At 40.9% G+C, this 109,658-nt stretch carries 91 protein-coding genes, 3 pseudogenes and 1 riboswitch (1 of these 95 only partly in view); of the genes and pseudogenes, 52 read left to right on the top strand and 42 right to left on the bottom strand.

Going from position 1 to position 109,658, the window contains the following annotated elements; all coding sequences use genetic code 11:
- Together AN390_RS13375 and AN390_RS13380 are read right to left on the bottom strand one after the other, a co-directional pair.
- Positions 1 to 94, bottom strand: partial view of a PrkA family serine protein kinase gene (locus AN390_RS13375; RefSeq protein WP_055255015.1) — the beginning only. The gene continues 1,829 nt to the left of window position 1, outside the view; only the first 94 of its 1,923 coding nucleotides appear in the window; the start codon lies at positions 92 to 94; the stop codon falls past the left edge of the window.
- A 209-nt stretch (positions 95 to 303) separates the two neighbouring features.
- Entirely contained in the window at positions 304 to 885 is a 582-nt protein-coding gene (locus AN390_RS13380; RefSeq protein ID WP_004588111.1) for a Fe-Mn family superoxide dismutase, read from the bottom strand.
- 267 nt (positions 886 to 1,152) lie between these two features.
- On the opposite strand from AN390_RS13380, the gene AN390_RS13385 reads away from it, so the two are divergent.
- On the top strand, positions 1,153 to 1,491 hold the full coding sequence (locus tag AN390_RS13385) for a Grx4 family monothiol glutaredoxin (protein WP_004588110.1): 339 nt from the start codon (positions 1,153 to 1,155) through the stop codon (positions 1,489 to 1,491).
- Between the two features lie 260 nt (positions 1,492 to 1,751).
- Here AN390_RS13385 and AN390_RS19745 read toward each other — a convergent pair whose 3' ends face one another.
- Positions 1,752 to 1,904, bottom strand: a complete 153-nt coding sequence (locus tag AN390_RS19745; protein WP_157686048.1) for a hypothetical protein — start codon at positions 1,902 to 1,904, stop codon at positions 1,752 to 1,754.
- Positions 1,905 to 2,340: 436 nt separating this feature from the next.
- Here AN390_RS19745 and gltB point away from each other — a divergent pair, with 436 nt between their 5' ends.
- Together gltB and AN390_RS13395 are read left to right on the top strand one after the other, a co-directional pair.
- On the top strand, positions 2,341 to 6,798 hold the full coding sequence (gene gltB, locus AN390_RS13390; RefSeq protein ID WP_055255017.1) for a glutamate synthase large subunit: 4,458 nt from the start codon (positions 2,341 to 2,343) through the stop codon (positions 6,796 to 6,798).
- Between the two features lie 9 nt (positions 6,799 to 6,807).
- The gene (locus AN390_RS13395) at positions 6,808 to 8,223 is read left to right on the top strand and encodes an FAD-dependent oxidoreductase (RefSeq protein WP_004588108.1); all 1,416 of its coding nucleotides are present in this window, start codon (positions 6,808 to 6,810) and stop codon (positions 8,221 to 8,223) included.
- Positions 8,224 to 8,282: 59 nt separating this feature from the next.
- Here AN390_RS13395 and AN390_RS13400 read toward each other — a convergent pair whose 3' ends face one another.
- Positions 8,283 to 8,819 carry a hypothetical protein gene (locus AN390_RS13400; RefSeq protein WP_055255019.1) on the bottom strand — a complete coding sequence of 179 codons (537 nt, stop codon included), beginning with the start codon at positions 8,817 to 8,819 and terminating at the stop codon, positions 8,283 to 8,285.
- A 571-nt stretch (positions 8,820 to 9,390) separates the two neighbouring features.
- On the opposite strand from AN390_RS13400, the gene AN390_RS13405 reads away from it, so the two are divergent.
- A complete protein-coding gene (locus AN390_RS13405; RefSeq protein WP_236695101.1) occupies positions 9,391 to 10,410 on the top strand; it encodes a GGDEF domain-containing protein in 1,020 nt (339 codons plus the stop codon).
- Between the two features lie 361 nt (positions 10,411 to 10,771).
- Here the strand turns inward: AN390_RS13405 and recN are convergent, their stop codons facing one another.
- The 3 genes from recN to nadK form a co-directional block, all read right to left on the bottom strand.
- On the bottom strand, positions 10,772 to 12,445 hold the full coding sequence (gene recN / locus AN390_RS13415; RefSeq protein ID WP_024033375.1) for a DNA repair protein RecN: 1,674 nt from the start codon (positions 12,443 to 12,445) through the stop codon (positions 10,772 to 10,774).
- A 75-nt stretch (positions 12,446 to 12,520) separates the two neighbouring features.
- On the bottom strand, positions 12,521 to 13,087 hold the full coding sequence (locus AN390_RS13420) for a hypothetical protein (protein ID WP_055255023.1): 567 nt from the start codon (positions 13,085 to 13,087) through the stop codon (positions 12,521 to 12,523).
- A gap of 75 nt (positions 13,088 to 13,162) precedes the next feature.
- On the bottom strand, positions 13,163 to 14,047 hold the full coding sequence (gene nadK, locus AN390_RS13425) for an NAD(+) kinase (protein ID WP_004588103.1): 885 nt from the start codon (positions 14,045 to 14,047) through the stop codon (positions 13,163 to 13,165).
- Positions 14,048 to 14,331: 284 nt separating this feature from the next.
- Here nadK and AN390_RS13430 point away from each other — a divergent pair, with 284 nt between their 5' ends.
- A complete protein-coding gene (locus AN390_RS13430) occupies positions 14,332 to 15,297 on the top strand; it encodes an HrcA family transcriptional regulator (RefSeq protein WP_031289855.1) in 966 nt (321 codons plus the stop codon).
- A gap of 58 nt (positions 15,298 to 15,355) precedes the next feature.
- Positions 15,356 to 15,970 carry a nucleotide exchange factor GrpE gene (grpE, locus tag AN390_RS13435; protein WP_054983111.1) on the top strand — a complete coding sequence of 205 codons (615 nt, stop codon included), beginning with the start codon at positions 15,356 to 15,358 and terminating at the stop codon, positions 15,968 to 15,970.
- 28 nt (positions 15,971 to 15,998) lie between these two features.
- Here the strand turns inward: grpE and AN390_RS13440 are convergent.
- Positions 15,999 to 17,197 (bottom strand): annotated as a pseudogene (locus AN390_RS13440) (Bcr/CflA family efflux MFS transporter).
- A 194-nt stretch (positions 17,198 to 17,391) separates the two neighbouring features.
- Between AN390_RS13440 and AN390_RS13445 the strand changes: the two are divergent.
- Positions 17,392 to 18,189 (top strand): M48 family metallopeptidase, encoded by a 798-nt coding sequence (locus AN390_RS13445; protein ID WP_055255025.1) that lies wholly within the window; start codon positions 17,392 to 17,394, stop codon positions 18,187 to 18,189.
- A gap of 72 nt (positions 18,190 to 18,261) precedes the next feature.
- Here the strand turns inward: AN390_RS13445 and AN390_RS13450 are convergent, their stop codons facing one another.
- The 3 genes from AN390_RS13450 to AN390_RS13460 all read right to left on the bottom strand — a co-directional run bounded on the left by AN390_RS13450 (position 18,262) and on the right by AN390_RS13460 (position 21,674).
- Entirely contained in the window at positions 18,262 to 19,275 is a 1,014-nt protein-coding gene (locus AN390_RS13450; RefSeq protein ID WP_055255027.1) for an alpha/beta fold hydrolase, read from the bottom strand.
- Between the two features lie 162 nt (positions 19,276 to 19,437).
- Entirely contained in the window at positions 19,438 to 20,226 is a 789-nt protein-coding gene (locus tag AN390_RS13455; protein WP_055255029.1) for a hypothetical protein, read from the bottom strand.
- A 134-nt stretch (positions 20,227 to 20,360) separates the two neighbouring features.
- Positions 20,361 to 21,674, bottom strand: coding sequence for a Na+/H+ antiporter NhaC family protein (locus AN390_RS13460; protein ID WP_004588096.1), 1,314 nt, complete (start codon positions 21,672 to 21,674; stop codon positions 20,361 to 20,363).
- 339 nt (positions 21,675 to 22,013) lie between these two features.
- Here AN390_RS13460 and dapB point away from each other — a divergent pair, with 339 nt between their 5' ends.
- From dapB to AN390_RS13510, 10 genes are all read left to right on the top strand, one after another.
- On the top strand, positions 22,014 to 22,811 hold the full coding sequence (dapB, locus tag AN390_RS13465; protein ID WP_055255032.1) for a 4-hydroxy-tetrahydrodipicolinate reductase: 798 nt from the start codon (positions 22,014 to 22,016) through the stop codon (positions 22,809 to 22,811).
- A gap of 364 nt (positions 22,812 to 23,175) precedes the next feature.
- Entirely contained in the window at positions 23,176 to 24,312 is a 1,137-nt protein-coding gene (gene carA / locus AN390_RS13470) for a glutamine-hydrolyzing carbamoyl-phosphate synthase small subunit (RefSeq protein WP_004588094.1), read from the top strand.
- A gap of 16 nt (positions 24,313 to 24,328) precedes the next feature.
- Positions 24,329 to 27,547, top strand: a complete 3,219-nt coding sequence (gene carB, locus AN390_RS13475) for a carbamoyl-phosphate synthase large subunit (protein ID WP_024033384.1) — start codon at positions 24,329 to 24,331, stop codon at positions 27,545 to 27,547.
- 46 nt (positions 27,548 to 27,593) lie between these two features.
- Positions 27,594 to 28,070 carry a transcription elongation factor GreA gene (gene greA, locus AN390_RS13480; RefSeq protein ID WP_004588092.1) on the top strand — a complete coding sequence of 159 codons (477 nt, stop codon included), beginning with the start codon at positions 27,594 to 27,596 and terminating at the stop codon, positions 28,068 to 28,070.
- A gap of 355 nt (positions 28,071 to 28,425) precedes the next feature.
- On the top strand, positions 28,426 to 29,484 hold the full coding sequence (locus tag AN390_RS13485) for a S66 peptidase family protein (RefSeq protein ID WP_055255034.1): 1,059 nt from the start codon (positions 28,426 to 28,428) through the stop codon (positions 29,482 to 29,484).
- 67 nt (positions 29,485 to 29,551) lie between these two features.
- A riboswitch (FMN riboswitch) is annotated at positions 29,552 to 29,734 on the top strand.
- A 224-nt stretch (positions 29,735 to 29,958) separates the two neighbouring features.
- Complete coding sequence (gene ribB / locus AN390_RS13490; RefSeq protein WP_004588090.1) at positions 29,959 to 30,612, top strand: 3,4-dihydroxy-2-butanone-4-phosphate synthase; 654 nt, start codon at positions 29,959 to 29,961, stop codon at positions 30,610 to 30,612.
- A 188-nt stretch (positions 30,613 to 30,800) separates the two neighbouring features.
- Positions 30,801 to 31,292, top strand: a complete 492-nt coding sequence (locus AN390_RS13495; protein WP_029774290.1) for a cupin domain-containing protein — start codon at positions 30,801 to 30,803, stop codon at positions 31,290 to 31,292.
- An 8-nt stretch (positions 31,293 to 31,300) separates the two neighbouring features.
- On the top strand, positions 31,301 to 32,434 hold the full coding sequence (locus AN390_RS13500) for an L-dopachrome tautomerase-related protein (protein ID WP_029774289.1): 1,134 nt from the start codon (positions 31,301 to 31,303) through the stop codon (positions 32,432 to 32,434).
- 177 nt (positions 32,435 to 32,611) lie between these two features.
- Positions 32,612 to 33,055 carry a glutaredoxin 2 gene (gene grxB, locus AN390_RS13505; RefSeq protein ID WP_236695102.1) on the top strand — a complete coding sequence of 148 codons (444 nt, stop codon included), beginning with the start codon at positions 32,612 to 32,614 and terminating at the stop codon, positions 33,053 to 33,055.
- 452 nt (positions 33,056 to 33,507) lie between these two features.
- Positions 33,508 to 34,092: a class I SAM-dependent methyltransferase gene (locus AN390_RS13510; RefSeq protein WP_055255036.1), complete on the top strand. Its 585-nt coding sequence runs from the start codon at positions 33,508 to 33,510 to the stop codon at positions 34,090 to 34,092.
- A 52-nt stretch (positions 34,093 to 34,144) separates the two neighbouring features.
- Here the strand turns inward: AN390_RS13510 and AN390_RS13515 are convergent, their stop codons facing one another.
- The 4 genes from AN390_RS13515 to AN390_RS13530 all read right to left on the bottom strand — a co-directional run bounded on the left by AN390_RS13515 (position 34,145) and on the right by AN390_RS13530 (position 37,375).
- A complete protein-coding gene (locus AN390_RS13515) occupies positions 34,145 to 34,798 on the bottom strand; it encodes a nitroreductase family protein (RefSeq protein WP_054983121.1) in 654 nt (217 codons plus the stop codon).
- 78 nt (positions 34,799 to 34,876) lie between these two features.
- Positions 34,877 to 35,665, bottom strand: coding sequence for a glycine betaine ABC transporter substrate-binding protein (locus tag AN390_RS13520; RefSeq protein ID WP_055255038.1), 789 nt, complete (start codon positions 35,663 to 35,665; stop codon positions 34,877 to 34,879).
- On the bottom strand, positions 35,662 to 36,216 hold the full coding sequence (locus AN390_RS13525; protein WP_055255040.1) for a thioredoxin family protein: 555 nt from the start codon (positions 36,214 to 36,216) through the stop codon (positions 35,662 to 35,664). Before AN390_RS13525 ends, AN390_RS13520 begins: the two co-directional genes overlap by 4 nt.
- Before the next feature lie 52 nt (positions 36,217 to 36,268).
- Complete coding sequence (locus AN390_RS13530; RefSeq protein WP_055255042.1) at positions 36,269 to 37,375, bottom strand: L-dopachrome tautomerase-related protein; 1,107 nt, start codon at positions 37,373 to 37,375, stop codon at positions 36,269 to 36,271.
- Between the two features lie 456 nt (positions 37,376 to 37,831).
- On the opposite strand from AN390_RS13530, the gene AN390_RS13535 reads away from it, so the two are divergent.
- From AN390_RS13535 to AN390_RS19675, 3 genes are all read left to right on the top strand, one after another.
- Positions 37,832 to 38,767: a LysR family transcriptional regulator gene (locus AN390_RS13535; RefSeq protein WP_055255044.1), complete on the top strand. Its 936-nt coding sequence runs from the start codon at positions 37,832 to 37,834 to the stop codon at positions 38,765 to 38,767.
- A gap of 13 nt (positions 38,768 to 38,780) precedes the next feature.
- Entirely contained in the window at positions 38,781 to 38,939 is a 159-nt protein-coding gene (locus tag AN390_RS19670; protein ID WP_004589679.1) for a hypothetical protein, read from the top strand.
- Between the two features lie 183 nt (positions 38,940 to 39,122).
- Positions 39,123 to 39,287 (top strand): hypothetical protein, encoded by a 165-nt coding sequence (locus AN390_RS19675; RefSeq protein ID WP_223230616.1) that lies wholly within the window; start codon positions 39,123 to 39,125, stop codon positions 39,285 to 39,287.
- Positions 39,288 to 39,332: 45 nt separating this feature from the next.
- On the opposite strand, the gene AN390_RS13545 is transcribed toward AN390_RS19675, so the two are convergent.
- The 3 genes and pseudogenes from AN390_RS13545 to AN390_RS13555 form a co-directional block, all read right to left on the bottom strand.
- Entirely contained in the window at positions 39,333 to 40,223 is an 891-nt protein-coding gene (locus tag AN390_RS13545; protein WP_054983126.1) for a dienelactone hydrolase family protein, read from the bottom strand.
- A gap of 103 nt (positions 40,224 to 40,326) precedes the next feature.
- Positions 40,327 to 41,283, bottom strand: a complete 957-nt coding sequence (locus tag AN390_RS13550; RefSeq protein ID WP_121637627.1) for an alpha/beta hydrolase — start codon at positions 41,281 to 41,283, stop codon at positions 40,327 to 40,329.
- A 417-nt stretch (positions 41,284 to 41,700) separates the two neighbouring features.
- Positions 41,701 to 41,982 (bottom strand): annotated as a pseudogene (locus AN390_RS13555) (SulP family inorganic anion transporter); the annotation flags it as partial.
- Positions 41,983 to 42,661: 679 nt separating this feature from the next.
- Between AN390_RS13555 and AN390_RS13560 the strand changes: the two are divergent.
- The 4 genes from AN390_RS13560 (at position 42,662) to AN390_RS13575 (ending at position 46,124) form a co-directional block, all read left to right on the top strand.
- Entirely contained in the window at positions 42,662 to 44,128 is a 1,467-nt protein-coding gene (locus AN390_RS13560) for a carbon starvation protein A (protein ID WP_004589533.1), read from the top strand.
- Between the two features lie 90 nt (positions 44,129 to 44,218).
- Entirely contained in the window at positions 44,219 to 44,911 is a 693-nt protein-coding gene (locus AN390_RS13565) for a cupin domain-containing protein (RefSeq protein ID WP_055255049.1), read from the top strand.
- Positions 44,912 to 45,136: 225 nt separating this feature from the next.
- Positions 45,137 to 45,517: an STAS/SEC14 domain-containing protein gene (locus tag AN390_RS13570; protein WP_029772301.1), complete on the top strand. Its 381-nt coding sequence runs from the start codon at positions 45,137 to 45,139 to the stop codon at positions 45,515 to 45,517.
- 154 nt (positions 45,518 to 45,671) lie between these two features.
- Positions 45,672 to 46,124 carry a nuclear transport factor 2 family protein gene (locus AN390_RS13575; protein ID WP_024032783.1) on the top strand — a complete coding sequence of 151 codons (453 nt, stop codon included), beginning with the start codon at positions 45,672 to 45,674 and terminating at the stop codon, positions 46,122 to 46,124.
- A gap of 42 nt (positions 46,125 to 46,166) precedes the next feature.
- Here the strand turns inward: AN390_RS13575 and AN390_RS13580 are convergent, their stop codons facing one another.
- The 3 genes from AN390_RS13580 to AN390_RS13590 all read right to left on the bottom strand — a co-directional run bounded on the left by AN390_RS13580 (position 46,167) and on the right by AN390_RS13590 (position 50,997).
- Positions 46,167 to 47,114 carry a carbohydrate kinase gene (locus tag AN390_RS13580; RefSeq protein ID WP_055255050.1) on the bottom strand — a complete coding sequence of 316 codons (948 nt, stop codon included), beginning with the start codon at positions 47,112 to 47,114 and terminating at the stop codon, positions 46,167 to 46,169.
- A 111-nt stretch (positions 47,115 to 47,225) separates the two neighbouring features.
- The gene (locus AN390_RS13585; RefSeq protein ID WP_055255052.1) at positions 47,226 to 49,616 is read right to left on the bottom strand and encodes a TonB-dependent receptor domain-containing protein; all 2,391 of its coding nucleotides are present in this window, start codon (positions 49,614 to 49,616) and stop codon (positions 47,226 to 47,228) included.
- A gap of 163 nt (positions 49,617 to 49,779) precedes the next feature.
- Positions 49,780 to 50,997 (bottom strand): sugar MFS transporter, encoded by a 1,218-nt coding sequence (locus AN390_RS13590; RefSeq protein ID WP_055255054.1) that lies wholly within the window; start codon positions 50,995 to 50,997, stop codon positions 49,780 to 49,782.
- Between the two features lie 173 nt (positions 50,998 to 51,170).
- On the opposite strand from AN390_RS13590, the gene gtfA reads away from it, so the two are divergent.
- The gene (gtfA, locus tag AN390_RS13595; RefSeq protein WP_095206589.1) at positions 51,171 to 52,643 is read left to right on the top strand and encodes a sucrose phosphorylase; all 1,473 of its coding nucleotides are present in this window, start codon (positions 51,171 to 51,173) and stop codon (positions 52,641 to 52,643) included.
- A 73-nt stretch (positions 52,644 to 52,716) separates the two neighbouring features.
- On the opposite strand, the gene AN390_RS13600 is transcribed toward gtfA, so the two are convergent.
- Complete coding sequence (locus AN390_RS13600; protein WP_055255056.1) at positions 52,717 to 53,748, bottom strand: LacI family DNA-binding transcriptional regulator; 1,032 nt, start codon at positions 53,746 to 53,748, stop codon at positions 52,717 to 52,719.
- A gap of 79 nt (positions 53,749 to 53,827) precedes the next feature.
- Positions 53,828 to 54,724 carry an AraC family transcriptional regulator gene (locus AN390_RS13605; RefSeq protein WP_029772295.1) on the bottom strand — a complete coding sequence of 299 codons (897 nt, stop codon included), beginning with the start codon at positions 54,722 to 54,724 and terminating at the stop codon, positions 53,828 to 53,830.
- Positions 54,725 to 54,896: 172 nt separating this feature from the next.
- Between AN390_RS13605 and AN390_RS13610 the strand changes: the two genes are divergently transcribed.
- From AN390_RS13610 to AN390_RS13640, 7 genes and pseudogenes are all read left to right on the top strand, one after another.
- Positions 54,897 to 56,417 (top strand): aldehyde dehydrogenase family protein, encoded by a 1,521-nt coding sequence (locus AN390_RS13610; protein WP_024032776.1) that lies wholly within the window; start codon positions 54,897 to 54,899, stop codon positions 56,415 to 56,417.
- Positions 56,418 to 56,852: 435 nt separating this feature from the next.
- Entirely contained in the window at positions 56,853 to 57,419 is a 567-nt protein-coding gene (locus AN390_RS13615; RefSeq protein WP_055255058.1) for a hypothetical protein, read from the top strand.
- 106 nt (positions 57,420 to 57,525) lie between these two features.
- Positions 57,526 to 58,074, top strand: coding sequence for a GNAT family N-acetyltransferase (locus tag AN390_RS13620; protein WP_055255060.1), 549 nt, complete (start codon positions 57,526 to 57,528; stop codon positions 58,072 to 58,074).
- Between the two features lie 101 nt (positions 58,075 to 58,175).
- Positions 58,176 to 58,760: a DUF998 domain-containing protein gene (locus tag AN390_RS13625; RefSeq protein ID WP_055255061.1), complete on the top strand. Its 585-nt coding sequence runs from the start codon at positions 58,176 to 58,178 to the stop codon at positions 58,758 to 58,760.
- 49 nt (positions 58,761 to 58,809) lie between these two features.
- Positions 58,810 to 59,176, top strand: a pseudogene (locus AN390_RS13630) (hypothetical protein).
- A gap of 481 nt (positions 59,177 to 59,657) precedes the next feature.
- Entirely contained in the window at positions 59,658 to 59,957 is a 300-nt protein-coding gene (locus AN390_RS13635) for a hypothetical protein (protein ID WP_055255063.1), read from the top strand.
- Between the two features lie 168 nt (positions 59,958 to 60,125).
- Positions 60,126 to 61,535, top strand: coding sequence for a S41 family peptidase (locus AN390_RS13640; protein WP_236695105.1), 1,410 nt, complete (start codon positions 60,126 to 60,128; stop codon positions 61,533 to 61,535).
- A gap of 51 nt (positions 61,536 to 61,586) precedes the next feature.
- On the opposite strand, the gene AN390_RS13645 is transcribed toward AN390_RS13640, so the two are convergent.
- The 10 genes from AN390_RS13645 to AN390_RS13690 form a co-directional block, all read right to left on the bottom strand.
- A complete protein-coding gene (locus tag AN390_RS13645; RefSeq protein ID WP_055255065.1) occupies positions 61,587 to 64,520 on the bottom strand; it encodes a TonB-dependent receptor in 2,934 nt (977 codons plus the stop codon).
- 66 nt (positions 64,521 to 64,586) lie between these two features.
- Positions 64,587 to 67,247 carry a glycoside hydrolase family 16 protein gene (locus tag AN390_RS13650; RefSeq protein ID WP_055255067.1) on the bottom strand — a complete coding sequence of 887 codons (2,661 nt, stop codon included), beginning with the start codon at positions 67,245 to 67,247 and terminating at the stop codon, positions 64,587 to 64,589.
- Positions 67,248 to 67,844: 597 nt separating this feature from the next.
- The gene (locus tag AN390_RS13655) at positions 67,845 to 68,636 is read right to left on the bottom strand and encodes a sterol desaturase family protein (RefSeq protein ID WP_055255069.1); all 792 of its coding nucleotides are present in this window, start codon (positions 68,634 to 68,636) and stop codon (positions 67,845 to 67,847) included.
- The gene (locus AN390_RS13660) at positions 68,629 to 69,273 is read right to left on the bottom strand and encodes a CDP-alcohol phosphatidyltransferase family protein (RefSeq protein ID WP_054981733.1); all 645 of its coding nucleotides are present in this window, start codon (positions 69,271 to 69,273) and stop codon (positions 68,629 to 68,631) included. The genes AN390_RS13655 and AN390_RS13660 overlap by 8 nt, the downstream gene beginning before the upstream one ends.
- Before the next feature lie 27 nt (positions 69,274 to 69,300).
- Complete coding sequence (locus AN390_RS13665) at positions 69,301 to 69,939, bottom strand: ATP-binding cassette domain-containing protein (RefSeq protein ID WP_055255071.1); 639 nt, start codon at positions 69,937 to 69,939, stop codon at positions 69,301 to 69,303.
- 22 nt (positions 69,940 to 69,961) lie between these two features.
- A complete protein-coding gene (locus AN390_RS13670) occupies positions 69,962 to 71,716 on the bottom strand; it encodes an ABC transporter permease (protein ID WP_055255072.1) in 1,755 nt (584 codons plus the stop codon).
- Complete coding sequence (locus AN390_RS13675) at positions 71,713 to 72,990, bottom strand: ABC transporter substrate-binding protein (RefSeq protein WP_055255074.1); 1,278 nt, start codon at positions 72,988 to 72,990, stop codon at positions 71,713 to 71,715. Before AN390_RS13675 ends, AN390_RS13670 begins: the two co-directional genes overlap by 4 nt.
- Positions 72,977 to 73,795: a DUF547 domain-containing protein gene (locus tag AN390_RS13680; RefSeq protein WP_055255077.1), complete on the bottom strand. Its 819-nt coding sequence runs from the start codon at positions 73,793 to 73,795 to the stop codon at positions 72,977 to 72,979. Before AN390_RS13680 ends, AN390_RS13675 begins: the two co-directional genes overlap by 14 nt.
- Before the next feature lies 1 nt (position 73,796).
- The gene (locus AN390_RS13685) at positions 73,797 to 75,950 is read right to left on the bottom strand and encodes an FAD-dependent oxidoreductase (RefSeq protein ID WP_055255078.1); all 2,154 of its coding nucleotides are present in this window, start codon (positions 75,948 to 75,950) and stop codon (positions 73,797 to 73,799) included.
- A gap of 16 nt (positions 75,951 to 75,966) precedes the next feature.
- A complete protein-coding gene (locus AN390_RS13690) occupies positions 75,967 to 78,321 on the bottom strand; it encodes a TonB-dependent siderophore receptor (RefSeq protein WP_055255132.1) in 2,355 nt (784 codons plus the stop codon).
- A 347-nt stretch (positions 78,322 to 78,668) separates the two neighbouring features.
- On the opposite strand from AN390_RS13690, the gene AN390_RS13695 reads away from it, so the two are divergent.
- Positions 78,669 to 79,082, top strand: a complete 414-nt coding sequence (locus AN390_RS13695; protein WP_054981739.1) for a hypothetical protein — start codon at positions 78,669 to 78,671, stop codon at positions 79,080 to 79,082.
- Positions 79,083 to 79,167: 85 nt separating this feature from the next.
- On the opposite strand, the gene AN390_RS13700 is transcribed toward AN390_RS13695, so the two are convergent.
- Positions 79,168 to 79,593 (bottom strand): hemerythrin domain-containing protein, encoded by a 426-nt coding sequence (locus tag AN390_RS13700; protein WP_055255080.1) that lies wholly within the window; start codon positions 79,591 to 79,593, stop codon positions 79,168 to 79,170.
- A 316-nt stretch (positions 79,594 to 79,909) separates the two neighbouring features.
- On the opposite strand from AN390_RS13700, the gene AN390_RS13705 reads away from it, so the two are divergent.
- Genes AN390_RS13705 through AN390_RS13715 form a run of 3 tightly spaced genes read left to right on the top strand, consistent with a single transcriptional unit; the run spans position 79,910 to position 80,721 of the window.
- Positions 79,910 to 80,161, top strand: a complete 252-nt coding sequence (locus AN390_RS13705) for a hypothetical protein (RefSeq protein ID WP_055255082.1) — start codon at positions 79,910 to 79,912, stop codon at positions 80,159 to 80,161.
- A 57-nt stretch (positions 80,162 to 80,218) separates the two neighbouring features.
- Positions 80,219 to 80,476 carry a hypothetical protein gene (locus AN390_RS13710; RefSeq protein WP_055255084.1) on the top strand — a complete coding sequence of 86 codons (258 nt, stop codon included), beginning with the start codon at positions 80,219 to 80,221 and terminating at the stop codon, positions 80,474 to 80,476.
- 26 nt (positions 80,477 to 80,502) lie between these two features.
- The gene (locus tag AN390_RS13715; RefSeq protein ID WP_024032752.1) at positions 80,503 to 80,721 is read left to right on the top strand and encodes a DUF6500 family protein; all 219 of its coding nucleotides are present in this window, start codon (positions 80,503 to 80,505) and stop codon (positions 80,719 to 80,721) included.
- Between the two features lie 10 nt (positions 80,722 to 80,731).
- Here AN390_RS13715 and AN390_RS13720 read toward each other — a convergent pair whose 3' ends face one another.
- The gene (locus tag AN390_RS13720; protein ID WP_055255086.1) at positions 80,732 to 82,639 is read right to left on the bottom strand and encodes a tetratricopeptide repeat-containing diguanylate cyclase; all 1,908 of its coding nucleotides are present in this window, start codon (positions 82,637 to 82,639) and stop codon (positions 80,732 to 80,734) included.
- Positions 82,640 to 82,895: 256 nt separating this feature from the next.
- On the opposite strand from AN390_RS13720, the gene AN390_RS13725 reads away from it, so the two are divergent.
- From AN390_RS13725 to AN390_RS13735, 3 genes are all read left to right on the top strand, one after another.
- Positions 82,896 to 83,891 carry a transposase gene (locus tag AN390_RS13725; RefSeq protein WP_055255088.1) on the top strand — a complete coding sequence of 332 codons (996 nt, stop codon included), beginning with the start codon at positions 82,896 to 82,898 and terminating at the stop codon, positions 83,889 to 83,891.
- A 490-nt stretch (positions 83,892 to 84,381) separates the two neighbouring features.
- Complete coding sequence (locus AN390_RS13730) at positions 84,382 to 84,888, top strand: TetR/AcrR family transcriptional regulator (RefSeq protein ID WP_055255093.1); 507 nt, start codon at positions 84,382 to 84,384, stop codon at positions 84,886 to 84,888.
- An 11-nt stretch (positions 84,889 to 84,899) separates the two neighbouring features.
- Complete coding sequence (locus AN390_RS13735; RefSeq protein ID WP_055255134.1) at positions 84,900 to 85,958, top strand: alcohol dehydrogenase family protein; 1,059 nt, start codon at positions 84,900 to 84,902, stop codon at positions 85,956 to 85,958.
- A gap of 56 nt (positions 85,959 to 86,014) precedes the next feature.
- On the opposite strand, the gene AN390_RS13740 is transcribed toward AN390_RS13735, so the two are convergent.
- The 3 genes from AN390_RS13740 to AN390_RS13750 all read right to left on the bottom strand — a co-directional run bounded on the left by AN390_RS13740 (position 86,015) and on the right by AN390_RS13750 (position 89,555).
- Positions 86,015 to 87,241: a threonine/serine exporter ThrE family protein gene (locus AN390_RS13740; protein ID WP_029773039.1), complete on the bottom strand. Its 1,227-nt coding sequence runs from the start codon at positions 87,239 to 87,241 to the stop codon at positions 86,015 to 86,017.
- A gap of 107 nt (positions 87,242 to 87,348) precedes the next feature.
- A complete protein-coding gene (locus AN390_RS13745; protein ID WP_055255094.1) occupies positions 87,349 to 88,578 on the bottom strand; it encodes a glycosyltransferase in 1,230 nt (409 codons plus the stop codon).
- On the bottom strand, positions 88,578 to 89,555 hold the full coding sequence (locus AN390_RS13750; RefSeq protein ID WP_055255096.1) for a LacI family DNA-binding transcriptional regulator: 978 nt from the start codon (positions 89,553 to 89,555) through the stop codon (positions 88,578 to 88,580). The genes AN390_RS13745 and AN390_RS13750 overlap by 1 nt, the downstream gene beginning before the upstream one ends.
- A gap of 165 nt (positions 89,556 to 89,720) precedes the next feature.
- Between AN390_RS13750 and AN390_RS13755 the strand changes: the two genes are divergently transcribed.
- From AN390_RS13755 to AN390_RS13810, 12 genes are all read left to right on the top strand, one after another.
- Positions 89,721 to 92,198: a prolyl oligopeptidase family serine peptidase gene (locus tag AN390_RS13755; protein ID WP_055255098.1), complete on the top strand. Its 2,478-nt coding sequence runs from the start codon at positions 89,721 to 89,723 to the stop codon at positions 92,196 to 92,198.
- 68 nt (positions 92,199 to 92,266) lie between these two features.
- Positions 92,267 to 92,887, top strand: coding sequence for a LysE family translocator (locus AN390_RS13760; RefSeq protein ID WP_029773721.1), 621 nt, complete (start codon positions 92,267 to 92,269; stop codon positions 92,885 to 92,887).
- Between the two features lie 278 nt (positions 92,888 to 93,165).
- Positions 93,166 to 93,888 carry a hypothetical protein gene (locus tag AN390_RS13765; RefSeq protein WP_055255099.1) on the top strand — a complete coding sequence of 241 codons (723 nt, stop codon included), beginning with the start codon at positions 93,166 to 93,168 and terminating at the stop codon, positions 93,886 to 93,888.
- Positions 93,888 to 94,790: an LPP20 family lipoprotein gene (locus AN390_RS13770; RefSeq protein WP_055255102.1), complete on the top strand. Its 903-nt coding sequence runs from the start codon at positions 93,888 to 93,890 to the stop codon at positions 94,788 to 94,790. The genes AN390_RS13765 and AN390_RS13770 overlap by 1 nt, the downstream gene beginning before the upstream one ends.
- 8 nt (positions 94,791 to 94,798) lie before the next feature.
- Complete coding sequence (locus AN390_RS13775; RefSeq protein ID WP_055255104.1) at positions 94,799 to 95,929, top strand: hypothetical protein; 1,131 nt, start codon at positions 94,799 to 94,801, stop codon at positions 95,927 to 95,929.
- The gene (locus AN390_RS13780) at positions 95,926 to 97,293 is read left to right on the top strand and encodes a hypothetical protein (protein ID WP_055255106.1); all 1,368 of its coding nucleotides are present in this window, start codon (positions 95,926 to 95,928) and stop codon (positions 97,291 to 97,293) included. The genes AN390_RS13775 and AN390_RS13780 overlap by 4 nt, the downstream gene beginning before the upstream one ends.
- 48 nt (positions 97,294 to 97,341) lie before the next feature.
- Complete coding sequence (locus AN390_RS13785; RefSeq protein ID WP_236695103.1) at positions 97,342 to 98,598, top strand: hypothetical protein; 1,257 nt, start codon at positions 97,342 to 97,344, stop codon at positions 98,596 to 98,598.
- Positions 98,598 to 99,311 (top strand): hypothetical protein, encoded by a 714-nt coding sequence (locus tag AN390_RS13790; RefSeq protein ID WP_054981752.1) that lies wholly within the window; start codon positions 98,598 to 98,600, stop codon positions 99,309 to 99,311. Before AN390_RS13785 ends, AN390_RS13790 begins: the two co-directional genes overlap by 1 nt.
- A 19-nt stretch (positions 99,312 to 99,330) precedes the next feature.
- Positions 99,331 to 100,548 (top strand): murein transglycosylase domain-containing protein, encoded by a 1,218-nt coding sequence (locus tag AN390_RS13795; RefSeq protein WP_055255109.1) that lies wholly within the window; start codon positions 99,331 to 99,333, stop codon positions 100,546 to 100,548.
- 1 nt (position 100,549) lies between these two features.
- Positions 100,550 to 101,119 (top strand): hypothetical protein, encoded by a 570-nt coding sequence (locus AN390_RS13800; protein ID WP_055255111.1) that lies wholly within the window; start codon positions 100,550 to 100,552, stop codon positions 101,117 to 101,119.
- Between the two features lie 77 nt (positions 101,120 to 101,196).
- Positions 101,197 to 101,445: a DUF4282 domain-containing protein gene (locus AN390_RS13805; protein WP_002960155.1), complete on the top strand. Its 249-nt coding sequence runs from the start codon at positions 101,197 to 101,199 to the stop codon at positions 101,443 to 101,445.
- Between the two features lie 149 nt (positions 101,446 to 101,594).
- On the top strand, positions 101,595 to 102,086 hold the full coding sequence (locus AN390_RS13810; RefSeq protein WP_055255118.1) for a DUF2798 domain-containing protein: 492 nt from the start codon (positions 101,595 to 101,597) through the stop codon (positions 102,084 to 102,086).
- Here AN390_RS13810 and uvrA read toward each other — a convergent pair.
- Entirely contained in the window at positions 102,083 to 104,644 is a 2,562-nt protein-coding gene (uvrA, locus tag AN390_RS13815; protein WP_055255120.1) for an excinuclease ABC subunit UvrA, read from the bottom strand. The two genes, AN390_RS13810 and uvrA, sit on opposite strands and share 4 nt — an antisense overlap.
- 192 nt (positions 104,645 to 104,836) lie before the next feature.
- Between uvrA and AN390_RS13820 the strand changes: the two genes are divergently transcribed.
- Positions 104,837 to 105,247 carry a hypothetical protein gene (locus tag AN390_RS13820; protein WP_024032740.1) on the top strand — a complete coding sequence of 137 codons (411 nt, stop codon included), beginning with the start codon at positions 104,837 to 104,839 and terminating at the stop codon, positions 105,245 to 105,247.
- A 16-nt stretch (positions 105,248 to 105,263) separates the two neighbouring features.
- Here the strand turns inward: AN390_RS13820 and AN390_RS13825 are convergent, their stop codons facing one another.
- The 3 genes from AN390_RS13825 to AN390_RS13835 are packed head-to-tail and all read right to left on the bottom strand — an operon-like array spanning position 105,264 to position 108,970.
- Positions 105,264 to 106,052, bottom strand: a complete 789-nt coding sequence (locus AN390_RS13825) for a LytTR family DNA-binding domain-containing protein (protein WP_055255122.1) — start codon at positions 106,050 to 106,052, stop codon at positions 105,264 to 105,266.
- Positions 106,049 to 107,089 carry a histidine kinase gene (locus tag AN390_RS13830; RefSeq protein ID WP_055255124.1) on the bottom strand — a complete coding sequence of 347 codons (1,041 nt, stop codon included), beginning with the start codon at positions 107,087 to 107,089 and terminating at the stop codon, positions 106,049 to 106,051. The genes AN390_RS13825 and AN390_RS13830 overlap by 4 nt, the downstream gene beginning before the upstream one ends.
- 27 nt (positions 107,090 to 107,116) lie before the next feature.
- A complete protein-coding gene (locus AN390_RS13835; RefSeq protein WP_055255126.1) occupies positions 107,117 to 108,970 on the bottom strand; it encodes a CIA30 family protein in 1,854 nt (617 codons plus the stop codon).
- Positions 108,971 to 109,658 lie beyond the last annotated feature (688 nt).

A 109,658-nucleotide genomic window follows, 5' to 3' on the forward strand; every position in this document is an offset into this window, starting at 1 on the left:
TGTCATTTTTACAAATTTCTAGAAATTCGCTAATGCTGTATTCTTCTTCTTGTGCTGCTTCGTATCGTGCTTGGTAGTGCTCAAAAATAGTCATAATAACCTCCGAAACCCGCTTTAAAAAGGTGCTTACTTTTTAAAGTTTAGTCAGAGATTGATATTTTTGTGCAATAAAATTAAAAATTTAAGTGAAAAAAGATCATGTGGCTAAATTAGCAATTTCGCGCGTATAAAGGCGGTTTGAATTTTATAAAGGCATAAAAAAAGACGCCGAGGCGTCTTTTTAAATCAGCGTATAATAGCTAATTAAGCGAAGTTAGCGTTCGCGAATTCCCAGTTAACAAGCGCCCAAAAACCTTTAAGGTAATCAGGACGAACGTTACGGTAATCAATGTAGTAAGCGTGTTCCCATAAATCCACAGTTAGGATTGGTGTAACACCTTCGTCTGTAAGCGGCGTTGCTGCGTTAGACGTGTTTACGATATCTAATGAACCGTCAGCTAGTTTAACTAACCATGTCCAGCTAGAACCAAAGTTATTAACCGCTTTGTCGTTTAATGCATCTTTAAACGCGTCAAAAGAGCCCCATTTAGCGTTAATAGCGTCAGCGATAGCACCTGTTGGCTCGCCGCCGCCATTTGGAGATAGACAGTTCCAGTAGAAAGTGTGGTTCCAAATTTGTGCAGCGTTGTTAAATACGCCACCTTCAGATGAACAAACAATCTCTTCTAAAGATTTGTTTTCAAATTCAGTACCTGGAATTAGACCGTTTAATTTAACAACGTAAGTGTTGTGGTGCTTACCGTGGTGATACTCAAGAGTTTCTTGTGAAATATGAGGCTCAAGTGCATCAATTGCATATGGTAGTGACGGTAGTTCAAATGCCATTTTTTTATCTCCATCTTCTTTTGGTTGATAACTCGCTTGATAGTACGTAATGCCTGATAGAACAGACCACTTACCTATACCAAACGAAAATATAGTGTTACTATAATTGTTGAGTATTTTACTCAAGTTTAAGCAAACAGCAATGCTATTGCTAAAGACTATTTCAATTGCGGCTTTATTTGCCCATTTTAAGTTATATATCTGTGGCCACAATGATTTATTTTCAAGCCCTAGGTATATCAAGCTATCGTCATTTTGAGGTTGTAGATGGAAACCATTGATAAAATTAAACAGCAGATTTCAGAAAACCCAATTATCCTTTACATGAAAGGGTCGCCTAAATTACCAAATTGTGGTTTTTCTTCACAAGCGTCACAAGCTCTAATGTCATGTGGCGAACCATTTGCCTATGTTGATATTTTACTTAATCCAGATATTCGCGCTGAGTTACCAGCATACGCAAATTGGCCTACTTTCCCACAGCTTTGGGTTGAGGGCGAATTAGTAGGTGGTTGTGACATTATCATTGAAATGTTTCAACGTGGTGAATTACAGCCACTGATCACTGAAACTGCAGCTAAGTATAAAGAAGCTGACGCAGAGTAATTGCTACTTTGCTAGATTATTAAAGCCACGTTTTACGTGGCTTTTTTGTGCCTATATATAACTTTATTACGTCTTAATCTCTTGAACAGCCCATCAGTGGGTGATTATAACCATTAATTTGTGCTCAATAGTTAGCAAACTCAGCCCTTGCTCCTTGTTTAGGTGCACCTAGTCAGGATAAGTAAGCAACAAAGCTACTTAATATAAGCGCGAATTTTAATTAAAATATGAGTTTTATATCAATGCGCAATAAGACGTAATCATTTTGCGGGGCTAAACGTGTCGCTATCTGCGTTAAGTAATTCTTTTTTAGAACAACTAAATAGCGAGTTTTTTGCCCAGCTATCAACACGTTTTTCCAGCTTTACAATAGTTCGCTCAATCAAGCGAATTGGCATTAAATAAAAATTCACTACATCTGCACTAAAAACGATACCACAATTAATAACTATACTAATGAACGCTAAAAAAGCGTGATCCTAAACCTCTAATTTATTTAAAACGCATTAAACTATCTAAATGTTAACTGAACCTGTGGGAAATTAGTGAATATTTATTCATTGCTTTGGTGCTTTACGTTTACGTAAAGGGTATTGCTTTAACGCCTTTGTTTTTACAAAATGTTAAAATTGACACCAGTGTCATGAAAAAATAACGCGCAAATAAGCGCTAAATGTTAAAACTTATGGGTGAAAAAGAAATCTTGCCTTGAAGTGAGAAATATTCAAGAATGTGAATATGTATTCAAAATAATATTGACTCTATTTACTATAGAGGCTAGTTTTGTGCGTCTGTTAGCAAATCGTCGAGCAGTTCATTCACGTTAACAGTGCAGCAAGGGAGGGGTCTATGTTATACGACTCAACATTAGAAAAAGATAATTGTGGCTTTGGCTTAATAGCCCAAGTAAATGGTCAAGCTAGTCATCGGCTTATTCGTACAGCTATTACTGGACTTGATCGCATGCAGCACCGCGGTGGTATTTCTGCCGATGGTAAAACAGGTGACGGCTGTGGTTTATTACTACAAAAACCTGACAGTTTTTTCCGTGCTATTGCAAGTGAGCATAATTGGCACTTAGGTAAAAATTACGCCGTAGGCATGGTTTTCTTAAATTCAGATCCCGTTTTAGCACAAGCTGCAAAACAGGTTTTATGTGAAGAATTAGAACAAGAAACACTTAAAATACTCGGTTGGCGTGAAGTGCCTACTGACCCTTCAATGCTAGGGCCAATTGCGACACAGCAATTACCTGGTTTTGAGCAAATTTTTGTTAGTGCGCCTGAAGGTTGGCGTTCTAAAGATTTAGAGCGACGTTTATATGTAGCACGTCGCCGTGCAGAAAAGCGTTTAGCAGAGGATGAGTCGTTTTATATTGCGAGTTTATCGGGGTTAGTGACTATCTATAAAGGCCTTATGATGCCTGCAGATTTGCCTAACTTTTATTTAGACTTAGCTGATATTCGTATGACCAGCGCTATTTGTGTATTCCATCAGCGTTTTTCTACTAATACTCAGCCGCGTTGGCCTTTAGCACAACCATTTAGGTATTTAGCGCATAATGGTGAAATTAATACCATTGAAGGTAACCGCCAATGGGCTCGTGCACGTTCGTATAAGTTTTCATCGCCACTTATTCCTGATTTACAAAGTGCAGCGCCGTTTGTAAACGAAACTGGCTCTGACTCTTCAAGCTTAGATAACATGCTGGAGCTGTTTTTAGCGGGTGGCATGGATTTATTCCGTGCTATGCGTATGCTTGTGCCACCTGCATGGCAGAAAAACCGTGCTATGGATGATGACTTACGCGCATTTTACGACTTTAACTCTATGCACATGGAGCCGTGGGATGGCCCTGCGGGCATTGTTATGTCTGATGGGCGTTTTGCAGCCTGTAACCTTGACAGAAATGGCCTGCGTCCAGCGCGCTATGTTATTACTCAAGATGGCTTTATTACACTTGCCTCTGAGGTAGGGATTTGGGATTACACTGCAGATGAAGTGGTTGAAAAAGGCCGTGTAGGACCAGGTGAGCTGTTAGTAATTGATACTAAATTAGGCAAAATTTGGCACTCAGACGAAATCGACCAAGATTTAAAATCGCGTCATCCTTATAAGTCATGGCTTGAAGAAAACGTTAAACGTTTAACCCCGTTTGAAGAGCTTACCGAGCAAGATGCGGGTAATCGCTCATTTGATGACGAAACACTTGTTAAATACCAAAAAATGTTTGGTTACACTAACGAAGAGCTCGATAGTGTTATTCGCGTAATGGGTGAAAACGGCCAAGAAGCAACAGGCTCTATGGGTGATGACACGCCATTTGCAGTACTAAGCGAAGGGCATCGTTCATTGTACGATTACTTCCGCCAAAAGTTTGCGCAAGTGACTAACCCGCCAATCGATCCGCTGCGTGAAAACCACGTAATGTCACTGGCAACGTGTATTGGTAGTGAGCAAAACGTATTTAATGAAACCACAGGCCACGCTAAGCGCCTACAGTTTGATACGCCAATTTTAATGTATGCAGACATGCAGCAGCTACTTAATGCCGATGACGAGCATTACAGCTACTGTAAAATTGATATTACATACACAGCAGAGGAAGGTTTAGAAAAAGCGGTTGCACGTATTTGCGACGCTGCACAAGAAAAAGCAGCAGCCGGCTGTGTAATGCTTATTTTATCTGACCGTAACTTTAGCGAAACCCAATTACCAATTCCTGCTGCTATGGCGGTAGGTGCTGTACAAAAACGTTTAGTAGATAATAACTTACGTTGTGAGTCTAATATTATTATTGAAACGGGTAGCGTACGCGATGCGCACCAATTTGCCGTATTACTTGGTTTTGGTGCAACCGCAATTTACCCATACCTTGCATACGAGTCACTGGTTGCGATGAGCGACAGTAAAGTGATTGATAAGTCGTACTGCGAAGTGACGCTTTCGTACCGAAAAGCCATTAATAAAGGTTTGTACAAAATTATGTCTAAAATGGGCATAAGTACAATTGCATCGTACCGTTGTTCAATGCTTTTTGAAGCGGTTGGTCTATCTGATGCTATGGTAGACATGTGCTTTAAAGGTGTGGCAAGTCGTATTAAAGGCGCCTGTTTTAGCGATTTTGATATTGATCAGCAAAAGCTACATAAACTTGCTTTTAGTAAGCGTAAATTACTGAGCCATGGCGGTTTATTAAAATACGTTCACGGTGGTGAATACCACGCTTACAACCCAGATGTTATTCAAACGCTACAAAAGGCCGTACGTTCAGGCGATTATAAAGACTACGCAGCCTATGCTGATTTAGTTAATAACCGTCCTATTGCAACGCTGCGCGATATGTTAGCGCTTAAATTACCTGAAAAAGGCATTAGCATTGATGATGTTGAGCCGGCTGAATTTTTATACCAGCGCTTTGACTCTGCAGCTATGAGTATTGGTGCACTTTCGCCTGAGGCGCATGAAGCGCTTGCCATTGCAATGAACCGCTTAGGCGGGTGTTCAAATTCTGGTGAAGGCGGCGAAGATAAGCTGCGCTACAACACCGAGAAAAACTCACGTATTAAACAAGTTGCCTCGGGTCGTTTTGGTGTAACGCCACACTACCTTCGTAATGCGGATGTAATTCAAATTAAAGTGGCGCAGGGTGCTAAACCTGGCGAAGGCGGGCAGTTACCAGGCGAAAAAGTAACGCCGTATATTGCAAAGCTTCGTTATTCGGTACCCGGTGTAACATTAATTTCACCACCACCGCATCACGATATTTACTCAATTGAAGATTTAGCCCAGCTAATATTCGATTTAAAACAAGTAAACCCAGAAGCGATGATATCGGTGAAGTTAGTATCTGAGCCGGGTGTAGGCACAATTGCCACAGGTGTAGCTAAAGCGTACGCCGACTTAATTACTATCTCAGGTTACGATGGTGGTACCGGTGCAAGCCCATTAACGTCAGTTAAATACGCGGGTAGCCCATGGGAGCTTGGCCTTGCAGAAACCCAGCAAGCGCTTGTTGAAAATGGTCTTCGTCACCGTATTCGCCTGCAAACAGATGGTGGTTTAAAAACAGGTTTAGATATCATTAAAGCCGCTATTTTAGGTGCAGAGAGCTTTGGCTTTGGCACAGGCCCAATGGTGGCGCTGGGTTGTAAATACTTACGTATTTGTCATTTAAATAACTGTGCGACCGGTGTTGCAACGCAAGATGAAACACTTCGTCAAAAGCATTACCACGGCTTACCAGAAATGGCGATGAACTACTTTAAGTTTATAGCCCAAGAAGCACGTGAAATTATGGCAAGCTTAGGTATTGCTAATCTAACTGACTTAATTGGCCGTTTAGACTTATTAGAAGCGATTGAAGGTAAAACAGCGAAGCAAAAGAAAATAGATTTATCGTCTGTAATTGCTCAGCCAAATAACCCAACGGGCGAAACCTTATTTTGCAGCGCACCAAATAGCTCGCATTATTTAGGTGAACTTAACGAAACGTTACTAGGTAAAGCGCAACAAGCGATTGATACCTCATCGGGTATTTCGCTCGTGAGCCGCATATGTAATACAGACCGTTCAGTGGGCGCAATGCTGTCGGGTTACATAGCTTCTAAGCACGGCAATCAAGGTATGGCTGCAGATCCAGTATCTATTGAGCTACATGGTACAGCAGGGCAATCATTTGGTGTTTGGAATGCCGGTGGCCTAGAGATGACCCTTATTGGCGATGCAAACGACTACGTGGGTAAAGGCATGGCAGGCGGTAAGCTTGTTATACGTCCACCACTGGGGTCATCGTTTGAAAGTCATAAAGCGACTATTGCTGGTAACACATGTTTGTACGGTGCTACGGGTGGTAAGTTATTTGCCGCAGGCTGTGCTGGTGAGCGTTTTGCAGTGCGTAACTCTGGCGTGCAAGCCGTTGTTGAAGGCGTAGGTGATAACGGCTGTGAATACATGACTGGCGGCGTTGTATGTGTGCTAGGTAATGTAGGCGTTAACTTTGGTGCGGGTATGACAGGTGGTTTTGCTTATATTTTAGATGAGCGAAGTGACTTTGAAAAACGCATTAATCCAGAGCTTGTAGAAGTAGTAACACTTGATGATTTAAGTTCGCACCAAGAGCATCTGCGTGGCCTAATTGCCGAGCATTTAGAGCTAACGGGTTCATGTCGAGCAGAAACCATTTTAGCTAATTTTGAACTGTACTTACCTATGTTCAAACTAGTTAAACCAAAATCAAGTGATGTAAAAAGTTTACTCGGGCACCGCGCTCGCAGTAGCGCAGAACTTCGTGTTCAAGCGCAATAAGGGGGCAGTATGAGCGAAAATGTATATCAATTTATAGACGTGCAGCGTGTTGATCCGCGCAAAAAACCAATCTCGTCGCGTAAAAAATCTTTCGTGGAAATTTACGAACCCTTTTCTGAGAATCAGGTAAATTCACAAGCTGACCGTTGTTTAGATTGTGGTAACCCTTACTGTGAATGGAAATGCCCAGTGCATAACTACATTCCGCAGTGGTTAAAATTAATTAGAACTGGCCGTATTTTAGAAGCGGCTGAGCTTTCTCATCGTACAAACAGTTTACCTGAAGTGTGTGGACGCGTATGTCCACAAGACAGGCTGTGTGAAGGTTCATGTACGCTTGATGAAGAGTTTGGCGCAGTAACGATAGGTAATATTGAAAAATACATTACCGATACCGCATTTAAAATGGGCTGGAAACCAGACATGTCATACGTGACATGGACGGATAAAAAAGTAGCTATTATTGGTGCGGGTCCGGCTGGTTTAGGGTGCGCAGATATTTTAGTGCGTAACGGTGTAAAGCCAGTGGTTTTTGACCGTCACCCAGAAATTGGTGGATTACTTACTTTTGGTATCCCTTCTTTTAAACTTGAAAAAGAAGTAATGCAAAAGCGCCGTGAAATTTTCACCGAAATGGGTGTGGAATTTAAGCTAAACGTTGAAGTGGGTGTAGATATCACTATGGACGAAATTTTAGCTGACTACGACGCGGTATTTTTAGGTGTAGGTACGTATCAGAGTATGCGTGCTGGTCTTGAAAACGAAGACGCGCCAGGCGTACACGACGCACTGCCATTTTTAATTGGTAACACAAATCGCGTTATGGGTTACGATGAAAAAAACCAAGCGTGCATTGATATGGCCAATCAAAAGGTTGTGGTACTTGGCGGTGGTGATACCGCGATGGACTGTGTGCGAACGTCTATTCGCCAAAACGCAGCTAAAGTAACTTGTGCTTATCGTCGTGATGAAGAAAATATGCCTGGCTCTAAGCGTGAAGTTAAAAACGCTAAAGAAGAAGGTGTAAACTTTACCTTTAATGTACAGCCAACGGGTATTGTACTTGATGATAATGGCCATGTTGCAGGCGTTAAAATGGTTAAAACACAACTGGGTGAGCCTGATGAAAACGGCCGTAGCCGAGCAGAAGTTGTACCAGGCTCTGAGCACGTACTTGAGGCAGACCAGGTTATTATGGCGTTTGGCTTTAAACCACACAAAATGGACTGGTTAGAAAAGTATGATGTAGAAATTAACCACTGGGGCGGCATTAACGCACCAGAGCAAGGTGAATTTACTCATCAAACAACTAATCCGAAAATATTTGCAGGTGGCGATATAGTGCGAGGCTCTGATTTAGTGGTAACGGCTATTTTTGAAGGGCGTAACGCTGCTGAAGGTATTATGGATTATTTAGAGGTTTAATTATTTGTTCTTCTAAATAATTTTAAAAGCAAGCCAAGTGGCTTGCTTTTTTGTTTGTTTTATTCGAATGTTATGTCAACGTAATTAGTAACGAACGGTACTATATTAATATCACCAACTGCGTAACTTTCTTTTGCGACGCCTTCGGTTTTTACTTTCATGTAGTAATTACCAGAAGGAACTACCTTGTCGTAATGATTTGATCTTGTTTCGAGCCAAATACGGTTGTTTTGAGCGTCAACTACCCAGCCTTCAGGGCTAATTTCATGCATGTATGCTGAACATTTCACTTGTCCCACGCGTGGGTGTAAACATTTATTGATTGCGACTCTAGTTTGTTTGTTTGGGTTAGCTGCCGTTTTTATTACTTGGATTTGGCCATAGTCTCTAGACTCTTTAGTTGCTTCATGGGGGTAAACTTTTGTTTGGGTAGTGGTATAAGAGCTTTGATTAGATGATGTTATTGATTGGTTTGTAGAACTTGATACACCATTTACAGCGCCGTTAATGCCATCTTTTACAGCTCGGGTAATATCATTACTTTTGCATCCTGTTAGCACTATTAGTGCAGGAATAATAAGAGTAAACTTATTCATTTTTAATCCTTAAAGTTATTGTTCTATCCTATGTTTCATTATTTTCAATGAAGCGTGTAATTACCATGGAATCCTACAATACAATAACCGTACTCATCCCTGATTAAGGTAAATAATGACCAAAAAATCTTCTTTTATCAAGCCTAAATAGTTAAACTTAAAGTTAATTTAATTTCAAAATTGTTTTATCAGAACATAAAAAATACATTTATTCTTTTGTTCTATGAGCGATAATTGATCATCAATTTAAGCGCTGTATTAAAGCTCGTTCTGTTCAAAAATTGAGTTTGCAAGAATAAAGATTGTCCAACTCAAGGGAGGGTGAATCATGATGCCCTCTAATCTAATAGCCTAAATAACTGCTCCGATATTATTTTATGCTATAGTGCTAAATACTTGCTTTTTATTACATATTATCAAATAAAAAAGTATTAAAGCTTTACTGTTAATCAATAATTAACGTGTAAATCTTGCTTAAAGTACTATTTCAGTACAAACTTGCTGCTAACTTCTTTTTTAAATCCTCGGAAAATGAGCTTTTAAAGCTCGCTTGCAAATAAAAAATAATAATATGAATGCATACTCAGACAACAGAGAAAGAAAGCTAATTGTTCGCTTTTTTTCGACCATCGGATTTATAGCTACCTTCGCTATGGCGTGTAATGCATTGTCTAATGCTGATGTAGTGCTTGGTATTATGCTGCTAGTTTCAGCTGGTTTTTATGCGTGGGCTTTTAGCCTTTACCGCGCAGTCGAAAAATCAGCGACCACCATTTTATATAACCTTTACTGTTTAATGCTGTATTTAGTGATCTCGGGCGGAGCTGAAGGTACTGGGCCAATTTGGATATTTATTGTATCACCGGTGACTTACTCTATTAGAGGCCTTAAAAAAGGAACATTTGATATTGTTGCCTTTTTATTTGCCGTGATCGCCGGCTTTATTATTACAGATAACTTTAATATTTATGATTATCAGCCTGAAGCACTCCCACTAAGGGTGGTCATTTCTTTTATTATTGTTGCTTTATTAAGTGGTTTTTATGAGCGCTCACGCGAAAAATACAACGAAAAAATAGTCGCGCTGAGTCAAAAAAATGAGCGCCTTGCCACAATAGATCACTTAACTGATTTACCTAACAGACGTTTTATGATGAAAGAACTTGCTGAGCTTAAACATCTTCATAAAAAAACTAAGCAGCCGTATGTAATTTTGCTAGCTGATGTTGATAATTTCAAAAACATTAATGATAACTACGGCCACGACTTTGGTGATGAAGCGTTAACCCAACTTGCCAATATTTTAAAAAAGAGCATGCCAAAGCAAGGTATTGCTTCTCGGTGGGGCGGTGAAGAGTTTTTTATTGCACTACCAAACAGCGACAAAGATCAGGGGCAAAGTATTGCAGAAAAAATTCATGCAGAATTACAAAAAAATCCAGTGCGCATGAATGGAAAATCGGTGGTATTAACTATAAGTATGGGGCTTGTGCAAAGCCAGTTAGATACAACCATAGCCCAAGAAATAAAGCTTGCCGACGAGCGATTATACAAAGCAAAAGAGCAAGGTAAAAATAGAACTTGCTCTTAACGCTTGTGTTAGTTAATCCATAGAAAAACTATCAAGGTTGGGGCGGCTTTTACTTTTTCGCCGCTGTAAACTTAAATAGCACATTGCACTGCACAGTATCTGTGCTAATAAAAGTAACCATTGGTTATTAGCCACTATGTTGCCAATAATAAACCACTGCCAAACACTCACCGTTACTTGATAAACCAATATAAGTTTTAAAAAGCTAAAGAGTTTTAGCTTAAATTCTGCGTGCTTAAACTTACTAAACCCAATAAGCAAAAAGCTCAAAACAACAAGTAGCCACCCAGTAACATGGCAAAAATTTATCAGCATGCTTTGCATTTAAAACGTCTCTCCACTGTTGTAGAAAAAGTATAACTTAGGCGTGCGCCATAATAAGCTCTTTAGCATTTGCTTTAGCGGTTTTACTTATATTATCGCCACCAAGTAAGCGTGCAATTTCATTAATACGGCCGTCTTTATTTAGGCTGAGCATTTGAGTAAAGGTCTCGCCTTGTGCTATTTCTTTTGCTACAAAAAACTGCTGATGCGCACTACTTGCAACTTGGGGTAAATGGGTTACACAAATAACCTGTGTTGATTTTCCTAGTTGGCGTAGTAACTTCCCTACAGAGGAGGCGGTAGGACCTGATATACCTACATCCACTTCGTCAAAAATAAGCGTTGGCGTTGTCACTTTTTGGGCAATGATCACCTGTATGGCAAGGCTAATACGCGACAGCTCACCACCTGAGGCCACTTTAGCTAAAGGTTGTAATGGCTGCCCAGGATTAGTAGAGACCAAAAACGAGACGCTATCAAAACCTAATGCATTGGGTTGGCGCTCAGCTTCTTGGGTAAGCTGAATTTCAAAGACCCCATTTTCCATCGATAAATTAGCCATGCTTTCACTAATTAATTGATTTAATGTATTAGCATATTTATGGCGACTTTCGCTTAGCTGATCACTGGCGTGCTGGTATGCACTTAGCGCATTAGTTATTTCATCGTCTAATTGCGCCAAACGTGAGCTATTGTTACTAATTGATTCTAGTTCTTGTGTTAAACCTTGATGAAACTCAACCAGCTCTTGAGGCTTTATATGATGCTTACGGGCTAAGTCCATCGCGCCACTTAAGCGTGCTTCTACTTCTGTTAATCTAGCAGGGTCTAAGTCGGCTTGCTCTGCGTAGTTTCTTACTTCTCTGCTTGCTTCTTCAACTTGCACTGCGGCTTCATCTAATAATGCAGCTACACTTGCTAAGCTTTCGTCATAATTTGCAAGCTCGGCAAATTGTTGAGCGCTGTGTTGCAGCATTGAACAGGCATTTTGCTCATCACTTTCGTATAAATGCTGAAGTTCGCGCTGGCAGGCTTCTAAAATGGTTTGACTGTTACTTAGCTTGTAATGTTCGGCTTCTATTTGTTCAAACTCGCCGTCTTGTAAGGCAAACTCATCTAATTCGGCAACTTGGTATTCGAGTAATTGTTTTTGAGCGGCTTGTTGTAATTGCTGTTGCTCAAGCTGTTTAAATTCTTTTTGCAGGTTTGCATATAATTTAAAGCTTTGGCTAACCGCTTTTACTAGCTGATTATGGCCTGCGTAGGCGTCTAGCAGTTGCAGCTGGTGTTCAGCTTTTAAAAGGTGCTGATGAGCATGCTGTCCGTGTATAGAAATTAAATACTGTCCCAGCTCTTTAAGTTGAGCTGCTGTAACAGCGCTGCCATTAATATAGCTTTTGCTGCGGCCATTTTTACATACAACGCGTCTAAGTAGGCATTCGTTGTCGTTACTCGTTAGCATGTGTTGTTCTAAAAATGCTTTAGCAAGAGGAAGGGCAGTTAAATCAAATTGTGCGCACACTTCTGCTTTATCTGTGCCAGGGCGAACCGCCGACGCTTCAGCGCGCTCGCCTAAACACAGTGAAAGTGCATCAATGGCAATCGATTTACCCGCGCCGGTTTCACCCGTGATCGCCGTCATGCCGTTATGCCACTCAGTGCTTAAGTTACTTACAATTGCAAAATTTTTAATTTCTAAACCAATTAACATACTGTTCATCCATCCAGTGAATTAACTGTTAATTTATACAGTGTTTAGGTTTTTTGCAAATTAATTTTTTACTTTTTAAGCAACGCTCGCATTTAGAGAAAACTGACTATCAGAGTAAGTACTTTCATCAGAAGGGGTTTCGTCAGTATTTTCAAGGCTTTCGCTTGGGTTTACAGGTGTGTCAGTTTTAATTTGTACAATCAATGAGGGTAAAATTTCGTGATAAAACGCTTTATTATATAGTATGCCTTGTTGGGGTAACTCACTCACAAAGTACTGTATATTATCTTGTAGCGCTTGGGCGTTTTCACTTTGCAGTGCTTTTTGAAACTCTATCGAAAGCGTGCTCACTAAGCTGTCGCTAATATCTTCTAAATGTTGCAGGTTTTCATCAGTATGGGGCTGAACCACAAAAAAATTGGTCACAATTGCCTGTATTTGCGCTACATACTTAGGTCTTATTATTTTAGCTTCTAATAAGCTATTAAGCTTGGCTTTTAGGCGAGTGCTTACTTGGGCAACACGTTCGTTAAATTGTTTTTTCTTGATTTCTAATGCTTTTTTTCTATTGTTTTCAATTCTAATATAAACGCCAAGCAATGTGATAAGTAGTAACAAAGCAAAGATAACAACGTAAGTCATTGCTAGATATTCCTAGTTTAATTAATTTTTATTTGTCTTGTATTTTGCGCTAAAGCACTACGCTTGGCAATAAAATTAGTATAAACGGCTGCCCCAATTAAGTTTAGTACGTAAAACGTTGTAGTAAGAGTAGTTTTTTGGGTGAATTAAGCGCAGTTTTCTGTCGGCTTTTTTAATAACCACTTCATCGCCGGGTAAAACGGCAAGCACTACATGGCTGTCGCAACTGACTTGTAAGCTGTCGGTGTTCTCAAGGCTTAACTTTAAGCGTACTTCGTTATCGGCATCAACCACTAAGGGTCTACTTGATAATGTATGCGGAAACATAGGCACTAACGAAATTGCATTAAGCTCAGGTGTTAAAATGGGCCCGCCACCCGATAAAGAATAAGCTGTAGAGCCGGTAGGGGTTGATACAATTAAGCCATCAGAGCGCTGAGAAAACACAAAGTCATTATTAATAAAAGCTTCAAACTCAATCATGTGGGCAACTTTGTCGGCGTGTAGAACCGCTTCGTTAACGGCTGAATTCGCACTTTTAAGTTCGTTATGGCGGTATACTTCTACCTCGAGCAAAAAGCGTTTTTCTTCTAAATATTCACCGCTTAACACTTGCTCTAGGCTACCTTCAAAGCCCTCTGGGTTTAAGTCGGTTAAAAACCCTAAATTACCTCTGTTTACGCCTATTACAGCTACGTCAAAGCGTGCCAGTACGCGAGCAGCACCAAGCATATTGCCATCACCCCCTACAACAATAGCAAGGTCGGCTTGCTCGCCTAAGCTAACAAGGTCAACTTGATGAGTATCAGGGACATCCGATAACTGCCCACCGGTGCGCTTTTCTACAATCACGGTAAAGCCAAGAGCCGATAAAAAAGTATGTAAACGCTGTAACGTAGCCGCAGCTTTAGGGTGGTTTGGTTTACCTATAAGGCCAATAGTTTTAAACGGTGAGTGCATAACGGCTGCAATAAAAAGTAATAATATTTTTGTAGGGTAACTCAAAACAGAAGTGTTTGAAAACACAGATTTACCAATATGATAATGATTCAATTACGCCTGTATATTGCCAAGCTCACCTAAGAGCTGATTATTGGCTCAACAGATTAAATTACCCCTTTAATTTTTGTATTTAATGCTTAAAAATAGTTGCAGCAGTGTTTTATTGTAATGCATGCAACAACATATTCACTTAAAGCGTGCTTTAGGCTTGAATTTGTTTTAACTGCCCCGATATCTCTTTCATGCAACAAGATGTAGATAACATGAATATAAACCCGCGAGATCAACAAATTTTTTCAGCAGTGATGAGCCTTTATTGTAATGGTGAAGGGTTACCCGTTCCATCAACAAAAATAGCGAAGCAAAAAGGCATGGCGGTTTGTTCTGCCACGGTACGAAATGCTATGGCGCGACTTGAAAAAGTAGGCTTGTTATATTCCCCTCATACATCGGCAGGGCGTGTGCCTACAAACCAAGGATTTGATTATTGGTTTGATGAGTTTTTTCCGTTAGCTGAAATAGCTAATTACTGGCAGCCAAAACAAGCACAACTTGTGGAGCTGGCCCATGGATTAAGTAAAAAGTATCAAGTATGTTGTTGTGTAGGCTTACCCCAAGCAAGCTCACAACAAGTGTTTAGAGTAGAAGTACTTGAGTTTGATTCTAACGATTGGCTTGTACTGCTAATAGATAGAGCAGGGCAAAGCCACAATATTTGTATCAACAAACCTGATGATTCCTCAGATGCTGTGCGTTATCAATTTGCAACTTGGTTAAACACAGTATTTAGCCAACAAACCTTAATGGAAGGTTTGTACAGAATGCAAGCAATGGCAAACACCGCACCGCGTAATTGCCATGACTCACTGACACAGTGGACGCGCCAGCTTAGTCATAAGCTTGGATCAGATAACAGTATTGTAGTAGGCGAAAACTATTTATATAAAAAGGTCGATTGCGAGCAAAGCTTAAATATTGGCGTTTCATTTTTAAATTTTGTCGAAGATAAACTCGCATTTAAAAACGGTGTATCAGTTTTAAACACTGAAAATTTACCGTTTACAGAGTGCAATGAGCTGATAGTAATTAGTGTGCCGTACTTTCAAAATCAAGAGTATCAAAGCCGTTTTTGCGTAATTTGCCCTAAATCGGCGCAAATTGAACAATTAATCCAAGAATTTAAATTATTAGAGCCATCTAACTCTTGAATCTTTTTATTCAATCCCCATAATTACCGCAGTTGTAAAGAATTGGAGCACGTATTTTATGTCTGAGCAGACACAAAACCCAGAGCAAGAAGTAGAACTAAACGAAGAAGTAGCTCAAATGGAAGCTGATGTTGAAGCAGCAGTAGAAGCCGCAGAGCAACACGAAGCAGACCAAGAGCAAAGCCCTGAAGCTGAAATTGCAATGCTATACGCAGAGCTTGAAACCGCAAAGCAAACCATTGCGGATCAAAAAGACAGCGTTGTACGCGCCGCCGCAGATGTAGATAACATTCGTCGTCGTGCTGCACAAGATGTAGAAAAAGCACATAAATTTGCACTGGAAAAGTTTGCTAACGAATTACTTCCAGTAATCGATAACCTCGAGCGTGCTATTGAGTTTTCTGATAAAGAAAACGAAACCCTAAAGCCATTGCTTGAAGGTATTGATATGACAGTTAAAAGCTTTAACGATGCGGTTGCAAAGTTTGGCGTTGAAATTGTTAACCCACAAGGTGAGCAATTTAATCCAGAATTCCACCAAGCAATGTCTATCCAACCAAGTAACGATGTCTCACCAAACACGGTACTTGCAGTAATGCAAAAAGGATACACATTAAATGGTCGTTTATTACGCCCTGCAATGGTTATGGTATCTAAAGCAGCAGACGCTTAATTAGTCACTGTTTATAAAAAATGCCTCATTATGAGGCATTTTTTTTGTCTATTTTATAGTGGATTAACTGCGCCAGCATAGTTAATAGCACGGCGCTAAACATTAAGCTTGAAAACGGCACAGCACTTTTTGCATGCACCACCGCAAGCAATGGGCCAACGAGCGCGCCACTGCCAAAGCGCAGCGTTCCAATAACAGCGGTGGCGGTACCGGTGTTTTTTTCAAACTTCATTAATATTAATGAATCAGCATTGCTTGCTGTTACCCCTAGGCTCATCATTAAAGGCGCAATGGCCGCTACAATGTAATATAAAGAAAGCTGCAACAAGCTAAACGTAAGCAGTGCCAGCCCAGAGGCAAAGCCACATACAAGCCCTATGTACAGCATTTTTCGAGAGCCAATTCTTGGTACAATTCGGGTATTTAAAAAGTTACCACACATAAGTGCCATGACATTAAATGCGAATAAAATACCAAATAATTGCTCAGATACATTATATAAATCTAGGTATACAAAAGGCACTGAGGTTAAAAAGCAAAAAAAGCCAAACGAGACAAACATAGAGCTTAATATGTCTGCACGTGCATCTTTATTACTAAGTACCGTTTTATAGCTGTCGAAAAACAAGGCTAGGCCTTTTTTCTCATTTTTATGAATGGGGATATCAATTAAATACACTTGTACAAACGCCAAAATTAAAAAGCTATAGGCAGCAAGAACCAAAAATATGGTTGACCATACCGAGAACCCTAAAATAAACGACCCCACAGAGGGGGCAACTAAGGGCGCTACCATCATAATCATAGATACATACGACATGCCCTTAGCGGTGTTTTTTGATAAATATGCCTAATTACGCCAGGCACAACCACCGTGGCTGCCGCGCCGGTAAATGCTTGCACGGCTCTAAGTACCCAAAAGGTGTGTATTTCGGTGGTAAAAGCCAGCGCAAATGAGCTTGCACCAAATAAGGTTAAGCCAATTCGGGCTAGTTTTCGTCGTCCGAGTTGATCGGCAATAGGGCCAAAAAATAACATGCCTAGCGAGTAGCCAGCCAAATAAATACTTAGCGAAATTTGTACATTTGGCATAGTGGTTTGTAAATCGTTCGCAATAACCAACATGGCCGGTAAGTACATGTCTATAGCCAGCGGCGTAATAGCAACAATACTGGCTAACAAGGGTAACAAAATTCGGGTATTAAAAGACGAGGCCGAGGCGTCCATGTAGTCACTCAACATTCACTAAAAACAAGGCTTATAGTGTAACAGGGCTATGCAAGGGTATAAACTTAGTTTGTCTGGCAAGGTCATTTATTTATTAAAAATAAAAAGCGGCGTAATACAGAGCAAAGATTCTAAACTGGCACCGTGTTTGCTATTCTACAACTAATAAAAATTAAAGACTTGAAGGAAACACCATGAAAAAACTAGCCCTTGCCTTACTCGCAACTGCAGTTTTAGCCGGCTGTAAAACATCGCCTACTGGGCGTACTCAAATTGCGCTGTATTCAGATCAACAAATGAGTGAAATGGGCACCGCAAGTTTTGCTCAAATGAAGGAATCACAGTCAATCAATAAAGATGCAAAAACCAATGCGTATGTAAATTGTATTGCTGAAAAGGTCGTGGCTGTTCTACCAAAAGAATACGCCTCACAAAATTGGGAAGTCGTAGTATTTGAAGATGAGTCGGCAAATGCTTTTGCATTACCTGGTGGCTACATAGGTGTTCATACGGGGTTATTAAAAATAGCCACCAATCAAGATCAGCTTGCAACCGTACTAGGGCACGAAGTGGGCCACGTTATAGCAGAGCATTCAAATGAGCGTGTATCGCAAAGCTCAATTTTAGATACCGGTATGCAATTAGGCAGCGCAGCGCTTGAAATGGGCAACGTACAATACCGCAACGAAATTATGCAAGGTTTAGGCTTAGGGGCGCAGTACGGCGTAGTTTTACCATTTAGCCGTTCACACGAATCAGAGGCCGATACCATTGGCTTAGATTTAATGGCGCAGGCTGGCTTTAACCCACAAGAGTCGGTCACGCTTTGGCAAAATATGAGCGCAGCAGGCAGTGGTAGCACACCTGAGTTTTTATCTACTCACCCTGCACCGAGCAATCGAATTAATAATTTACAAGCACAAATGAGCGAAGCTCTTAGCGAGCAAAGTACGGCTAAATCGCAGGGTAAAAACCCGCAATGTACGCTGTAAATTAGTTTTTATATAAAAAGCCCCTGTAAGCGGTTTACTTACAGGGGCTTTATTTTATTAAGCGTCAAGCTATTACTCACTTAGTGCTTGTTTAAACACTGCCTTAAATCGCTCAAAATCTTCTACTTGCGGTAAATGACCTAAATTATCAAGTTCAAACAGTTGCGCATCAGGAATGAGCGCAGCAGCGTGTTTTCCTAATTTGTCGTAACGTCCCAGCTGATAATCTATCCCGTCTTTTTTCCAGTTTCGGCCAGGACCTGTTCTGTCACGCGTACCAATAATTAATTTAACGGGCACGGTTAAGTCTTTAAATTCAGTGATCACCGGTTGGGTAAAAATCATATCGTAGGTTTTAGCGTTAACCCAGGCAATTTGCTCTTTATCTGGGCCTTGTATTTGCCCTGTAATAAAGTCGGTTAATGCTGAATACTGAGCATTCCATTGACCGTCGTAATAGTTTTTTTGCTGGTACTTTTTAACACCTTCGGGCGTTTTGTTAAGCTCATTTTTATAAAAAAAGTTGGTGTCTTTGTATTTTACATAGTGTAAGTAGTTTTCAAGCCCTATTGGATTAAGCAAAATCAGTTTAGTGGTTGTATCTGGGTACATTAATGCAAAACGGCTCGCTAGCATTCCCCCCATAGAGTGGCCAACAACAATCGACTTTTCAAGCTTTAGCGAGTCCATTAATGCATGTGTATGATGCGCAAGCGCCGCAAATGAATATTGATAGTTAGCGGGCTTTGAAGACTTACCAAAACCAATTTGATCGGGGATCAGCACCCCAAACCCAAGCGACTGTAAGTAACGGGCTGTGGGGCTCCAGTAGTCGGCATTAAAGTTTTTACCGTGCATTAGCGTCACTGTTGGCATATTTTTTTGTGTGGGTTTTAAATAAATATACGCCATTTTTAGCGATTGCTTTTGTGATGCAATATCAAAATAATTTACTTTAAAATCATACTGGTAATTTGTTAAAAGTGCATCGTAAGAGAGGGTTTTAGAGGGTTTTGTAATACTGGAAAATGCATTATTAGTAAAGGCTAATAATGCAGACAAACAAATAACTTTAATCGCTGGCATTTCCTTACTCCTATTAAAGGCAAGCACACGGCTTTAATTAAAGTAAGACAATAACTAAGTATTAAAGGCTGTTCAATTAAATAGTTTTCATGGCAAAAAAAAGAGCACTGTTTAAGTGCTCCGTTTAAAAGTAATGTTGACTCTGTTTTACACTGTCTGGGCTTAAAAAGTCCACTCAACGTGTATTTGTGGAACCGATTCAGTGACCTCAGTGCCTAGCTTGTTATGCCAGTATTGCAGTTCCATACCCAGTAATAGGGTGTTTTCTTTCATTTCTAACGCGTGGCCCATATCCCATACTAAAATAGGCTGTGCAAGTATCCACGCTTCTACGTCGTTACCAAACTCATCTTCGCGCTCTGCAATGTATTCAGCGTGTCCTTTAAAGCTAAATTTTTGCGAGCCTAGGGTAAACGGGTATTCAAAGGCTACATCAAACATCCAGCTGTTAGTTTCAATAGGGGCACCGCCTTTTGCTACGCCTTCACTGTCATCAATATAGGCAGTGACAAGTGTTTGAAAAAAGTTGAACCCAGGTACATCCCAGCTTAATTTAACACCCGGTAGGTATTTCATCATTTTGGCATCGCCGGCAACGTTAATTCCGCCAGTAAGGCCTACATCTAGTAATGCACCAGCGCCAATTTTCTCACCGCTAATAGCCGATAAGCTTAGCGTTGAATACCATTCGCCGTAAAAGTCGCTATCTTGGTAGCCGTCGGTTGTATCGTCTTTGCTGTAATCAATAAAGAAAAAGTTATCACCGTAATCATAGCCCGATGCATGTTGCAGCGAGTAAACAGTAGTGTCTGATTCTTGCTTAGTAAATGGGTTTTTTTGGTCGCCATTATTAACATGTAATGCGGTACTGCTCCAATTAGCAGCAAGGGCAGAAGATGATAAAGCGATTGACGTAAGGGTAACGAGGGGAAGTATTTTTTTAAATTTCATAATCTGTATTTAACTATAATTTTAGTGACACGCGAAAGCGCGCATTATAGCACAAGGTATTGATTTGTAGATTATTATTTTAACATATGTTGCAGCTTATTTATTAAGCTGCAACATAAGATTTTGCACAAAATTTAGGCTTTATTGCGGCGCAAACAAATAACGGCAATGGCAGTAAAGGCTAAAATAAAGCAGTAGTAAGATGACGTTGATACTTCCCACGGGCTAATTTTAAACGTAGCACCTAACAGTAATGCTTGAGCACCATAGGGCAGTGAGCCTTGCGTAACACAAGCAAAAATATCAAGTAAACTTGCAGAGCGTTTACCACTTATTTCGCCATCATCAGCAAGTTTTTTAGCAATAGGACCTGCAACAATAATTGATACCGTGTTATTGGCTATACACACGTTGCTGGTTAATACCAATGCAGCTATACCAAGCTGATCAGCTACTTTGCGGTGCCACTTGGCAATCACTTTTGTAATGGCTTGAATTTTTTGTGCCAGAAAATCAAGGCCGCCGTTAATACGAATAAATTCAGATAAGCCACCAATAAACATAGAAAGTAAAAATATTTCCTGCATATCGGTAAAACCTTTGTAAATATCTTTTACAAAACTTGCGCCTTCGTAGCTGCCGGTAAAGCCCATTAGCGCAGCAAATACAATACCGCTAAATAGCACGACAAACACGTTCATACCGGCTACAGCCAATACTAAAATAAAGGCATAAGGCAGCACTAATAACAAATCAAAATCTTTTGTTTCTACTGCTTGTGGAGCAGGTGTTAAATAAAGCAGCAAAGCAATGGTTAATACGGCAGCAGGAACCGCTATTTTTAAGTTTTCTTTAAACTTGTCTTTCATTTCACAGCCTTGCGTACGCGTTGCCGCAATGGTTGTGTCTGAAATAATAGAAAGGTTATCACCAAACATTGCGCCCGATACTATAGTACCGGCCATTAGGGCAGGGTCGATGCCTGTTTTAACCGATACCGCATAGGCAATTGGCCCTATAGCACCAATGGTACCCATTGATGTGCCCATTGCAGTAGAGACAACCGCAGCAATTAAAAATAGCCCAGGTAATAACAGCGACGGGGGAATAAGTGACAAGCCAGCGTTTACAACCGCATCCACGCCACCGGTGGCACTTGCTACTGCCGAAAATGCACCGGCAAGTAAGTAAATTAAACACATGGTAATAATGTTGTTGTGTCCTGCGCCTTTAATAAAGGTTTCAACACATTGGTTTACAGTGCCTTTGTTTAAAATAAAGGCAAGCATAATAGCGGGTAGTATAGCAACCGGTGCTGGGAGCTGGTAAAAAGCGTAATCAACCCCTTGCGATTGTAAATATAAACCTGAGCCTAAAAAAAGGGCTACAAAGGTAAGAAGGGGAAGCAAAGATAGAATTGCTTTGTTTTTATTAAATGTTGGCTGCATTGTATTCCTCATAACCAGTTAGTATAACCACAGCCAAAACTCCTCTTTTAGCTGAATTTAGTAGATCACTCTTTAATAAAAAAGTAGATGACCACAGCGCCCGCAAGCCAAAGACCAAATCGACGCGAAAGGGAAGTTTAAATGTATAGATGGCTAAAGTAAACTGGTATTGTTATTATTATTTAATTAAGGGCTTACCTGACTATTGCACGACTTTTAGATAATATCTACCGGTGTGCGATTATATGCGGCTAATAATTGCTCGAAGCAAATTTAGGGCGGCAAATTAGTCAGGGTACGCAACAACAGATCCAACTAAATCAGATTAAGGCAATAACAATGAATCGAATAGGTGTTTTTGGTGCTAACGGCAGAATGGGCTTAGCCCTATTAGAAGCCGCGACAATTAAAGAGCAAGCACAACTTGGTGGTGCGTATGTTCGCAGCAGCTCATCGTTATTGGGTATTAATGTAAATCAAGTAAACAGTTCAGCCGACAAATCCATTAGCTTTAGCGACGAGAGCAAGGTTGCTGATGTTGATGTACTTATCGATTTCACGTTACCAGCAGGTATGCGCAATCACTTAAAAACAGCGCTCGATAAAAAACTGCCTATGGTTATAGGCACCACAGGTTTAACTAGCGAAGACATGGCATTATTAGAAAATGCTGCTAAACATATTCCTATTGTGTTTGCGCGTAACTACAGCGTTGGCGTTAATGTGCTACTTAACCTAGTGCAAACAGCGGCCACTAAGTTTGGTGACGACCTAGATATAGAAGTTTTTGAAGCGCATCATCGTCATAAAATAGATGCGCCCTCGGGCACAGCATTAGCCATTGGTGAATCTATTGCACAGGCTAAAGGGTGGGATCACGATGAAGTAGCGGTATACGACCGCAGCCAAGTAGAAACCGCAAAATCACAAAATGAAATTGGCTATTCAGTACTAAGAGGCGGGGACATAGTAGGTGAACACACCGCCTATTTCGCAACTATGGGCGAAAGGCTTGAATTAACCCACAAAGCAAGTTCGCGAATGACCTTTGCATTAGGAGCTATAAGGGCTGCGCAGTGGTTACAAAATAAACCAGCAGGACTTTATGATATGCAAGATGTGCTAGATCTGAAGTAGTTTAGTTACTTTTTTAGCTGTTTGGGTCTATTTTTGCCTAAAGCGACTTATTTGTAGTATTTATCTAAATAACGTTAGACCTAAATAGCATCTTCATGTAGAATGCAGCCAATTTGCCAAAAATTACTAAATGCGTGTTTCCAATTATACCCAAGTGGCTAGTAAAACCAGGGGTTTCAGTGGGAATGAAAAGAGTTTTAGGCAAGAAAAATGATTGAAGGTTTAGCGTTTTATATCGGCATCATTTAAGACTGCGTAAAACAATTTAAGCTCACAAAAAAATCTGGTTTTGACGATCCCTCTGGGTATTGGCGGGGTGTTAAGCATTTGCTTACTCCCGTTTTTTACTGTTAGGAGGTTTAACTTGACTAAATCCGCTCTGTTAGTCCTAGAAGACGGCACAGTGTTTCGCGGTACTGCAATCGGCGCTGACGGCATGTCAGTCGGTGAAGTAGTATTCAATACGTCTATGACTGGTTATCAAGAAATTTTGACTGATCCATCATACGCGGAACAAATCGTAACTTTGACGTACCCACATATCGGCAATACGGGTACCAACAGCGAAGACGAAGAAGCGAATCAAATTTGGGCTAAAGGCCTAGTGATCCGTGATTTGCCACTGCTAGCAAGTAACTTTCGTAACGAGCAATCGTTAGATGATTACTTAAAACAACGTAATATTTTAGGTATTGCGGACATCGACACCAGAAAGCTTACCCGTATTTTGCGCGACAAAGGCGCACAAAACGGCTGTATTATTGCCGGTGACGAGTTAGACGAAAACAAAGCGTTACAAGCCGCGCAAACCTTCCCAGGTTTAAAAGGTATGGATTTAGCAAAAGTTGTCTCAACCAAGGAAAATTTTGAGTGGCGCGAATCAAGCTGGACATTAGGCCAAGGATTTAAAACCCTTAGCAGCGATGATGAAAAGTTTCATGTAGTAGCCTACGACTTCGGTGTTAAACGTAATATTTTACGTATGCTAGTTGATCGCGGTTGTAAATTAACCGTTGTACCAGCGCAAACCTCAGCCGCCGATGTACTTGCTTTAAACCCAGATGGTATCTTCTTATCTAATGGTCCTGGCGATCCAGAGCCATGTACTTACGCTATTGATGCAATTAAAACCTTTTTAGAAACCGATACACCAATTTTTGGTATTTGTTTAGGGCATCAATTATTAGCACTGGCCTCAGGTGCTAAAACAGTAAAAATGAAATTTGGCCACCACGGTGGTAACCACCCAGTAAAAGACTTAGACCGCGATGTAGTAATGATCACCGCACAAAACCACGGTTTTGCTGCCGATGAAGACACACTACCAAGTAACTTACGTGCCACGCACAAATCGTTATTTGATGGAACACTACAAGGTATTCATCGTACTGATAAGCCAGCGTTTAGCTTCCAAGGTCACCCAGAAGCAAGCCCAGGCCCGCACGATGCAGCCCCATTATTTGACCACTTCATCGACCTGATGCAAGCGCGTAATAACTAATTTAACTGGAGTAATAATGCCAAAACGTACCGATTTAAAAAGCATTCTTATCTTAGGCGCAGGCCCAATTGTAATTGGTCAAGCTTGTGAATTTGATTACTCTGGTGCTCAAGCGTGTAAAGCACTTAGAGAAGAAGGCTTTAGAGTTATATTAGTTAACTCAAACCCAGCAACTATCATGACCGACCCAGAAATGGCCGATGCAACGTACATCGAACCTATTCATTGGGAAGTGGTAGAAAAAATTATTGAAAAAGAAAAGCCAGATGCAGTACTACCAACAATGGGTGGTCAAACGGCATTAAACTGTGCACTTGATTTAGATAAGCACGGTGTACTGGCTAAACACGGCGTTGAGCTAATTGGCGCAACCGCCGATGCAATCGACAAAGCAGAGAACCGTGAACGTTTTGACGTAGCCATGAAAAACATTGGCCTTGAATGTCCACGTGCTGAAATTGCTCACTCTATGGATGAAGCACACGATACGCTAACACGTATTGGTTTTCCGTGTATTATTCGTCCTTCTTTCACTATGGGTGGCACCGGTGGCGGTGTGGCTTACAACATGGAAGAATTTAACGAAATCTGTGAGCGCGGCCTAGATTTATCACCAACAAGTGAGTTGTTGATTGATGAATCACTGATTGGCTGGAAAGAATATGAAATGGAAGTTGTTCGCGACAAAAAAGACAACTGTATCATTGTATGTTCTATCGAAAACTTTGATCCAATGGGTGTACACACTGGTGATTCAATCACCGTTGCACCAGCACAAACTCTAACCGACAAAGAATACCAATTAATGCGTAATGCCTCTATGGCGGTACTGCGTGAAATTGGTGTTGAAACCGGTGGTTCAAACGTACAGTTTGGTGTAAACCCTGATGATGGCCGTATGGTTATCATTGAGATGAACCCACGTGTATCTCGCTCATCAGCACTGGCATCTAAAGCAACGGGTTTCCCTATTGCTAAAATTGCCGCTAAGTTAGCAATTGGTTACACGTTAGATGAACTTCAAAACGACATCACGGGTGGTAAAACACCAGCGTCATTTGAGCCATCAATCGACTACGTAGTAACAAAAATTCCTCGCTTTAACTTTGAAAAATTTGCCGGCGCGAACGACCGCTTAACAACGCAAATGAAATCAGTGGGCGAAGTAATGGCGATTGGTCGTAACCAGCAAGAATCGTTACACAAAGCATTACGCGGTCTTGAAGTAGGCGCAACGGGCTTTAACCCAATTGTGGCACTTGATGACCCGAAAGCGCGCGAAAAAATCATTCGTGAACTACGCGAGCCAGGCGCTGAGCGTATTTGGTACATTGCCGATGCAATGCGCCACGGTATGAGCGTAGAAGAAGTATTTGAACTTACCAAAGTTGACCCTTGGTACTTAGTACAAATAGAAGACATTTTAAAAGACGAAGCTAAAATTGCTGAAGGTGGCATGGCCGGCTTAAATGCAGAGTTTTTACGTAAACTTAAGCGTAAAGGCTTCGCCGACCCACGTATTGCTGAAATTGCTGGTGTATCTGAAGCCGAAATTCGCAAAAAGCGTCATCAGTTAAACATTGTACCTGTGTACAAGCGTGTTGATACCTGTGCTGCTGAATTTAGCTCAGACACAGCTTACATGTACTCAACGTACGATGAAGAGTGTGAAGCGAACCCGTCAGACAAAGACAAAATCATGGTTATTGGCGGCGGTCCTAACCGTATCGGCCAAGGCATTGAGTTTGACTACTGTTGTGTTCACGCAGCCCTTGCGCTACGCGAAGACGGCTATGAGACCATCATGGTTAACTGTAACCCTGAAACGGTTTCTACCGATTACGATACTTCTGACCGTCTATTCTTTGAACCAATTACACTTGAAGACGTATTAGAAATTGTACGTGTTGAAAAACCAAAAGGTGTGATTGTACAGTACGGTGGCCAAACACCACTTAAACTAGCACGTGAACTTGAAGCGAATGGTGTGCCAGTAATTGGTACTTCACCAGATGCGATTGACCGCGCAGAAGACCGTGAGCGTTTCCAACAGTTAGTAGAGCGTCTTGATTTACTACAACCAGAAAACGCAACAGTTACATCAACTGAAGAAGCATTACTTAAATCAGGTGAGATTGGCTTCCCACTGGTTGTGCGTCCATCGTACGTACTGGGTGGCCGTGCAATGGAAATTGTTTACGATGAGCAAGACTTACGTCGTTACATGACCGAAGCGGTACAAGCTTCAAATGAAGCGCCAGTACTACTTGATCACTTCTTAGATAATGCAATCGAAGTGGACGTTGATGCAATTTGTGACGGCGAGCAAGTAATTATTGGCGGTATAATGGAGCACATTGAGCAAGCGGGTGTTCACTCGGGTGACTCAGCATGTTCATTACCTGCACACTCTTTATCACAAGAAGTGCAAGATGTTATGCGCAAACAAGTAACCGATATGGCACTTGAGCTTGGCGTAGTGGGCTTAATGAATACACAATTTGCTGTAAAAGATGGCAAAGTGTACTTAATTGAAGTGAATCCACGTGCGGCGCGTACTGTACCGTTTGTATCTAAAGCGACCGGTATTGCACTTGCAAAAGTAGCCGCGCGTTGTATGGCGGGTCAGTCTTTAGCAAGCCAAGGCATTACTAAAGAAGTAATTCCACCGTATTACAGCGTTAAAGAAGTTGTTTTACCGTTTGCTAAGTTCCAAGGTGTGGATCCTATCCGTGGCCCAGAGATGCGTTCTACAGGTGAAGTGATGGGTGTTGGCGATACTTTCGCCGAAGCGTTCGCAAAAGCACAATTAGGTGCAAGCAACACTTTACCACGCGGTGGTCGCGCGTTACTATCTGTACGTAACAGCGATAAGTCTCGTGTTGTAGAACTTGCTAAAACCATGACAGACCTTGGTTTTGAAATTGATGCAACAGGTGGCACAGCAGAGGCTTTAAAAGAGGCCGGTATTGAAGTACGCCGTGTAAACAAAGTATATGAAGGCCGCCCGCATATTCTTGATAACATCAAGAATAAAGAGTACAGCTATATCGTAAATACCACAGAAGGTCGCCAAGCGATCGAAGATTCGAAGGTGTTGCGTCGTGGTGCATTGCAAAACAAAACCAACTACACGACAACCTTGAACGCGGCATTTGCTAACTGTACTGCTAACCAAGCGGACGACCGTAGTAAAGTGACGTCAGTTCAAGAGCTACACCAGCGATTGAACTAAGGAAATGTACCAAGGCCACTAGGCCTTGGTGTTAAGTGAGAAAAGTATGCAATCAATTCCGATGACAGTTCGTGGCGCAGAGTTACTGCGCGAAGAGCTTAACGAATTAAAAACAGTTACCCGTCCTAAAATCGTAAATGATATTGCGATTGCACGTGAACATGGTGACTTAAAAGAAAACGCTGAATACCACGCAGCGCGTGAGCAACAGGGTTTTTGTGAAGGCCGTATTCAAGAAATTGAAGCTAAGCTTTCAAATGTGCAAATTATTGACGTAACTAAAATGCCTAATACAGGTAAAGTTATTTTTGGTACTACTGTCACTATTGTAAATGTAGAAACAGATGCCGAAGTAACCTACCGTATTGTGGGTGATGACGAAGCAGATATTAAAAATAACTTAATTTCTGTTAACTCACCGATTGCGCGCGGTTTAATTGGTAAACAAACAGATGATGCTGTGACCATTAAAACGCCTAAAGGCGACGTTGAGTACGAAATCATTGACGTTGAGTATCTTTAATATTTAGCTCACAGTAATGTACAAGCAAAAACCGATGCAATTGCATCGGTTTTTTTATACCTAAAAATTAGCTAATAGCAACTTACCCCCATAAACCCCATATATAACACCCCCCCCTCAAAATAAAGAGCTGAGTTAAACCGATTGGCATAAGTAGATCGCTATAAAAAGCGCGTGCCATTACCCGTTAAAAAATTTAGAAATAAAATGGTGACTGCATAAGTGCTAAACACACTCTACGCTTATTCATATTGCATAAAGAGTGTGCGTGTTGATATAGGTACATTCATATAGGTAATGTGTAAATGCATAACGGCTTTTACACAGTGGAATCACTTTATTAAAAGGAACATTCATGGCTAATATACTTTATCCAGCGCCTTTAAAAGTAGGCTCTAAAATTGCTATTTGCTCGCTTTCGTCGGGCTTAAAAGAAAAATACCATGCACGATTAGATAGAGTGATAGACGGTTTAAAACACCGTGGTTACGAGGTAGTAGAAGGGGAGTTTTTACGCCAAAATAAACCCCGCGATGAATTAGATGCAAAAGCGCATGCCAAGCAATTAATGGGCTTTTTGCTAGACGATGAGGTTGCCGCCATTATGCCACCAATGGGCGGAGAGCTGGCAATGGAAATTTTGCCACTACTGGATTATAACGCCATAAAAGAGGCCAAACCTAAATGGCTGGTGGGTTTTTCTGATGTGAGCACAATTGCTTGTGCACTTACGGCTAAGTGCCAATGGGCAACACTTCATAGTGCCAACCTAATGCAGCTTCACCCAGATGAAACAAACCCCTACAGCTTACAAATTTTTGAAACCATTACCTACGAGTCGGGAAGTAAATTTGAGCAAGGACCTTCTGCTTATTATCAAAAAAATAAACCCAATTACGCACAAAACCCCGATGAGCTGCTAGCGCCAAGCGAGCCTACCCAGTGGCAGTGCCTAAATTACACTGATGAGCGCACAATAGAGATGTCTGGGCGCTTATTTGGCGGCTGCCTTGATACCGTAGGGTTATTGCTGGATTCGCCATTTTTAGCATTGCATGACTTTAAAAAACACAGTGCGAACGAAGGGCTAATTTTATACCTAGAAAATTCAGAGCTTACCCCTACCACCGTGGCGCGATTTTTACTGTCGCTCAAACTTGCCGGTGTATTTGATGATATTAACGGCCTTATTTTAGGGCGCAGTGAAATAACACAAAGTCATCACGATGCATTTGATTACCGCCATGCGCTAGATGTGGCATTGGGTGGGTGTTTATTCCCGGTAATAATAGACGCTGATATTGGCCATGCGCAGCCAAATTTAAACTTAGTTAATGGCGCAAAATGCTCACTCACGGCCGATATTAACCAAGGTAAAGTACTCAATGCCTCACTAAATACTGAGCTTATTTAACGTTTATTTTTGAATAACGTATAAATACACGCGTATAATGCGCAGGCCGTGAACAGATAAGTTCACGGTACATTCTCAGGGCGGGGTGAAATTCCCCACCGGCGGTATGTTTTACTCATTAGCTTTTGAATAAAACGAGCCCGCGAGCGCTTTATTTAATAATCGTTTTTTTAATGTATTAAATAAAGGTCAAGCAGATCTGGTGAGATGCCAGAGCCGACGGTTATAGTCCGGATGAAAGAGAATATAGCTTGTAGCGTATGCAAACACGTGGCCTGTGGCTGCGTGTTTAATACCAATTCGCAATAATACTTAATTATTTTGAGTGACACGTTTTTCTAACCTCAAAATAAATCACTTAATTAAGCGGATTGGTATAAGCTGTTTAGTGGCAAAAAGTGCGCAATTTAGTTTGTGTGTTTTGCCATGCCTTTCAGTGTCCTGAATCTATTTATTTTTATGTGGAATATAATAATGATTCAGTCTTTACTTAGCCAATTTGGCGAAAGCCACACCCGTGTAGAAAACGCCATTGCTGCTTTGCAGCAAGGCCAAGGCGTACTTGTTGTTGATGACGAGAACCGCGAAAACGAAGGTGATTTTGTTTTTTCTGCCGAGCATTTAACCACCCAACAAATGGCGGAAATGATCCGCGAAGGCAGCGGTATTGTGTGCCTGTGTATGGGCGATGAGCGTATTAAGCAGCTCGAGCTACCGCAAATGGTAACTCACAACACCAGCCAAAATAATACAGCCTACACAGTTACAATAGAGGCTAAACACGGTGTTACAACCGGCGTATCGGCAGCCGATCGAGTAACAACGATTAAAGCCGCCACAGCCGATAACGCCAAACCCAGTGATTTATCGCGCCCAGGCCATGTATTTGGCTTAAAAGCACAAACAGGTGGGGTTTTAGTTCGCCGCGGCCACACCGAGGCATCTGTTGATTTAATGCAGCTGGCTGGTTTAAAACCGTTTGGGGTTATTTGTGAACTCACTAATCCTGATGGCACCATGGCGCGTTTACCACAGGTAAGTGATTATGCTAATAAACACAGCATGACAGTGGTAACGATTGAAGACTTAGTACAGTACATACAAATGCAAGAATTAAAGGTCAGTTAAGCATTTTAAGCATTACCTAAGTAAAACCCAGCTTTATTGCTGGGTTTTTATTTTGTAATAATCAATTAATTACTCGTTTTTATTTGAAAATGTTTCTTGCCTAGGCGGCTTTTTCAAAAATCCTCAGCCTGTAAACTTTACCTAAATAGTCAGTGCAGCCGCACACAGTTTATTATTTAGGTGAAACTATGAAAATTAACACGCTTTTATTAGCAACTGCTTTAACAAGCAGTGGCGTATGGGCAGCGCAAAGTAAACTTGAACAGCAAATAACGCCTGCACCCCAAATGGGCATAATGGATAGTTATAATCAGCACATTACCAACGCCCCTTTTTTACTTAATCTCGATAGCCAGCCCAAAGAGCAAATGGGCCCATATTTAACACGCCAATATTTTCATGGTACGCAATCTACGTTTGTAAAATGGGTGGCTAAAAAAGGTGGCAAAGTGCCGCTTCATAAACACCCTAATGAACAAGTAACGTGGATCATGTCAGGCGAGGCTAAAGTGTTTTCTGGCGGTAAACAATACCTTATGAAAGCGGGTGACATGATGGTGATTCCGGCCAATGTACCGCACGAATTTCACTTTACCCAAGATACGGTAGATATTGATTTTTTTGCCCCAGCTCGACAAGACTGGATAGACGGCACAGCTAATTACATTAAGCAAAAGTAGGGCAAATTATGTTTTTAAATAAATCTAAATTAGGGCTAAGCGCTATAGCCTTGCTAATAAGTGCCTCGGCTTTTGCAAATGACACGGTACCCGCTGAGGTTTACGCACAAACCGACGGTGCTGTGGGCGGTATTACGTATACACAAAACAAGCGCTTTATTTTTAGTTATCACCCTTTTTATAACCCAAAAGTAAAAGTGGGGGAGCTTTTAAAAAGTGGTGATGTGGTGCCATTTCCTAATGCGCAAATGCAAACCCCTTATAAAAGTGATGGCAGCTTAAAAAATCCCGCTAACTATTTAAATTGGGTATTAGGGGTAAGGGCAGATGACAGAGGTAATGTATGGATACTCGACTCAGGCCAGGCGCAGCCGCGTATTACGCCAAAGCTGATAGCATGGGATGCGCTAAACAATAAGCTTAATAAAATTATTTACTTACCTAGCCCTATATCGGTGGCTCAATCTCAACTTAATGATTTAGCTATATCGAGCAAATACAATACATTAGTGATTGCTGATGAAGGTATTGCGGATGGCGGAAATGGCAAGCAAGCCGCCCTTATTATCGTTAATACTAAAACAGGTAAGAGCCGGCGAGTACTGCAAGGTCACGAAAGTGCATTACCCGATTACACAATGCCAATAATGATTGATGAAGGGACTGATAACCAAAAGCAACTTAATGCCTTTATTGGTGCTGATGGCATTGTGCTTGATAACGCGCAGCAATGGCTTTACTTTGCTCCGCTTAATAAAAAGTATGTTTACCGTATAAAAATGGCCGATATTGCTAACGAGCAATTAACCGATAAACAACTAGGCGAACGTGTAGAGCAATACGCACAAAAACCAGTAAACGGTGGTTTAAGTATTGATGCCGATGATAATTTATATTTAACCATAGTGGGTGAGCGAACTGTGGGCGTTATTGATGCCAAAACACGTACGTACCGTGATTACACGTACGATAAAAACATGATTTGGCCAGATGGTGTAAGCATTGGACCAGAGGGTTACATGTACACCGGCGCTGCGCAATTGCCGCTTTCGGCACAACTTAATAACGGCAATGCTCAAAATAAAGCACCTTATTATATATTTAGATTTAAACCTTTAGCTGAGGGCGTAATAGGGCGCTAACTATAATGTGTAAATTAAGCACGCCTTTATGGCGTGTTTTTTATGTTATTTACTTTTTAAAGCGTGATTATCAATTTTTACAAGATAAAGTTTCAACCTAAATGCGGTTTTTCTGCGCTGACTATTTGGGTATCTTACGGGCATAGGTACTTAACCCGCTTTAGGCTTTAATTAATTATGAAACTATACAGTTACTCTCATTGTCCTTTTTGTGCGCGTGTTAAATATGTAGCAGGTAAATTAGGCATTAAGCTTGATGACGTTGTACTTGATTACGACGACACTGAAACACCAACAAAACTAATTGGTAAAAAAATGGTACCTATTCTTGAAATGGATGACGGCACTGTTATGAGTGAAAGTAACGAAATTATTAGCCTGTTTATTGAACTTGCTGGTTCTAGCGAATCAAACAAGCCAACGCAAGGGGCTATTGAGTGGCAAGGTGGCTCGTTTGCGCCTTTATTGCAAATTGGTTTGCCGCGCTGGCCATTACTGGATTTAAAAGAGTTTAAAACAGAATCTAGCCGCATAGAGTGGGAAGATAACAAGCAATCGACAGAGCTTAACTTTGTAAACCTAATAGCATCAACTCCTGAGATAGTTTTACAAGTAAATTAATTTTTAATTGGCACCGAAAAACAGCTCAATATTAATAATGGTAAAACGTCATTAAGCTTGCTTGATAGCGCTATTTATTTTTCTATATTACGCGGTTTATATTGCGAGCCAAGCATTACCTGGCCAGAGCAATTAAACCAATGGATGAACTATCAGGCATTAGAATCTCATGTGCCGTTATTAAGATAGCGAATACTGAAAAAGTTTTAACAGCCAGTACGACTCCCTTCGTATTGCCTTCTTTTGGCCGGTGACCTCGTCACTGGCTTTTTTATTTAGCTCTGAAAATCACCCCTTTTAATCCAGCACTTAGCAGTGCGCGTGAGCATGGCTGAGTAGTATATTAATAACATTAAAAAATTAGTTACCTATTTACACTACATATTATTAGTGGAATTATTAAGCAGGCTTATTCAACGCTATGAATACGCAAAATAATACCAGGAGCTATTATGTGGGATGAAAGGTATAACACTCAGCAATATGCTTATGGCAAACAGCCAAACGATTTTTTAGCTGAGCACTATAAGCAATTACCTAAAGGCAATGTTATTAGCTTAGCCGAAGGTGAGGGGCGAAATGCGGTATTTTTAGCAAAAATGGGTTACAGCGTTACCGCGGTTGATGGCTCAAAAGTAGGGCTTGAAAAAGCGGCAAAGCTTGCCAAAGAGCACAACGTAAACATTGAGCTCGTACACGCCGATTTAACGAAGTTTGATTTTGGAAAAGAAAAATGGGATGCAGTAGTGTCTATTTATTGCCCTTTACCAAGTGCCGTGCGTTCAGCGGTATATAAGCGCGCTGTTAAAGGTTTAAAGCCAGGTGGGGTGTTTTTACTTGAGGCCTATACGCCTGAGCAAGTAAATTATAATACCGGAGGCGGCCCAAGGGTCGATACTAAAACCTCAAAAAGCGATTTACAAGATGACTTAGCCGAGCTTAGCTTTGTACATTTAGAAGAATTAAAGCGAGAAGTGTTTGAAGGCACATACCACACGGGTTTAGCGTCGGTCCTGCAAGCTATTGCTAAAAAATAAAATGAATATAAAAGCTTAGCACTCATTAGCGCTAAGCTTTTTTAATAGGTTTTTATAAAACCTGTATAACTTGCTCTTTTGCTAAGCGAGATTTAGGTAACTTAGCGTTATAATCTTCAGTGTCATCGTGGTAGCCAAGTACCAACGCTACATCACAAATATAGCCATCGAGCTCTTGTTCAAACACTTCACCAATAAGCTGTGCATCTACACCTTCCATAGGTGTTGAATCAACGCCTAAGCGTGCTGCGGCGTGCATTGTGTTACCCAGGGCAATGTAAGTTTGCGCTTTGGTCCACATTGCATTGTTGCCTTGCTCATCGGTATTCATATCAACAAAAGCAAAGGCGCCAAATGCTTGTTCGCGGTTTTCACTTTGAGTACGGCCATTTTTAATGTCTGCATCAATGACTTGTGCATAGTCATCACGTTTATATTTAGGGTTGTAAGCAAATAAGATAACGTGTGATGCAGTTTTAATATGCGGCTGATTAAATTGAAATTTATTAGCAAACGTAGAGTGCATACGCTCTTTAGCTTCGTCTGATTCAATAACAATAAATTTCCACGGCTGCGAGTTAATCGATGAAGGAGAAAGACGCATAGCTTCGTAAATTACATCTAGATCATCTTGAGGAATGCGCTTGGTTGTGTAGCGTTTAGTTGTATAACGTTTTTCTAAATCATTAATAATTGGATGGGTCATGGTTATCTCCGTTAAGTGGCTATTTTAGCCAAGTAGTGTCTATATTGAGCCTTTTTAAAAAAAACAAAGCACAAATTACTATTTAATTGGATTGTTATTAAGCCAATTACGCGTTACGTCATCGAGTGGTTGTAAGTTTTTGCATACTTTATAGTCAAGCTCGGCAATGATCTCATTTGAAAAGCGTAATTTATCAAGGGTGTTTAACTGTGCTTGGTTAAACAGCGCTTGTTTATCTTCACGTAGGAGTAAAACAGCTCTATCAACAACGCCTAGTAATCCTTGTGGTTCTTTAAGCTCACGTATTGTGTGCTTGTAATGTAAAAATTGTGGTTTCCATAACGGCACTACGCACCAGGTTTGGGTGGCGACGGCGTTTTCAAACGCGCTAAAACAGTCATGCTCTGTGCCGGTTAAAAACTCATATCCTGCGCTCGTCAGCCCATATTCTTTCATCATATTAATAGAAAAACGGGTAATACCAGCACCGGCATTAATGCCCTGAATTGTTTTTTGCATTTTTGAAAGCACATCTGGTTTTAACAAATCACTAATTTCGTTCACTGCACTTTGCGGTACGTAATCTGGTACGCCCCAGTGTGCATAAGGCTCATAATGTAAGCCAAGCTCAACGAGTGGCATAACTTGTTCAACATCGGCTTTATAAATACCGTGGCTTGAAGGTAGCCATGCTGAGGCGAGTAAATCTACTTCACCAGATTTAAGGTTTTTAAAGTTATCTTGATGCGGCGCATAAATACGCTCAACGTTAAAGCCCATATCAGTTAAAACATGGCTCACTAAAGAGGCCGTAACATGGTGAAACGATAAATCGGTTACGCCCAATTTTAAATGTACTGTACTCATAATGAATTACTCCATTTTATAGAGCAGCCCATGCTGGGTGTTTGCTGCTCAGGACCTTTGCCTGTGGCCGCAATTTGGCGCATGGCATTAACTAACTCAGGAGTGCGATGTGCATCGTCATTCATTTTTGCATCGTCTAAGTGGCCACGGTATTGCAGTGCCCCATGTTTATTGAAACCAAAAAAATCAGGCGTGCAAACCGCGCCATACTGTTTGCCTACGCGTTGGCTTTCATCAACAAGGTAGGGAAACAAAAAGCCGTGCTGCTTAGCAAATTTTTCCATATTAGCTGGGGAGTCAGCAGGGACGCTTTTATAGTCGTTCGACATAATAGCTAACACATTTATACCTTCGTTTATTAATAACGCGGTATCTTCGCTTAAGCGCCTTGCAATACGTTGCACATAAGGGCAATGGTTACAAATAAACATGATTAACAAGACGTTTTCGCCTAGGTTGTCGGCTAAGGTAAAAGGCTCGCCTTGCGGGGTTTTTAACGTAAAGTTGGGCGCTTGCCAGCCAAAGTCACAAATAGGGGTGTCGAGTAGCATAACTTAACTCCTAAAAAGCCAGCGGGCATGGCTGGCTTATAAAAATAATTAATTATTTTTGATTAAAGCGAAAACGCGTTAATACGTAAGGTGGTTTTGCATTACCAAAGCCTTGGCTAAATGCAGGGTGCTGGTGGAGCTGATCTTGGGTTACATAAATCCAACCATTGCTCACTGCTAGGCTATCAGGCCATGATAATCGTTTGTCTTGAACAATTATTTCGTAGTGGCCTTTAGTCGTTAAGCCAATGGCATTGTTTTCAAGGTCGGTTACTAAAATACCGCCACCTGGCGCGTAGGTCATGCCATCGCTTGGGTTTTTAGGGCCAAAAACTTCAATGCTTTTTGCTTTTTTAGCATCTGAATATGTACTATTAGCAAGTGTTTTTGCCGGAATACGGTACACGCTAGTGCCTGTAAATGCGCCAAAGTATACCCATTCATTTTTATCATCAATAGTAATTGGGTTTAAACCAAAACGTAGGTTTGTTGTTTCACCTTTTGCTGATTTAGATGCAACAGGAGAGGCTTCGATGACAATATCGCGCTCCTCTGGCATTAGCTTAGCATTGCCCTCAAGTACACGCGTTGATTCGCCGGTTTTTAAATCAACAACAATAAACGCAGGTTTAGTGGCGCCCATAAAGTTACCAAAAGACATATCGGCAATGTAAATTTTGTCGTTACGTTCATCAATAACAAAGTCTTGTAAAAACGAGTTATCAAGTACAGCATCTTTATTTAATTCAATGGTATTAACTAAGGTATTGGCAACGCTGTCCCAGGCTATAAGTTTTGGGGCTACTTGCTCGCTGCCCATGTCTAAAATCCACACCACACCTTTGCTGTCGCTATGTACGCCAATTACGGCTGTAAGGCCTACTTTGCCAAGCTCGGGGCCGTCAGCCCAATCTTCGTTAGGGAAAGGTTGTTGAGCACCGTTTGGCATAATTTCAATTACTCGCGTTTTTGGTGCATCAAGCGGGTGCATGCTTACAATCATTCGCCCTGCAGGTGTTATAGTTATACCTGCGCCGCGATATTTATTAAAAGTAGTCACCGTTTCAAGGGGGCCAACGTCTGCTGCATAGGCGCTTGAAAAAGCACTTGCGGCTAATGACAGGGTTGCTATTGCTAAGGTGGTTTTTAATCGTTTCATACTGTGATACCCGTTATGCTAAAAAATAGAGTAAAGCGATTTTAATAGCCTGAATGACTTCGCTTGCGTTGAGGTGAATAATAGGTGAGAATTTTTATGCAATAAACAGGGTAATGATTGAATCTTTATCAAATAATATTAGTTAATTGGGTGGGCGAGTCCTTGCTTTAAACAAATTTGCTTTTTAAACATACTATTAATGCCCAAAAGCTGGGTTTACTAATAAACGCCTTAAAGATTGTCCTAATTTAATAAATAGTGGTTAGTGACTAGCTGGTGGGTACAGTGTAATATTTGCCTTTATATTGATAAACCGCGCAATAGATAAGCATTGTCAAATATAAATAGACAATAAATCACTTTTTGATTGCTCAATACACTGTAAGCAAACCTAAAGCGCTTAATTTTGCCAAAAATAATAATTAAATTATTAAGTTGATAATGGATTAATACACAATGCTTTTAGAAGACTTACAGGTAATTTTAAAAGTGGCAGAGTTTAAAAGTATTACTGCTGCAGCATCAAATTTAGATATGCGCACCGCCACAGCAAGTGCTGCTGTTAAAAGGGTAGAGCAGGCTTTAGGTTTTGAACTATTTATACGCACCACTCGCCATTTAAGGCTTTCTGCAGCCGGCGAGCGTTACATTCCGCAATGCCAGCAAGCATTGGCAATGCTTGAACAAGCCAAAAATACACTTAAAAGCGATGACGATATAATTGATGGCGAGCTGCGTATTGCGCTTTCTTCTGATTTAGGGCGCAACATTGTGATCCCCTGGCTTGACGAGTTCATGCAAACCCACACTCAGCTCAGCTTGCGCGCCAATATAAGCGACAGTAATATCGACTTTTATCGTGACTCGGTCGACATTGCACTGCGTTATGGTAAACCTAACGATGCCAGCATGTACGGTTTTAAAATTTGCGATGTACCGCGTATTTTATGCGCAGCACAAAGCTACCTTGATACACATGGCACGCCTGCTCATCCACATGATTTAACAGAACATAAAGGGCTGTTTTATCAACTGCAAGATATAATTAAAGATGTATGGGTATTTAGCGATGCCAGCGAAGAGTTTAAAGTAAAATTGCACGGTGGCCATGCGGCTAACGATGGCGATTTAGTAAGGCGCTGGTGTGTGTCGGGCAAGGGGCTGGCGGTTAAATCGTGCTTAGATATGTCTAATGAATTACTTGCCGGTAATGTCATAAGTGTTATGCCAAACTTTAAACCCACGCCTACAGAGCTTTGGTTGGTGTGCCCAAGTAGGCAGTCAATCACTCCGGCGGTGCGCTTACTTCGCGATGCCTTTAGAGAAAAAAGCGCCGGTATTTTAAAAGCCCTTATTGCAAAAGGGATTATTGATAAAAGCGTGCTTGGCTAATGAAGGACTGATAATGCAAGTTGATGATATTAGAGTGTTTGTGCCGTGTAAAAATTATCAGCAATCGTGCGACTTTTATCAGGCGCTTGGCTTTACTATTGAGCCTGCATCAGCTGATTTAAGTATTGCAACATCAGGTGAATGTAGTTTGTTTTTATACCAATCGTGTTAAGTTATTAGGCATTTATAGCGACAGTTGAATAGCGTGATAACAAGGCATAAATATCGTCATGTAGTTGTTCTACATAAGAAATTTATAACGCTGTTAGCGCTCTATTTAGCACGCTAGAATGATTCAATATTTAAGTCGATTGGTATTAATCGTTACTACAACCAAGAATTTGCTGAAAATTTAATGCTGCAAGTGTGTGTATTAAATATATACGAAGCCTTTAACACTATTAGTAAGTTAACTCACTTTGATATTCGCTTTGAAGGGATAAAACAAGAGCCGTGGGGTAAAGTGATTTATTTATGGGGACCATCTGGTGAGCTTTTACACATTACAGAGCTCAATTAACTTAAAAAATGCCACCCATTTTAAGCTGGTGGCATTACCTTATTATTAACTTAGTTTTTCATTAAAAAACGCTAAGGTACGCTGCCAAGCAAGTTCTGCTTTTTGCTCATCATAACGCCCAGTAGAGTCGTTATGAAAACCATGATTAGCGCCTTCGTACATGTGCATAATGTACTCAACATTGTTAGCTTTTAAGCTTTTTTCATAATCAGGCCATGTAGCGTTAACGCGTTTATCAAGCTCACCTAATTGAATCATTAAAGGCGCTTTTATATTTTTGTGCAGTGACTCACTGGCAGGAGTACCATAAAAAGGCACGCCCGCGCTCAATAAGTCACTCTCAACCGCCGCTAAGTAATTAACAATGTAACCACCAAAACAAAAGCCCACAGCTCCCAGTTTGCCGTTACTATTCGAATGATTTTTTAAAAAGTGAGCCCCAGCTACAAAATCGTTTTGAATTTTAGCTCTGTCCATGGTTTTTTGCATGGCGCGGCCTTCATCGTCATTGCCCGGGTAGCCACCAAGCGCAAAGAGTGCGTCGGGTGCAAAGGCAATAAAGCCTTTTTTGGCTAAGCGCCTGGCTACATCTTTAATATATGGGTTTAAACCACGGTTTTCGTGAATAACTAATACAACCGGCAGTTTACCTTCAATTTTGCTAGGTACAGCTAAGTAGCCTTTGCCTTTACCATGCCCGTTTGGCGAATCAAATTCTTCGTAGGTGGCTTTAATATCATCATCGTTAAATGATACTTGCTCTGCAAACGCATAATTAGGTAACAGGGCACTGGTTAGTACGCTCATTGAAAAACCAAGTGCAGCTAACCCACCTAGTTTTTTCATAAATGTACGTCGGTCCATTAAACCGTGGGCGTATTCGTCGTACCAATCAAAGGCTTCTTGCGGGATATGATCTGATTGCGGGGTATTCATGGCTGCTCCTTAACTTTATTATGTATATTTATTATTTAAATACCATAACGTATTAGGGATAAAAAACGAGCAATATTTTTCTCAATTATTAGGACTGTTGAAGTTATCCATCAAGCAAGGAAAGGAGCACATTCCTTTGTTGTGTGGAAATTAAAGAAACCATTTCAATGTGATTTAAATCTTTTACCTCATACATGCTCACTTTTGAGTTGTTAAGAGTAAGCAACCTATTATATGGACTCACTTTGTCTGCATTACTTGAAAAGATGTAAGTTTGCCTAGCATGCGGGGTCTTATTTAGATTATTTAATATGTCGAGTTTAGTAAGAGGTACTTCACTTTTTTCAATTATCTTAGCCGCGACTTCATTTAAATAATCATCGCCTAATAGTTTGCTATAAATAGGGTGTGATAAGTTAGCAATTGTGGTTAGTGCGGCCTCAAAATTAATCATTGGGGCATAAAGTATATGCTTACTAATGTTCAGCTTAGATGCCAACTCAACTCCCGCAATTGCGCCCATTGAGTAACTAATTAAGGAAATATCAGTGTAGTTTTCTTTATTTACATAATTGACTAGCACATCAAGCGAGTTTAAGCCAAATCTAAACTTCTCGTATTGATTACTTGCAGGCATCACTATCACATTTTTTCCAGTGACATGGCTAAGCCATCTTGCTTGCATGGTGTAAATCAAGCTGTCTACGCCATACCCCGGAAAGATGATTAAAAGCCCGCTATTTTGGTTGTTTGATAAATTATCTGAAGTAAGTTGGTATTCAAAAACCTCATCTTCAGTGCTTCCTTCAACAATCAAACTTAGCGAAAGTGTATTACCATCGAGTAGGTAGCTTTCGATATCCTTAGGTGAGATAAACCTAAAATCAAGACAATCTACTTCGCTGCTACAGTAATGGGTTTGTACTCCAGATAAAGCGATAGAGCTCTCAAATTCTTTAGGGAGAACTTTCTGCGGAGGCTTAGTTATTTGATAAGCAATATAGCTCTGGCACCCACTTAAAAAAATAACTAAAGAAATAATCAGTATGTATAAGCGCATTAAAGTCCCTTTAATTTTCAAGCTAAAATTTTTTGATTAATTAATGCCTGACTTCCCTTCATCTACGCCTATCAAAAAGTCGAGCCCTACAAATGTGAACGATATAGCAATGAAGCCAAATAGCATTAAGTTACGGTTATTCTTTTTAAACCAAGTGTGGTTAACACAGCAAAAACAATAAATAGAATAAGTTGTACAAGTGGCATAGTTACATCCTTTTATGTGGGGGTGTCCATATACGTGCCTAACTTACCAGCTTAAAATAATTTAAACAATTGACTTAAAAATAAAAAGCTCGGGAAATTCCGAGCTTTTTTAGTGAGTTACCTAAGTGACGTGTTACGCCATAGCGTCATTGGCTACAGGGTATTTAGGGTCTTCAACAATGTTAACCTCAACTAAATTACCGGCTTTTTGTAATACCACGGCGGCCAACAAGTATTCGAGCCCAAACATAATAATAAAGGCGGTGGTGACTACAGCCATAGAGCCAGCAGCACCCGAAATCATACCAGGGCGGCCGCCATACACGGCGGTAATAAAGCCAACAAAAAACGAGCCATATAGTCCCATCATTGGGTCAATTCCCGCTACAAAGGTAAACGCAACGGCTTCGGGAATGAGCGTAAGCACAGCGGTTAAGCCGGCTAATACATCATTTTTTAAATTAGCACTGCGTTTGCTTATTAAATCAAACATAGGGTTCCTTAGGGTGCATAAATAAACTAGATGCCATAGCGCTTTAAGCGGATAGCAGTATGTTTAGGTGTTTTAAATTTACGTGTATAGGGCGTGTTGATCTTTGCGGATTGAGATTTGTTCAATCTAGGGGCGATCAAATCGCGGCGCGAGGTTTGTAACCTAGTGGGCTCGATAACTGCTCCTGCGTTATCCTAATGGCTTACATCCATGTAAGAATAAGTAAAAACCGAGCAAAGCTTCCGCGTCCTGCTNNNNGCTTCCGCGTCCTGCTCACGCCCCTTACCTACATCCATGTAGGCAACAAAGAGTAAATCGCCCCTAGGCAGAACCCGAAGGGCAGCGCCTGTTTGGCATTAATGCTGCGTTATCGCCTACTTATGGGGAATAACCACACCACATAGGCTCTGCCTTGCCTAAATACCAAACAGGCTGCTGCAAATTTAACCTTGAAAGANTATGGGGAATAACCACACTACATAGGCTCTGCCTTGCCTAAATACCAAACAGGCTGCTGCAAATTTAACCTTGAAAGGTCTACAGACCCTTGTGTATTAGCTATTCGTCTTATAGCGGGGGGATTAATACTTTGTTAATGTTCGTCGATTATTCATGGATTGAAAGGCGGGGCGGCAATTAGGCGCTCTATACTCCAAATACAAAAAGAGAAACGTGCTTTATGATCATCTTTTTTATCTGCATAACAATCTTAATACTGGGATATAAGTTTTATAGCCCGTTTGTTGAAAAACAAGCAGGTATGGATACAACAGTTGATACACCGCAAAAACGCTTTAGCGAAGGTGTTGACTATGTAGCCATTCACCCTGTGCGTGCATTTTTAATTCAGTTTTTAAATATTGCGGGCGTAGGCCCTATATTTGGCCCAATTTTAGGTGCGCTTTATGGACCGGTAGCACTTGTGTGGATTGTGCTTGGTAACGTATTAGGCGGTGCAGTACACGACTTCTTCTCAGGTGTGATGAGCATTAAAGAAGATGGCAAAAGCTTACCAGAAATAGCAGGGCACTATTACAACGTTGTGTTTAAAGGCTTTATGCTAATATTTACAGCCATGCTGCTATTTTTTGTGGGCGTTGTATTTATTATGAGCCCAGCAGGCTTATTAAGTAACTTAGATGTATTTGAAGGCACTTTTTTTGCTAATAATACCTTTTGGGTTTTGGCTATTTTAGCGTACTACTTTTTAGCAACGCTGCTACCTATTGATAAAATTATTACTAAGTTTTACCCGCTATTTGGCTTATTAATGATTGTAATGACTACATTAATAGCCGGTGCGTTATTACTAGATGCACCACACTTACCAGTTGCAGGCGACTTTTTAGCCTACTTTGAAGCCGACCACGCGCATGACTTTTTAGAGCCAAACCCTGATGGCCTGCCAACCTGGCCGTTACTGTTTATTACCATTACCTGTGGTGCTATTAGTGGCTTTCACTCTACCCAAGCGCCTATTATTGCCCGCTGTTTAACAAACGAAAAATACGTACGCCCAGTATATTACGGCGCAATGATGTGTGAAGGCATTGTAGGTTGTGTATGGGCACTTGCGGGTATTGCTGCATTCCCAGAAGGCTACGCTGGCTTAAAAGCATTGCTTGATCAAGGTGGCCCAGGTTTAGTGGTTAACCATGTAGCAAATAGTTACTTAGGCGTAATGGGCGGTATTATGGCCATTATTGCTGTTGCGGTGTTCCCTATTACCTCTGGCGATACGGCGTTCCGTTCACTGCGTTTAACCGTGGTTGATGCGTTTAATATTCCGCAAAGCTTACGTAATCGCTTATTACTGGCAGTGCCAATTTTAACGATAGCCTTTTTTATGACTAAATTAGATTTCTCGGTTATTTGGCGCTACTTTGCATTTTCAAACATGCTGCTTTCAACCAGTGTGCTATGGCTTGCAACCAAGTACTTATTTGATAGACGTGCATTCCACTGGATCACCAGCATACCTGCCGTTATCGCTACTGGCGTAACACTTTCGTACATTATGACTGCTGCTATTGGCTTTAATTTATCGGCCGACTTAGGTAAACCAATTGGTGCCGCTGTGGTTGTTATTGGCTTAGTAGGTTTAGTGTTTGTACACTCTAAGCATAAAAAGCTAGATGTAGCGTAAAGCGTTAAAAATTAAATAAGCGAGCTTAATAAGCTCGCTTTTTTATGCATAAAATTTACTCTCACACTATGCAATTTTAAAGGTAATAAAATGAAAATAGCCGCCGATTTTACCCAGAGAGTCGTTGTTCATAGTGAGCAACTTAATTGGAACCCTTCGCCAATGGCGGGCGTTGATAGGCGCCCACTTGATAGAGTAGGCGCAGAAGTAGCCCGTGCTACAAGCATTGTACGTTATGCACCAGGGAGCGAGTTTTCGCCTCATGTGCATACAGGCGGCGAAGAGTTTTTTGTACTAGAAGGGGTATTTAAAGATGAGCATGGCGATTTTCCACAAGGCTCTTATATTCGTAACCCACCGCAATCAAAGCACAAACCAGGCTCCGATGAAGGCTGCATAATATTTGTAAAGCTTTGGCAATTTCAACCACAAGATAGAACCCACGTACGCTTACAAACACAGCATATGGGCAGCGTGCAACACGCCACATATAAAGGCCTTGCCATAACCCCACTTTATAAAGATGACTTTGAAGATGTGAGCTTATTGCATTTTGAGGCAGACGCCAACATGCAAATTAGTGCAAGCGGGGGTGCTGAGCTACTCGTGCTTGAAGGCGAAATAAGTGAGCAAACAGATGTATTAGTAAAGCACAGTTGGTTAAGGCTGCCTATTAATAGTGAGCTTAATATAACCGCAGGTAAGCAAGGTGCAAAAGTGTGGCTTAAATTAGGGCACTTAACAGATGTAGATAAGCAAATAGAGCGCGTACAAAACGCTTAGCAAATAGCATTATTTAGCAGTATTGTTTGATTTAGTTCAGTACTAATTAACTTAATACGGTGTAGTTTTATGGTTTAACTCAGTAAGTGATGGGTATTTTTGGGGTTTTTATTTTTTAAAGGGAATAATTTCACTTTATAGGCTTTAATTAACTCCAACTTTCGTTATTAAACCCACTCACACAGGCTGTAAATAACATAAGCGCACCCGATTAAGGAGAGCAGCATGGTACACACAACACATGGTTTATCTATTGGTATTGAACGCGCAGGCCGAGAATTTTTTTTAAAACTAAAAGCTGTAGGAACGCTAACCCACAACGACTATAAAGTCATTACCCCTATGATCGACTCAGCGCTTGGCGAGGTTAAACACCCTATAGCAAACGTGCTTATTGATGCCAGCGAGCTAGAAGGCTGGGAGCTTCGCGCCGCGTGGGATGATTTAAAGCTTGGCGTAAGACACTCAAAAGAATTTAATAAAATTGCTATTTATGGCAATCAAGAGTGGCAAGCCCGCATGGCTAAAATAGGCAACTGGTTTATTTCAGGCGAGGTGCAATACTACGAAAACGCCACCGCCGCCATCGATTGGCTAGATGAATAGCTTGATTGATAAAGTTTAAGTTAAAGCACTCTTATAGAGTGCTTTTTTATATAGGAGCGTTAATAAGTTTTTGAATTTGCTTTATTTTAATTGTTAATGTTGCTTAATTAAAATACACTCCTTAGTACTAATAAAACTATACATTATAATAACAATGAAACACGTACTTGCCCTTTTTGTATTACTCATATTTTCTACATCAATACATGCAAAAGACAACACCATATTTACGCCCGTGAGCGATTTATTTTTAGCTGTTTCTAACTTTGATCACGCAAAAATGCGCGCGGCTGTTGACGATTCATTCTTGCTTTTAGAGCACGGTGAAGTGTGGACTATTGATGACTTTGTAAATGTTGTTAAACCCGCTGATTACATAAGAACTAATTATTTTAGTGTTATAAATTCGCGTGTAGAAGGAAATGTTGCGTTTATTAATTACTGGAATAAAGCCAACTTTAAAAACGCCGATAAAAGCGGTGATATTTATTGGTTAGAAAGCGTGGTTGTATCAAAAGTGGGTGACAAATGGCTATTATCGCAAATGCACTCAACCCGTTTACCACAAGGTGAAACACCTAAAGGCGTTACTTTTATTAAGCAATAATTATAAATTAGATTAAGCCCCGCTATTTGGGGCTTTAACTGTTTATATTACATCAGCTAGCACTGGTAATGCCGGAAAAGCGCCTTTAGCTAAACACGCTTTAGAGCCACATTTAAGCGCAAAATGCAGAGCATCTTTTATGCTGGTTTCATCATTTAACTTATCTGCTAGTGATAAATCACTCCCTAAGTTATTTAAATAGTATAAAGCCCCCGCTATAAAGGCATCGCCCGCGCTTGTTGTATCTACTGCGTTTATTTTTGGTGCCGATTCGTTAAGTATAAATGCGCTGTGGTAAACCGTAGCAGACTCTGGCCCGTCGGTTAAAAACACCAGTTTTACCCCAGTATTTAATAATGTTTGAATGTAATCTTCGCCCGTTGTTTCGCTATGCTTTGCTAAAAAATTAAGTTCATCACGCGAAAGTTTAACTATGTCGCAATAGGTGTAACAGGCTTGGACATTGCTGGCTATATCATGGGTGTTTTCCCACAAGCTGTAGCGTAAATTTACGTCAAAACTAACGAGCTTATTATGAGTTTTAGCAAGTTCTAGCGCTTTAAGGGTTGTATTGGCAATTGCTGGGTCGGTTAGGGTGTTTGAGCAAAAGTGCAGAGTGCTTATGCTTTGCCAATTTATTTGCGCTAAATGCGCTTGGGTTAAAAGTACATCGGCTGTGTTATGGCGATAAAAGCCAAAACTACGCTCGCCTGTTTCATCAAGGCTTACTATTACCATGGCGGTTTGTGAGCCAGCAATGGTAAATAAATAGTCTGTATTTACATTGTATTGCGCCAGTGCATTACTTAATTGATTGGCAAAATGATCGTCACCTTTACCACCACAAAATGCAGCCTCACCGCCAAGTTTTGCATAGCCAACAGCAACATTAGCAGGTGCACCACCAGGGATGGGTAAGTACGCTGAGTTATGAGCATCTTGTGGCAGCATATCAATTAAAAGCTCGCCTAAGCACAGGAGTTTGGTCATTTGGAATATCCTAAAAAACCCAGCAAAGCTGGGCTAAAACATGAAGGGTGTTATTTATTCATACTTTAAAAGGCGCTACAGCGATGACTCACTGCAGCGCAATACACACATTTAGTTAAAAGCGTATTTTAAAGTAACCGACGTAGTGCGGCCGTTAATAGTACGGGCACGAATAATGTCGTTTTCTGGTACTGAGCCTTCTTCGGCTTCTGTAATACCTACTGTATCGAATAGGTTGTTTACATTAAGCGCAAGGTTTAAGTTTTCTGATAAGTCGTAGCTTACAAACGCATTTACTTGCGTGTAGCCGTCAAACTTAAGGTCGTTGTTATCTTGTGCATAAGCATCGGTTGTACCAATAAAGCTTACACCTGCCGCGCCTTTATCGTAGCTGTAACGCGCCATTAGTGAGTAAATTAAATCCGCTTGGCGACGTGGTGTGTTACCTACAACTTCAGGAGTTAGCGCATCTTTTGCAATTTCAGCATCGGTCCAAGTAAAGTTACCTCTAAAGTCCCATGCATCCATAAAGTAAGTTGATTCAACCTCAATCCCTTTTGCTTCGTATTCACGGTCGAAAAAGGTTTGCGATGTTGCTTCAAAGTTTTGCTCTTCTGTTTCTGCGTAAAAGGCTGTTGCAAATACCGAGAACGAATCAAAGCGTTTTTTCACACCAATCTCAAATTGGTTTACTTCATCTACTGCATCTTCATCAGCTACGCTTCCGTCGCTGCGTACTTTACCAAATAATAAACGGTCTGCATTTGCGCGCCCGCCTTTACTAATACGTGCAAACGTAGCTAGGCTTGGGTCAATTTGGTAGTTAGCACCTACAGAATAAGACGAGTAGCTCCAGTCGTAATTTACTGGGCTTGCATTAGCTATATCAATACCTGCTACGTTTTGCTCAGGAATAGAAATAGTACCGTCGCGGTTCATATCTACTGTTGAGGTTACGGCACCTGCGTAGTTACCGCGTGCTTCACCGCTGTCGTAGCGGGCACTTGCATCAATGCTTACATCACCAAGTTTTGTTGAAAACGCAACATACGGTGCGCGAGTGTCGTACTCGGTGTCGTAATCGCGCTGACAACAGTTACCCCAATAAGGCGTACCGTATGCATATAAACCATTTTCTGAATACTCAGTGCCATCGGCTGCGGTTACATTTAAAAGTGCCGCATTGTCGCCTTTAAGCTCCATTAAGTACGAGTTCCATAACCACGACATAGCAATGTTTTGTGTAGAGGCAAAGTAACCAAAGGTTAGGCTAGTCTCATCGCTAAACGATTTAGTTAGTTTAAAGTCGTTAACAATAGAGCCAAAGTCATTAAGCGTTACATCAAAAGTGTGAATACGCATGGCTAGTTCATCATTAAATGCTTCGCCTGTGTTTGCGTTACTCAGTGTTGCGCCTACACCGCCAATACTTTGTGCAATAGACGATGCGCTGCCAACCTCAGCAGGAATAAGCGAGTTAAAGTTGCCGCTAATTGACGATTTACGAAAACGGTTTTCGATACGCCAATCGTTATCTAAATCAAATACAGCTTCAAAACCTACCGCATCCACTTTAGGGTTCATGCCGTCGCGTAAATCGCCACTGCTAATTTGGTTTTCGCCATTTAGGCGCACTGTTTTGGTAAATAATGCTGAATGCGGTGTATCTGATTGCGCATCAAACCCGGCAATAGAATCACCATTTGAGTACATTGGCATAGGAAGGTAGCCAACACTCTTATCGTCTAAGTGTTTGTAATAAAGGCGAACGTAGCCGTTTTCAAAATCTTTAGTAAGGTTAGCTTTAATTTGGCCACCTTTATTTGATGTGTAGCCTGTTTCGCGCGGGCCTTCGCCTTGGCGTACAAAGCCACCTACATGAAAACGCACGCTGTCGGTTAAATAGGTGCCGTATTCAAAGTCGGTGCGTACACTGTCGTAATCTAGGCCAACAGTAGTAGATACGCTACCCGATTCGTTTTCGCCATTTTTAGAAATAAAGTTAATTATGCCGCCAGGTGCATTACTGGCTGATGTCGAGGCTGAGCCACCACGAATTGATTCGATTGTTTGCACTGTGTTATCAAGGCGCATAAAAATATCGGCGTTACCAAAGGCAACATCACCAAACTGCATTACAGGCAGACCATCTTCTTGCAGTTGTAAAAACTTAGCGCCACCCGATGCTACAGGTAAGCCACGCACTGCAATATTTGCATTACCTTCACCGCCTGTTGATTCAGCGCGAACACCCGGAATAATTCTAAATGCTTCAGCCGTTGAGCGTGGTGTTGATACCTCAACTTGCTCAAGCGATAAACTGCTTACTGATGAGCTCGATGCCATAATAGTTGTGCGGCGAGGTACACCGGTAACAACAATTGTTTCAAGCCCTTGCTTAGCTTGCACTTTGGTTTCTTGCTCGTCTTGTGCATGAACGCCTTGACTTACTGCAAGTGCTAAGGCACTGATTAAATATAAAGGTGTGTGGTGTGTTGTCATGTTAACGCCTCATTGTGTTGTGTGAGTTTGTTATTTTTACTTAATCGATTAAGTAAAAATAACAAAGTTTTTACAATATGCAAATTATTTTTGTGTGTAATTTGCAATTTTTTTGTTTTTATATTGATTTTAAAGGTATTTTTATTCTGGCTTGAGCAGCCATTTATGCATTTTTAGTTAATGCTTTTGCCGCAGGGTCGCGGTAAAAGTTATAAAGCATGGCTAAAAATAAGATCACAGCAAAGCCGGTAGCTAAGTAAAAACCGTAGCGTACGTGGCCAAAGTAATCACTTATCATGCCCATAAATAAAGGCGCAAGTGCGGCCGAAAGCGCGGTAAAAAATAAAATAACACCCGCTACTGCACCATGTTGTGCAACAGGAAAGCACGATATACCTTTAGAGTTTAAAGTAGGGTAAACCATCGACATAAATAAACCCGAAAGCGGAAGCAAGCCTACCGCCCAATCAACACCGCCTACCAAAGTGCCTACATAACACAGCGCGATGCCTAAGCTTAAATAAGCCATGACCCCTTGCCAGCTAAAGTGATTTAAAAGCCATACAGCAATAAAGCGTCCAGCAGCACGTAATACAAAAAATATAGTAAGTGCGTAGGTTGCAAATAAAGGCCACGAGCCTGTGTAATCTTTTAAAAGTGTTGGCATCCACACGTAAATAGCAACCTCGGTAGCCACATATAATGCAATAGCCAACGAAAAACCAAGTGCATACGGGTTTTTAATCATTTTCATGGTGGTGGCAAGTGAAGCGGGCTTTTCTGTGCTTTTAACAACACTTGGGTAGTCGGCGCGCCATGCCATTAACGCTAAAATTAAACACATAACGCCGGCAATAATGTACAGGTAAGTCCAGCTCACGTTTTGGGTAAGCAGTACGCCTACCAGCGCAGGGCCAACGATGGCACCAATACCAAAAAAGCCTTCTACTTTGTTCATGGTTTTAGTGTGCTCTGCGTTACTTGCAGATATATCGCCAAGTAGCGCTAGTGCGCCGGTTTTAAATAAACCAATGGCAAGCCCTATACAGCACAGCAAAATCAAAAACACCGAAAAGCTATTGCTAAAGGCAAACAAAAAACAGCTGAGCGAGAAAATTAGTAAGCCTAGCATTATGGTTTGTTTACGGCCTAGGCTGTCGGCTAAGAAGCCTAAAAACAAGCCACTAAAGGCAATGAGTGCCATAGGTGCATAATGAAAAGCACTGGCTTGGGTCATACTTAAACCAAACTCTGTGATTAGTTCAGGGATGATCATACCTACTGCATCTGAGGTCATCGCAAACATAAAAAACATCATGTAAGTGAGTATTCGTATGCGCTGCATTGGGTCGCTTTGCGAGTGTGTGTGTAAATTCGTCATGTGATTTTTCCTCGTTGTGGCTCAAGTTATAGTAATAACTCAATCACTTACTCTAGTTAGTATTACCTTTGCCACAACTTTTGTATGTAAAATATTTAAAAATTACTTGTAAAATTGTACGTGCTAGTTAAAGATATATCTTAATCGATTAAGTTTCAACTTGGTAATCACACATGATGAAGAATAAAGTTCAATTGATCACATATGCTGATCGAATCACAGGTCAAGATATAAACGCACTTACAACATTGTTAAAAGGTCCTCTGAAGGGCGTATTTGGTGGTGTGCACCTTTTACCTTTTTATAATCCTATTGATGGAAGCGATGCGGGCTTTGACCCGATTGATCACAGCGAAGTAGATTCTCGCATTGGTACATGGGCTGATATTCAAGCACTGGGTGAAAACCATGATCTAATGGCTGATTTAATCGTTAACCATGTATCGGCGCAGTCTTATCAGTTTCAAGATGTGCTAGCTAAAGGCAAGCAATCAGAATTTTGGGATTTGTTTTTAACAAAAGAAGATGTTTTTCCAAATGGTATGAGCGAAGCTGAGCAACAAGCAATTTATCGCCCGCGCCCCGGTAGCTGTTTTACGCCAATGCAGTGTGGCGATGGTCAAACGTATGACTTTTGGACCACGTTTACCGATAACCAAATTGATATAAACGTAAAAGTTGAAGCGGGTATTGCGTATTTAAATAACGTATTAACTAAGTTTTCTGAAAATAACGTAAATATTATTCGTTTAGATGCAGCGGGTTACGCAATTAAACAAGCCGGTACAAACTGTTTTATGCTAGATGAAACCTTTGGCTACCTAGATAACTTGTCAAAGCAAGCAAACGAGCTTGGCATGGAAACCATTGCTGAAATTCATAGCCACTACCAAACACAAGTAGAAGTAGCAAAGCGTGTAAACATGGTTTACGACTTTGCATTACCGCCGCTTATTTTACATAGCTTATTTAATAACGATGTAGATGCATTACTTAAATGGTTACAAATTTCACCACGCAACTGTTTAACGGTACTTGATACGCACGACGGCATAGGCATTATTGATGCAGGCCCAATGGGCGACAAGCCAGGGCTATTAAATGCACAGCAAATAGATACCCTTGTAGAAACCATGCATGCCAACAGTAACAACCAAAGCCGCCAAGCTACGGGTGCTGCTGCCAGTAATGTTGATTTATACCAAGTAAATTGCACGTATTACAATGCATTAGGCGCTAACGATTTAGATTATTTGATTTCGCGTGCCATACAGTTTTTTGCCCCCGGTGTGCCGCAAGTGTACTACGGTGGTTTATTTGCCTGCGAAAACGATATGGATTTACTTGCGCGTACCAATGTGGGCCGTGATATTAACCGCCCGTATTTAAATAGTGAAACAATTGAGCACGCACTCAATAAACCTGTAGTAAAAGGTTTAATAGAGCTCATTAAATTACGTAATGAACACCCCGCTTTTGCAGGAGAGTTTAGTGCTCACGGCACCCAGGGAATATGTTGTTTAACGTGGCAACTAGAAGATAAGTCTATTGCATTAAGTGTTAATTTTAAAACACGAGACGCGCTTATTACTCAAGTAAATGGTGATGAAGAAACAACGATAAGTTTAAACGCATTGTTAGCCTAACACGCCTTTAAAACATAAAAGCCAAGCTCAAAAGCTTGGCTTTTGTTTACCCAATCCTTTTTAACATAACCTATTAACCACTTGCGCCAATATCTAGCTCGTAACTTACATCACATATTTTTTCTTCTTTAGATATAAATAGTTCGGCGGCAATTACGCCTTTTTCTTGGCTGTTTTGATGAATAGTGGTTAGGCGCGGCACAAAACGAGCGGCTTCGTCTATTCCATCAAAGCCGACAATACGCAGTTCTTCACCTATTTTTATGCCTTGTTTTATCGCTTCTCGCATGGTGGCAAGGGCAATTAAATCACTCATACAAATTATAACGTTAGGGCGAGGGGAGGCACTCAACACCTCTTTAGCGGCAATGTTAGCAAAACGCTCGCTGCTCTCAGGTATATTCCAAATGCGGTCATCAGCTACGGTTATATTTGCCTCACTTAAAGCACGTTGATAACCCCGTAAACGTTGGTGCGAAATAGATTGCCCTGTTTCAAATTCGTGATGCTCATATACGCGGCACAATACGTTTTCATCAAGTAATCTTAAGCCTAAAATAGCGACTTTGTCGCTTTGATTTTTTAAAACATGCTTGGCTATTTCGTAACTTGCTTGCTCGTTATTAATATTTACTGAGGCATTGCGGGCTATATCAAAATCAATAGTTACCACATGTTTAGAGACCGTTTTTAACTGCTCTACTAATGCGTGATTTCGAGGGCGGCCATAACAAATAAAGCCATCAACAAAGTCGACCACACTGTTAAGGTTATCGCTATTTCCTGAAAACAATAAAACATTAATGCCGTTTTTTTCAAGCACCGAGGTTACACCACGCATAAAGCTGCTGGCCACAGGGTCCGACACCATATATTCCACGCTATCTGGCAGCACTAACGCCACAATGTTAAATGTACCACTGCGAAGCGATTGCGCGGCTTTATTGGGCCCGTAATAGCCCAAGGTTTTGCACGCTGCAAGAATATCGTCTCGGCGTTTAGCCGATAGCTGATCAGGGCGGTTAAACGCATTAGAGACTGTTGCGTTAGATACACCTAACTCTTTAGCAATACTTTTTAGGGTCCAGCGGGTTTGCTTACTCATACCAATTCTTTACTCAATACTCATGTTAATAAACTAACATATTCAGGGCGTTAGCAAAGTAAAAAATAAGGTTTTAGCCTTAATGCCGGCACTCTTTAGGCGCAATACCAAAGGTTTGTTTAAATACACGACTAAAGTGGCTCGCGCTATTAAACCCAACATCAAAGCAGACTTGGCTAATTGCATGGCCTTGCAGTAATTGATTGCGCGCTTTTTTAAGTCTTAATTGTTGCTGCCAAAGGGCTGGGGTAGTGCCAAATGCCAGTTTAAACTGCTGATAAAACTTACTGCGGCTCATGCAGGCTATTTTGCACAAGGTATTTATGTCGAGCGTTTCGTTTAAGTGCTCTTCAATATAAAGCAGTGCATCGCTTATTTTTGTTTTAAGGCGTGGTTTATCGCTATTAGCGAGTAATAAGTCGCGACTTTGTTGTTGTAACAACCGGGTGATCAATTCGTTTAACGACAAGTCAATTAAGTAATGTCGCTGTGCGCCTGGTTCGCTAAATAAATGTACCATGCGCTCTAATAATTGCTGTATTTGGCTATTATGTTGGCTGTGTACCAATTGTGGAACATACTCGAATAAGTCGCCATCGTGTGCAAAGCTTTGCTGCATGTTAAGCGCATTTGCCACAGCGTTTATTTTATCTTTGCTTATTTCAATTGCTAAACAAGTGGTTGGGGCGTGCATTGATGCCTGTGGAAAATCAATTAATACACCTTGCTCTGGCGCTAATACAAACGACTCGTGGGGTAAAAATGCTTTATGGTATTGGCTACTTTCTACGTGCATTACTTTTTTACCGCTGAGCATGGCACAAAACAGTAACTCCTTTGAATGCAGTGCCACCTTTTGTGCGCGTTGGTACGTGTCGTAAATGCTCAACTCGCTGTTATCTGCTGCAAATGTCACTTTATTTTCTATTAAAACATCAAGTTGTTGGCGTTTTTTGTTTAACTGAGATGTGTGCATATCAATCCTTTAAATTTTTATTAGTGTGGACTCTCAGACAACTTTTGTGGACAGCTAATCAAGTTTTTAGGTGCTCGTTAGGCTAATGTCAAACAACACTGATTAAATATAAAGCATTTTGTTTTATATAAATGTTCGACCTTTAGCTAACAACAATAAAGAGAGCACACACATGATATACGCAAATCCAGGTAGCGACGGCGCACTCGTAAATTTTAAACAACAATACGGTAATTACATTGGCGGGGAGTGGGTAAAACCTGTAAACGGCCAATACTTTGATAATATAAGCCCAGTAAATGGTAAGGTATTTTGCCAAATACCTCGCTCCGACAAAGACGATATAAACCTAGCACTCGACAAAGCGCATGCAGTGCGAGAGCAGTGGGGCACAACCTCGGTGACCGAGCGCAGTAATATACTTTTAAAAATAGCCGACCGAATTGAGCAAAACCTAGAGCTACTAGCTGTTGCCGAAACATGGGATAACGGTAAAGCCATTCGCGAAACACTCGCGGCTGATATTCCGCTCGCGGCCGATCATTTTCGCTACTTTGCAGGGTGCCTGCGCTCGCAAGATGGCAGTATTGGCGAAATTGACGAAACCACGGTGGCATATCATTTTCACGAACCGTTAGGTGTGGTTGGGCAAATTATCCCGTGGAACTTCCCTATTTTAATGGCCGCATGGAAACTTGCACCGGCACTTGCTGCAGGTAACTGTGTGGTACTAAAACCAGCCGAACAAACTCCAGCATCTATTTTAGTTTTAATGGACATTATTGGTGACTTACTGCCTGCAGGCGTGCTCAATATTGTAAATGGGTTTGGTAAAGAAGCAGGCGAAGCACTGGCCACAAGCAAACGCATTGCTAAAATTGCATTTACAGGCTCTACACCTGTCGGCTCACATATTTTAAAATGTGCTGCTGAAAACATTATTCCCTCAACGGTAGAGCTTGGCGGTAAATCGCCCAATATATTTTTTAATGATGTAATGGAAAAAGACGACGCGTTTTTATCAAAAGCCATAGAAGGCGCCGTGCTTGCTTACTTTAACCAGGGCGAAGTATGTACCTGTCCATCAAGATTGTTTATTCAAGAAGATATATACGAGCAGTTTATTGAGCGCATACTCGAACGTACCCAACAAATTAAACGCGGTAACCCACTCGACAGCGAAACCATGGTGGGCGCTCAAGCTTCAAAAGCACAGTTTGATAAAATACTTAGTTACATAGACATAGGTAAAAAAGAAGGCGCTGAAGTACTCACCGGCGGAAACGTAGAGCAGCTAAATGACGATTTAAATGGTGGTTATTACATACAACCTACACTGCTTAAAGGTACAAACGACATGCGTGTGTTCCAAGAAGAAATTTTTGGCCCTGTTATTTCTATGTCGACCTTTAAAGATGAAGCTGAAGCACTCGAACTTGCCAACAGCTCAGAATTTGGCTTAGGCGCAGGGGTGTGGAGCCGAAACATGAACCGTGCTTATACCATGGGGCGCAAAATTGAAGCTGGCCGAGTGTGGACCAACTGTTACCACATGTACCCAGCACATGCTGCATTTGGTGGTTATAAAAAATCAGGAATAGGGCGCGAAACACACAAACTAGCACTCGATCACTATCAACAAACTAAAAATTTATTAGTGAGCTACAGTGAAGATCCGCTCGGCTTTTTTTAATAAAACAGTTCAAACTTAAACACAACAACCATTAAGTAATGAGAGCGCTACATATTTGTAGCGCTTTTTATTCACAGTGCTCACAACGCTACTTTAAGCGTGTTGTAATATATAAGTACAATACCAGCCGCGTTCAAAACGTTAAAACCTAAGCGTTTTAATAACTCATTACCTGCGTTAAAAACGATTTTACGATATTAACTTTTTATAAAAGTTGCTCTAAAAATGTGCAGTGATTTATGCATTGTCGGATATTACTGATCTCCCCCATTTAGGTGCATTACAGCATTAACGTAGATTTCTTTATAGTTAACTAGTTGTTTACAGGTGGTTATTTGCTGGCTAAGATAAATGCATTGTAATATAGGGACATTTGTCGGTTTATAAAACGACAAATGTCCTAGACAAAGTTGTTATGGCAAAAAGGGAAGTGCAGTGAATGATTTGAAGTTTTCGCCTAATACAGACGGTATTGAACAAATAGATTTCAGACCGTACATGATAGAAAATGCTTATGATTACTACAAGATTTGCACTTCTTCCACTCATCAAAGAATGAGCATTCAAGCAGTTTTTTGTGCTCTAAGTATTGAGATTATTCTTAAAAGTTTTCATGCGACGGTAAAAAGCAATGAAGGCCAAATAAATGAAACTTATGAGTTTGAAAAGAAAAAGGCTTTGCCAAAAGGTACAAATGCACATGATTTAATGGTTTTGTATGAAGCTTTACCAGAAAATATTCAGCATTATCTTTTCAATTCATTAGACCTTAAAACATTATCTGCAAATAAAGACCTCTTCACGCGAAGCCGTTATTCTTATGAGCAAAATGCTAACAGGTCACATAATGATAGGATTATAAAGTTAGCCGCAAGTATAATTTGTAAAATGGTTTATTTATATCGAAGTTTTGGTTGTGAAGATCCATTCATTAAATTCTTTGATATAGAAGCTTTGTATTTCGGCGAGGTTCGATCATTTATAATGTGTAATGAGCCATAACAAAGTTGTAAACGCGGACAAATAACAGTTGGTTTTGTTCGTGTCTCACAAATTTTAGCCAACTATTATTAGCCGCTTACACGGCGTTATAAGGCATAGTCGAAGAATGTTGAAAACGGAAAGATTACTGCTTCGTCAATGGACAGAGGATGATTTTCTTCCATTCGCTGAAATGTGTAACGATAAAGAAGTAATGGAATTTTTTCCAAAACTTCAGACCCAAGAAGAAAGTTTTGAGATGGGGAGAAAAATCCTATCCCTTATCAATGAGCGAGGATGGGGTTTATGGGCAATAGAAATTCCTAATCAGCATAAATTTATTGGCTTTGTGGGTTTGCATACTCCTACAAATAAAATGCCGTTTTCACCTTGTGTAGAAATTGGGTGGCGATTATCAAAACATTACTGGGGTAAAGGCTACGCAACCGAGGCTGCCGAAGAAGCTCTAAAATATGCGTTCAATACGCTAAATCTAAATGAGGTGGTCTCATTTACCACATTAGCCAATGATCGTTCTAAAGCTATTATGCAAAAAATTGGTATGCATAACAGCAACCAAAATTTTATGCACCCAGACATTGAAGTTTCACATCCTCAATGTGAGCATGTGCTATACAAAATTAGTAAATTAGCGTGGCAGAGAAATGCCTTATAACAAGTTACTTAAGTACGTTCCGCTTCGCTCCACAGGACGCGCTAACGCGCGCCTCTTAGCAAGGCGTTAGCTGCCACATCCAGTAGAAATAAGGAAATAAATTGACAATAAGACAAGCTCATATTATTTGGATAGCATCTATCGTCAACATTGGTATCGGGTTTATCATCCCTGAATTCAATGTCTTAGCGAAGAGTATTAGCCACGTAGCATTAGAATCACCTATATTTGCTTACACCCATAGAGCGATGGACGTAATTATCGGTGTTTCAATGTGCACTTTTGCTTTTGGCTTATTTAAAATGAGCCCTTACAAATTCTCTGTAGCAACACTTACTACATTTTTACTCGGCTGTAGCATGATTAGTGCAGGTATTTGGACATTAGAGTCACCTCTTCATCTTCTGTATAACTTATCAATATTCATGATCCTAATTCCAGTTTGTGCAGCACTTGAGTTTAAGAACATAATTAATTCTTCAAAGTTCGAAATATATTGTGTCTTACTGGCTTTAATCCATGTACTGATGTTTTGGTTAATATATGCTGGTTTTATCCCGCAATCCTATAATGGCTTAGTACAAAGGTTATGGGCAGTCCCAACAATGGGGTGGTTTGGTTATGCAGCATGGCAGCTAACAAAGCACTCTAGGGGGCACAAACACGGCGCGCCTTCGGCATTATAGCGCCATGCTTATACCCCTTAGTTTAAAGTTAGGTGCTTCTGAGAAATTAATGGCCAAATCAGAGATAAGACAGTTCTTAAAAGAAATCCGCACTAAATTTCCTGACGTTGTGCCTCTCATGGAAAAACATGAAAAATGGGCACCCACATTCCTAATGGAAGAGTTCGCAAATTTGACAACCATTTTGTTTAACCAAAGGTAATTTAGAAGAAGCATTAGAACAGTTGCAGTACATGAGCGAAAAACTGGATACTGCAACCAAAGTAGAATTCGAATACATAGATGTATATTATACAGAGCACTTATTCTGGAAAGGTACAAAAGAAGGTATTGAGCGTGGCTGGCCTCTCGTGCCAGACAATCTCAAAAAATTATACTTGGGCTTTCATGGTAAAGCCCCTAGGGTAGTGGTTTAAATATGCACGTACCTAATAACCCAATCAACACACTCACTTCGTTCGCTAGGATGCATACACATGGGCAGCGTCGCTTCGATCCAAATTATAGCCCATGTGTTTGCGCCCCTAAGCAGGGTGTTATGAGGTGCTCTAGATAGTATGCAGAATATAAATCCATGGCTTTGGTCAGCTTTTGTTTTGTCTCTTTCAGGAACCTTTTTTAGATGGGTGTTTGGTAATACGTTTGTGAGCTTTTTTCTTGCCGTATTGCTAGCTTTAGCGATAGTGCCTTTAGTTAAAAAAATTCAGAGAAAGAATTAACAAAACACCCATTTTAAACTTTACATCTTTCGAAGCCTAGATTCTAATTGGCTAAATAAAGTACGTGTCATTATAACTTGCTTTTTGGGTACAAATTGATTGCCTTAAAGTATAAAGCTATATAACTTATTAAAGTGAATACATTTTATTGACGTAAATTAATTAGCAGGAAAGCCAAATGAACAATAAAATACTCAAATCATCTACAGCTACGTATCAAGGTGGTGTTGCAAAAGCCGATGGTAAATTTTATGTAACGCAAGGTGAGGTACGTTTTGAGCCATACAATGAAAGTGCTGGTTTAGGGCCTTATACTTTTACACGAAGCGCAATCGTAAAAATTGAAAAGTCAGCAGGGAGAGGTGCAGGCATTTTACCACTAACAAGCGATGCAATAACAATCACTTTAGATAAAGAAGATACTTATGACTTTATTTTAGCAAACCCCGATGAATGGATTCGTCTACTCAAGCATTAAACAATCTCTAGAGCTGGCATTTAGGCATAATTATTTTAAGTGTGTGCTAAGTTAAACGGCATCAATAGTTTCCAGTTTTAACTATTAAAAAACTACAACAAAAGGATTTGAATGATGGTTAAAATATCTATGCTCACTATTTCTACTAGCAGCTTTATTGTATCTTTTATGGGTTTTGCTAACACCGCTGTGTCACCGCAAACGGATGAGCAGTGGCGAACAGTAATAGAAAATGATATTCAAGCTGCTTACAACATTACAGCACAAAATCACCCAGGTATGTTTGATGCTAACAACCCCACGTTCCCTGACTTATTAAAAAAAGCAAAAGCAGAAGCACTTACATTGTCGGCTCAAGCGAGTGGGCCGCAGGTTCATGCAGCGGCAATTTCTCGTTTTAGCACTATTTTACAAGATGGCCACGCGGGGGCGTTTTCAAGCGTAGATAGACCCGCGCGCCGCTGGCCGGGCTTTAGAACTGTGTGGCGAGGTGATGCGCTAAAAGTGTATTACAGTGAAAACAAAAGTATTAGCAAAGGCGACGTTGTAAGCCAATGTGATGGGCAAAGCACCGACACCTTAATACGTGAGAGAGTGTTTAAGTTTTATGGGCAAGTTGCACAACCTGGCCATTGGTGGCAGCAAGGTTGGCGGTTACTCATTGACGAGGGCAACCCATTTTTAACTCCTTTAAAAGAATGCGAATTTGTTAAAGCCAATGGCGATACCTATACACACGTATTAAATTGGTCTGTAAGGCCTAAGTCAGTCAGTAAGCATTTAGAAAATGCCTACAACGGTGATGAACTCCCTATTGATTTAACTTGGCCTGAAAAAAACATTGCGTGGATTGCTATGCCTAGCTTTTCATCAACCGAAAAGCAAACTGCTGCCTACAATAAAGTGTTTGAAAAAATACAACAGCAGCGTAGTAAGTTACTTACTGCAAAAGCCGTGGTGTTAGATTTGCGCCATAACCAAGGTGGCTCATCTTATTGGAGCTCACAAATAGCCAAAGAACTATGGGGCAAAAAAATAGTAGAACAAAAAGTAAATAATACTTCTCAAAACACGCAAGTGTGGTGGAGAGCATCAAAGGATAATACCGACCATGTAGTGTCTTTATTAGAGGTTGTAAAAAATCAGCCTGAATTATTGAAAATATTTAAAATCACAGCTGCGGGTATGGCTTTATCACTTAAAAGTGGTGATCCATTTTATGTAGAGCAAGAAACCAATACGCCAAACAACATACCTCAAAAGCCTTTAACTAGTGACTTTAAAACCAAGGTGTTTGTTATTGTTCCGCCGCAGTGCGCCAGTGCTTGTTTAGATGCGCTTGATAAGTTTAAGCTTTTTGAAAATACCACGTTATTCGGTGCGCCAAGTAGTGCTGATTCTATGTACATGGAGGTACGTTTAGCTGATTTACCTTCAGGGTTGGGGAAAGTGATTGTACCTAACAAAGTATACGTAAACAGAGCGCGTGGGGCTGGGGATTTTTATAAGCCCGATGTGGCATATAACGGCATTGATTGGACAACTGATGTATTGCTTGAGAAAATAAAAACGTTATAAAAAAGCCGCTTGTTGTAACAAGCGGCTTAACTATTCTAACTAGGGAATAGTTTAAAACGTGTAACGGGCACCAATTGAGTAGCGTGGACCGTACTGATTAGCAAATAAAAATTGCTCTTCGTAACGGCCGTAGCCTTCTTCGGTGGCATTGTTTAAGTTTATGCCATCAAAAAATACCGTTACGTTTTCGTTTACATCGTAGTTAACGCTCATATCCCATTGGCCGTAGGCTTTAGCATATTGCGGTGGCGCATCGGCTGAGCCTTGTGCTTGGCCTACACCAATTAAGTACGAGTCGCGCCATGCGTAAGTAATTTTGATTGATAGGCCGTCTTTTTCGTAAAAACCTTGAAAGTTAGCAGAGTCACTTAAACCTGTAAGCGGCGCTTGTTGGTCTAGGCTTTCGCTATCAAATTCTACATCGCCATCTACAAACGTGGCGTTAACACCTACACCAAAACCAGTTTCGCCAATTAAGTGCTGAACAGCCACTTCAAAACCATCTACCGATTTGCTGTCGGTGTTTTGTGGTTGGCTTATGTTCCATACCATAAGTGGGTCATCGCTATTTGGCTCAATGACGCCATTCGCATTGCCATAACCATTGCTAATCATTTGCGCAAAAATAGCATCGGTGGTTGCTTGCTCGCCGCGCGATTCAATATCGCTAACTGCTTGTAAGTAACGCGGGCCGTTTAAAATGTCGTATAGGCCTTCAATCGTGGTTTGCGTAATGGTGGTTTGAATAAAGTTATCTACGTCTTTTTTAAAGTAACCAACAGAGGCATAGCTGCCTTCTGCGTAGTAATACTCTAATGATAAGTCGAGATTGGTTGATTCAAACGGCAATAAATTTGTATTACCTTGGCTACCCGTGCGCGAGCCAGGTTTTGGGCTGCCTGTTAAGCTACGGCCACCGGCTAAATCACCCAGTGGTGCACGCGACATAGTTTTACCCCATGAAACACGGGCTACAACGTCTTCGGTTAAATCAACACTTACATCGATTGACGGTAATAATATGTCGTAATCGCCTTGCTGCTCTAAGAAGTTATCATCGCCGCCGGCTGCATATTGCATTATCCACTCTGAGGCGCTGATCCAGTTTACTTGTTCTTCAACACGCTGGCGTACTGTGCTGGTTACATCTGTTTGCTCGTAGCGCAGGCCTGCGTTTACTTTTACGTAGTAATCGCTTACATCAAACTCCCAGCTTGATTGAATATAAAAGCTGTTTGTAATTTCTTCTACGTAGCTTTCGCTATCAATACCATCCATGTAAGCATTGGCGGCGTATGCATCGCCACCGGTTACATCAGAAGTTAGGTAAGCCATTTGGCGAGCCACTGCTTCGTCAAAATCGTAGGTGTAGTAGTAACCTGGTTGTAAGTTGCTGCCGCCACCATCAAATTGATCTAAAAGGCCCGACGTATCGTGGCGAGTAAACATGCTGTCTGGGAATATTTCTGTGTAAGATGGGTTAAAACCAGGGCCACCTACTAAACCACTCCATGCAGTGTAACCACCGGTGTTTTGCTCAGTGCGCGATGCACCAAATTTTACTTTAACTAGGCCAATATCATAGTTTTCATTGTACCAAGTGGTATGTAATTGTAATTGCTCAATGTTTGATTCACCCGGCGAGTGCGTAAATTGGCTAAAGTTAGAGTCAATTTCGCCTGGCGTTAATTCGCTTGTGCCGTTTAACCAGTTAACTTGAGCACTTGGGATTTCGCCTGTGCGGTAATCGTAAATTTTATTTGCTAGCTGATCAGAGCCTAAAATCACTTGGCCGGTACTGCCTAGCCCGTCATCGGCGCCGTTATCGGTTTCATTTTTAGAGTCATGGTAATCAAGCTCAACGTGCCACGTGTCGTTAATTTCCCACTCTAGGTTTAAACCAATAGAGCGTGCTTTTACTTCTGTGGTGCCTTTATTGGCTGTAAACGAGGCATCGTTACCGCTAATATCGGCATAAACAGCGGTGCCGTTTTCATCAAGCTCGTAGCCATTAATATTGCTACCAAAGTCGTTCCAAATACCCCAACCAATACTTTCAGAGCCCGTAACCGCTTTACTTGCTGTGTAATCTAAGGTGGCTACAAAGCCATCAACCGGTTCAAATTGAAAAGTAACTTGGCCGTTAGTACGTTCACGCTCTACATCTTCAATAGAGTAGTTCATGTCTTTAGGGAAGTAGTAGTTACCTGATGGGTCAGTACGGTTATCAACAACGTTACTGCTATCTAATTCAGGTAAATCAACATTGGCTTGCCAACCTTGAATATTGGCGCGTTGTTTTTGAAAGTCGCGTTCTTGGTGCGAAAACGAAAAACCAAAACCAAATCTGTCATCTGCAAATGTGTTGCTATAAACAGCAGAAAGCTCTGGGGTTACATCATCACCGGCTTCGTTTGATGAGTCGTGATTTGCTTTAACCGTGGCTGAAAAATTTTGACCAGGCTTTTGAAAAGGGCGCGCAGTAGAAATGTTTACCGTAGCACCTAAACCACCGCTTGGTACATCGGCGCGCGCTGTTTTAAATACTTCTAGCGCACTTACGCCCTCTGAGGCAATGTTTTCAAGGTTGTACGAACGCGTATAACCTGTGCCAGGCATTTGGCGGCCGTTTAGCGTAATTAAGTTAAACTCTGGGCCAAAACCACGTACGGTAATTTGGCTACCTTCACCGTTTGCACGGCTCACCGATACACCGGTAATGCGTTGTAATGACTCTGCTAAATTGGTATCTGGAAATTTCCCCATTTCTTCTGCTGAAATGGCATCTACTACGCCCGATGAATCACGTTTCATATCCATAGAACGAATAAGTGAACCACGAATACCTTTTACTTCAATAACTTCTACATCAGGAGATGCTGCAGTGTCTGCTTCGGCAGCAATGGCCGTATTTAACGTGCTTGCAGCAATGATAAGAGACACAGAAGCCGCAAGTTGGCTCTTTTTAAAATTGAATGTGTTCATAATAGCTCTGCTTTATAAAATAATGTTGTGTAGCGATAGGCGCCATGCGCCTATTGTAGTGTGTTTTTATGGATTCGCGATAATCACGTTATCTATGCGGTATAGTGCGCCGTTGCCCATATCCCACGTAGGAAATACCATGAGCACGTTTATAGCGCTAATATCTAAGCCCGCATCAAATAGTTGCCCAATAGGGAAGGTGTATGTTTGCCATTCGCCTGTAACAGGTGTTTGCCCTTCATTGCTTTGCGTTAATGCCAGCTCTACTGCGCTTGAAGCGCCAATTGATTCAATTTTAAATAACCATTGTGCATCCACGTTTGAAGGTGCTGTTATTACTTTTAAATCAAACTGTACAACGCCATTTTCTAACAGGGCTGATGCATCAAACGATACGTCTTCATCGGCTAAAAAGCCCATTACAGTATGTGTTGCACCAATGCTAAACTGAGCCACTGCGCCGTGCTGATCATCGTCGGTTTCTGTTGTAGGTGTTGAACCACCACAGCAATCCCATATGCTCCACTGATCGGCGACTGTATCTATAAATACGTTTATCTCACCAGAGGCAACGGGCGCTGCATTAGGGTTGTAAATTTTAACGTTATCTACACGGTAAACCGCGCCTTCACCTGCGCCCCATGCCGGAAAAATCATAAGTACATCAATTGCACTTACATCAAGGCCTGCACCAGCGAGATCTGATAACTTAAATGTATAAGTTTGCCACTCGCCAGTCACTGGCGCTACACCTTCAACACTTTGCGTTAGTTCAAGTTCTGCAAATGAAGTTGCACCATTTGCCTCTACTTTAAATAACCACGCAGTTGACGGGTCGCTAGGGGTAGATGTTACTTTTAAGTCAAACTGTATAACGCCTTCATCTAAAATGCTGCTTGCATCAAATGACTCACCTGCACCACCTACTTCAACACGGCTGTTAAAGCCCATTACTGTAGGCTCTGCACCAATACTAAATTCAGCGGTTACACCGTGCGCTTCATCATCTACCACTTCGATAGGCGTTGAGCCACCACAGCAATCCCACATTGGCCATGCTAGGTTTTGCTCATCTTCAAAAATAGTCAGCTCTGGTGATGCGCCTAGGTTGTCTTGTGTAATTTCAACGTCGTCAATTAAAAAGGTTGCGCCTTCGCCCGTGCCCCACTCAGGAAATACCATAAGTACGTCAATTGCGCTGATATCTAAATCTAAGTCAGCAAGGTCAGAAAGTAAAAACGTATAGGTTTGCCACTGACCTACTACAGGTGCTTGGCCTTCAACGCTACTTGTAAGCGGCATATCAGCATCGGTTGAGGCTTCTGTGCTTTCAAGTTTTACAAACCAAGGTGTGTCTGGCACGCTTGGTGCGCTGGTTACTTTCATTTTAAAGCGTACGTAGCCTTCTTCTAGCATAGGTGATGCATCAAAAGGCGTGGCAGCGCCGTTTTCATCAGTAATAAACGCATCGCGGCTAATAAAACCAACCACTGTAGGCTCGCTGCCTATTGTAAATTCAACAACGTCGCCTTGCTCTTCATCACTTACAATTGCAGGTGTAGAGCCACCACAACAATCCCATGCTGGCCAGTTAGGGTTAAAGCTGTCGCCAAAAATAGTTAACGGTGTAGCAATACCTGTAGATGGCGGGCTAGGAATAGGCGCTTCGCCCTCTAGCAGGGCATCGTCTAGGCTATCGTAACCTGGGCGAATAGTTTCACACCCTTTGCCGGTATCTGGGTTTGATGCACATTGATAAACACGTACGTAGTCAATTGCAAATGTTTGGCCGTTTTCAAATGCGCTGGCATCTACGCCTAACTCATTTACGTTTTCAGGCCAGTCGCCGCCTACTGCTAAATTTAACAGTAAGTGAAAGTCTTTATCGTAAGGAGCGCTATCCCAATGAGTTTCTAGCTCGCCAGAACCTTGTTCAAAATACTCTGCAAACCAACCGCGATGTTTCAAACCTGCGGCTTCGCCTTTGGAATTATATAATACTTCTGATTGGCGCTGTGTGGCATATAGGTAGCCATCAACGTACCAGCGTATTTCACCTTCTTGCCACTCTACTGCGTAAGTATGAAAGTCATCTGCTGGGTTGCTATCTTCAGGAAATTTGTACTCTTGGCCTGTGTAGCTGTTATCTGGCCAAGCGCGGCCGTAATGCAATGTGCCATGAATGCTTGATTCAACACCGCCATCTTCGTCAGCGGTTTTTAGGTTTACTGATTCTAAAACATCAATTTCGCCTGAGCGTGGCCATGTACCGTATTCTTCATCGGTTGGTAGCATCCAAAACGCAGGCCAGCTGCCTTGCCCCGAAGGGAGCTTTGCGCGCACTTCAAAGCGGCCATAAGTAAAATCAGCATTGTAACGGGTATTTAAACGCGCAGAAGTGTAGGGCTTTTCAGCGCCTTCTGTCGCGGGTAGGGCAACAATGTTCAACACACCGTCTTGTATAAAGGCGTTTTCTTCGTTATCGGTGTAACATTGTTTTTCGTTGTTACCACCGCCATCGCAGTTTAATTCAAAGTTCCACTTATTAGTATCAATGGCTGAGTCTTCAAACTCGTCGCTCCATACTAGTTGCCAATCTGAAACTGGCTCAGAAGCGTCGATATTTTCAAAATTAGATGTTGTGGCTGAGTCGCCACCACAGCCAGCTAAAGACGCTAACGAAATAGCAGCCAGTAAGCGAGCAATGTGTGTTTTTTCAATGTTCATAGCTGAACCCCGGTTTCACAGATTGTTGTCAGAATGTGTGTTTAAACTTATTAAAAAGAACCATATTTATTTTTGTAAGCGCTTACATTTACCATGTGTTTTTGTAAGCGCTTACAAATAATATTGCGCACTACGTAAATGGTCAACATATTTGTGTGTTTTATTTACATTTAGTTTACGGTAAGACCAGTTTACCAATTGGGATTATTAACTAAATCGCTAATAAATTTAACAGCTTACATTATTTGTAATGTTGCATTTTTAATACATCTATTAATATTTTACTTAATTGGTAAATATTTAAGATACCTGTAGCAATTACGTTTAGCGCTAATTGCGATGATTTACCTGCATTAGGCTAACTATATGGCGTGTAATTTTGCTTTTTTACAAAAAACGAAAGTTAAAAATAAAGTGAAAGTGGTATAGCATTCAATAGGTTAGTAAACCCTTTAAAGCGCTTAGCTTGTAAAGGTTAAATTATAGGGAGTAAGGCTTTGGCGGGATTTAATAAGGTAAATGTGTAAATTTAAATACGCATTTACCTCTTAATTTATTGTTTATTTTAATAGTATTTTAGCCACTTGAAACGGCAGCTTATTTACGTTTAAACGGCATAATTAGCAAGCCCCACAGCGAGGCGTTTTGCTGCGGGTTAGGGTATTCTTTTAAGCCTATATCTATGTCGTTATCGGCTTTTTGCGCTTCATTTTTGTAACTACCAAACAGTTTATCCCACCAAATAACGCTAAATCCATAATTTGAATTGGTTTCGCTCACGCGCTGGCTATGATGAATACGGTGCAGTATTTGGGTCATTAATATGAGCCGAAGTGGTTTTTCTATTGCATTGGGTAAACGTATATTGGCGTGGTTAAACAGCGCTAATCCATTAAGTGCTATTTCAAATATTAATACAGCAATAGCAGGTACTCCTAAAGCGGTAACGGCAATCAATTTTATAACTATACTGAGCACAATTTCGATAGGGTGAAAACGCAAACCTGTGCTGGTATCTACATGGGCATCGGCGTGGTGCACACGGTGCAAGCGCCACAAAATAGGCACTTGATGAAAAAGCCGGTGCTGCCAATAAATAAGTATATCAAGCAGTAATATGCTTAAAATAATAGCAACACTACTTGGTGTAGCTATTTGATTAAATAAACCGATACCGTGCTCTTGGTTATAAAGCGCTACGGCAGTTAAGCCTATTGGCACACTTAAGCGAGCAATTAATGATGAAGCAAACACCAGTCCAAAATTGGCCAACCACCGGGTGGTACTTTTTATCGGCGATTTACGGGCAGGCATACGCAATTCTAGCAGCATCATAATAACCAAAATGCTAAAAAAGAACCCTAATCGCCACCAAATTTCATTACTCATTGGTTTGTTTAACCTCATCAGCTTCTTGGCGTTTAAGCGTGTTATACCCACCATGTATACGTGTAAAAATAGTAATAGCGCACGCAGTGGCAAAAATACTCGCCATTAGGGCAAAGTGCTGCGGCCAAATACAAAAGGCAATAAACAGCGCGATGGTTTCTGTGCCTTCGGTTAAACCATTTAAATAGTAAAAGCTTTTGTATTTAAACTGGGGTTTTTCGAGCTTAAATTTTTCGGCGGCTATGGCAAAGGCTAAAAAGCTTGAGCCAGTGCCTATAAAGGTGGCCAGTAATATGCTACCTGCAATGGCGTTTTGCTCGGGGTTTGCCAAAATAAAGCCAAGCGGAATTGCCGCATAAAATAAAAAGTCGAGGGTAATATCTAAAAAGCCGCCAGCGCTTGAACTTAAATTTGCATGGCGTGCTAATGCACCATCTAGCCCATCTAAAATACGATTTAAAGCAATAGCCGTTAACGCTGCGTACCACATTTCATACGCAATTAATGGCACAGCTAATAGGCCTATTAAAAAGCCAGCCACAGTAAGTTGGTCGGGCGTTATACCGCGTTTGTGCATTAACGCTACAACAGGGGTTAACAGTGGCTTTATTACTGGGGTGATGTATTTGTCTAACATGCTTGGTGCCTTGTACTTTTTGTGCGTTTATTTGGCTAAATTTAAGGTGATCAGTTTGCCATTTGCGGCCTCTGCATCGCTATGATCGTGGGTTACCATAATAGCGGGCAATTTATGCTCGCGTATTTGGCTAAATACTAGCTCGCGCGTATCTACTCTTAATTGGGTGTCGAGCTTGCTAAAGGGCTCATCAAGTAAAATGGCTTTTGGCTCGCTCAATAGCATACGCAATAAAGCAACGCGGGCTTGTTGCCCACCAGAGAGGTTGTCGGGGTGGCGATTAGCCATGCCTTTTAATCCAATTTGTTCAAGGGCGTGCTCTATTTTTTCAAGGCGCTGTTTTTTATTGCCTTTAGGCATAGCAAAGGCAATGTTACCGCTTACCGATAAATGCGAAAATAATAACGCATCTTGATAAAGCACGCCTATGTGGCGTAAATGTGCGGGTAAGTTATTAATATTTTCGCCGTTAAGCCACACTTCGCCATTTGCGCTAAAACTACTGGGTAATGTGCAGGTAAGCCAATTTAATAAACTTGATTTACCACTGCCTGATGGCCCCATAACAGTGAGTATTTCGCCGCCTTTTACCTGCTCGTTTAAGCTAAGTAATTGCTGGTTTTGACGATAAAGCTCACAATTTTTAATCTCTAAAGATGACTGCATTAAAAACCTTTTAATTTATGGGTTAGCGATGGGCGCTTTTAAAAAAGTACTTAGGTAACACCCACGCCAGTATAAAGCCAATGAGTGGCAATGCCATTTGCATAATGGCATACACCGCACTGGTGCGCCTACTTGCGCCATTAGCAAGGGTAACCGCTTCGGTTGTGATGGTTGCTATGCGCCCGCCACCGGCTAAAAGCGTGGGGAGGTATTGGCCAAAGCTAATGGCTAAACCAAGTGCCGCCGCAATTAAAATAGGAGCAAACAACTGGGGTAGTTTTACCTGTAAAAACACTTTGCAGGGCGTTGCGCCAAGGCTTGCTGCTACATGAGCAAAGCGAGGGTCTAAGCGCCTATAACTGCTCGAAAGTGATAAAAACACATACGGTAGTACAAACAATAAATGGGTAAATACCACATTAAAAAACGCGGCCTGGTTATTTACTAGTTGTTGTAGCCACACTAGGCCAAATAAAAACGCAATACTTGGTACAAGCAGCGGTAAATAAATAATTAAGCTGGTAAAGCGCGACATGGGTTTGGCACTTAATTGCTCTGATTCTAAGCACAAAAGCGTAATAATAATGGCAAATAACGTAGTAACTAGCCCTATAGCAAGGGTATTAAAAAGCGGGCTTTGCATTTGCATTAGCGCACTTTTAAAGTGAAGTAGCGTGAGCTGTTCGGGCAGTGCCGCCGGAAAACGCCAAAATCCCGCAACCGACCACATAATTAAGCCAATTAACGAGAGCAAAATAAAGCCAATTACAAATACTGTTAATATGGTTGTTATTTTTTGCCAATAAACGCCGCCATATTCTCGCTCACCATTGGTGAGTAAATCACTAAATAATGCTTTTATCGCTTTTTCGCCGCCAAGCCAAAGTGCTAGCAAACCGCCAGTAAGTACAAGCTGCAATAACGCCCCCGCAGAGGCTTTAATACGCAGATTTAAATCTACATCGTTAAACCAGTGCATAATAGCGACAGCCAATGTAGGTGGTGTATTTGGCCCCAAAATAAGTGGCATTTCTACACTTGCACTGGCATAAGCCAATACTGCGAGAATAGGTAGGCGTAATAATGGGTAAAGGCTTGGTAATATTACTTTAAAAAAAGCCGTCATAGGGCAGTAGCCCAAGTTAAGCGCTACTTTATGTTGCTGGCGCAGCTTTTTGCCGAGCTCAGGTTGGGCAAGCACACCTAGCGCCATTAACAGTAAAAAAGGCAACTCTTTAAGGGTTAAGCCTAGAATTATACTAATACCAAACACGTCATGCGGAAACATGCCGTTAGGCGCAAGTTCCCACCCACTAAACCAAGGCGATACTAAGCGCGAGAACATTCCCGAAGGCGCAATTAAAAAACCAACCGCTATAGCCGCTGCCGCGTGAGGAATTACCAGTATCGGGCTCAATAAACGCTGAATACGGTTAAGCCACGGGCTATTAAAAAATGCCGCTAAAATCATTAATGTAATGGTAAAGGCTAGTAAGGTACTTATTAATCCGCTGCCAACACTAAGAATAACCATGCGTGTTAGGCCGGGTGTTTGCATGAGCATAGTAAAGCCATGTAGGCCAAGTGTTGTATGCTCAAGTACCGGCGCATAACCAAAAGCGGGCAATAGCACGCTAATTAAGCCGCCTATTACAGGTAAAATAAGCAATGCCAGTAAAAAGCGTGGACTTAATGTAACTAATTTACTAAACATATCGGCGCTTTTATGTGGTTTAAGCGTTGAGCTTGCTGCTAACTTATTTGAAACAACACTCATTGGCTTACTCCAAAACGCGCTTGCCACCCTTGCAAAATAGCATTTACCCAGCTTGGGTGAGGCTCACTTAGCGTGCGTTTAATACTATTTAAAGGCAGGGCACTTGGATGCGGTTGCGTTGTTTTAAATAAGGCTTGTTGCTGTGGTGCTAACGTTGATTGAATAAGTACGCTTTTATCGCCCCATATAGACGCTTTTTGTTTTTGAGCTTGCGCCTCTGGACTTAATAAAAAATTAGCCACTAACTGCGCACTTTGCTGGTGGCTTGCATTATAAGGTATGGCTACAAAGTGGGTGTTACTTAAACTGCCATCTTGCATGGCATAACTGCGAATGCTTTTTGGTAAATCATAGCGTTTAACGGCGGCGGGTACTTCGGGTGCTGAAAACGTAAACGCTATGCTTAGCTCTGTGTCGCCGACTAAACGGCGCATTTGTGCGCCACTTTGCATAAAGTGTATCCCGCCGCGCCAAAGTGTTGGGTGCAGTTTATTTAAAAAGTCCCATAATGGGTTTAATACTTGGGCTGTGTTTTGTGCAGTAGCTGGCTGATTTAACTGTGCTTTAAGTGTTTCATCACTTTGTTGATGTAGCATAACAAGCGCGTATTTTAAAAAGCTCATGCCTAAAAAGTCAGGCGGCTTTGGGTAGCTAAAGCGCCCTGGGTTTTGTGCGCTCCAGCTAAGTAATTGGTTTAGGGTTGTTGGTAGTGTGTTATTTGCAGTGCCGTCAATTGCTAAACTGTCGTAGTAAAAGGTGAGCGATGCTTGGCCCCAAGGAGCTTCCATCCCGTTGGTGGGTATTCCAAAATCAAAATTAACAGCGGGGTTATTGCTAGGGTCGGTGTAGCTAAAATTAGGCAGCTTATTAGCCCATTGTTTTAGTAATAATGAGTGCTCGCTCATGGTGGCAAAGTTAGCACCGTTTATCCAAATTAAATCTACGCTGCCTTTATCGTTATTGTTTGCTGATTTTTCGGCAAGTACCCGGCTAACGGCTTCGCTGGTATCACTGAGTTTTACATGGACTAAGTTAATGTTATATTTTGCTTTTACTTGCTGCGCAGCCCATTGAATATACGCATTTATTTGCGCATCGCCGCCCCACGCATAAAAATATACGCTTTGGTTTTTACCTAAGCTTTCTATTTGTTGCCAACGGCTTTGTAGTTGTGTACTTGCTAGGCTTTTAAAGCTAATAACAAGGCAAATGCAAAACGCGACAGAGCAAAAGCTGTATCGCGATAATGTTTGCCAACATTTATTGGCGAGCATTTAAATCCCAGTTGTAGTCTAAAAACTTAACTTTCATGTCGTTATTTTTAAGCGCTTTTTGCTGAGCGGGTACCAGTTTTAGTGCTTTAGGGTATTGCAAAAAAAACTGCTGCAATGTGTTGGCGCCTTTAAAACCTTGTTCAAAATCATCGCCGTACCACTTAAATATTGAAGATACACTTAGCGTGTTACCTTGCGCTATATTGCGGGTTGTATCTGATAAAAAACGCACCGTTTGCGCTTGCAATTGGCTTTCTAAATCAGTGGCTGTGTAGGCTTCTTCACGTAGGGCTGGGCAGCCAATACTTGCGCAATTTACAGCAAAATGAATACGTGGGTCGTTGTATTTACCACTGCCACGTATTAAACCATGCTCTATATCATCAAGGCTGCGCGTTTTACCAAGTAATGGCACAAACTCTTTGCTCCAGGGTGAGCTAAAAAAGCTGCCTAAATCTTTAATTGATTTAAGGTTTGGGTATTTTGTTAATATTAGCTCAACAGTAAAGGCGTTATATGCGTTGATTAAAAACGCTAGCTGCTTTGGTTTTTCCCATGTATCAAACTCATTTTGCGTAACAGCCGATAGCGAATCTAAATAGGTTTTAAGTTCACTGTGCTTAGCTTTAATTGCTGCATAATCAACCTCTGTGCTGTGGCCATTATTAATAGCTACAACATGGTTGTTTAATAATGCGTTCCAGCTCTCGTGCATTTTTTGAGCTTGGGCCGAAAATGACGTTGCAAACGATGTTGCAAGTAAAGCAGACCCTAACAGTAGCGCTTTTAAAGGTGTTTTAAACATATTAGCCTCTGCGCCATGCGTGGTATTTTTCAAGCATGTTAAGTACTTTTTCAGGTGCGTGAGCGCGTTTCCACTCGCCTGCTGCGTACTTGTTACCTTCAGCCCAAGTAGGGTAGCTGTGAATAGTGCCTAGTATTTTGTTAAGGCCTAACCCGTGTTTCATTGCCAGTACAAACTCAGCAATTAAATCGCCAGCGTGCTCAGACACCACAGTAACACCGAGTATTTTGTCTTTGCCTTTTGGTGTAATTACTTTAATAAAGCCTTTTGTGGCGCTGTCGGTAATGGCGCGGTCTAGCTCTTCAAATTCAAAGCGAGTGATTTCATAATCTATGCCTTTATCAATAGCGTCTTGCTCGTTTAAGCCTACACGTGCTACTTCTGGGTCAATAAACGTAGTCCACGGAATAACACGGTAATCTACTTTAAACTTTTTAAGATTACCAAATAAGCCATTTACTGCTGCGTACCAACCCTGATGAGCGGCTACGTGCGTAAACTGATACGGACCTACAATATCGCCAGCGGCAAAAATGTTAGGGTAAAGCGTTTCAAGGTATTCGTTAGTGACTACAGTGCGGTTAGTTTCTATGCCAAGTTCTTCAAGGCCGTAACCTTTAAGGCGAGCGCTTCGGCCCACAGCACATAGTAGCTCATCGTATTCAATATCGATTTCGGTATCATTATGCTTTACCACAATGAACTTTTTACCGTCGCGCGCTTCACAGCGCAGTGCCTGATGCGAGGTTAAAATGTTTACGCCGCTCTCAATAAGCGCTTCGTGAGCAAATTTAGACACTTCTAAGTCTTCTTTGATCATAATGCGTTCAGCCATTTCAATTTGCGTAACATTTGAGCCTAAGCGTGCAAAGCTTTGTGCAAGTTCGCTACCAATTGGGCCACCGCCAAGTACAACAAGCTTTTTAGGGGCTTCTTCAAGCTCAGCAAATTTAGTCCATAATGTATCGCTTGTTACATAGCCTGTTTCTTCAATACCAGGAAGTGGCGGTACAAATGGGCGTGCGCCTGTGGCAATAACAATCGTGCGAGCCGTTAACGTTTGCGTGCCACCGTCGTTAAGCTTAATTTCTACAGTCCACGGGTCTAATAATTTACCGTAGCCTTTTACAACATCTACGCCTAGGTTTGTGTAGCGCTCAACGCTGTCGTGTGGTGCTACGTCGGCAATTACTTGGTGTACACGTGCCATTACTTTTTTAAACGAAAACTGCGGTGCCGCGTTTTCTAAGCCGTAGTGTTCCCCGTGGCGAATTTGCTCGGCAATTTTAGCACTTTTAATAACGGCTTTACTTGGCACACACCCGTAGTTTAAACAGTCGCCACCCATTTCGCCGGCTTCAATTAGGGTTACTTTGGCTTTAACTGCTGCTGCGATGTAGCTTGTCACTAAGCCGCCAGCACCTGCGCCAATAACAATCATGTTACGGTCAAACTTTTTAGGTTTAGTGTAATTTTTGTATACGCGACGTTTTTTAAACACGTTTAAGATTCCTTTAGCAATAAAAGGGAACACACCTAATAAAGCGAACGATAAAATAAGATCGAGCGATAAAATGCCTGATAAGCTCTCAATTTGCGCAAGTTGCGTACCTGCGTTTACAAATACAAATGTACCCGCCAGCATGCCTATTTGGCTTACCCAGTAAAAGGTCCATGCTTTAATGGCGGTAACACCCATCAATAAGTTAATTAAAAAGAACGGAAATACGGGTACTAATCTAAGCGTAAATAAGTAAAAGCCACCTTCTTTTTCAACGCCTGCGTCAATAGCGTCTAAGCGCTCAGGAAAACGTTGTTTAATTGTATCGCGCAATAAGTAACGCGATACTAAAAAGGCAAGCGTAGCACCTACCGTAGAGGCAAAAGAGGCTACTAGTAAGCCTTCAACTAAGCCAAATAACGCACCTGCAGCCAGTGTTAATATAGCCGCCCCCGGTAATGAGAGAGCCGTTACCACTACGTATAATAAAAAGAAGCCACCAAAAACCAATAATGGCGATTGCTCTTTATATTGGCTAAATTGATCCATCGAGCCTTTTAAGCCTTCAAGCGTAAGTAACTGGTGTAAATTAAAGTGAAAGAACAAGCCTATAGCCGCTGCTGCAATCAATACCAAAAATAGTTTTTTAATCATGTTCTCTCAACCGCTCTTAAAAATTATGGGTTAGTGTTAATTTTGCGTTTATTGGCAGTTCTGGAAATGCCAATGTTGCGCCAAAGTAACCCCCTTCAAATACTGGGCGCCAGTTTTTTTGATTAGTGACATTGTTTACATCTAATCGCAACTTAGTCCTAGGCGTAAAAGCATAGCTAGTATTAACGTTTAGCGTGTATTGATCACGAATTTTAACTGTTGCTAAAAAGTCTAATGGGTAACTCTTTGTATATAGACCTGAAAAACCCATTTGCCATTTCGAATTAATTGAATAATTTCCGTTAAAACTGAACGACTGCTCAGGAATGCCCTGAACTTGGCGGTTTGAAGGTGCAAACGCGGTAAAACTTGGTGCGCCAACGCCGGTACCTGCAATAATATCTGGGCGTGAATTGTCAAACGCATCGATTACTTGAGCAGAATCTTGACTGCTTGCAGAATTGTCGTAACGAGCGTCTATGTAGCTGTAACCCGCACTTAGCCAATATGGGTAGGCATCGTAAAATACTTGGCTTTCAAAACCTGTAGTACGAATACCTGTATTGCTGCCGTCGCGATTACGTAAACTACGGCGCTGGCTAAATACCGCGCCATCAGCGTACCAGTCTCTGTCGGTTGGGGCGTACTTTAAGCCAAACTCAACTAAGGTGTTTTCGGTTGCAAAATTTTGTGCGCTAATTGTGTTATCGCCGCCAAGTGATGTACCGCCAGCCATACTGTTTGATGTTGCTTCGTTATAACTTGCTGCACCATAGGTGGTGTAATCACTATTTAATTTGTAATTAAAGCTAACTTGGCCAGAATGCAGTATTTCGTTAATGCTGTCGCTTGCGGCAACTTGACCTTGTGGTGCAATAGGGTCGTTTGCTTCTACATCGTAAAAATCAACGCGGTAACCCGCACTGGTATGAAGTTTATCGCCCCAATCAGAGTCTTGCTGAATAGCAAGCCCGGTTTGCCATGAACGTGAATCGGTGGTGTCTGATAGGTTAAAGTCGCCGCTGCCATCGTTATCTAAATCGTATTGACCACCAGGCGATACAAATACACCTGGGCTTAGCTCTACTAAACGTGCTTTTTGTGCATCGGTTAAGGGAATGCGGCGGTTTGAAAGTGGGCCTGTTAAATCAATTGGTAAATCGGCCTCGGTAGTAAATTGGCTGTAGCCAAGTACTTTGTTGTAGCGTACGTCAAAAGCAAAAATTGTTTGTTGGTCACTATTCCAACGGTAGGTAAGCTCAGTGCGGTTTTGCGCTGTATCGGCGCCGTCTATAATTTCTACGAAGCTGTTTTGGGCTATTTCTTCACGCTGTAAATGCTGAAAATACGTAATGTTTTTAAGTGAGGCATTAGCACTTAGCTCGCGCTTATAAATACTGTGAATTAAATAAGTTGTAGCTTCGTTTTGGTTATCAGGGTCGGTAAGTACGGTGCTACGATCTATTTTTACTTGCCCAGTAGGCGAAACAATTGAACCCGCTGCAGGTACGGTACTGCCATTGGCTTGCACGCCTTGGCCCGTAATATAAAGGCCATCATCAATTAAGGCTTGAGTAGGGCGGTTAATACCGGCGTTGTCGGTAAATTCAACTTGGTATAGCTCAAAGTTAATATCCCAACTGCTTTTATCATCGGGCAATATGCGTAGTGCTGCAAATAAACTGTCGCTTTTAGTGCCTGAGTAATCGTAGTAGCTGCCTTCATCGAGGTGCTCGTAACTTACTCTAAGCCCCACTTTATCTTTTATAATGGGGGCAGTGTAATCTACCTGGGCACTGTACTGATCCCATCGCCCGGCTGAGAGCTTAACTTTACCTTTACTTTCATCTGTAGAGGCAGTCTTTGAGTGTAAATTTACAAAACCACCGTTACGTTGGCTTGAGCCAAATAAAACCGGCGGTGCGCCTTTTACTACATCTATTTGTTCTACAGAATTGAACGATAACGGCACGCCAAAGCCATTATTACCTGCTTGGCGACGTGTACCATCTTGAAAAAGCTCACCTAGCTGGCCACGAATAGTAGGTAAACTGGGTGCACCAAAGCCACTTGCAGAGTATGTGTTTGGGCTTACGGCTAGTACGTCTTGTAGGGTAGTAATATTTAGTTGCTCTATCAACTCGCTTGAAATAGGCGTTACTGAGCGTGCTATGTCTTGCAGTGCAAGGTTGTCGCCGAAGGGGCCGTTAATAGTGGCATCTTTTACAGAAAGCCCTTGAGATTTAATCGTTTGGCCTGCTACTTCAATACGTTCAATTGAGTCGGTATTAGCTGCAGATTGTGCCGCATGAGCATAAAAATTAGGTGTGAGTGAAGCGGCTATAAAAAGTGCCAAATATGAATGTTTCAAAAGGGTTCTCATTTTGGTTAGTGTGAATGTGGCAATAAAGACCTGCAGCTTTGTGAATAACTTTCAGTAAATATTAATTCTTTTTGTTTTTTAGAATGAAACGTTAAAAGTTTAGCACATTGCTCAAAAGCGTTATTCAGTTTTAGGCACTATGTTTTTGTTTTACAAATACTGTAGTTAATTATTGCCATAATAGGTCGTAATTTATAAATAGCGGTTTTATACGCAAACAAACCAAAAGCAGGGCACCGAATTTATTAAAAAATTATACATTAAGATGAAATAAAATATGTGTTGAGCGGTCTTGCTAGTTTCAACATTAAATTATTTAGTTTTAAGGAAATTTTATGACTGGTACAACAGGTACTGACTTTCAAAATCGTTTGCAGTGGTCGCTTTTTTCGCTACGCCTAGGCGTGTTTATTGTAATGATTATGTGGACGTTTGATAAGTTTGTTAACCCTGGGCATAGCGCACGAATTTTTGAGCATTTTTATGGTATTGGCGGCTCTACAGATGTGGTTGCTTATGTACTGGGGGCGTTACAGCTTATTTTAGTGTTGGCTTTCATAGCGGGTATTAAAAAGCGCCTTACTTATGGCGTTATATTTGTAATGCACGGCCTTTCTACGCTTTCATCTTATAATCAGTATATTGATGGCTTTAATAACTTATTGTTTTTTACAGCGTGGCCAATGTGGGCAGCGTGTTTTGCACTGTATGTGTTACGCGAGCAAGACGTTAAATTTACCATTAAGTAGCGCAGCAAAAAAAATGGTTATAAGCCATACGGCTTATAACCAATAAGTACACAAGGGAGTGTATGGAAGTCGGTTTAATTAATAACTAATGCATGGCATCGTTGTACTGTTTAGCTAGGCTTTCTTTTTGTCCTTCGGTTAGGGCTTTACCCGCTAATTGAAATACTTCATGTTCTTCTTCATTTAAATGATGATGCACTAAATGGTGCAATTTTTTAGCAGCAACTAACCATGCCGATGAGCTCATTTCTGTGTCTTCAAGTTGTTCTATTAATTCGTCAATTTCATGGTGTTCAGCAACGCTGTGGCGTGCTTTTTCGTGCGTTAGATCGTCAAACATAAGTGGGTTATAAAAATAACGCTCTTCAAATTTTGCGTGATCTTCTAATTCGGTTTTTAGCTCGTCCATTAGCTTGTGGCGCTGCTGCGTATCGCCGTGCGTTTGAATAAGGGCATCTACTAACTCGCGTTGTTTATCGTGGTCGTGACGTAGCGCTTCAAAAATATTCATAACTCTTTCCTTGCTGTAATTGCTTTATAAACTTTTAAAAGCAAGCGCAGTGCCAGATTTTAATATGTTGATATAGTTGACTTTAATGTACTTTTGGCTGATTTGGATGGAGTTGCTCTGTAACTTTTACACATAAACAGCTGCAATTTTTTCAGATTAAAAGAGGTGGTTGCTTTTGACGCTACATAAGCTTACATATTTTTACTGGTTGGGTATTTTATTGAGGTGGTAAAGTAGCGCATTATTTGGGTACAAGCTGTACATACTTGCCTTACCTATATTTTTATAAAACTTTAGATATTAGGATAGTTTAAGGATGAACTTAAAAAGCCCCACTACAGCATTATTACTGTGCGCGTTATTAAGTGCATGTAGTACAGCAGAGCATTCTGGACGACGTGTATGCATACAAGAGGCAGAAATGACTGAGCTAAATGGCGTTAAAACAAGCTCAGAGGTTTACAATGAATGTGTAAGCGCTCAAATAAAAAAGAATGCTAAAGGCGACACTTTTTTTGATGAAGTTGGTGTGTTTTTTATTGATCTACTTGTTTTAATAGCCGATTAAGTAAGTAAACTTACAGCTATAATTTAAAGCACAAGGGGGCGTAAAATAGGGTTGAATATGAAAGCGTTTTTAATTGTATTTTCATTGTGTATATTTTTAACTGGCTGTGCGGCAAAGCCTTATGCGGGCTCTGCACAATGTATGGAGCAAGCTGATATAGCTTATGAAACCAATATACATAAAAATGAGCCGCTAGATAATGAATGCAAAGCTACAAAAGTAAGTACGGCTAATAAAGAGTTTGAGAATCATAGTATTGTTGATAGAAGTCTTTTACAGCTAATTGTTAGTTTTTTAAACGGTATATTTAGATAATTAAAATACAATTAAATAAGGTATGTATGCAGGAAGAACTAAAAGCAAAAATTATAGCTGTGTGCGATAAAAAAATAGCAGCCAAAGGCGAAAACGTAGGGCTTTCTTTTTACGCTTTTTTTGCAAATAAAAACGACAATCCAGAGCTGCTTATGCAAGCCGCTACGTGGTGGATACACACCCACAAGTTAGATCACTTTGAAAAAGCGATAAAAATAAAAAAAATGATTATTGAAGGTGACTAATAACGTATATTTACGCGATTGCTATTTGGTTTCTGCCATTTTCTTTTGCTTTATAGAGTTGTTGGTCTGCACGTTTAATTAGCTCGCTGAGTGAGTCGCTTTTAGCATGACTTATTGCCACGCCAGCACTAAAGGTAACGTGTGTTTTACTTGGCAATGCCTCAATATGACTGCAGTACTGCGCTAACTTATTCTCAAGATTTTCAAAAAAGTTGTTTATTTTATCGCGATTTTGCGTTTTTAAAACAAATAGCCACTCTTCGCCGCCATAGCGCCCAAACTTATCGTTAGTACTTAGTGTGTCTTTTGCTGCTTGAGCAAATTTTATAAGTACTAAATCTCCTATATCGTGGCCAAATTTGTCGTTAATAGCTTTAAAGTAATCTAAATCGACAATAGCTATTGCTAGGCTCTGCTGGGATAAACACTCATTTGCTTTTTGCAAAATGCCACGCCGATTTAAGCTGTTAGTTAGGTAGTCGGTTAATGCTATAGCATGGTATTTTTTACGTTGGCGCATTTGGCGGTAAAATAAAAATAGCGACACGATGACTAAAATAAAGGCAATTGAGGCACTTAAGCGCCAAATTATTTTTTGCTGGTGTTCTTCTGTTGCCTGCAGTTTGTTTATGTCTTTTTCGTATTCTAGCTGTAAAATTTTGTCTTCTTTTTCTTTTACTTCAAATTTAACTTGCAAGGTTTTTATATTGGTTTCGCTGGTGGCTTCGTAGTGTTTTATTGTATAAGCAAGCTCATCTTCAATTGCTTTAAATGCATCTTCGGTGAAGTTAAGCTGGCGCTTTAATTTATAGCGTTTGCTTAAAAAATCAGCCTTATAAATGCTGCGGCTAAATTTATCTAGGTTTAAAAATACTTCGTCGTTTACTTGGTTGGCTTTATTTAATAAATTTTGTTTTGTGTAGATGTCTGATAATAAAATCATTGATGCTAAATGCATGTCATTAATGCCGGCAGAGCTTGCAAGTGCAATATTTTTGTTTGTAAGCATTAAAGCTGTATCGTAATTACCCTGCAGGTATTGAATATTTGCAATAGAATATTGAGCGAAGGCTAAACCTTTTTTCATATTAACTTTGCTAAAATAAGCCAGCGCTTTATTTAAGTATACAAGCGCGTTTTTAGGCTGACCGACCTCAAGTAATACGTTTCCTAAACTCCAGTAAGCTTTAGCAGTAAATAGGCCGTCGCTTGTTTGCTCGTAGGCATCTACCGCTTTTTGGGCATAATAAATGGCTTTTTCTTTATCATCTTTGTAGAGGTAGTTGTAAGCGTCGGCAATTTTTCTAAAAAAGTAGCCCTGCGAGGCTATGTCTTCTTCTTTTATAGCAAGCTCTAAACCTGTTAACGCCGCACTTAGCGTTTTTTTAAGTTCGTCGGTTTCGGTGTAGTAATAGGCTATAGCCCGAAAAACAATGATTTGTTCGTTTGGAGAAAGCTGTTTTACCTGCGTTTGCAATTGATTAGCAAGCGATTGCGCATTAGTTAACTCTTTGTTAATTGCGAAAAGCTTAAGCTGTGCCTCTAAAAATAGTAGGTGACTGTTTTTATATGTTACAAGCTCAGTACTCTTTAAATACATTAGCAAATGGGTACTTAGCGCGGTGTATTGTTCTTGTCGAAAAAGTAGCTCTGAATATAAGGCAGCCGCTTCAAGGTGCAACTGTTTATGCTTTGTATGTTGAGTGACATTATAAGCGTGGGTTAGTTGTTTTTGGTGTAAAAGGTAATCTAGCTTGTTGGCTTTAATATCACTAAGCAGGCTTTGGATTGATTTTATATCAGATGAAGTTAGTGAAGAGCTATTAGCAAATGTAGCACTACTTGCTAGTAAAAATAACAGGAGCACAAAAAAGCGAAACCACACCATATTGATTTTTATTATTATATTGTTCGTCATTTATTTTTTTACTGAATCAACACCCAAAACGATATAACTAACTATAGCATTGCTTGTAAATAACAAGTTAATACTTTATTGGGAATACACCACCACATCCCTTTAAAAACTCCACTTTCTAGTAAATAAGTATGAAAAGCATTATTAAAATAATGTTGACACCCATTTAAAACATAACTATGACACCCATCTAAATAGTTGTATAAAACACAAGCTCGGACTACGCTTTAGCTTAAATAATGAACAGGGTTGTGTTATGGCTATTGCTCGTAAGCGCCAAATAAGTTTGGCAGATACAAAATATTATCACTGTATTTCACGCTGTGTTCGCCGGGCATATTTGTGTGGTGAAGACCCTTTTACAGGACAAAATTACGCGCATAGAAGAGGGTGGGTAGAGGATAAGCTTATCAGCCTTGCAAAGGTATTTTGTATAGATGTTTGTGCATACGCAGTTATGAGTAATCATACACATATTGTGTTGTATGTAGATGATAAAAAAGCTAATAGGTTAAACGACAAAGCGATAGCAATTCGTTGGCACAAGCTTTTTAAAGGCACCGCTATCACGCATAAATTTATACGCGGTGAGAAGTTATCGGCTACCGAACGTTGGTTTTTAAACGAGAGCCTAAAGCTGTATCGAGAACGCTTAAGTAGTATTAGCTGGTTTATGCGAGCATTGAACGAAAATATTGCAAGGCGAGCTAACAAAGAAGATGGCTGCACAGGGCGATTTTGGGAAGGGCGATTTAAATCTCAAGCGTTACTAGATGAAGCTGCTTTGTTGGCGTGCATGGCATATGTAGATTTAAATCCAATACGCGCCAAAGCGGCTGAAACACCTGAAGATTCGCACTTTACGAGCGTAAAACAACGCATAAAATCAATTGCACTTAAAAGCAACCAGGCGTTAAAAGTTAAGCAGCCAAAACAGTTATTACGCTTTGCAGGAAAGCCTAAAAAATACATGCCAAAAGGTTTACCATTCGAATTAAAAACGTATTTAGAGTTAGTTGAATTAACAGGTCGATGCATTCGCGCTGATAAAATAGGCTTTATTACGCATTCAACACCTGAATTATTGATACGTTTGAATATAGCGCCAGAGAACTGGTTAAAACTTACAACCGAATTTGGCAATGTTTTTCATGGAGCGGTGGGGCGTGTAAGCTCATTAGATAGCTATTGTAAACATCAAGCTATTAAGCGAAGGCCTAGCTATTCAAACAGTAAAAAATTATTAGCCTAATAAAACTATTAGTTAAATAGTATGCCACTTAGCTTTGCTGAGCTTTTACGGTGCATGAGGTTTCTTAATGGCCATAAGATTATGATAAAAAGCTTAAGTATATAAACTCAAACATCTCCATTACCACTCAACATCTCAAATCAATATATAAATCCAATCAAATATTTCTTACTACATTGTTAATTTACAAATAATTAAAGTGGGTGTCATGGTTATGGCTTTTTTAATTTATAAATAATTAGAATGGGTGTCATAGTTATGGCTTTATTATGACTAAGAAAGATTTAAGGGATGCCATATCTATAAATATCCTCATATATTTTGGACTCTAGGGCTTTCCTAGCCTGTTATTTATAATGGGTGTCAAAGTTATTATTTTATTAAGATGGGTGTTATAGTTATTATTTTATATAAATCTGTATTGGTTGACATGTAGAATGAATGCTCTACCATATTGGGTAGAGCATTCATTCTACATGGGTTAAACACTATGCTAAAACAAGATATAGCTGCTGCGCTTGAGGTGGCCTTTAGTCAACATGGTTTTGCTGAGCCTAGTGTGGCTAAGCTGCAAAAACTCAGTGGCGTTAGTTTGCGCACCCTTTATAAATATTACCCGTCAAAGCAGGCAATGATCATTGCTGCGCTTGAGTACCGCCATAATCGCTATATTAATTTTTTACTTAAAGATGCACCTGCTCCGGGAGTTGAGGCGGTTTTGCACATGTTTGATCAACTAAAAGCGTGGATGGTGCAATTTGCGCCTAATGGCTGTTTATCTATTAATGCGTTGTCGGCGTTTCCTGAAGATGAAGCTATTAGCCTAGCGGTGCAAACACATAAAAATGACGTAAAAAAACTGCTAGGTGAGCAAGGTTTAAATTCATCGTTGGCTAGTAGCTTGTTTTTGCTGCATGAAGGAGTGTCGAGTGCATGGCCAGTTATGGGCGATGAGGCGGTTACACCAGCAAAAAACAGTATTCTTAAATTAATATAATGGAGCAACCAATGGCAAATTTACCTAGCACAATGCACGCTGTGCAGCTTACCGAGCATGGCGATTTTGATGTATTAAAGTATGCAACTAACTTACCGTTGCCAGCGCTTGCACAAACAGATGTACTTATAAAAGTCATTGCGGCAGGTGTTAATAACACAGATCTTAATACCCGCACGGCGTGGTACGCTAAAAAACAAAGCAGTAAAGACGATGCAAGTTGGTCTGGTGATGCGTTTGTTTTTCCTCGTATTCAAGGGGCAGATGTGTGCGGCGTAATAGTCGCTGTTGGTAAAAACGTAGATCAAAGCCGTATTGGTGAGCGCGTTATTGTTGAGCCATGTTTGATTAAAGCTAATGGCGAAACGCTTAAATCACCATGGTATTTTGGCTCTGAGTGCGATGGTGGCTTCGCACAATTTACCCGCGTTGACTCTATTCACGCTTATAAAATTAATAGTAACTATAGTGATGAAGAGCTGGCCTCTTTTCCGTGCTCATATTCTACGGCCGAAAACATGCTGTTTCGCTCAAACCCACAGCAAGGGCAAACCGTTTTAATTACGGGGGCTTCTGGTGGTGTTGGTTCAGCGGCGGTGCAATTAGCTAAAGCACGTGGCGCTTTTGTTATTGCCATTACGAGTAAAAGTAAGGCGCAGCAGCTTAAAGAGTTAGGTGCCGATAAAGTTATATTTCGTGAAGATGATTTAATTCAAGCCTTAGGTAAAAACAGTGTTGATGTAGTCATTGACCTTGTTGCCGGCGAGCAATGGCCTGCACTGCTGGAGGTATTAAAACCAAAAGGGCGTTATGCGGTGTCGGGCGCTATTGGCGGGGCATTAGTCGAGCTTGATATACGTACTTTGTACTTAAAAGATTTAACTTTTTTTGGCTGTACAGTTATAGAGCCTGAGGTATTTAAAAGCTTAGTTAACTTTATTGAACAAGAAAAAATAAAGCCTATTGTGGCGCAAACATTCCCATTGAGCGAAATTGTTACAGCGCAAAAAGTGTTTGCACAAAAACAACACGTAGGAAAAATTGTACTCACTATTCCCCATAGCGAATAGTACGTTAAACAACAAAGCCCGTTACAAAGTAAGCGGGCTTTTAAATGGTAACAAGCTTATAAGCTTTTTTTAGGCGGTAAAGCCACGTTTGCAAATATTAGCCCTGCTACAAGCGACATAAATATTAAAAACGTTTGCTGGCCTATATGCTCGGCATAAACAAAGTCCTGGCCTTCAATAAGCGAGTTTAAGCCAATATACGTTTTACTGCCGGGTACCAGTACAATTAAGCCTTGCATGGCAACAATGGAAGCTGGGGCATTTGCAACGCGGTTAAATAAGTTACTAAACACTCCAACCGAAAGCGCACCAACAAACGTGCCTAACGTGTAGTCAAGGTACATAGCCGAACCAATACTCGTGCCATAGGCTATAAAACCTGATGCGATAGACCATCCAGCATGTTTAAGTTTGGTTCTAAATATCACTATTAAGCTGCTACAAAGTAAAAATATAGCCAGCCACGCAGTCCAGCGCGGTAGTGGCTCGGGCTGTACAAAATCGGTTTGGCCAAATATGGCAAAGCCAATGCCTATGCCAATAAAGGCGCCAAAGTACAGTTTAAATAACAGCATAAACGAGTCCATAACCCGCGCCGTACCCGACACCAAATGCCTAGCTGCAAGTTCTGCTAAACCAAGCGCTAGCGCTAAACCAGGTATAAATACAATAATGGCTGAAAGCACCACTAACCGTATATTTATATCGGGCGAAATATACACACTTATTGCACAAGCCAGCACTGCCGATACTATAGCAACAAGGGGCTCAAGCATGTGAGCAACCCGTTTTGAGCGCCCCGACCACAGCACAAACACATACACCACTAAAGTAAGTAACGCAGACCAAATAACGTCTGTCCAGCTGGTACCCATTAGCATGGCAAATGCACCACCCGATGTTGCAAAAGCAATACCGGTAACAAATTTATTGTACGGGTTTGGCATGTCGTAAATGGCATCAAGCTGAGCATCAACCTCTTGTAAGGTGAGCTTGTCGTCGAGCATTTGATTAACTAAGTCGTCGGTGTCGGCAAGTGAGCCTAAGTCGTGATCGCCTGGGTCTACGCGTGCCACGTGGGTGTATTCGTCTTCGTGGCCATCAGTCCAAATTACAAACGTTACCGACGTTGGCGACATAACAAAAGACGATTTAAGTCCTAAGTAAGTGGCCACTTCCATTAAGTGTGCTTCTAGGCGGTACGCTGGGGTGCCGTACTTATGAAGCATTTTACCTAATTTAACGATAAATTTGCGTTTTTCAGTAAAGGTTGCAGTTTTCAAATCTTGTATGGACCAGTGTGTAAATAAATTAGCTAAAAGTATAGGCTAAAACGCCCATTTGTAATGGGCGCGATTTTAAACACAAATCTGTAGGAGTCTAGTCATTTTTAATCTAATTTTTTATTTTTTTCAGCAATCCATTGCGCCATATATTGCGTACTGCGCATAGTATGGTGTTTTAACATTTGTCCGGTGAAGTTTTTTCCCCTATGCGCTTTTAAATCGTTGCTTATAGAGTCAATTTTATTAATTAACGCCGCGCTTAATTTTACTTTGTCGTACAAGGTATTAAGTAGCGTATTGCCAGCTTGTTGCGCGTGTTCAAAATCGGCTTGATTGGTGTAAAGCTCAACGGCTGCATTTGCAAAATCGTCGGTATTATTAGCCACTTTACCAGGCCATGGTAGTTCGTTGTGCATGCCCTCACTGCCTATATTGGTAGTTACACTGGGGGTTTGCATTATCATAGCTTCTAGCAGCTTGCCTTTTATACCTGCGCCAAAACGAAGAGGGGCTAAACATACGCGTGCGCTTTGCATTACCTCATAGGCGTTATCGGCCCAGCCCTTTATTAAAAAACCGGTTTTAGGGTTATTAAGTGCTGTTGCTTTTGGTGGCGGGTAAGAGCCATAAATATGCAGTTCTGCTTTTGGTAATTGCTTGCGAATAAGCGGCCATATTTTTTGTAAGTACAGCACGGCATCCCAGTTGGGGGCGTGTCTAAAGTTACCTATCGTCATAAAGTGCTCACGTTGTTCAAACGATTTAGTTTGCGCAGGTAAAGCAGTTAAATCGACCATAAAAGGGAGATGATGTAATAAACTGGCTTCTACGTTAAATACACTACTAAGTAATTGCATTTCAAAGCTTGAAATAATTAAGCTTAGGTCGCAGCGCAATATTGCGGCTATTTCGCGCTTTGCTATGTCTGAATGTAAATCGCTGGTGGTAAATTCTCGCTCGCCTTTGTGCGCTTCGTGGCGCGCATTACGTAGGCATTGTAAATCTTCGGTATCGAGTATTTTAATGGCATTGGGGCAATGTTTATCTACACGCCAGCCAAATTGCTCTTCCATCATAAAGCGGTCAAACATCACTATGTCTGGGTTGTACGCTTTAACGCACTCATCAAAACTTTCGCAGTTTAGGGCAATGCTTTGACTTGTTATACCAAAGTGATCTAGGTTTACCATGTGCTCGGTGCGTTGTGCTGGGGTGGCAAATTCTACTTGCCAATTTTGCGCTTTAAACGCACTTAATAACGACATCATGTGCGTACCCGCAGCAGACGAATTTGGCTCTGGCCATACGTAACCAATTACCAGCACTTTTTTCATTACGGTGTTTCTCTAATTTGTAGGTTTACATTTACCAGTGTTTTTACTGGTGCAGTGTTTGTTTGAAGTTGTTCTTGCAGCACTAAAATACTGCGCTTAGCAAGCTCTTGCGTGTTTATATTGGCGCAAGTAAAGCGAGGTTGCATTTCGGTAATATCAGGAATATGTAAGCAGCTTACTATATTGTTTTTTAAATGCGGGGCGGCGGCTAAAACGCCATGCGCAATTATATTATTAGCGCATACAACCGCGTCAATACTCGGATTATTAAGTAATGTATTACTAAATACTTGCTTAGCATGTAATGGGGTGCTTTTTGTGCACGTAATTGCAGGCTCAGGGGTTATATTGTGTTTTTTACACGCACTATTAAAGCCACTTAATAAACCCTGTGCAGATAAGCTGTCATCACCCATAAACAGTATGTTTTTAGGCGAATCATTTATTAGCTGCAATGTTACTACATGGCTTGCTTTAGTGTAGTCGGGTAAAACACACGGGGCTGAGCTGTAAGGTACTTCGTGCATTAGGCTAATAACATGGTAGGCAGCAGCAAGGTTGTCGAGCCACTGCGCACAGGTACTAGCCACAGGGCAAATTATAAACGCAGCCACTTTGTATTCTTTTAAATTATTTATTAGCTGCGTTTGGCGCTCTACGCTGTTGTTACTACTAACAATAATGGCCTGAAAAAAAGCCTCGCTTAAAGCCTGCTCTATATTTTTAGCAAGCAATGCCATAAGCGGGTTTGTTAAATCGTCAATTACTACAACCACTAAATTAGAGCGCCCAGAGCGCATAGCCGCTGCATCGCGATTATACACATAACCTAGCTCATCTATGGCTTGTAACACTTTTTGTTTGCTTTTATCGGCTACTTTATTGCTGTGTGTAAGCACCAGCGATACGGTCGATTTAGACACCCCCGCACGGTGAGCAACATCAAAAATAGTGACCGATTTAGCTTTGTTAGGCATGGTATTTTAAGCGCGCAGTAGTGAGTAAATAGCTGCGTAGTGTAGCGTATATAATGCGTTTAAGTCATCTTTTAGCCCTGTAATTTAAAGCTTAATACTTTATGAACAGAGCAAAACATGTTTATATACCTTTTATAATCTTAAAAATAACAAAAGGATAAAAACATGAACGCATTTAGGCTGTTAGTTGCCTTTATTTGTTGTGTTGTAATAATGTCAAACAGCTATGCTGAGCAAGGTTATCAAACACCTTCGCCTGAGCTAGCCGCTGTGGTAGATGCCAAATTAGCACCCACTAGTTTTTTATCGAGCGATGGCCAATGGCTTGCTTTATTTGAGCGTAAGCGCGTAGAGACGCTTGACGAGCTTGCTAAAGATGAGCTTAAACTTGCGGGTATAAAGCTTAACCCTGCTAACTTTTCGCGTTCGCGTGTTAGCGCTAAATACAGCGCGCTTGAGCTTAAGCATGTGCAAAGCGGCACCGTTATTAATATTAATAATTTACCAAACGGTATTATTCGCTCGCCTAAATGGTCATCTAACAGTAAATATTTAGCATTTGTTGTAGAGCAACAAAACCAAGCAAATTTATGGCTTTATAGTGTAGAGACAAAGCAAGCAAAAATGCTCTCAAATGCAGCGCTTAACTCAGTTATTACCGCTACGCCTTACCAATGGCTGCCCGATAGCAGCGCACTGGTTGCAAATTTAGCGGTTAATATAGGTAAACCCGCGTTAAAAAACAGCAGTCAAAATGTAGTGCCTGTAATACAACAAAGCACAGGCGAAAAAGCCCCAGCGCGTACCTATCAAAACTTATTAACCAGCCCGTTTGACGAAGCACAGTTTAAATTTTACGGCCAAGGGCAATTAGCTTACGTAACGCTTGATGGCAATACACAAGCCATTGGCAGCCCTGCATTATTTAAATCGTTTTCGGTATCGCCAGATTCAACCAATATTTTAGTTGCTGCGACAAACGAGCCGTTTTCGTATCAAGTACCGTACAGCCGTTTTGCCAGCACTTGGCAAATATGGGGAATGCGCGGTTACGCATTAGCCGAACTTGTAAAACAACCGCTTGCCGATAACATTCCACAAGGCTATGACAGTGTTCGCACTGGCCGCCGAGATTTTGAATGGCGCGCGGATCAAGGCGCAGAAGTTATTTGGGCCGAAGCGCAAGATGGCGGCGACATGAAAACCGATGTTAAGCACCATGATTATATTTACAGCCTACGCGCGCCGTTTAAACGCGAGCCTAAACTGTTTGCTAAAGTAGAGCGCCGCTATGCTGGTATAGTTTGGGGTAATCAAAATATTGCCATGCTTAGCGACTGGCGCTTTAGCGACCGCCAAGTGCGCACGTATGTTATTCAGCCACGCAATGCAGATAAAAACCGTGTGCTTTTTTCTGAGCGAAGCTATAACGATGCGTATAAAAACCCAGGTAGCTTTATATACGAGCGTAACGATTTAGGCGCCAACGTTATTAAAATTGTTGGCGGGCGTTATATGTATCTGCGCGGTAACGGCGCGTCTGAGCAAGGTAATATTCCGTTTTTAGACCAGTACGATGTAAAAACGAATAGCAGCAAGCGTTTATGGCAATCACAAGCGCCATACTACGAGCGTGTTCGTGCACTGCTTGACGACGAAGGCGAGCGCTTTATAACTGTGCGAGAGTCTAAAACCGAGCAACCTAACTTTTTTATTCGTGATTTAGATAACGATACTCTTACGCAGCTTACTAATTTTGCTCATCCGTACCCAGCATTTAAAGGGGTTACAAAAGAGCAGTTACGTTATAAACGCGATGACGGGGTTGAGCTTTCGGGCACGCTTTATTTACCACCAGGTTACGATGTAACTCAAGGCCCGTTACCCGTACTTATGTGGGCGTACCCACTTGAATACAAAGATAAAGCCGTAGCATCACAAGTGCGCGAATCGCCATACGAATTTACTTACATTGGTTATTGGGGCCCTATGCCTTACCTTGCTAAAGGTATTGCGGTATTTGACGACCCTAAAATGCCTATTGTAGGTATTGATGGCAGCGAGCCAAACGATAACTTTAGAAAGCAGCTAGTTTCAAGTGCGAAAGCTGCGGTTGATGTGCTGGTTAAAAAAGGCATTGCCGATAAAAACAACATTGCTATAGCAGGGCACTCGTACGGTGCATTTATGGTGGCAAACCTATTAGCGCATAGTGATTTATTTAAAACCGGTATTGCTCGCAGTGGTGCTTACAACCGTACCTTAACGCCGTTTGGTTTTCAGGGTGAAGAGCGTGATTTTTGGCAGGCACAAAGTGTGTACGCTAACATGTCGCCGTTTTTCCATGCTGAAAAAATTGACGAGCCAATGCTAATGATCCACGGTCAAGAAGATCCTAATTCTGGAACTTTCCCAATGCAAAGTGAGCGCATGTACGCCGCCCTAAAAGGCTTAGGTAAAGATGCTCGCTTAGTAATGCTCCCTTACGAGGCGCATGGCTACCGCGCACGTAAAAGCTTATTGCATGTACTGTGGGAGCAAGAGCAGTGGCTAGATAAGTACTTATTAAGTGATTCTGTTGAAGAGCCGGTAAATGTTACTACTGAGCAAGTAGCAGAGCCAATACCGATTGCTGAACAATAGTAGATAATAGGTAACCAATAGCGCGGCTACTTTAGCCGCGTTTTTTGCTTTTAATATAGAGAGAAAAAATGATTGATGTTGCAGCGCTTGCCGTTTTTATTCCTACCTTTTTTTTTGTATCTATCACACCGGGTATGTGTATGACCCTTGCCATGACATTAGGTATGAGCATAGGTGTAAGGCGCACATTATGGATGATGATAGGTGAGCTGTTAGGGGTGGCAAGTGTTGCTATTGCTGCGGTATTAGGTGTTGCAAGCGTAATGCTAAATTACCCTAATGCGTTCGATATTTTAAAATGGGTAGGCGGTGCATACTTAATTTATATAGGTATAAATATGTGGCGCGCAAAAGGTAAGATGTCGATTGATACACATAGCCCAAGTGATGTAAGCCGCCAGTCGCTATTTACGCAAGGCTTTGTGACTGCCATTGCTAACCCAAAAGGCTGGGCGTTTATGATCTCTTTACTACCGCCATTTATTAGCGTTGAGCACGCACTCGCCCCGCAACTGTTAGTGCTTGTTTTAGTTATTATGATAAGCGAGTTTATTTGCATGTTAGCTTACGCCACAGGCGGTAAAAGCCTACGTTTATTTTTAAGCCGTGGTGATAATATAAAATGGATGAACCGAATTGCAGGCAGCCTTATGGTGCTAGTAGGCATATGGCTGGCATTAGGAGGCTAGATTACTATTTATACTAAGTCTAAGCCTGTTGATGCTATTAAGTAAAAAATTTAAAGTTTTTATAAAATGAGATAAAAGTATGAATGTTGGCTGAACGCCTTGCCAGCGTTACATTTGTAATAAAATGAAAGGTAAGTAAATAAAAAGTTCTTAATTTGTAGAGTTGCATTTTTTCATAAATTCGGTAATTCTAATTAAATGTTCAAGGAAGAATGAACCAAGTCAATAGCTTAGCTTTGTGCTTTCTTGTGTTTTTATAAGTATAGGGAAATAACCTAATGAAAAAAGCTATCTTATCTGCCATTATCTTCGCCCCCCTTTTCGCCGGTTGTGTATCGACAACAGATACAAGTACATCTGCTAATTTAGACAGAAATGCAGCCGTCGCAGAATTAACAACTCGTATGGACACTCTAGGCTATTTTCACCCTGTTGAAGTGCAACCAGGGATAGATGAGTTTTTAAATATGTCCGCCATTATTTTAGAGCGTCAACGCAAGGTTATGGCCGAGTATCGTACTCAAACTGATAACTATCGAGATGTGCAAGCATTTTTATATGCTCATCAGAATTCTACACCTGAACAATTACAAGCTGCCATTGTTGAATTTGACGCAGGGGCTAAAAATAAAGACGAAGAAATTGGTCATAAAATTGCGGCTTATAATTTAGCAAATGAAGGTATTTACCAACAAAACGTTGAGCTTGCGACAGACTTAACAATTGAAATAGCTAAGTCTGCTTATATTTTGAGCCAGCACAGTACTGCAATAGCTAAAGTTACAGCTTTGCGAATGGGAGGTGATGTAGTTAGCTCTTGGTTATCAAGTGACGAAGAAAACGCCGAAAAAGAAGAAAATCCAAAAGATATAGGCACTGCACTTGTTAAAGCAAAAGATCAGCTTGCATTAGCACTTGAAGCAAACGAAATTATTGAACTTGAACAAGCAACGATCACAGCTATAAATGAGCTTCAGCTTGAGCAAGAAGCGAAAGGCTAATGAAAACAAGCATTTTTGCTTTTTTAGTAGCCTGTGTTTTTAATTGTTCTGCTCAAAGTTGGCCTGACTGGGTAACCAAATCACATAAGAGTGATGAATACATAACTGCAGTCGGTATTGGTGAAAGTCGCTTAGCCGCAAAGCAAGCGGCTTTAGCCGACATTACTACTCAATTAAGCGTTGATGTAAATACACAGCAATTACAAACGCTAAAAAAGCAAAATAATCGAGTAAATAACTATTTTGAACAAACAACGAGCCTAACAAGTTTACCGATTACATTAACGGGGCTTGAAGAGCTTAATTCGATTAACCAAAATAATTTATTTGCTTTAAAAGTGGGCATAAAAAAAACGACTTTAATCGCTAATCTTAAATCTGATTTAGAGGGACTAGAGCGTTTGGACATCCCCAAAAAAAATGCAGAACAGCGATTTATATGGGCTCTTCAAAAAAGTGGAGAGCTTAATCTTGCCTCAAAAAAAGTAGCTTTGTTAGAACTCCTATCTGGCTCTAAGCCATTTATAAAACAAACTTTAAATAAGTTATTAAATGAACAATCAATAGGGTTAGGCGCTGTCGCTTGCGATGTGATAGGCGCTAATAACATTAACCAAATAAAGTCTGCTCTAAATGATGCATTACCGCATAGTGGTTCAACTCGCTTATGGGTGCGGCCACAATTACGATGGCAGTATGCTCAAAGCGATAATGCCTTCCTCGCTAAAGCAAATCTAACCATTGTACTTACTCGAAGCGTGAGCCCATTTAAAGTGCTGTTACAGCACGATATATCCGCACAAGAAAGTGCCAGCACTCAAGAAATCGCAAAACAAAACGCGATTAATAACTTAGTAAAACAAATTAAAGCGCCTGCAAGTCAGTGGCTGTTTGATAATTAGGAATAGCAATGAAATTAGTCAAAAATTTAACTCTTTCTGCACTAACTATTGCCTTATTGGCTGGTTGTAACACAACCCCAAAACAGGGAAGCACGACTCAATCTGGTACAGTAAGCAACAACGCTTCGAATACAGTAATCGCTAAAAGTGCTTATGTATTTAAAGATGCCGATATTGCAATGCCGGCCTATTTTGATACTCAAGGTTTAGAGCGTTGTACCTTCGATATCAATAGTGAAACCGATAGTTGCCCACTCAAAAAGCCTATTGTACGTATGTATTTTGACTTAGCAGGTGTAAGCGGAAGTGGTATTGGTGTTGATGCAATGCGTGAGTTTGATAATCAAAATTTATTACTGATGCTCGAAAATCAATTTGCTGGTATTAATCGCTTTAGAATCGTTACGCGTGACGATGATGCTATTTCAAAAGAACAACAATTAATTTTACAACAACAAGGTGTAGCAATAGCGGCTAAACGCGCTGAAGATAAAGCATTAATTCCCGATTTTGTCGTGAAAATTGATTCACTGAGAACGCTAAAAACTGAAGGGGCGATCACAGATTGGGCCGACTACACATTAGAGCTGACAACCGGCGTTATAAACCCACAAACACGTGAAAAGCTATCGCACCCCAATTTAGGAAAGATTCGTGTTAAATCGGAAGATGTACGTGATCGCTCAGAGTTAAAATTTACAACAGTAAGCGGACGCTATGCAGCGGGTTTCCACTTTGATCAAAGTGCTCATGTAAATGCAGTACTTAGTGACATGGGATCGCGTGGTATTGATATTTTACTTACTCGTATGTTGAGTGAAATGCCAGCAACAGCACAAGTGTTAGGTATTAAAGGTAACAAAATTAGCTTAGACAGAGGCCAAAATGCAGGTGTGCTGCCTAACGAAACAATGATCATTTTTAGCTATGAGGCTGGATTTGTTGAGCCACTTGGAGTTGCAAATGTAAACCCTTCGCGTAGTAGCGCTAATGGTGAAATTATTCGTTGGAAAGACTCTGATGCAGCTGATGATGTAAAAAATAAAGCTGAAAATGGAATTTACCGTCCATCAAATGGTGCAAAAATATTTGCTGTATCGGTAGGCACGCCTGCAGACTTTTTGGAGAATAGGACATGATCAAAAAGCTTGGCCTATTAGCTTTGTGTTCTTTAAGTGCACAAGCCCAGGTTGATGTCTTGGCTGATGGCACACTGCAAACACAGGCGTGTGCTTATGGTCGAGGTAGCACGGCTATTTCTGGTGCAAAAGCTCAGGCAAGTGCCGAGCTAATCAGTTTTATTAAAGGTAATAAAAGCCTAACAACACAAGGTGCACAGCAACATTTAACAACCAGTTTAGATGATGATGCAGCCAGCTTATATGAGCAGCAACGCACTACGATGATGGAAGGGTTGAGTGCAGGCGCTGTTCCTTTAAATTACTCAGCACCTACACTAAGCGGTAACGACACGTGCATGACTGTAAGCCTTAACCCGCAAGAGACAGGTGAGCCGCAACAGCAAAACTGGCAGCAAACCACGCAAAATATTAGTGTTACAGTAATAGGTCAAGGCTGGGAAAAAGAAGGTAAAACTGCACTAACTATAGCTGAGCAAGATGCTTTACAACGTGCTGTATCACAAGTTGTAGGTGTGTGGCTTACTCAGCAACATACCCAATCTTCAAGCACGAGTATGAGTATTGTTGAGGGTAACGAGTCAACAAATATGCAAGAGCTGATAGGGCAACAGCTTTCGAGCCATAGCGAAGGGCTTGTTAAAGAGTGGCAAACACTGCAAACCAAAGAGCTCAAAAATGGGGGGGTAGAAGTTACTATTATGGCTGTGGTAGAAAAAGCACCTCTCATTCAAAAAGCATCTAAATTAATGAGCATGATAGGCTCGCCTAGAGTGCAAATTATTGCACCGGAGCCATTAAAAACAGAGCTTAAAGTTTGGCTAAACGAGCAGGGCATTGAAGTTGGTAACGCGGCTAGTTTAGCTATTTATGCAAAGTCCACAGTGATTAGCCGAGGGAACAACAGGCAGCTTTATTTAACTGCTGACGTTAGAGATTTAGCTGGAAATATTTATGGTCAATGGAAAAACGACCCTTCATTTATGTCATTGCCTAAAGGCCCATACGTTGAAAAAGACTTAATGGCTGTACATTTGGCGAGTGAGTCACAATCAAAAGCACTTCATAACACGCTTAATAATGCCTTTACTCAAGTTGTTGCAAGAGGGGGCTTAGTTCGTGAAGTCATGTTGCCAAGTAATAAGTTAACCCAACCAGAAAAACTGCATGATGTATTAAGTACATTAGGTGGCGTAAGCGACGTATCTATACACAAACAACAAAAATATACTGTAGCCAGCCTTAGGTTTAAAGGTAATACCGGTGAGCTTGCTAATGCGCTCGATCAAGCATTAATGACAATAACAGCAAAAAACCTTTCAAAAATTACAGTCGAAGACGATTTTACACTCAGGTACAAATAAGGATAGATGATGAAATTTAAAATATTAACATTAGCAATGGTTTTAGCTATGCCTGCGATCGCAGCTGAAGAGTTTAGTCTAACAGACATGATACCTGCTCGTCCTGGCGCGCAAGTAGCGGGTGCTGATCAAGCACAAGTTTCTGGCGATGTAGTGGTTGCAAAAGATACAAATGTTGCAGTTGCTGTTGCTCATCAGGCACTAATTGATGATAACGAAGATGGCATAAAAATGATTCAGGTTGGCAGTGGTACCGGTATTTTATCAATCGGTAGCGCTAGCTATAACACTTACGACAATATGAATGCATCGTTACTTTCTAAACGCGGGGCTTATAATCAAGCTTATTTAATTGCGAAAAAACAATTAATTGAAAATATGAAAGGTGTTGAACATCAATGTAGCAATGTAGTGTCTGCAAGAATGGATGTTATTGATACGGGCGTTGAGGGGACGGCAAACGAACAAACTAATATGATGGAGGCGTGTAAAGAGTCTGTATCAGGTTCGCTTGCGGGCTTTGTTACTTATGACGTTTACGACAACGTTGATGATAAAGGTGTGCGTGTAAGCTTAATTTCAACGCCTAAAACACGTGCTCAAATTAAAGGTAATCGTGGAGCCGTAGCGGTAACTACTGAACCAAATGTAATTTTTCAACAAGTAATCAGTGATGTTAAAAGTGGTGTTTTACCACCTGTAGGCGCTAAAGTACTAACTAATGCAGACACGGGTGAAGTCATCATATTAGGTTATGGCTCTGCAATTGCACGTCAAAATAGAAACAGCAATGTTGCTCGTAAGCTTAAAGGCGTTGCTAAATCGCAATCACAAACGCGCGCCCGTTCAGCGTTGCTTGCTACCATTCAAGGTGAACAAGTGTATTGGCAAGGTAGCTTTGACGAAAAGCAAATGGAAGGCACAAAGCAGTTTGAATACGAAGACCCATATTTAAATGATCCACAGCAAGTAAAAATTCTTGAAGAAGACCGCAGTACTTTTTTAAATCAATTAAAAACATCAGATGAATACTCAACTGTAGCAAAAGGTAAGTTACCACCGGGTGTGAGTGTTAAAAGCTTTGCAAGTGATGATGGTTTTTGGCAGTACAGTGTTGCGGTTTACGCGCCAAGTCTGGAGGCCACTGCTCGCCAAGCTGCAAAAGAAATGGCCGGTAATAATGGACAAACAGTAAACGGCGTCAGTCGCTATGGTCATAAAATTAAAGCTCATGGTGGGTTAAATGAAAAAGCGGCTAATCCTCAGGGTGCATCAGGTAAAGTAGCGAGCGAAAAGGAACTTTAATGCTAACACCTATTTTAGCGCTTACGTTGGTGGCTTCGGCCACCTTTGACTCAGAGCAAACAATTGAACAGCAAACTGCTTTTTTTAAAAGTCAGGCTAATGGTCAATACGCCCGAGTAATGGCGTTAAAATCGAGTGCAAAAAATGCGCTTGAGCAGGCATGTCGAAATGCATTGACCCTGCCACAGCGCAGTATTATAAAAAATACTTTAGCTAAAAAACTTAATATTACTTTGCCAGAGTCGGTAAGCTTTATTGACGCTGAAATTACGGATTATAAGCAAGAAAAACAGCAAGATTGGTTAACTTGTACTGGCGTTGTAACACCTGCTGCGCACGATATTAACGAAGCTGGGCTTGCTGTTAGAGCAGCATGGCAAGTAGGTAGCCAAAAAGATAAAACAAACTTACGCCCTTTATTACAAGTTGCATTGAATCACCCTACAACGATGTCTGATGCGGTGGCATTAGTTGCAAATCAATCACCAGAAGAGCAACGCTTAAGCTATCTCGATAAATATTTAAAAGCGAGTGAGTTAAAACTCGATGAAGCTAAGGCGTCAGTTGCACAAACCTGGTTTGTTTATGGGCGTTATAAACAAGTTATTTCGCTAACCCGACAATGCAATAGCATAGACTGTAAGCGTTTAAACTTAGCTGCTCAAACTGCTTTTGATAATCTGCCTGCTGATGATCTAAGTAGCTACTTTTAATTTTATAGGGATATAAAAAATGCATTTAAAAGCTAAAATGCTTCTAAAAATAGGCGTATTCGCTTATTTAACAATGAGTTTTACCAGCATAGCTCAAACGAATGATGAGGCTGAATTTGAGGCTTTTCTAAAAAAGCGTCAGAGTGAGTTTAATCATTTTGAGCAACAACAAAAACAAGAATTTGAAGCATTTGTAACTGCTTGGCGTGATGCGCAAAATGCATATTTAAAACAAGTAACTACAAAGTGGCAAGACCCAAATCTGCCAAGCTCAAAAGTATGGGTCAAATACAGTGATGACTTAAATAAACGCACCAGTGTAAACTTTGAAAGTGGTGAAGTGGTGGTTGAGTTATTAAATAGCAAAAACAACGAGCAAGCTGTTGAATATGCAAAGGAGCAAGTAAATGAGCTTTCTCAAGTCACGGTAGATAAAACACTTGCAAAGGATCCGGTATATATTGCAGCTAATAAGACCATTAATAATAAAAGCTTCACTTCTACGGGTAAGTCTTTAAATAGTAAAATTGAGCGGAATAAGCCATCAACAACGACTCAACCTAAAAAAATAGCTAAGCAAACAGTACTTTCTACAGAGATTGTAGAAGAGGTACTCTCTGCAAAGGCGCCTGTAATAACGAAGCAAAAAGACAGAGTAACAATTAGCTATAAGCTGCCTGCTAATACGCTCTCTAATCAAGCAAAACGATACTTACCTGAAGTTCAGCAACAAGCAAAGCGCTACAATATAGAGCCTGCATTGTTATTAGCCATCATTCATACGGAATCAAGTTTTAACCCACTAGCTCGCTCCCCAATTCCTGCTTTTGGATTGATGCAAATTGTCCCGACATCAGCGGGTAAAGACGTGAGTAACTTTTTGCAAGGGAAACCGCTATTACTTAGTCCAGAATACTTATTTCAGGCAGATAATAACGTAGAAGCAGGTAGTACTTACATGCATATTTTAAGCAATCGTTACTTTAAAAATGTGCGTAATGCGCAATCAAGAATTTACATGAGTATAGCCGCTTATAATACTGGCCCTGGCAACGTAGCCAAAACGGTAAGTGGCTCTAAATCACTTAATCAGGCAAGTATTGCAGCTAATGCAATGTCATCAGAGAATGTTTATGCCTTAATGGTAAATAAGTTACCTGCACAAGAAACCCGTAATTACTTACAAAAAGTGGTAAAACGCACCGCTTATTATCAAAAGCAATTGAAAGGAATTTAAAATGAAAAAGTTATTACCTCTTATAGCCGCTTTAGCATTAGGTGCGTGTTCAAGCACTGAACAAACACAGTCTGAGCCGTTAGAAAAAAATGATTCAGTGCCAAGCTGGGTATTATTACCTGTGTCTGATAAAGGATTAGCTTCATCATCATGCGTACCTTGGTCAGGCAGTATGTCAACCGACAGAGCACAAGCTATTGCGGCTGCACGCGCCGATTTATCCCAGCAAATACAAGTTAAAGCAAGTGTTATGGATAAATTATACCAACGTAAAGCACAAAGTAATGATGAGCTAAATGTTGGCGGTACTTTTGAGCAAGTAAGCAAACAGGTTGCACAGCAAAGCCTTGTAGGTGCTGTGCCACAAGAAGTGGCATTTGCGAAATTAGACGGTGTAAAGCAGCTTTGTACATTCGTTGTAATGAGCAATACACAAGAAACATTTAATAACCTAGTAGCTCAATCTGGTAAGCGTTTAGATCCTAGTTCGCGTGAAGCACTTTACGAAGAGTTCAAAGCCCAAAAAGCGATGAAAGAACTTGAAAAAGAGCTAGAAAATTTAAATAACTAATAAAAAATTCTATATTACTAGTTTAGTTTCTAACTCCGCTAAACTAGTATTTTTAAACGGAGTTATAAAGGACTGAAATGAAGGATATATTCTTTTTTGATTCAATGTTAACCCCAAAAATAATTACATTTGTTTACTGGTTAATTTTAATAGGCACTTTGATCTCAGGTGTTACAACAATGTTTGCTAAGTATGGTGGTGGTTTCATTAGTGGTTTGGCCATAATTGTTGGTGGGGCGATTGGTGCGCGCATCTGGTGTGAGCTATTAATTGTACTATTTAAAATTCATGAAAATCTTCAAAAAATAGCTAATAAATCAGAATAAATTCAAATTCCCATAAAGTAGTGGTGACATTGAGTGTTATCACTACTTTTAATCTTTGGCGGCCCAATTAACCAAAAGAAAGTAGTTGACATTGTCAATTAATTGCTATAGTTGATTTTGTCATCTATTTTAAGAGAAATACCTGTTTAATGAATACGGCTACTTTAGTAAATTCTGCGCTCGTAGAGCCTAAAAAAACACCGATCACTTATAAAATAATGGTGATGGTAAGTATTATTGTTTTTGTAGGCGGCAGCTTAACAGGCATTATGACTTACACAAATGTAGGTATAACTGAGCATTTTTATATGGATTGGTTTACCTCGTTTTTAAGTGCGGTGTTGGTTATGGCCCCTGTGGGGTTAGCAATGACAGCCCTTATGAATACCTTGGTGGCTAAGTTATTACCAAAAGCAAGTGAGCTAAAACGTAATTTAGTGATTAGTGTTTTTATGGCGCTTACCATGGAGTCGCTAATGGCGTTTGTAACCGCTAGTAACAATATAGGTTTTGCCAATATGCGCTTATTTTATACCGCGTGGGTAGAGGGGTTATTAGCCGTGTTACCCATTGGTTTAACATTAATGCTTGTTATGTCGGTTACCGTAAAACCTAAATTAGAGCGATTTTTAAAAAGCTAAATTGCGCTTTTTAAAAATGTTGCCGTGCGGCTATGCTCAGATTGAGCCACATCTTCTGGTTTACCTTGAGCAACAATTAAGCCGCCTTCGTCGCCGGTTCCTGGACCAATATCAATAACCCAATCGCTGTTACTGGCTACTTGCATATCGTGCTCAACCATAATTACGGTGTTGCCCGCATCAACTAAGCCATTTAACTGCGCCATTAACATGGCTACATCTTTTGGGTGTAGGCCGGTGGTTGGTTCATCTAAAATATACAGCGTATCGCCGCGCTGCGCACGTTGCAGCTCTGTGGCAAGCTTTATGCGCTGGGCCTCTCCGCCCGAAAGCTCAGTAGCAGGTTGGCCTAAACGTAAATAGCCAAGGCCTACTTGTAAGAGCGCATTTAACGCACGTAAAATAGCGGGTTCATCGGCAAAAAATGTATGCGCTGTCTCCACCGTTAAATTAAGTACATCGGCAATGGTTTTATCTTTATAGGTAATGTCGAGTGTTTTTTGGTTGTAGCGCTTGGCGTTACACACAGGGCAAGGCGAATACACGCTAGGTAAAAATAACAGCTCCACGCTTACAAAGCCTACGCCTTCGCAGTTGTCGCAACGGCCTTTTTTCACATTAAACGAAAAACGACCTGCATCGTATTTACGCGCTTTTGCCTCTTTGGTATTGGCAAACAATTTACGTACGTGATCGAACAAACCAGTGTAAGTAGCAAGGTTTGAGCGAGGCGTGCGACCAATGGCTTTTTGATCAACCGTTATTAGGCGCTTTATATGCTCAAGGCCCTCGGTAATTTTGCCATGGGTTGGTGTTTGGAGTTCTTGATCAAGCAAGTCGGCTTCATCGGTAGGCATTGGCGGCGGCGTTTTTTGTCCTAAAGCATCTTGAATAAGCTCGACTAAGGCTTGGCTTACTAAGCTTGATTTACCTGAGCCAGAAACCCCCGTAACACTTGTAATAACCCCAAGCGGAAATTCGGCACTGATGTTGTGTAAATTGTTGCGCTCAATACCACTTAGCTTAAGCCAGGCTGTGGGCGTACGTTGTGTTTGATGATTTGGCTTTGCGTTATTGTTATGCTTAAAAAGATGCTGACTTGTATGTGAGTTGCTCACTTGTTCTAAGCCTTCAACTGGGCCGCTGTAAACAATATTACCGCCATGCGAACCCGCATTTGGCCCTACATCAACCACCCAATCGGCGTGGCGAATTACACTTGTATCGTGCTCCACCACAAATACTGAGTTACCAGCCGCTATTAGCTCATCTAGGGCGCTTAAAAGTGCTTGCGTATCGGCTGGGTGTAAACCTGCCGAAGGTTCATCTAGCACATACACAACACCAAATAATTTTGAGCGAATTTGCGTTGCAAGCCGCAAGCGTTGTAATTCCCCAGCTGATAACGATGGCGTAGTACGCTCAAGCGATAAATACCCTAAACCAAGTTTAGTGAGTGCTTCTACGCGTTTAATAATGTCGCTTGTGATGCGCTTTGCCACAATGGCTTTTTCGGGGTTGGCTGCGTTACTTTTAGCGGGGTTATTGGCAGCAATGCTGAGTTTTTCTGCCAGCTCGCCAAGTGTTAATTGCGAAATTTCGCCTATATCAAGGCCTGCTACTTTAACCGATAACGACTCTTTTTTAAGTTTTTTTCCTTCGCACTGCGGGCATTGTGATATTTGCATATACTGCGATACGCGCTTTTTTGTACGTGGGCTTTGAGTGCTCGAAAATGATTGTAAAACAAAGCGTTTAGCACTTATAAATGTACCCATGTAGCTGGGGCTTTCTTCATTTTTAATAGCCGCTTGGGTTTGCTCAAGCGTGTACTCGGGAAACACGGGTACTGTGGGCGTGTCGTCGGTAAACAAAATCCAATCACGGGCTTTTTTAGGCAGGGTATTCCACGGTTTATTAATATCGTAACCTAAAGAAGTAAGAATGCGGCTTAGGTTTTTACCTTGCCAAGCCGGCGGCCATGCTGCAATGGCGCGCTCTTTAATTGATTTAGTAGGGTCGGGCACTAACAGCTCTTCGGTTACGTTAAATACACGGCCAATACCATGGCACTCTGGGCAGGCACCTTGTGGCGTGTTAGCCGAAAACGCATCGGCATACAGTATACCTTGCCCTTTGGGGTATTCGCCTGCGCGTGAGTAAAGCATTCGCAGCGCGTTAGAAATAGTGGTTACACTACCCACCGATGAACGTACCGAGGGTGCTCCACGCTGTTGTTGTAATGCTACCGCGGGTGGCAGCCCTTCAATCGAATCTACATCGGGCTCATCTACTTGGTCTATTAATCTGCGCGCATAAGGCGATACCGAATCAAGATAACGATGCTGTGATTCGGCAAATAATGTTCCAAAGGCGAGCGATGATTTACCCGAGCCCGATATACCAGTAAAAACAACAAGTGAATTACGGGGCAAATTTACATCCACATTTTTTAAGTTATGAACACGCGCGCCTCGTACTTGAACGCTGTGCTCAGGGTTTAATAAAGCCGATTGCGCATTACTAACCTCATGTGAATTTTTAGGTGTGGTTGCCATGTAATTTACTCCTGTTTAATAACCATGTGTTTATTAACGTGCCGCAAAGTATTAATACTAATGGGGCGTCACTGAATGAGCGCTTAGTTAGTTTGCTAAGCTTTTAATAGAGTGTTTACATAATAGGTAAAAACTACGAGTATAAATTTTAATCAAGTATTCACGCATCTAAATTTAAAAGGACGTTTAATTGTGGCAAAAATTGTAGTTAGCTTTTTATTTTTATTGGTACTTTGCGCCAATGTGTGTGCAGCGCAAAATAATGTACTAAACGTTGACCGAGCCATACCAAATAGCATGCACTTGTCGTTTCCAAACGATAATAATATAACGCCTAAAAAGTCTGACTTTTCTATCGCAAACTATGTACTTATGAGCAACAAAATAGGAGAGCGTTGGGCGGTTATTACCCTTACTAATTTAGCCTCTGGTAAGCGTGAACTTAATCAAGAACACGTATTAGCGCTGTTTGCAGATGGCAGCAGGCTAACACCAAGTGAATTTAAATTAGGCTTTAAAGGCAATCAAACACAGTCGGTAACGGTATCGTTTGCTGAGCATACGTTTCCTATTTTAAGTGTGTATACCAGTAATGATCAGTAACATGTTTTTAGATAAGTTAAATATGTAGCAATTGCTTTAGTTTATCGGCACCGGCTCTGCTGGTGCTTAGTTCAGATTTAATTTCGTCATTTACAATCACCATTAGCTTACCGTTAAACCAACGCTGTATTTCTTTAATGTGGTCAACGTTAACCAAATAACTTCGATGAATTCGTACAAAATTATGTGCTGCTAAAGCATGCTCAAGTTGATCGAGCGTATCGCTTAAATGATGAAATGTATCGCCATTCCACGCCAAACTATTGCCTTGCTCCGATTTAATAAATTTAATGTCACTTGGGGAGAGTAAAAATATCCGCTCACCGTTTTTACTAATGAGCTTATTTATGGTGTTTTTGGTTAATGTAAAGGTTTGCTCGTGTTCTGGGTTGTTAACTTGGCAGTGGGCACGCTGTAGCTCTAGTTGCTGCTGCGCTTTAGCGAGAGCTTTTTTTAATCGAGCAATAGGAAAAGGTTTGAGTAAGTAGTCAGTTGAGGCGTGCTCAAAAGCTTCAATCGCAAATTGGTCATACGCGGTTGTGTAAATAATAATGGGCTGGTAGTTAAGTAAATCAATAAGCTCTAAGCCGTTAATTTCAGGCATTTGTATATCAAGTAATACCACATCCGGAGTCAGCTCATTAATTAATGATATGGCCTCTTTGCCATTTGTGGCCATACCCACTACTTCAACATGCTCCATTAAACTCAATTGATGACTTAATTTTTCGCGAGCGGGAAGCTCGTCATCGGCAAATAATACGCGCATTTTAGTTACTGTATTTGGCTGGTTTTTGCTGCTCATAGTGTTAGCTCCAACGTAACCACTGCACCATTATTATTGCTCAGTAGTACCTTACCTTTACCAAGTTGTTTAACGCGTTTTAGTATGTTTTTCATTCCTACACCACTGCCATGGCCGTGTTTTATAACATCGCTCGAAAAACCCTTACCGTTATCGGTAATTTGTATTTTAACGCCGTTAGGTAGCTCACTAAGCGTTATATTAAGTATTAACGACGTTTGTTTGGCGTTATGTTTAATGGCGTTTTCAATAATTGGTTGAATAAGTAGCGGGGGCAGCGATATGTTTTTAAGCGTATTGGGAATGTGGTAATTAACTTTGAGTTTATCGCCAAAGCGGGCTTTTTCAATATTTAGATACTTTTCTATTATTGTAAGCTCTTGCTGTAAAGGTATTTGTTGTTGCTCTGCCGTGTCGAGGGAGTACCTTAAAATGTCAGCCAGTTCATGCAGTACTTCATCGGCTAAATCGGGGTTTGTATGAATATAAGCCGAAATTGTATTTAAGCTATTAAACATAAAATGTGGGTTTAGTTGGTAGCGCAATGTAGCAAGTTGGGCTTGTTTAAGCGCGTGTTTTTCGGCTGTTGCGCGTTTTTTGTTTTCAATAAAAATACTGGTAAAGTAAATACACGAGCCCCAAAGTAAGCCGTTAAAAACAACAAACACCCCCATCGATTTGTGCCCATCAAAAAGCTGTGTGAGTACTATATCGGTAAGCACATTACCAAGTGCCATGAATACAACAGCTATTAACCATTCAAACGCTATTTTGTTAATGTGTTTATTGCGCAGGTAAAAAATAACCGCTGCCGCACTCCAAACAGGAGCCCAGTAAAAAGTAACAAACCACACGGTAGCAGCGAGTGCACTACCCGCAGTAAAGGGCGCAGAGTTAGCAATTATGAGCCCAAGGGCATAAGCAATATCTACAACAAGTAAAATAAAAAAGCTGTATTTATAAAAAGGATGTTTGAGCATAATAGGTGCTTCTTTTTGTAATTGATTAAACCATAACAAAAAACAGTCAAAACCCAAAGAGTTTGTGTTTTGACCGCTACTCTTTTAAAAGTAAGTTAGCTCTTTGATTTGTAGTGTATTTTTTAATGGCTCATTGCTTGCGCCTGGCATTTTACGCCACATTAAGTTTACTCCAGTTAATTGAGTGGCCGACCACGTAACGGGGCTACCAAAGCCAAATTGTTTAAATGTAGTGAAAGGAATATCAAGCGTTGTCCACTCATCGCGCGGTTTTAAAAGTACACTAAAGTGATCCCAATCTTTTACATCACGATGATAAACAGACAAGGCAAAAGGCGTGCTTGAACCTTTATAAGTTAGTCGAATACCTTTAAATGATGAGGCATCAGCCGGCGATGTAAATTTTATTTCAGCGCCTGCCCATGCGCCAAAGCTGGTTGGCTTTGTAATGGTTGTATCAATAGTTAAGCTGTTTTTATTTGTGGTAAGTGTTGCCACAGACTGACCACCCATTACCGAGTCGCTCAAGGTTTGCCATGGTGTACCACCGGTAAAATCATCAATAACATGCTGCGCTTGGCGGCTTTTAACTTCTTCATTACAGGTAGGGCCTTGTGGTGTAATGGCCTTGTTTTGAGCAATAAGTGCTGGGCGGTCTACTTGTATACCTGATTTGTAAACCTCTGAGATAGTATGAATGTGGTTTATATCATCAAGCGGGTTTTGCTTAAGCAGCACAAAGCTTGCCTCAAAGCCATTAGCCAGCTTGCCAATGCTCTTGGCTTTATTAATCGCTTTTGCGCCGTTAACTGTGGCTGCATTAATTATTTCACCATTTGTTAGGCCCGCTTTTTTAAGTGCATCTAACTCGTTATGTAACCCAGTACCGTGCAGCGTGTAAGGGTTTCCGGCATCAGAGCCTGTGCCTATAGTAATATTAGCTTTATGTAGCTTTTGTATATTTGCATGAGCGGTTTTACGCTCTACCCACGCGTGCTCTTTCCATTTTGAAGGTGCAGGCACGTTTTCAAACAAACACCCTTGAAGCTTTTCGGGAATGGTTTTTAGTAACTCGCTTTGTGAGCTAATAGTATGGTTATGCTTTTCATCGCTATGGTTATGATACACCGCAAGGGTAGGAATATAGGTTACATTATGCTGTTTCATTAGCGTAATAAATTCATCGTCAATCGCTTCGCTATTAATACCGTGCGCTAAAGCCGTTGCACCGGCCTTAATAGCGCGTTTAGCATCATTTAGTGTAGAAATATGCACAAAATACGGTAAATTAGCCGCTTTAGAGCGCTTACCTAGCTCGCTTAATTGGCTATCAGTTAACGATTTACCCACACCGCCAAAGGTTTCTATAACCGCTTTAGTTACATGTGGATTAGTGCTTATATGTTTTTGCCACAGCGCTGCTATGTCTTCATCTTTTGCAATTTCGTATGCGTGGCCGCCAAACTGCGTGCCATGCCCGCCAGGGTTAGTAAACAAAGTACCCGCATAAAAAAGGTTAGGGGTTAGTTGGGCTGCTTTTAATTGAGCGGCTTCGTTTAGGGTTTGCTCAAACGAAAACAAATCAACAATATTAGTTACGCCTAAATACAAATTAGAATTAAAGTGCGATTGAACCGGCAAATACTGAAACTCAGTAAAGTTACTACCCGATGAACCCAAATGTACATGTAAATCAATTAAACCAGGTATTGCATATTGGTTGTTGGCGTTAATTGTTTTATCTGCGTTTTGTAGTGGGTCAGTCGCTTTAGTAATACTTACTATTTTACCATCATCAATATACAGCGAACTCGGCACAGAAAAACTTTGCGAGCTACTTTGGTATAAGCGAATGTTGTCGACCCGCAGGTCAATGGCATACGCACTAAAGTGGCTTGCTAAACTCAGTGCTATAACTGTTTTTGTAATAATGTTCATGACTATATTCCTTATCAATAAATAGGTATTTGGCGTTTTGTTGATAAGGAATTTAGCGAGCTTTTTAACCAGCTTCATTAATGTTTATCTGAATCGACATTATAAGAGGTTGAACCGACACAAAAGTAAATAAGCGTTGTGGTAGGGGACTCGGGCTAACTAAATTAAGTTTTTAAAGGGCCGTTATGAGCGATAACCGGCCAGTCTAAAGCGGTTACGCATTTCATCATCTTTGATTTATCTATATCCATCACTGTTAATTTTTATCTTGCCATTTACTTGTATGATGAATAATTTAAGTGTGGTGGCAAATAAAATAGCGCGAACGAGTTAGCAGCTAGGTAGCTGCTTAAAATCAATAAGTTAACCTGCTTAATTGCTCAGGCTAATCGCGACTGTGCGAGCGAAAAATATCCTTGCTTAACGGTTAAACATTCGGTTTAATGAATAGATAATAAACGCTGAGCAATGCAGGGAAGCTTAAATTATAATAGGTAAGCTTATTAAATTAGCTGATTTAGCTAGAGCCTCTAAAAAGCAAATTCCCATAGCATAAACAACACCAACTCTGACACACCGAGCAGGTAGCGCCTCAGTCCAACAAGCGATTATGCAACACAAACTGCGTGTCGCATAAATACTAAAATGTTATGCGTATCGGAGAATAAGAAATCAGCTCATTTTTCAA

This window comes from Pseudoalteromonas sp. P1-11 (genome assembly GCF_001399995.1).
Taxonomy (GTDB): domain Bacteria; phylum Pseudomonadota; class Gammaproteobacteria; order Enterobacterales; family Alteromonadaceae; genus Pseudoalteromonas; species Pseudoalteromonas atlantica.

Excerpts from the sequence above, each read along its gene's own strand:
- AN390_RS13400 (WP_055255019.1), bottom strand. The coding sequence starts at position 8,819 with ATGAATAAGTTTACTCTTATTATTCCTGCACTAATAGTGCTAACAGGA.
- gtfA (WP_095206589.1), top strand. The coding sequence starts at position 51,171 with ATGATGAAGAATAAAGTTCAATTGATCACATATGCTGATCGAATCACA.
- AN390_RS13760 (WP_029773721.1), top strand. The coding sequence starts at position 92,267 with ATGATTGATGTTGCAGCGCTTGCCGTTTTTATTCCTACCTTTTTTTTT.
- AN390_RS13805 (WP_002960155.1), top strand. The coding sequence starts at position 101,197 with ATGAAGGATATATTCTTTTTTGATTCAATGTTAACCCCAAAAATAATT.
- AN390_RS13650 (WP_055255067.1), bottom strand. The coding sequence starts at position 67,247 with ATGAACATTGAAAAAACACACATTGCTCGCTTACTGGCTGCTATTTCG.
- dapB (WP_055255032.1), top strand. The coding sequence starts at position 22,014 with ATGAATCGAATAGGTGTTTTTGGTGCTAACGGCAGAATGGGCTTAGCC.
- AN390_RS19675 (WP_223230616.1), top strand. The coding sequence starts at position 39,123 with ATGCTGCAAGTGTGTGTATTAAATATATACGAAGCCTTTAACACTATT.
- AN390_RS13565 (WP_055255049.1), top strand. The coding sequence starts at position 44,219 with ATGAAAATAGCCGCCGATTTTACCCAGAGAGTCGTTGTTCATAGTGAG.
- AN390_RS13640 (WP_236695105.1), top strand. The coding sequence starts at position 60,126 with ATGGGTTTTGCTAACACCGCTGTGTCACCGCAAACGGATGAGCAGTGG.
- AN390_RS13800 (WP_055255111.1), top strand. The coding sequence starts at position 100,550 with ATGAAAAAGTTATTACCTCTTATAGCCGCTTTAGCATTAGGTGCGTGT.
- AN390_RS13705 (WP_055255082.1), top strand. The coding sequence starts at position 79,910 with ATGAACTTAAAAAGCCCCACTACAGCATTATTACTGTGCGCGTTATTA.
- AN390_RS13610 (WP_024032776.1), top strand. The coding sequence starts at position 54,897 with ATGATATACGCAAATCCAGGTAGCGACGGCGCACTCGTAAATTTTAAA.
- AN390_RS13825 (WP_055255122.1), bottom strand. The coding sequence starts at position 106,052 with ATGAGCAGCAAAAACCAGCCAAATACAGTAACTAAAATGCGCGTATTA.
- AN390_RS13590 (WP_055255054.1), bottom strand. The coding sequence starts at position 50,997 with ATGACGAATTTACACACACACTCGCAAAGCGACCCAATGCAGCGCATA.
- AN390_RS13720 (WP_055255086.1), bottom strand. The coding sequence starts at position 82,639 with ATGACGAACAATATAATAATAAAAATCAATATGGTGTGGTTTCGCTTT.
- AN390_RS13670 (WP_055255072.1), bottom strand. The coding sequence starts at position 71,716 with ATGAGTGTTGTTTCAAATAAGTTAGCAGCAAGCTCAACGCTTAAACCA.
- AN390_RS19670 (WP_004589679.1), top strand. The coding sequence starts at position 38,781 with ATGCAAGTTGATGATATTAGAGTGTTTGTGCCGTGTAAAAATTATCAG.
- AN390_RS13685 (WP_055255078.1), bottom strand. The coding sequence starts at position 75,950 with ATGATTAAAAAACTATTTTTGGTATTGATTGCAGCAGCGGCTATAGGC.
- AN390_RS13550 (WP_121637627.1), bottom strand. The coding sequence starts at position 41,283 with ATGCGCTTATACATACTGATTATTTCTTTAGTTATTTTTTTAAGTGGG.
- AN390_RS13810 (WP_055255118.1), top strand. The coding sequence starts at position 101,595 with ATGAATACGGCTACTTTAGTAAATTCTGCGCTCGTAGAGCCTAAAAAA.
- AN390_RS13510 (WP_055255036.1), top strand. The coding sequence starts at position 33,508 with ATGTGGGATGAAAGGTATAACACTCAGCAATATGCTTATGGCAAACAG.
- AN390_RS13665 (WP_055255071.1), bottom strand. The coding sequence starts at position 69,939 with ATGCAGTCATCTTTAGAGATTAAAAATTGTGAGCTTTATCGTCAAAAC.
- AN390_RS13780 (WP_055255106.1), top strand. The coding sequence starts at position 95,926 with ATGATCAAAAAGCTTGGCCTATTAGCTTTGTGTTCTTTAAGTGCACAA.
- greA (WP_004588092.1), top strand. The coding sequence starts at position 27,594 with ATGCAATCAATTCCGATGACAGTTCGTGGCGCAGAGTTACTGCGCGAA.
- AN390_RS13655 (WP_055255069.1), bottom strand. The coding sequence starts at position 68,636 with ATGAGTAATGAAATTTGGTGGCGATTAGGGTTCTTTTTTAGCATTTTG.
- AN390_RS13635 (WP_055255063.1), top strand. The coding sequence starts at position 59,658 with ATGAACAATAAAATACTCAAATCATCTACAGCTACGTATCAAGGTGGT.
- AN390_RS13750 (WP_055255096.1), bottom strand. The coding sequence starts at position 89,555 with ATGCCTAACAAAGCTAAATCGGTCACTATTTTTGATGTTGCTCACCGT.
- AN390_RS13700 (WP_055255080.1), bottom strand. The coding sequence starts at position 79,593 with ATGAATATTTTTGAAGCGCTACGTCACGACCACGATAAACAACGCGAG.
- AN390_RS13770 (WP_055255102.1), top strand. The coding sequence starts at position 93,888 with ATGAAAACAAGCATTTTTGCTTTTTTAGTAGCCTGTGTTTTTAATTGT.
- AN390_RS13730 (WP_055255093.1), top strand. The coding sequence starts at position 84,382 with ATGCTAAAACAAGATATAGCTGCTGCGCTTGAGGTGGCCTTTAGTCAA.
- uvrA (WP_055255120.1), bottom strand. The coding sequence starts at position 104,644 with ATGGCAACCACACCTAAAAATTCACATGAGGTTAGTAATGCGCAATCG.
- AN390_RS13515 (WP_054983121.1), bottom strand. The coding sequence starts at position 34,798 with ATGACCCATCCAATTATTAATGATTTAGAAAAACGTTATACAACTAAA.
- AN390_RS13600 (WP_055255056.1), bottom strand. The coding sequence starts at position 53,748 with ATGAGTAAGCAAACCCGCTGGACCCTAAAAAGTATTGCTAAAGAGTTA.
- AN390_RS13585 (WP_055255052.1), bottom strand. The coding sequence starts at position 49,616 with ATGACAACACACCACACACCTTTATATTTAATCAGTGCCTTAGCACTT.
- AN390_RS13520 (WP_055255038.1), bottom strand. The coding sequence starts at position 35,665 with ATGAGTACAGTACATTTAAAATTGGGCGTAACCGATTTATCGTTTCAC.
- AN390_RS13645 (WP_055255065.1), bottom strand. The coding sequence starts at position 64,520 with ATGAACACATTCAATTTTAAAAAGAGCCAACTTGCGGCTTCTGTGTCT.
- AN390_RS13560 (WP_004589533.1), top strand. The coding sequence starts at position 42,662 with ATGATCATCTTTTTTATCTGCATAACAATCTTAATACTGGGATATAAG.
- AN390_RS13715 (WP_024032752.1), top strand. The coding sequence starts at position 80,503 with ATGCAGGAAGAACTAAAAGCAAAAATTATAGCTGTGTGCGATAAAAAA.
- AN390_RS13525 (WP_055255040.1), bottom strand. The coding sequence starts at position 36,216 with ATGCTACTCGACACCCCTATTTGTGACTTTGGCTGGCAAGCGCCCAAC.
- AN390_RS13530 (WP_055255042.1), bottom strand. The coding sequence starts at position 37,375 with ATGAAACGATTAAAAACCACCTTAGCAATAGCAACCCTGTCATTAGCC.
- AN390_RS13695 (WP_054981739.1), top strand. The coding sequence starts at position 78,669 with ATGACTGGTACAACAGGTACTGACTTTCAAAATCGTTTGCAGTGGTCG.
- AN390_RS13455 (WP_055255029.1), bottom strand. The coding sequence starts at position 20,226 with ATGAAATTTAAAAAAATACTTCCCCTCGTTACCCTTACGTCAATCGCT.
- AN390_RS13445 (WP_055255025.1), top strand. The coding sequence starts at position 17,392 with ATGAAAAAACTAGCCCTTGCCTTACTCGCAACTGCAGTTTTAGCCGGC.
- AN390_RS13790 (WP_054981752.1), top strand. The coding sequence starts at position 98,598 with ATGCTAACACCTATTTTAGCGCTTACGTTGGTGGCTTCGGCCACCTTT.
- AN390_RS13795 (WP_055255109.1), top strand. The coding sequence starts at position 99,331 with ATGCATTTAAAAGCTAAAATGCTTCTAAAAATAGGCGTATTCGCTTAT.
- AN390_RS13755 (WP_055255098.1), top strand. The coding sequence starts at position 89,721 with ATGAACGCATTTAGGCTGTTAGTTGCCTTTATTTGTTGTGTTGTAATA.
- AN390_RS13745 (WP_055255094.1), bottom strand. The coding sequence starts at position 88,578 with ATGAAAAAAGTGCTGGTAATTGGTTACGTATGGCCAGAGCCAAATTCG.
- AN390_RS13835 (WP_055255126.1), bottom strand. The coding sequence starts at position 108,970 with ATGAACATTATTACAAAAACAGTTATAGCACTGAGTTTAGCAAGCCAC.
- AN390_RS13605 (WP_029772295.1), bottom strand. The coding sequence starts at position 54,724 with ATGCACACATCTCAGTTAAACAAAAAACGCCAACAACTTGATGTTTTA.
- grpE (WP_054983111.1), top strand. The coding sequence starts at position 15,356 with ATGTCTGAGCAGACACAAAACCCAGAGCAAGAAGTAGAACTAAACGAA.
- recN (WP_024033375.1), bottom strand. The coding sequence starts at position 12,445 with ATGTTAATTGGTTTAGAAATTAAAAATTTTGCAATTGTAAGTAACTTA.
- AN390_RS13675 (WP_055255074.1), bottom strand. The coding sequence starts at position 72,990 with ATGCTCGCCAATAAATGTTGGCAAACATTATCGCGATACAGCTTTTGC.
- AN390_RS13405 (WP_236695101.1), top strand. The coding sequence starts at position 9,391 with ATGAATGCATACTCAGACAACAGAGAAAGAAAGCTAATTGTTCGCTTT.
- AN390_RS13420 (WP_055255023.1), bottom strand. The coding sequence starts at position 13,087 with ATGACTTACGTTGTTATCTTTGCTTTGTTACTACTTATCACATTGCTT.
- AN390_RS13495 (WP_029774290.1), top strand. The coding sequence starts at position 30,801 with ATGAAAATTAACACGCTTTTATTAGCAACTGCTTTAACAAGCAGTGGC.
- AN390_RS13450 (WP_055255027.1), bottom strand. The coding sequence starts at position 19,275 with ATGCCAGCGATTAAAGTTATTTGTTTGTCTGCATTATTAGCCTTTACT.
- AN390_RS13785 (WP_236695103.1), top strand. The coding sequence starts at position 97,342 with ATGCCTGCGATCGCAGCTGAAGAGTTTAGTCTAACAGACATGATACCT.
- AN390_RS13710 (WP_055255084.1), top strand. The coding sequence starts at position 80,219 with ATGAAAGCGTTTTTAATTGTATTTTCATTGTGTATATTTTTAACTGGC.
- carB (WP_024033384.1), top strand. The coding sequence starts at position 24,329 with ATGCCAAAACGTACCGATTTAAAAAGCATTCTTATCTTAGGCGCAGGC.
- AN390_RS13570 (WP_029772301.1), top strand. The coding sequence starts at position 45,137 with ATGGTACACACAACACATGGTTTATCTATTGGTATTGAACGCGCAGGC.
- AN390_RS13680 (WP_055255077.1), bottom strand. The coding sequence starts at position 73,795 with ATGTTTAAAACACCTTTAAAAGCGCTACTGTTAGGGTCTGCTTTACTT.
- AN390_RS13500 (WP_029774289.1), top strand. The coding sequence starts at position 31,301 with ATGTTTTTAAATAAATCTAAATTAGGGCTAAGCGCTATAGCCTTGCTA.
- AN390_RS13580 (WP_055255050.1), bottom strand. The coding sequence starts at position 47,114 with ATGACCAAACTCCTGTGCTTAGGCGAGCTTTTAATTGATATGCTGCCA.
- AN390_RS13660 (WP_054981733.1), bottom strand. The coding sequence starts at position 69,273 with ATGTTAGACAAATACATCACCCCAGTAATAAAGCCACTGTTAACCCCT.
- AN390_RS13460 (WP_004588096.1), bottom strand. The coding sequence starts at position 21,674 with ATGCAGCCAACATTTAATAAAAACAAAGCAATTCTATCTTTGCTTCCC.
- AN390_RS13380 (WP_004588111.1), bottom strand. The coding sequence starts at position 885 with ATGGCATTTGAACTACCGTCACTACCATATGCAATTGATGCACTTGAG.
- AN390_RS13385 (WP_004588110.1), top strand. The coding sequence starts at position 1,153 with ATGGAAACCATTGATAAAATTAAACAGCAGATTTCAGAAAACCCAATT.
- nadK (WP_004588103.1), bottom strand. The coding sequence starts at position 14,047 with ATGCACTCACCGTTTAAAACTATTGGCCTTATAGGTAAACCAAACCAC.
- ribB (WP_004588090.1), top strand. The coding sequence starts at position 29,959 with ATGATTCAGTCTTTACTTAGCCAATTTGGCGAAAGCCACACCCGTGTA.
- AN390_RS13765 (WP_055255099.1), top strand. The coding sequence starts at position 93,166 with ATGAAAAAAGCTATCTTATCTGCCATTATCTTCGCCCCCCTTTTCGCC.
- AN390_RS13620 (WP_055255060.1), top strand. The coding sequence starts at position 57,526 with ATGTTGAAAACGGAAAGATTACTGCTTCGTCAATGGACAGAGGATGAT.
- grxB (WP_236695102.1), top strand. The coding sequence starts at position 32,612 with ATGAAACTATACAGTTACTCTCATTGTCCTTTTTGTGCGCGTGTTAAA.
- gltB (WP_055255017.1), top strand. The coding sequence starts at position 2,341 with ATGTTATACGACTCAACATTAGAAAAAGATAATTGTGGCTTTGGCTTA.
- AN390_RS13430 (WP_031289855.1), top strand. The coding sequence starts at position 14,332 with ATGCAACAAGATGTAGATAACATGAATATAAACCCGCGAGATCAACAA.
- AN390_RS13395 (WP_004588108.1), top strand. The coding sequence starts at position 6,808 with ATGAGCGAAAATGTATATCAATTTATAGACGTGCAGCGTGTTGATCCG.
- AN390_RS13545 (WP_054983126.1), bottom strand. The coding sequence starts at position 40,223 with ATGAATACCCCGCAATCAGATCATATCCCGCAAGAAGCCTTTGATTGG.
- AN390_RS13725 (WP_055255088.1), top strand. The coding sequence starts at position 82,896 with ATGGCTATTGCTCGTAAGCGCCAAATAAGTTTGGCAGATACAAAATAT.
- AN390_RS13735 (WP_055255134.1), top strand. The coding sequence starts at position 84,900 with ATGGCAAATTTACCTAGCACAATGCACGCTGTGCAGCTTACCGAGCAT.
- AN390_RS13535 (WP_055255044.1), top strand. The coding sequence starts at position 37,832 with ATGCTTTTAGAAGACTTACAGGTAATTTTAAAAGTGGCAGAGTTTAAA.
- AN390_RS13485 (WP_055255034.1), top strand. The coding sequence starts at position 28,426 with ATGGCTAATATACTTTATCCAGCGCCTTTAAAAGTAGGCTCTAAAATT.
- AN390_RS13575 (WP_024032783.1), top strand. The coding sequence starts at position 45,672 with ATGAAACACGTACTTGCCCTTTTTGTATTACTCATATTTTCTACATCA.
- AN390_RS13775 (WP_055255104.1), top strand. The coding sequence starts at position 94,799 with ATGAAATTAGTCAAAAATTTAACTCTTTCTGCACTAACTATTGCCTTA.